Origin of the sequence: Cellulomonas timonensis (assembly GCF_900046455.1) — a bacterium.
Classification (GTDB): domain Bacteria; phylum Actinomycetota; class Actinomycetes; order Actinomycetales; family Cellulomonadaceae; genus Cellulomonas_A; species Cellulomonas_A timonensis.
Map to the genome: position 1 here is coordinate 1 of NZ_FCOT01000013.1, position 115343 is coordinate 115343.

Consider the following 115343-nt stretch of genomic DNA (forward strand, 5'->3'; position numbering starts at 1 on the left):
GCGTCTGTTCCTTGAGAACTCAACAGTGTGCCAAGTAGTCGATGCCAAGATGGTTCATCGTCTGGTGGTTCCCCGCTTTTCGGTGGGGGGTTGCTGGTTGGTGAGTCTTGGTTGACTGAGTGTGTCGTCCACCCCGTGGGTGGCATGCTCGAATCAGCCGAATTAACTGGTCCTGCTTTCGAGTGGGGCTGTTTCGTGTGTCGGTTTCCTTGCCGCTTCGGTGGCAGGGTGCCATGAGACATCTACGGAGAGTTTGATTCTGGCTCAGGACGAACGCTGGCGGCGTGCTTAACACATGCAAGTCGAACGGTGATGACAGGGCTTGCCTTGTCTGATCAGTGGCGAACGGGTGAGTAACACGTGAGTAACCTGCCCTTGACTCTGGAATAACCGCGGGAAACGGCGGCTAATACCGGATACGAGACGCACAGGCATCTGTAGCGTCTGGAAAGATTTATCGGTCAAGGATGGGCTCGCGGCCTATCAGCTTGTTGGTGGGGTGAAGGCCTACCAAGGCGACGACGGGTAGCCGGCCTGAGAGGGCGACCGGCCACACTGGGACTGAGATACGGCCCAGACTCCTACGGGAGGCAGCAGTGGGGAATATTGCACAATGGGCGCAAGCCTGATGCAGCGACGCCGCGTGAGGGATGACGGCCTTCGGGTTGTAAACCTCTTTCAGCAGGGAAGAAGCGAAAGTGACGGTACCTGCAGAAGAAGCGCCGGCTAACTACGTGCCAGCAGCCGCGGTAATACGTAGGGCGCAAGCGTTGTCCGGAATTATTGGGCGTAAAGAGCTCGTAGGCGGTTTGTCGCGTCTGCTGTGAAAACCTGAGGCTCAACCTCGGGCTTGCAGTGGGTACGGGCAGACTAGAGTGCGGTAGGGGTGACTGGAATTCCTGGTGTAGCGGTGGAATGCGCAGATATCAGGAGGAACACCGATGGCGAAGGCAGGTCACTGGGCCGCAACTGACGCTGAGGAGCGAAAGCATGGGGAGCGAACAGGATTAGATACCCTGGTAGTCCATGCCGTAAACGTTGGGCACTAGGTGTGGGGCTCATTCCACGAGTTCCGTGCCGCAGCAAACGCATTAAGTGCCCCGCCTGGGGAGTACGGCCGCAAGGCTAAAACTCAAAGAAATTGACGGGGGCCCGCACAAGCGGCGGAGCATGCGGATTAATTCGATGCAACGCGAAGAACCTTACCAAGGCTTGACATACACCGGAAAAGTGCAGAGATGTGCTCCCCGCAAGGTCGGTGTACAGGTGGTGCATGGTTGTCGTCAGCTCGTGTCGTGAGATGTTGGGTTAAGTCCCGCAACGAGCGCAACCCTCGTCCTATGTTGCCAGCGGGTCATGCCGGGGACTCATAGGAGACTGCCGGGGTCAACTCGGAGGAAGGTGGGGATGACGTCAAATCATCATGCCCCTTATGTCTTGGGCTTCACGCATGCTACAATGGCCGGTACAAAGGGCTGCGATACCGCGAGGTGGAGCGAATCCCAAAAAGCCGGTCTCAGTTCGGATTGGGGTCTGCAACTCGACCCCATGAAGTCGGAGTCGCTAGTAATCGCAGATCAGCAACGCTGCGGTGAATACGTTCCCGGGCCTTGTACACACCGCCCGTCAAGTCACGAAAGTCGGTAACACCCGAAGCCGGTGGCCCAACTCGCAAGAGGGGGAGCCGTCGAAGGTGGGACTGGCGATTGGGACTAAGTCGTAACAAGGTAGCCGTACCGGAAGGTGCGGCTGGATCACCTCCTTTCTAAGGAGCATCTGGCCAGGTCTCTTCGGGGGCCGGGTCCAGGCCCATGTCCCTGGCCGAACGAGCCGGGGGTGGAGCTCAAGGGTGGAACATCGACTATGGCCGGCCGCGATGCGGCCTCCTTCTAGTACGTCCCGGGCTTGCCCGGTTCTGGAACGCGGGGGGTCGTGTGAGGGGTGGGCTTGGCGCACTGTTGGGTCCTGAGGGAACAGCCGGAAGGTTGTTGTCTCGGGTTGCCCCGCTGGCTCGTCTTCGGATGGGTTGCGGTGGGGTGGCTGGATACGGGTCCGTGTGATCGGTCGAACCGCCCAGGTGTTCTTGGGCAGGCGCCGGTGTCAGCACGGGGATCGTTCGTAGCTTGAGAACTGCACAGTGGACGCGAGCATCTTTGTAGAAATTATTGTGGTCAAGTTTTTAAGGGCACAGGGTGGATGCCTTGGCACTAGGAGCCGATGAAGGACGTAGTAGCCTGCGATAAGCCTCGGGGAGTTGGCAAACGAACCGTGATCCGAGGATCTCCGAATGGGGAAACCCCGCTGGAGTCATGTCCAGTGACCCGCACCTGAATATATAGGGTGTGTGGAGGGAACGTCGGGAAGTGAAACATCTCAGTACCGACAGGAAGAGATATTCCGTGAGTAGTGGCGAGCGAAAGCGGATCAGGCCAAACCGTATGCGTGTGATAGCCGGCAGGCGTTGCGTGTGCGGGGTTGTGGGACCTTTCAGCTGGTTCTGCCGAATCAGCAGGGAGTCAGAAAGCCGCGTTATAGTCGAAGGGCATTGAAAGGCCCGGCACAGAGGGTGTGACCCCCGTAGACGAAATGACGCGGCCTCCCGAAGGGGATCCCAAGTAGCACGGGGCCCGAGAAATCCCGTGTGAATCCGGCAAGACCACTTGCTAAGCCTAAATACTACCTAGTGACCGATAGCGGACAAGTACCGTGAGGGAAAGGTGAAAAGTACCCCGGGAGGGGAGTGAAATAGTACCTGAAACCGTGTGCCTACAATCCGTTGGAGCCTCCCTAGCAGGGGTGACAGCGTGCCTTTTGAAGAATGAGCCTGCGAGTTAGTGGTACGTGGCGAGGTTAACCCGTGTGGGGAAGCCGTAGCGAAAGCGAGTCCGAATAGGGCGATTCAGTCGCGTGCTCTAGACCCGAAGCGAAGTGATCTAGCCATGGGCAGGTTGAAGCGCGGGTAAGACCGCGTGGAGGACCGAACCCACTTGGGTTGAAAACCGAGGGGATGACCTGTGGTTAGGGGTGAAAGGCCAATCAAACTTCGTGATAGCTGGTTCTCCCCGAAATGCATTTAGGTGCAGCGTCACGTGTTTCTTACCGGAGGTAGAGCTACTGGATAGCCGATGGGCCCCACAAGGTTACTGACGTTAGCCAAACTCCGAATGCCGGTAAGTGAGAGCGTGGCAGTGAGACTGCGGGGGATAAGCTCCGTAGTCGAGAGGGAAACAGCCCAGACCACCAGCTAAGGCCCCTAAGCGTATGCTAAGTGGGAAAGGATGTGGAGTTGCACAGACAACCAGGAGGTTGGCTTAGAAGCAGCCACCCTTGAAAGAGTGCGTAATAGCTCACTGGTCAAGTGATTCCGCGCCGACAATGTAGCGGGGCTCAAGCATACCGCCGAAGCTGTGGCATTCACACAATAGCTCAGCCCCCTTGTGGGGTTCAGGCGTGTGGATGGGTAGGGGAGCGTCGTGTGGCGAGTGAAGTCGCGGGGTGACCCAGCGGTGGACGCCACACGAGTGAGAATGCAGGCATGAGTAGCGAAAGACGGGTGAGAAACCCGTCCGCCGAATGACCAAGGGTTCCAGGGCCAGGCTAATCCGCCCTGGGTAAGTCGGGACCTAAGGCGAGGCCGACAGGCGTAGTCGATGGACAACGGGTTGATATTCCCGTACCGGCGAAGAACCGCCCATACCGACCCCGGTGATGCTAAGCGCCCGAAGCCGTCCATCGTCCCTTCGGGGACACCGGGCGGGGGAGCGCGCGACCCGAGCCGGCAGTAGGTAAGCGCATTAACAGGGGTGACGCAGGAAGGTAGCCCAGCGTGGCGATGGTAGTCCACGTCCAAGGTTGTAGGGCGAGAGGTAGGCAAATCCGCCTCTCACATAGCCTGAGAACTGATGGTGACCGCGAATGCGGGATGATTGGGTGATCCTATGCTGCCAAGAAAAGCCTCGGCGCGAGGTTCTAGCCGCCCGTACCCTAAACCGACTCAGGTGGTCAGGTAGAGAATACTAAGGCGATCGAGAGAATCGTGGTTAAGGAACTCGGCAAAATGCCCCCGTAACTTCGGGAGAAGGGGGGCCCGAAGCGTGATCCCACTTGCTGGGGGAGCGTGGACGGCCGCAGAGACCAGGGGAAAGCGACTGTTTACTAAAAACACAGGTCCGTGCGAAGTCGCAAGACGATGTATACGGACTGACGCCTGCCCGGTGCTGGAAGGTTAAGAGGACGGGTCAGCCGCAAGGCGAAGCTCAGAATTTAAGCCCCAGTAAACGGCGGTGGTAACTATAACCATCCTAAGGTAGCGAAATTCCTTGTCGGGTAAGTTCCGACCTGCACGAATGGCGTAACGACTTTCCCGCTGTCTCAACCGCGAACTCGGCGAAATTGCACTACGAGTAAAGATGCTCGTTACGCGCAGCAGGACGGAAAGACCCCGGGACCTTTACTATAGCTTGGTATTGGTGTTCGGTGCGGCTTGTGTAGGATAGGTGGGAGACTGTGAAGCCGGCACGCCAGTGTCGGTGGAGTCAACGTTGAAATACCACTCTGGTCGCTCTGGATATCTAACCTCGGTCCGTCATCCGGACCAGGGACAGTGCCTGGTGGGTAGTTTAACTGGGGCGGTTGCCTCCTAAAATGTAACGGAGGCGCTCAAAGGTTCCCTCAGCCTGGTTGGCAATCAGGTGTCGAGTGCAAGTGCACAAGGGAGCTTGACTGTGAGACTGACAGGTCGAGCAGGGACGAAAGTCGGAACTAGTGATCCGGCGGTGGCTTGTGGAAGCGCCGTCGCTCAACGGATAAAAGGTACCCCGGGGATAACAGGCTGATCTTGCCCAAGAGTCCATATCGACGGCATGGTTTGGCACCTCGATGTCGGCTCGTCGCATCCTGGGGCTGGAGTAGGTCCCAAGGGTTGGGCTGTTCGCCCATTAAAGCGGTACGCGAGCTGGGTTTAGAACGTCGTGAGACAGTTCGGTCCCTATCCGCTGCGCGCGCAGGAAACTTGAGAAGGGCTGTCCCTAGTACGAGAGGACCGGGACGGACGAACCTCTGGTGTGCCAGTTGTTCCGCCAGGAGCACGGCTGGTTGGCTACGTTCGGAAGGGATAACCGCTGAAAGCATCTAAGCGGGAAGCCTGCTTCAAGATGAGGTTTCCATGGGGACTAGTGCCCCGAGAGGCTCCCAGCTAGACCACTGGGTAGATAGGCCGGATGTGGAAGGCAGGACGAAAGACTGCTGGAGCTGACCGGTACTAATAAGCCGATGACTTCACCACACTACATTGCTACGCGTCCACTGTGCGGTTCCCGAGATACGAACGGGAATCATCCCGAGATTCATATCTCCATAGAGTTACGGCGGTCATAGCGAGGGGGAAACGCCCGGTCCCATTCCGAACCCGGAAGCTAAGCCCCTCTGCGCCGATGGTACTGCACTCGCCAGGGTGTGGGAGAGTAGGTCGCCGCCGGAACATCATTCAGAAAGAGCCACCCCTATGGGGTGGCTCTTTCTGCGTTTTCCAGGGCATTCACGTGGAGTTCGTGCGCGGGCGGCCTCGCGCTCTTGCGCTGGTCAGTGCACGTCGAAGGGCCCGCAGGAGGCAGACTCCGCGGGCCCTTCCACACATGCGGCTACGCCGCCGAGCTCACTCGGGGATGAGGTAGACGGCGCCGAGCGGAGGGACGCGGACCGTCGCGGAGAACGGACGGCCGTAGTGCGGCTGGGCGACGGCTTCCACCGCGCCGAGATTGCCCACACCGGAGCCTGAGTACGCCGTCGAGTCGGTGTTGAGGGCCTCGATCCAGCGGCCGCCCGTGGGCAGCGCCAGTCGGTAGCCCTCATGGGGCGTGCCGGCGAAGTTGACCACCACGGCGACCTGCCGGCCGGCCGAGTCCCGGCGCAGGTAGGCGAGGACGTTGTGGTCGGCGTCATTCGAGTCGATCCACTCGAAGCCCTGGGGCGAGCTGTCCAGCTCCCAGAGAGCCGGAGTCTCCCGGTACAGGCGATTCAGATCCCGGACGAGACGCTGGATGCCAGCGTGCGGCGCGCTGTCGAGCAGCCACCAGTCGAGGCTGCGGGACTCCGACCACTCGGCGCCCTGGCCGAACTCCGAGCCCATGAAGAGCAGCTGCTTGCCCGGGTGCGACCACTGATAGGCGAGCAGTGCGCGGACGTTCGCCAGTTTCTGCCAGTCGTCGCCGGGCATCTTGCCCATGAGCGAGCCCTTGCCATGCACCACCTCGTCATGGCTGATCGGCAGGATGAAATGCTCCGAGAAGGCGTACACCAGCGAGAACGTGGCCTCGTTGTGGTGATACCGGCGGTTGATCGGCTCCTCCGCGAGATAGCGCAGAGTGTCATTCATCCAGCCCATATTCCATTTGAATCCGAAGCCGAGGCCGCCGTGATCCGTGGGCGCCGTGACACCCGACCAGGCGGTCGACTCCTCGGCGATCATCATGACGCCGGGGCTGCGGCGGTACGCCGTGGCATTGGCCTCCTGGATGAACGCGATCGCCTCGAGGTTCTCGCGTCCGCCGTGCACGTTCGGCCGCCACTGGCCGGGCTGGCGCGAGTAGTCGAGATAGAGCATGGAGGCGACGGCGTCGACGCGGAGCGCGTCGATGTGGAACTCCTCAAGCCAGTACGTGGCGTTCGCTACCAGGAAGTTACGCACCTCCAGTCGCCCGTAGTTGAAGACGAAGGTGCCCCAGTCGGGCTGCTCTCCGAGGAGAGGGTCTGGGTGCTCGTAGAGCGGGGTGCCGTCGAACCGGGCGAGTGCCCACTCGTCCTTGGGGAAGTGGGCGGGCACCCAGTCGAGGATCACGCCGACGCCGGCGCGGTGCAGGGTGTCGACGAGGTGCCGGAAGTCGTCGGGGTGCCCGAAGCGCGAGGTCGGCGCGTAATACGAGGACACCTGGTAGCCCCAGGAGCCGCCGAAAGGATGCTCCGCCACGGGCATCAGCTCGACGTGGGTGAATCCGAGGTCCACGACGTACTCGGTGAGCTGGGTGGCCAGCTCGCGGTACGACAGGCCCGCGCGCCACGAGCCGAGGTGCACCTCGTAGATGCTCACCGGCCCGGTGTGCGGGTCGCGCGAGGCCCGGCCAGCCAGCCAGGCGTCGTCGGTCCAGGAGTAGCGGCTCTCGACGACCACCGACGCGGTCGCGGGCGGCACCTCGGTGCCCTTGGCCAGCGGGTCGGCCTTCTGCCGCCAGGAGCCGTCACGGCCCAGAATCTCGAACTTGTACCGGGCGCCAGCGTCGACCCCGGGGATGAAGAGCTCCCACACACCGCTCTCGCCGAGTGAGCGCATCGCGTTCTGGGTGCCCTGCCAGTGGTTGAAGTCCCCGACCACCCGCACCGCCACGGCGTTGGGGGCCCAGACGGCGAACGCCGTGCCCCGGACCTCGCCGAGGACGCTCGGGTACGTGTGGGGGTTGGCGCCGAGCACCGTCCACAACTCCTCGTGCCGGCCCTCGCGGATGAGGTGGCGGTCGAGCTCGTGCACCGTGGGCAGGAACCGGTAGGGATCGTCGGCGCGAGTGGTGTGGCCGGCGTAGGTGACGTCCAGGCGGTAGTCCGGCACCTGCTCGCCGGGCAGGACGGCGAACCAGATGCCGTCGAGCTCATGGGTTGCGGAGACCGCGCCCTGGGGGGTCACGATCTCCACGGAGTCGGCCAATGGCCGCAGCACCCGGATCGTCGTCCGCCCGTTGCCCACATGGGGGCCGAGCACGGAGTGCGGTTCATGGGAGACGCCCTGGGCGACCGCGCGCAGCAGTGCGGGGTCGACGGGGACGGGGATGAGCTCGGCCTGCCGGTTCATGCCCCTACCCAACCACCACGAGGGGCGCCATGCAGCGTCTCCACGCGGGGAACTGCGAGGTCAGCGCGTGAAGGAGGCGGTGGAGCCCCGTGCGACGAGGCAGGGGAGAGGCGCCATGTGGGAGGCGACGGGACCGCCGGCGAGCAGGTTGAGCACGCAGTCGGCGGCCTGCGCGCCCATCGCGTACACGTCCAGGCTCATCGCGGACAGCGGCGGGTGGGCCAGGCGGCACAGCGCCGAGTCGTCCCACGCCAGGATCGAGAGCCGCTCGGGCACTGAGACGCCCATCTCCTGGGCGACGCCCAGCCCGGCGAGGGCCATCACATCGTTGTCGTAAACGATCGCGGACGGGGCGCCGCGGCGGCCGAGGAGCGCCCGCGTCGAGCGGGTCCCGGACAGCTCGGTGTAGTCGCCCTCGACGACCGTGCCCTCGGCGCCGCGGCGAGTGCACTCGGACAGGAAGGCCTCGGTGCGGGTCTGCGTGTGGGCGAGGGTGCTGGGCCCGCTGACCCGCGCCAGGTGGAGGTGGCCGAGCGAGACGAGGTGGGCCACCGCGTCGCGCATCGCCTGGGCGTTGTCGATCCACACGTTGGAGAACGGCAGGTCGCGGGTGGGCCCGCCGATGACGACGGCGGGGATGCCGAGCTCGGTGAGGATCGGCAGGCGGGGATCCTCGGCGACGACGTTGACGACGACGACGGCGTCGACCATCTCGCCCTTGCCCCAGCGCCGGTACGCCGCGATCTCGGCGTCGTGGTCGGGCACGACGTGCAGCAGCAGCGAGCGCCCGTCGGAGGCGAGGACCTCCTCGATGCCGGCGATCAGCTCCATGAAGAACGGCTCGAGGCCCAGCATGCGGGCGGGTCGAGCCAGCACCAGTCCGACGGCGTCCGCCCTGCTCTTCACGCGGGTCAGCCTAGTGCCGCGGGCATCGCGCCGGGGCGGGGCGCGTCGGGGCCCCGGGCGCGCGGGGTGATGGCGCAGGCGCGGTGGGGCGCGATACACTTCCCGTTCATACCGAACAGTCGGTTTGTCAGACAGGAGCGAAGGGGCCCCGTGAGACGATTCGAAGGCGACGTCGCCGTCGTGACAGGCGCGAGCCGGGGAATCGGCCTCGCCATCGCGGAACGGCTCGTCTTCGAAGGCGCCCGCGTCGTGCTGACGGCCCGCGACGAGGACGTGTTGCGACAGGCCGCCGCGAGGATCGGACCGCCCGAGCGCGTGCTCTGTGTCGCAGGGCGCGCCGACGACCCCGCGCATCGGGCCAGCGTGCTCGACCTGGTGGACCGCGAGCTGGGCCAGCTCGACCTGCTCGTCAACAACGCCGGGGTCAACCCCGCGTATGGGCCGGCGCTCGAGATCGAGGTCTCGGTGGTCCGCAAGATCCTGGACCTCAACGTCGTGGCGGCGCTCGAGTGGTCGCGAGACGCCATGGCCCACGGACTGGGCGACGGCGACGGCGGCGCCATCGTCAACATCGCGTCGATCGCGGGCCTCACGGCGAGCCCCGGTATCGCGTTCTACGGGGTGTCGAAGGCCGCGCTGATCTCCCTGACCACCCAGCTCGCCTACGAGCTCGCGCCCCGGGTGCGTGTCAACGCCGTGGCGCCCGCAGTGATCAAGACGGACTTCGCCAAGGTCCTCTACGCGGGACGCGAGGAGCAGGTGGCCGCGTCCTATCCTCTTGCCAGGCTGGGCGTCCCGGCGGACGTGTCGGGGCCCGTGGCGTTCCTGCTCTCGCGCGACGCCGGCTGGATCACCGGGCAGACGCTCGTCATCGACGGCGGCGGCTCCATCCGCCCGGTCTCCTGAGGAAGAAGGACAACCAGTGAAGAACTCCAGCGTCCAGGACAGCGTCAAGAAGGCCGCTGTCGACCTGTTCGCGAGCCAGGGCTACGCCACGACCTCGGTGCAGCAGATCGTCGAGGCGGCGGGTGTCACCAAGGGCGCGATGTACCACTACTTCCGCTCCAAGGACGACCTGCTGTTCGCGATCTACGAGCAGCTGCTGACCCTGCAGAGCGAGCACCTCGCGGAGATCGTCGACAGTGGCCTGCCCACCGACGCGACGCTGCGCGCGGTGTGCGTGGACGTCATCGAGACGTCCATCGACTACCTGCCCGAGGGCACCGTCTTCTTCAGGTCCGTCCACATGCTCGCGCAGGACCGGCAGGAGGAGGTGACACGGCGGCGACGGCAGTACCACGACGACTTCGCCAGGATCATCGAGCGTGGGCAGCGGGAGGGCCTGTACCGCGTGGACGTGCCGCGGGCGGTGCTCGTGGCGCACTTCTTCTCCGATGTCCACTACCTCTCGCACTGGTACTCGCCCGCGGGGCCGGAGAGCAAGGGCGAGATCGCCGCGCAGCTCACAGACCTGTTCCTGGTCAGCCTGCGGTCGGGTGCGGGACAGGGCACGCGATGATGCGCGCCTGGCAGGCGCAGGCCGCCGGCGAGCCGAGGGACGTGCTCCGGCTCGTCGACGTCGAGCGCCCGGAGGCCGGACCCGGCCAGGTGCTGGTGCGCGCGCTGGCGGTCGCGGCCAACTTCCCGGACGTGCTGCTGGCGCGTGGCCAGTACCAGGTCAAGCCGCCGCTGCCGTTCACGCCCGGCATCGAGCTGTGCGGCGAGGTCGTCGCCGTGGGGGAGGGCGTGTCGCGCCTGGCGCCGGGGCAGCGGGTGATCGGCTCGAAGATCGGGGTGCTTGCGGAGTACTCGGTGCTCGACGCCGCGCTCGTGTTCCCGGCGCCCGAGCCGCTGAGCGACGCCGAGGCGGCGGCGCTGTACGTGGGCCACCAGACAGGGCACTTCGGGCTGCACCGGCGGGCCCGGATCCAGGCGGGGGAGACGCTGCTGGTGCATGCCGCCGCGGGCGGGGTGGGCACCGCCGCCGTGCAGCTCGGCAAGGCCGCCGGGGCGCGGGTGGTCGGCGTGGTCGGCACGGCCGCGAAGGCAGGCGTCGCCCGCGCCGCAGGCGCCGATGTGGTGGTGGACCGCAGTGCGGAGGACTTCGTCGACGTGGTCATGGAGGCCACGGGCGGGCGCGGCGCCGACGTCGTCTACGACCCCGTGGGCGGGGACGCGTTCGACAGGTCCACGCGGTGCATCGCGTTCGAGGGGCGGATCGTCGTGGTCGGGTTCGCCGGTGGCGTCATCCAGACCGCCCGTGCGAGCCATGCCCTGCTGAAGAACTACGCGGTGCTGGGCCTGTACTGGGGGCTGTACGCGGAGCGCCGCCCGGACCTGGTCGCGGCGACCCACGACGAGCTGACCCGGTTGGCATGGGCCGGGCAGGTGCGGCCGGTGGTGCGGCAGATCGTGCCGTTCGCCCAGGCGGCCGACGCGATCCAGGAGCTCGCCGGTGGCGTCACCGTCGGCCGGGTGGTCATCGCGATGGAGTGACGACGACGGCGGCCCGGCCGGGCGCGCCGCGAAGACCCGGAAGAGGTGCGCAGTGGGACGAGTCGACGGCAAGGTCGCCATCGTGACGGGCGGATCGCGGGGTCTGGGCGCCGCCTACTCCCGGGCGCTGGTGCGCGAGGGGGCTCGGGTGATGGTCGGCGACGTGCTCGACGACGAGGGCAAGGTCCTCGCCGACGAGCTGGGCGAGGGCGCCGTCTACCAGCACCTGGACGTCACCCAGGAGAGCGCGTGGGCGGCTGCGGTGGCGGCCGCCGAGCAGGCGTTCGGACCGGTGGACGTGCTGGTCAACAACGCGGGCGTCGCGAGCGCCGGGTCGGTGGAGTCGTACCCGATGGAGAGCTGGAACGCGACGCTCGCGGTCAACCTCACGGGCGTGTTCCTGGGCATCCGGGCTGTGGTGCCGGGGATGAAGGTGTTGGGCCGCGGGTCCATCGTCAACGTGTCGTCGGTGGAGGGGCTGCGCGGGAGTGCGGCGCTGCACGGGTACGTGGCCAGCAAGTTCGCCGTGCGGGGCCTGACCAAGTCGGTGGCGATGGAGGTGGGGCGGCACGGCATCCGCGTCAACTCGATCCACCCGGGGTTCATTCTCAGCGCGATGACGGAGCGGCTGGACCCGGAGCACCTGCCGATCCCGCTGGGGCGGCCTGCCACGGCGGAGGAGGTTGCCGGGACCGTCCTGTTCTTGGTGAGCGACGAGTCGTCGTACTCGACGGGGGCGGAGTTCGTGGTGGACGGCGGGCTCGTCGCGGGGGTCGGTCACCGCTAAGAGAAGGGCAGTTCGGTCACAACGGCATACCGTCTAGTCGGTTTCTTGCTACGGTGGGCACACGACCGACACGACGAGGTGTTCATGTCACGCAGCTCCCCGGCCACAGCCGCCACCGAGCGGCTCTCGCTACACAACGTCAGCGTGCGCTTCGGCGGCGTCCAGGCGCTCGACCAGGTGAGCCTCACCGTCTCCGACGGCGAGGTGGTCGGCCTCATCGGCCCGAACGGCGCGGGCAAGACCACCCTCTTCAACGTGGTCTGCGGGATCGTGCGCCCCACGAGCGGGGAGGTGCGCCTGGGCGGCACGCCGCAGCGCCCCGTCACCCACCGGCTGGTGCGCGACGGCGTGGCCCGCACGTTGCAAGGGCTCGGGTTGTTCGCCGGGCTCACCGTGCGCGAGAACGTCATGGCCGGGCTCAGCTCGACGGTGCCCGGCATGGCCGCCGCAGCCATCGGCGCGCACCGCATGCTGCGGCACGATCGGGAGGCGGCGCGGCGCGCCGAGGACGTGCTCGACGAGCTCGGCGTCCTCGACGCCGCCGATCGGCGCCCGGGCGACCTGCCGTACCCCGTCAGGAAGCGGGTCGCGCTGGCGCGCGCGCTCGTGAGCGAGCCGGCGCTGCTGCTGCTCGACGAGCCGGCCGGGGGGCTGGGCGCCGCCGACATCGCCGACCTCGCCCGGACCGTTCGGGACCTCGCGGCCACACGCGGCTGCGCGATCCTGCTCGTGGAGCACCACGTCGACCTGGTGATGTCGCTGTGCGACCGGGTCGCGGTGCTGGACTTCGGCCGGCTGATCGCCGACGGGGCCCCGCAGGAGGTGCGCGCCGATCCTGCGGTAGTCGACGCCTACCTGGGGATCGAGGCGCCCACGGCGCCGCGCGCCAGCGGGGGAGCGGCATGAGCGCCGGCGTCGTGGCTCCCCGCGCCGGGACGCCGCCGGAGGCCGCCGGCGAGCCGCTGCTCGACGTGGCCGGGCTCACCGCCGGGTACGGGGGTACCCCGGTGCTGCACGACGTGGCGCTGCGCGTCCCGGCCGGCGACGTCGTGGCGGTGGTCGGGGCGAACGGCGCGGGGAAGACGACGCTGCTGCGCGCCCTGTCGGGCCTGGTGCGGCCGCGCGCCGGGACCGTGCGGCTCGGCGGCGCCGACCTGCTGGCCGTCCCCGTCGAGCACCGGGTACGCGCGGGGCTCGCGCACGTGCCGGAGGGGCACGGAGTGATCGCCGAGCTGACAGTCGACGAGAACCTGCGGCTCGGCGGCCTGTGGCGCGGCGGCGGACGCGACCTGCGCGACGCCGTCGACGAGGTGTACGCGCTGTTCGAGCCGCTCGCCCGACGCGTCGCCAGCCCCGGCCACCAGCTCTCCGGGGGTGAGCGGCAGATGCTCGCCGTCGGCCGCGCGCTCGTCTCCCGCCCCCGGCTGCTGCTGCTCGACGAGCCATCGCTCGGCCTGGCCCCCCGCGTCGTCGCCGACATCATGGCGATGCTGCGCCGGCTCTGCGACGACCACGGGCTGACGATCCTGCTCGTCGAGCAGAACGTGCGCAGCGCGCTGTCCGTCGCCGACGTGGGCGTCGTGCTGCACCTGGGCCAGGTCGTCGCCACCCGCCCCGCGCGCTCGTTGCTCCACGACGACGCGCTCCGCCACGCCTACCTGGGGTTCTGATGGACCACTTCCTGCACCTGCTGAGCAGCGGCCTCGCGCGGGGCGCCGTGTTCGCGGTGTTCGCCCTCGCGCTCGTGCTCATCTGGCGGGCCGCGCGCATCGTCAACTTCGCGCAGGGCGCCATGGCCGCGGCCACCACCTACGTGGCGTTCGCCGTGACCGCCGCGACCGGGAACTACTGGCTGGGGCTCGCCGCCGCCGTGCTGGCCGGCGCCCTGCTCGGACTGGTGGTCGAGCGGGGCGTGATGCGCCACGTCGCCCGGCAGTCGCCGCTCAACAGCGTGATCGTCGCGCTGGGCGTGGTCATGGTGCTGCAGGCGGTGCTGGGCATCGCGTTCGGCAACGACTACACGCCGATGCGGGTCCCGTTCAGCATGGAGCCGCTGTGGGTGGGCGGCGTGCCACTCCTCTCGCCCTACGACCTGTACGTGATCGGCGCCGTTGCGATGCTCCTGCTGGCGCTTGGACTGCTGTTCACCCGCACAGCCGTGGGCCTGAGGATGCGGGCCGCGGCGTTCGCCCCTGAGACGTCCCGGCTGCTCGGCGTGCCCGTGTCCCGGATGCTGACCCTCGGCTGGACGCTGTCGGCAGCAGTCGGGGCCTTCGCGGCGGTGCTCGTCATCCCCACCGAGCTGGGCCTCAACCCGCACGCCACCGACACCCTGTTCGTGTACGCGTTCACAGTGGCGATCGTGGGCGGGCTCGACTCGCCGGTGGGCGCCGCCGTGGGCGGGCTGGTAGTCGGGGTGCTGCTCAGCCTGGTCACCGGCTACCTCGGCTCCACGCTGGCGCCCATCGCGGTGCTGGTGCTGCTGGTGGTGGTGCTGCTGGTGCGGCCCGCGGGGATCTTCAGCGCGAGGCAGGTGCGGCAGGCATGAGCGCCCACAGCCGCATCGACGCCCGTGCCGCCCGATGGCGCCCCGGACCGACGCTCCGGCGCCTCGCGCTCACAGTGCTCGGCCTCGCGCTCGCGATCACGGCGACGCTCGCGCTCGAGCCCTACCGCGCCTACCAGGCGGCGGTCGTCGCCGCATACCTGTGCGCGACGGCAGGCCTGACGCTGCTGGTGGGCCGGGGCGGGCAGCTCTCGCTCGGGCACGCCGCGCTGATGGCCGCGGGGGCCTACGGGTTCGGGCTCACGTCCAACGCCCTCAGCGCCGCAGACGTGGCCGGGCCCGTCCGGCTGCTGGTCCCCCTGGCGGTCGGGGTCGCGTCGGCCGCCGCGCTCGGCGCCCTACTCGGCGCCGCCGGCGCCCGGCTGCGCGGGCCGTACCTGGCAGGCCTCACCCTGGCCGTGGTGGTGGCGGTGCCAGCGATCACCAGCACCTTCTCCCGGACACTGGGCGGGGACCGCGGGCTGTGGATCGAGATCGAGCGGCGCCCGGAGGCGCTGCGCCCGTACGTCGGCGCCGAGCAATGGCAGGCCTGGGTGGCGCTCGCGGCCGCCGCGCTCGTGCTCTTCGTGCTGGGCAACGTGGGATCCGGCAGTGCCGGGCGCCAGATCGCCGCCGTGCGGGACGACGAGGCGGCGGCGCGCCTGGCCGGCATCGACGTGACCCGCGTCAAGGTCGCCACGTTCACCCTCAGCGCCGCGGCCGCGGGGCTGGGCGGCGCCGTCCTGGCCTACGTCACGCAGATCGCGAACCCCGGCGCGTACTCGCTCGTCTTCTCGCTGTTCCTAGTGGTGGCGGTGGTGGTCGGCGGGCTCGGCTCGCTCGCTGGGGCGTTCTGGGGCGCGTTGCTGCTCGTGGCGCTGCCCGAGCTCACCAGCTCCGTCACCGACGCCCTGCCGGTCAGCGCGGGACTCGCGCAGCGCCTCGACGGGAACCTGGCGGTGCTCGTCTTCGGCGTGCTGCTCATCGTGCTGATGATCGCGGCCCCGCGCGGGATCCAGGGCGCCCTGACCGCTGCCCGCCGCCGCGACATGCGGCCACGCAGGCCCGCGCGCGGCGCCACGCCAGCCCCGGGCCCGGCCGCCCAGACACAGGGGGACCCCGCCGCACGGGCTCCGACGGCCGGGTGACAGGCGCCAGGACCGCGCGCACGACCGACCCGCAGGACAGTCCCAGACCCACCCACAGAGAAAGGCGTTCCCGATGACACGTCCCAGGATCGTCCGAGCGGTCGCCGCCGCCGGCGTCGCCGCGCTGCTCGTCCCGCTGCTCGCCTCGTGCAGCGCGGACTCCACAGATGACGCGAGCGGGGCGGCAGGGGACGCCGAGCCCGCGCCCGGCGTCACCGACACGGAGATCGTGGTCGGCACGCACCACCCGCTGAGCGGTCCCGCAGCGGCCGGATACGCCTCGATCTCCGCGGCGACCACCGCCTACTTCGCCTACCTCAACGACAACGGTGGGGTGAATGGCCGCACCATCGAGTACATCGTCAAGGACGACGGCTACAACCCGGCGACCACGCAGTCGGTGGTGCGCGAGCTGGTCCTGGAGGACCGGGTGTTCGCGCTGCTCAACGGGCTGGGCACCGCGCCGCACAGTGCCGTGCTGGACTTCCTCGACGAGAACGAGGTGCCGGACCTGTTCGTCGCGTCCGGCAGCCCCGTCTTCAACCAGCCCGACGAGCACCCGTGGACGTTCGGGTTCAATGCCGACTACACGGCGGAGGCGAAGGCGCTCGCCACCTACGCCCAGGAGCACTTCCCGGGGAAGACCACCTGCCTGCTGGCGCAGGACGACGACCTCGGCGAGGACTTCGCCGCCGGCCTGGTCACAGTGCTGGGAGAGGATGGCCTGGCCTCGGAGCAGGTGTACACGACGTCCAACCCCGACGTCTCGGCACAGGTGGCCGCGATGAAGCAGGCGGGCTGCGAGGTCAACTTCCTGGCCGCGATCAACGCGTTCAGCGCGCTCGCGGTGGGCACGGCGGCCAAGCTCGGGTACCAGCCGCAGTGGCTGTCCTCGTCGGTGGGCGGGGACTACGGCACCGTGTCGCAGTACCTCGGGGAGAACGCCGCACTGCTCGAGGGGTTCGTGAGCGCGAACTACCTGCCGTCCCACTTCAGCGAGACCGACGAGTGGACCACCCTCTTCCGCCAGATCAACGAGGACTACAACGAGGGCGCGCCGTTCGACGGCAACACCGTGTACGGCATGTCCGTGGGCTACCTGTTCGCGGAGGCGCTGGCGAAGGCCGGTGAGACGCCGACCCGGCAGGGCATCGTCGACGCGGTGACGTCAGGGGACCTGCGCGGCAACGGCGTGGTGCCGCTGGCGCTCTCGGCGACGAACAACGGCGCCTACCAGGGCGTGCAGGTCACAGTGGTGGCCGGCGGTGTGCAGGAGTACGTGGGGACGCCGTACACGGCGGAGCCCGGCGCCGGGGAGGTGACGCCCTACACCGGCGGGCCTGTCGCGCTCGAGGACGACGGCATCCCGTCGTCCTGACAGGCCGTGCGCGAGGCGCCTCCGACGGCAGGGCCCGGTCGACACCGACCGGGCCCTGCCATTCCCCTGCCGTTCCCCTGGGGCGGATGCGGTGCTGCCTCAGGGCTCGTGCGTGAACTCCGCGACGAGCTCGCGCTTGAGCACCTTGCCGCTGGCCCCGACGGGCAGGGCGTCCACCACGTGCACGTGGCGGGGGTACTTGTAGGCGGCGATCCGCTCCTTGGCGAACGCGACGAGCTCCTCGCCGTCGAGGTGCGCGCCGGGGGCGGCGACCACCGCCGCGTGGATCTCCTGGCCCCGCGCCTCGTCGGGCAGGCCGAAGACCGCCGCGATGGCCACGCCGGGGTGCCGGGCCAGGATCTGCTCCACCTCGCTCGGGTACACGTTGTAGCCGCTGCGCACCAGCATGTCCTTCTTACGGTCGACGATGGTGAGGATGCCGTCGGCGTCCTGGGTCCCGAGGTCGCCGGTGCGGAACCAGCCGTCGACCATCACCGCGGCGGTGTCCTCGGGGCGGCCGAGATAGCCCTTGAACAGGTTGTGCCCGCGCACCACCACCTCGCCGACGACGCCGTGCGGCACGATCTCGACGACGTGCTCGAGCGCGGCGTCGGCGATCGCGACGTCGACGCCCCACAGCGCGCGGCCGACGGTGCCGGGGCGCGGCTCCTCGTTGACGTAGTTGAAGGACACCGTGGGCGAGGTCTCCGTGAGCCCGTAGCCCTCGTGCACGGGCGCCCCGAACGTCGCCTCGAACTGCTCCAGCACGGCCACCGGCAGCGCGGACCCGCCGGAGACCGCGTAGCGCAGCGGCGGGCGGCCGGGATGCTCGATGGCGGCGGCGAGCAGCGCGACGTACATCGTCGGCACCGCTGTGAACACGGTCGCGCCGTGCTCGACCATCAGGTCGAGCGCCTCGGCCGGGTCGAACCGGGGGATCAGCAGCACCGTCGCCCCGCGCCGGAACGCCATGTTCATCACCGAGCTCTGCCCGAAGCTGTGGAACAGCGGCAGGCCGCCGAAGACCACGTCGTCGGCGGTCAGGTCGAACATGTCGATCAGCGCGACGTGCACCTGCTCGACGAGCGCCAGGTGCGAGCCCACGGCGCCCTTGGGCTTGCCGGTGGTGCCGCTGGTGTACAGCACCGTCGCGGCCGCCAGCGGGTTGACGGGCTCATGGCGCGGCAGCGGCTCGGCGGCCGCCGCCTCGTCCTCGAGCCGTGGCACGGGTGTCTGCGCCGCGAGCGTCTCGGGCAGCAGCACCGAGACCATCGGCACGCCCGCAGCCGCCGCGGCGGGTGCGGCCACGGGCAGCAGCGGGGCGGCGACGACGAGCACCCGAGCGCCGCTGTCGCGCAGCACATGCTCGATCTCCTCGGCCTTGAACAGCAGGTGCACCGGCACGACGACGGCGCCCAGGGCCAGGACCGCGTAGTAGACGCGCGGGAAGTCGGGCACGTTCGGCACCAGCATGGCCACCCGGTCGCCGGGTCCGATGCCCCTGGCCCGCAGCGCGCCGGCGTAGCCGCGGGCCTGGTCCCACAGGTCCCGGTAGGTCGTGGCGGCGCCCGCCCAGACGACTGCTGTGCGGTTGGGAGTGCGCCGGGCCTGCTCGGCGAGGATCGAGGCCACCGACAGGCTGCCGTGGCCGAGGCCGCCCAGGGCGGCGTCTGGAGTGGGGCCTTGGGCGTGGGCCGGCGCGGGGGCCGGTTCGCGGAGGCCCGCGAGCGCGGGAGAGGACTGAGGACTCGACATCATGCCCTTCCTTTCATCGTCGTCGTCGACGTGCTCCGGTGCTGCGGCACACCACCGGTAGAACAGCTCAGGGATGAGCCGGCTCGGGGAGCGGCTGCGTGCGGCGCAGCTCTGCCGCTCCGAGGGAGACGCGGTGGACCTCGTCGGGCCCGTCGGCCAGGCGCAGCGCCCGGGCGGCCGCGAACATCGCGGCCAGCGGCTCGTCGTCGTGCAGGCCGGCTGCCCCGTGGAGTTGCACGGCGCGGACGAGGATCTGCTGCACGGCGCCAGGCACGGCGACCTTGATCGCGTGGATCTCGGTCATGGCGGCGCGGTTGCCGGCCGTGGCCATCAGCCAGGCCGTCTTGAGCACGAGCAGCCGCAGCGCCTCAATGGCCCACCGGGACTCCGCGAGCCATTCCCGCACCACCCCGCGCGTCGCGAGCGGGCGGCCGAACGTGACGCGCTGGTGCGCTCGGGCGCCCATCAGATCCATCGCGCGCTCGGCCATGCCCAGCGCCCGCATGCAGTGGTGGACGCGGCCCGGGCCGAGGCGCGCCTGCGCGATCGCGAAGCCCTCGCCCTCGCCGCCCACCAGGTTCTCCGCCGGGACGCGGGCGTCCTCGAACACGATCTCGGCGTGGCCGCCGTGGTCCCGGTCGTCGTAGCCGAAGACGGTCAGCGGCCGCACCACCCGCACGCCGGGGGTGTCGCGCGGCACCAGGATCATGCTCTGGCGCCGGTGGCGCGGCGCCTCGGGGTCGGTGGCGCCCATCACCACCAGCAGGGCCGCATCGGGGTTCATGGCGCCTGTCGACCACCACTTGCGCCCGGTCACGACGTAGGAGTCGCCGTCGCGGCGCAGGCGGGTGGCCAGGTGGGCCGCATCCGAGGAGGCGACGTCCGGCTCGGTCATGCAGAACGCGGAGCGGATGGAGCCGGCGAGCAGCGGGGCGAGCCAACGCTCCTTCTGCGCGGGCGTGCCGAACTGGTGCAGCAGCTCCATGTTGCCCGAGTCCGGCGCCGCGCAGTTCATCGCCACCGGGGCGAGCTGGGGGCTGCGGCCGCTCAGCTCGGCCACCGGCGCGTACTGCAGCGTGGTCAGCCCGCGCCCGCCGTCGCCGTGGTCGCCGGGCAGGAACAGGTTCCACAGCCCGCGCTCGCGGGCGTCGTCGCGCAGCGCGCCGACCACTGGCCGCAGCGACCACACGTCCGGCGTCTGCGCGACCTCGCGGCGCAGCACGGGCTCGGCGGGGTAGACGCAGTCCTCCAGGAAGTCCTGCATGAGGTCGACGTACTTCGACGCTGTGGCGTCGTGCGCGAAGTCCATGACTGCCCCTCTACCTGGCGCCGGTGCGGGTGGGGCCCAGGGACGCGAGCCCGTGGGCGGCGAGCGGGGCGACGAGCGCGCCCACGGTGTCGAAGCCGGGGCCGACGGTCTCCCCGGCCAGGTGCCTGTAGTGGATCCCCTCGAGGATGATCGCCAGCTTGTATGCCGCGAACGCGCGGTACCAGGCGAGCTTGGGCACGGGGGCCCGGCGGGTGGCGCTGTACACGTCGACCAGCTCGTCGAACGAGGGGTAGCCCGCGGCGGGGTCGACGGCGCTCGCGGCCGCTCCCATCGCCTCGCCGCTGAGCGTGCGGATGTCCCAGTAGAGCGCCAGCAGGCCCAGGTCGGTGAGTGAGTCGCCGAGGGTCGCCATCTCCCAGTCGAGGATGGCCGCGAGCGTGGGCGCGCCGTCCGGCCCGACCTGCACGATGGCGTTGTCGAGTCGGTAGTCGCCGTGCAGGATCGAGGTGCGGGTCGTGGCGGGGATGCTCGCGCGGAGCTCGTCCTGGAGTTGGTCGAGCTGGGGCAGCGGGCGGCTGCGGGACCTGTCGTACTGCTCTCCCCAGCGGCGTGCCTGCCGGGTGAGGAACCCGTCGGGGCGCCCGAGGGACCCGAGCCCGACGGACTGCGGGTCGAGGCTGTGCAGGCGCCCGAGGGTGGCCGCGAGGTCGAGGCTGAGGGCGCGGAGCTGCGGCGCCGAGAACTGGGCGTTGTCCGCCGGGGACCTGAGCACGACGCCCTCCACGAGCTCCATCACGTAGAACGGCGTGCCGACACCTGCCGACCCGTCGGAGTCGTCGTGGTGGAGCTCGGCGCGGGGGACGGGCACCGACGCGGGCGCCAGGGCCGAGATGACGCGGTGCTCGCGGGCCATGTCGTGGGCGGTGCTGAGCACGTGGCCGAGGGGCGGCCGGCGCAGCACGAGCGGGGCGGCGCCGCCGGTCACCTGGTAGGTGAGGTTGCTGCGCCCGCCGTCGAGGATGGTCGCGCGCAATGGCCCGTCGGCGAGCAGGTCGGGGCGCCGGGGGCGCAGCCATCGTTCGAACGTCGAGGTGGACAGGCCCACCGGTTCCGTCAGGTGTTCGCTCACAGTCGGCGTCTTCCCGCAGGGGTCGTGGCGACGCGCCCTGGTGGGGCGGTGGCCCTGGAGCGTCACGGTAACATACCGGCTAGTCGGTTTGATGGTCGTTCGCACGACTTAGGCCACCAGGCGCGCCTCGACCGCCGCGCGCAGCGCGGCCGGGATGGGGACGGGGCGACGATGCGCCCGGTCGACGAAGACGTGCACGAACCGGCCCGTCGCCAGCAGCTGTCCGTCGTGCTCGCGGAAGATGCCGGTCTCCCAGGTGAGGCTCGTGGAGCCGAGGCGCCCGGCGCGCAGGCCGACCACCAGCACGTCGGGGTAGCTGCCGGAGGCGACGTACTCGCACGACGACGCCTTGCAGACGCCGATAGCCGATCCGTCCAGCAGGTCCAGGCCGCCGTGCTCGATGAGCCACGTGTTGATCGTCGTGTCCATGGCCTCGTAGTAGACGGCGTTGTTCACGTGGCCGTAGACGTCGTTGTCGTTCCAGCGGGTGGGGAACGCCGCTCGGTGCCCGTACTCGTCCATGTCGCGTCCACCTCGTCGTGGGTCGTCGTGGGTCGGTTCGTGCTGCGCGGTCAGGCGCCCCGCAGCACGTAGGCGAACGAGGCGTGCGCGCGCTCGGCGCTGGGCTCCTCGCCCGTGACCAGGTCGGCGTAGGTGAAGGACTCGGAGATGCGCACCAGCAGGTATGCGAGGTCGTGGGCGGGCAGCCCGAGGGTCAGGCGGCCGGCGTCGGACTCCTCGCGCAGCAGGTGCTCGATCACGGCGACGTAGCGCCGTTGCACCTGGCTGTCCTTCGTGGTCAACAGGCGCAGCGCGCGGGCGGGCTCGCGGCGCAGGAAGGCGCGGAAGTAGTCGGCCGAGATGAGCGCGTCGACGAACTCGGTGAGCAGCGCGACGACGCGGTCGGCGCCGCGCCCGGCCGCCAGGCTGTCGGCGTGGGTGAGCGTCGGGACGGCAAGCGACCACAGCACCTCGGAGAGCAGCGAGTCACGGTTGCCGACCCAGCGGAACAGCGACGTGCGGTCCACGCCCAGGCTGGCCGCGAGCTCGCCCATGTCGACGCGGTCGCCGGCCACGAAGGTCTTGCGGGCGAGGAGGAAGGCGCGCAGGGCGTCGGCGTGCGCGTCGGGGCCGGGCTCGAGGCGGCGCGACAGCGGGCTGGGCGCGAGCGTGGCGCCGAGGTCGCCGAGGCCCTGGGCCCGAGGGGTGGCCGTCGAGGTCATGCCCGCACAGTAACGGGGGGACAAACCGGATGCAACATTCTGCAGAATGATGCATAGTGGAAGCCACGACAGGAGCCACGACACCCCTCGAGCAACGGAGCCCAGGATGCGGTCAGACCTGCTGAGCAGCGACTTCTACTCGTTCCAGGACCGCCTCACGCCCCGGGAGTCCGAGGTGACGCTGGCCGTGCGCGACTTCTTCGAGGCCGAGGTCCGGCCCATCGCCAACGACTTCTGGGCCCGCGCCGAGTTCCCGGGACACCTCGTCAAGCCGCTTGCCGGCCTCGGCCTGCTCGGCGCCGCCTGGGAGGAGTCCCGGCAGTTCGAGAACTCCGCCCAGTGGCGCGGCTGGATCGCCCTGGAGATGTCCCGCGTCGACGCGTCGGTCTCCTCGTTCGTGGGCGTGCAGAGCGGGCTGGCGATGGGGTCCATCGCCAGCGGCGGCTCACCCGCCCAGCGCAAGGAGTGGCTGCCCGTGATGGCCACCGGGGAAGTCGTCGGCGCCTTCGGGCTCACCGAGCCGTTGTCCGGCTCCGACTCCGCGCGCGGCCTGCGCACCGTGGCGCAGCGGCGCGGCGAGAGCTGGGTGCTCAACGGGGCCAAGCGGTGGATCGGCAACGGGACCTTCGCCGACATCGTGGTCATCGCCGCCCGCGACGCCGCCGACGGGCAGGTCAAGAGCTTCCTGGTGCCGACCAGCACACCCGGGTTCGCCGCCGCCAAGATCGAGGGCAAGCAGAGCCTGCGGATCGTGCAGAACGCCGACCTCACCCTGCGGGACGTCGTGGTGCCGGACGAGCTGCGGCTACCGCTCGTCGAGTCGTTCCGCGACGTGGCCACGGTGCTGCGGCTCACCCGCGCCGAGGTGGCCTGGCAGGCCGTCGGCAACTCGATCGGCGCCTACGAGGCGGCCGTCGCCTACGCCAAGGAGCGCGAGCAGTTCGGCAGGCCCATTGGCGCCCACCAACTCGTGCAGGACCTGCTCTCACGATGCCTGGGGAACATCACGGCGAGCATCGCGCTGTGCATGCAGGTCTCCCGGCTGCTCGACGAGGGCCGCCAGCTCGACGAGCACGCGGCGCTCGCCAAGTCCTTCGCGACCAGCCGGATGCGCGAGACCGTCGCCTGGTCGCGGGAGATCCTCGGCGGCAACGGCATCCTGCTGCAGAACGACGTCGCCCGGCACTTCGCCGACGCCGAGGGCATCTACTCCTACGAGGGCACGCGCGAGATGAACAGCCTCATCGTGGGGCGCGCGATCACCGGCCACGCCGCGTTCGCCTGAGACCCGAGCCACCGCCCCGAGAGGACGTCGCCGTGCCTAGACCTGCCATGCCCGAGGCCGTCATCGTCGCCGCCACCCGGTCGCCCACCGGCCGGGCCTTCAGGGGCTCGCTCGCCGCCCGGCGCGCCGACGACCCCACCGCCGAGATCGTCGCCGCCGCGCTCGCGGCCGTGCCCGCGCTGAACCCCGAGCGCATCGACGACCTGATCCTGGGCTGCGGGCTGCCCGGCGGGGAGCAGGGCATGAACATGGCGCGCGTCGTCGCAGTGCTGCTCGGCCTCGACGCCGTCCCGGGAACCACCGTCACCCGCTACTGCGCGTCCAGCCTCCAGTCCACCCGCATGGCCTTCCACGCGATCAAGGCCGGCGAGGGCGACGTGTTCGTCTCGGCGGGCGTCGAGACCGTCAGCCGCTCGGCGCACGGCACCAGCGACCACATCCCCGGCGAGGAGGTCCGCAACCCGCGGCTGGCCGACGCGATGGCGCGCAGCGAGAAGCTCGCCTCGGGCGGCGGGCGGTGGACCGATCCGCGTGGGGAGGGCGACGTGCCCGACGTCTACGTCGCGATGGGGCAGACCGCCGAGAACGTCGCCCAGCTCTGCGGGGTCACCCGCGACGAGCAGGACGCGTTCGCCGCCCTGAGCCAGCAGCGCGCGCAGGCGGCACTCGCCAGCGGCTTCTGGGGGCGGGAGATCACGCCCGTCACCCGGCCCGACGGGTCCGTGGTCTCGCGCGACGACGGCCCGCGCGCCGGGGTCACCGTCGAGACGCTCGCGGGGCTCGAGCCGGTGTTCCGGCCCGACGGCACCGTGACCGCCGGCAACTGCTGCGCGCTCAACGACGGCGCCGCGGCGCTGGTCGTCATGAGCGACACCGTCGCCGACGAGCTCGGGCTGGCGCCGCTCGCCCGGATCGTGTCCACGGGGGTCAGCGGGCTCTCGCCCGAGATCATGGGACTCGGCCCCGTCGAGGCGAGCCGGCAGGCGCTGGCGCGGGCCCGGCTCACGATCGACGACATGGACCTGGTGGAGATCAACGAGGCCTTCGCCGCACAGGTGCTGCCCTCCGCGCGCCAGCTCGGCGTGGACCCCGAGCGGCTGAACGCGCATGGCGGGGCGATCGCCGTCGGCCACCCGTTCGGCATGACTGGCGCCCGCATCACCGGCACCCTGCTCAACGGCCTGGCCGCCGTGGACGGACGCTACGGGCTGGAGACGATGTGCGTGGGCGGCGGGCAGGGGATGGCGATGGTGGTGGAGCGACTCCGCTGACACCGGCGTCAGCGAGCCAGCACCGAGATCGTCTCGGCCACCAGGGCGGGCTTCTCTGCGCCCTCGATCTCCACGGTCACGGCCAGGGTGAGCCGCACGCCGAGGCCCACCCGGCGCGCGTCGGCCACCGAGCCCGTCGCCCGCACGCGCGAGCCCACGCGCACGGGCTGCAGGAACCGGACCCGGTCCAGCCCGTAGTTCACGGCCATCGTCACACCGTCCACCACGAGCAGCGACGAGGTCAGCACGGGCAGCAGCGACAGGGTGAGGTAGCCGTGCGCGATCGGGGCGCCGAACGGCCCGGCGGCCGCGCGCTCGGGGTCGACATGGATCCACTGCTCATCGTCGGTGGCGGCCGCGAACGCGTCGATGCGCTCCTGGTCGACGGGGAACCAGTCCCCGGCGCCGAGGTCGGCGCCCGCCGCGTCGAGCAGGGCGTCAGGGCTGGTGAAGGCTCGCACGGCGCCCCCTAGGCCTGAGGTCCGCCGGCGACGTACAGCACCTGGCCCGAGACGAAGGAGGCCTCGTCCGAGCACAGGTAGGACGCTGCGGCGGCGATGTCGTCGGGCTGCCCGACCCGGCGCACCGGGATCTGCTGGGCTGCGGCCCCCAGGTACTCCTCGAAGCTGATGCCCAGGCGGGCTGCCGAGGCGCGGAGCATGTCGGTGGCGATGAAGCCGGGCGCGATGGCGTTCGCGGTGATGCCGAACGGGCCCAGCTCAATGGCCAGCGTCTTGGTGAAGCCCTGCAGCCCGGCCTTCGCCGCCGCGTAGTTCGCCTGCCCGCGGTTGCCCAGTGCCGAGGTGCTCGACAGGTTGACGACGCGGCCCCAGCGGGCCTCGACCTGGTGGCGCTGCACCTCGCGTGACATGAGGAACGCGCCGCGCAGGTGCACCGCCACGACGGCGTCCCAGTCCTCGTCGGCCATCTTGAACAGCATGTTGTCACGCAGGATGCCCGCGTTGTTGACCAGCACGGTGGGCGCGCCGAGCTCCTGCGCGGTCCGTGCGACTGCCGCCTGCACATGGGGGCCCACGGACACGTCGGCCCCGATGCCGATGGCCTTGCCGCCCTTGTCGGTAATGGCGGCGACGGTCGAGGCGGTGTCCTCTTCCCGCAGGTCGAGCACTGCGACGTGGTTCCCGTCGGCGGCCAGGCGGCGGGCGATGGCCGCGCCGATCCCGCGCGCGGCTCCGGTGACGATTGCGACTCGTGTCTCAGACATGGGCGTGCTGGTCCTTCCGCTCGTGCTCGGGCTGCTCGCCGGCGTCGCCGTCGAGGTGGATGAGCTGGCGTAGCGCGCGGCCGTCTGCGAGCGCGTCCATCGCCTCGTTGACCTCTCCGAGTGTGATCCGGGCGGAGATCAGCCGCTCGACGGGCAGCCGGCCCTCACGCCAGAGTTGGGCGTAGCGCGGCACGTCCCGCTCCGGCACGGCGGAGCCGAGGTAACTGCCGATGATGGTCCGGGCCTCGGCGGTGAGCAGCAGCGGCGAGATCGCGGCTCGGGCGTCGGGGGAGGGCAGGCCGACGGTCACGGTCCGGCCGCCTGGGGCGGTGGCGAGCACGGCGGTCTCGAACGCGCGTGGGTGGCCCGCGGCCTCGATGACCATGGGCGCCGTGCGGCCTGTGTCGAGGAGCTGCTCGGGGGTGGACGTCTCCTGGACTCCGCAGGCCCGGGCGTGCTCGAGCTTGGCGTCGAGGCTGTCCACTCCGATCACGTGGTGGCCGAGCGCGAGCGCCACCAGCGCGGCCGCGAGCCCGACGCCGCCTAGCCCCACCACCATGACGGTCTGGCCGGGCGCCGGCCGGGCGGCGTTGACCACCGCCCCGCCGCCGGTGAGGACGGCGCAGCCGAGCAGCGCGGCCACGTCGGGTGGCACGTCGGGGTCGACGCGCACCACCGAGGCGCGATCGACCACGGCGTGGGACGCGAAGGCCGAGACCCCGAGGTGGTGGGCGACCGGCTGGCCGTCGCGGTGCAGCCGCACGCCGCCGCGCAGCAGGGCTCCGGCGCTGTTGGCCGCGCTGCCGGCTGGGCACGGCAGCCGGCCGTCGCTCGCGCATGCGTCGCAGCGCCCGCAGCGCGGGAGGAAGGTCATGACGACGCGGTCGCCCACTGCGACGTCGGAGCCGCCCGGGCCGATCGCCTCGACGATCCCCGCCGCCTCGTGGCCGAGCAGCATCGGAGTGGGCCGTGCCCGGCTGCCGTCCACCACCGACAGGTCTGAGTGGCACACCCCTGCGGTCTCGATCCGGACGAGGATTTCGCCGGGGCCGGGCTCGTCGAGCTCGAGCGGCCCCACGGTGAGCGGCCGTGAGGCGGCGAATGGCGCGGGCTCGCCGACGGACTCGAGCACGGCGCCGAGGATCTGCATCGCTGGCCTCCTGGTGCGGCCCGGGCGCAGCGCTGCGCGCGGGGTCCAGTCGGCCACGAGAACCGGGCGAATCGCAATACCGACTGGACGGTACGTTGCTGGAACCGTACACCAGGGACCCCGTCCGCGGCCCTCGATCCTGAGTCCCTCGCCGGATCGAGGGCCGCGCGCGGGCCGTCAGTCGACGGGCGCCGCGACCAATGCCACGTCGTCGGCCCGAGTGGCCACCAGGTCGTTGGCGGTGCGCAGGACCGGCGCGGACGTCAGCGCGCGCTCGTCGAGCCGTGCCGACGTCTTCACCCAGAACGTGACGGTCGCGCCCGCGGGGAGCGTCACCAGCGCATCGTCCACCGTCGCGTCCGGGTCGAGGCGGTCCACCAGCAGCGTCACGTCGCGTGCGAGCGAGCGCGCTGTGGCGTCGACCCGGTACCCGCCATCGGCCGGCGTGGCCGTGACCTTCAGCGGGGTGGGGTCCAGATCGAGAACCACATCCTCGGCCCACAGGTGGACGGAGCGGATGCCGTCCAGCTCGGCGACGAGCACCTCGCGGCGTGGGTCGCCGGGCGTCCGGACGTCGTCGGGCAGCGGGAGAAGTGCCACCGACCGGGCCCCGACGCTCACCGGCTGGGTGGACTCGGCGAGGAGCGTCCCGTCGAACAGCTCACGACGCATGCGCACGGCGCCTTGCCAGAGCTCCGGGCTGTCGTTGACGACGGCCAGGGCCAGCCGCCCGTCACGCTCATGCACCGACAGCACGCGGTCGGCGAACGCGTGCCGCAGCGCGTACCAGAGCGGCTTGGGCCGCTCGTCGCCGTCCACGGCAGCCCAGGATGTCACCGGCCAGCAGTCGTTGATCTGCCAGACGATGGCGCCGGTGGTCCGCGGCCACCAGGCCCGGTAGTGGTCGATGGCGTGCTGCACGGCGCGCGCCTGGTTGAGCTGGGTGGCCCAGTGCCAGTCGCCGAAGTCGGCGGGCACGCCCAGGTGCGGCGCCAGGCCGCGGTCGAGCTTGCCGTTGCCATCGTCGGCCTTCTGGTGGAGCAGGAACACCGGGTCGGTCTTGCTCAGCGGGGCCCCGTCGGCGTTGCGGACCGCGCGCTCCAGCGTGGCCCAGGCGGGCGGCCCCTGGAAGCCGAACTCCGAGCAGAACCGGGGGACCTCGTCGCGGTAGGCGGCGTAGTCCACCCGGTTCCACACCTCCCACTGGTGGTGGGTGCCGTGATCCGGGTCGTTCGGGTGCGCGCCCTCGGGCGCCGAGTCGGGGGAGTACGGACTGCCGTCCATGTACGGCCGGGTCGGGTCGAGCTCGGCGACGATCGCCGGGAAGAGCTCCGTGGCGTACCGCCGGCCCCAGGTGGCGCCGTTGAGCCGGTCCTTCCAGCCCCAGTCCTCGAAGCCCCAGAGGTTCTCGTTCCCGCCGTTCCACAGCACGAGCGAGGCGTGCGGGGTCAGCCGGGCGACATTCTCCCGGGCCTCGGCCTCGAGCTCGTCCCAGAGCGGGGCCTCCTCCGGGTAGGCCGCGCAGGCGAGCAGGAAGTCCTGCCAGACGAGGACACCGCGCTCGTCGCACACGTCGTAGAAGTCCTCGGACTCATAAACGCCGCCGCCCCATACCCGCAGCAGGTTGAGGTTCGCGCCGAGGGCCTGGTCCACCCGGCGGGCCACCTGGGCCCGGGTGATCCGGGTCAGCAGGTGGTCGTCGGGGATCCAGTTGGCTCCCTTGACGAAGATCGGCCGCCCGTTGACCCGCAGCGTGAAGGACGAGCCGAACTCGTCTGGCTGGGTGTCGAGCTCGACGGTGCGGAACCCGATCCGGCGCCGCCACGAGTCGAGGGCCACCGGGCTCGCCGCGGCGGGCGCCGACTCCTCGAGGGTGACGTCCAGGTCGAGCAGCGGCTGGGCGCCGTGGCCCACCGGCCACCACAGGGGGGCGTGCGGCACGGTGACGCTCACCGTCGCGGAGTCCTGGCCGGGCGCCAGCGCGACCTCTCCCTCGACGTCCCCGATGCGGGCCCGGAGCACGAGGGCCGCGTCCCGCGATCCGGCCAGGCCAGAGCGCTCGACCTCGACGTGGACGGCGACCTGGCCGGTCCCGTCAGCGTCGACGGTGACCTGCGGGCGGACCTGGGCCAGGCGGGCGGTGCGCCAGCGCTCGACGCGCACGGGCTTCCAGATGCCGGCGGTCTGCAGGTCGGGGCCCCAGTCCCAGCCGAAGCTGCAGGCCATCTTGCGGACCATGTTGAACGGGTGGTCGTAGGCGGTGGGACGGGCGCCGATCCTGTCGCGCAGCGCCTCGGCGTGCTCGAGCGCTGAGCGCAGGTCGACGGCGAGGGTGCGGGCGGTCCCGTCGGCGGCCCAGCGGACGTCGAAGCGGTAGGACCTGTGCTGGTTGGCGGTGGCTCCCACGAGCGCGTTGTCGAGCCGCACCTCGGCCACGGTGTCGAGGCCCTCGAAGACCAGGTCGACCCGCTCGTCGGCGTCGGCGGGCTCGAGGGCGAGGTCGCGGCTGTACCGCCAGTCGGCGCGGTGCATCCAGGCGAGGGCTGTCTCGTTCTGGTCGAGGTAGGGGTCGGGGATGAGGCCCGCGGCGAGGAGGTCCGTGTGCGCGCTGCCGGGGATCTCAGCGGCCACCGTTTGGCCGGCGATCTCGGCGGGCACAGGTCCGCCTGTGGCGCGCAGGGTCCATCCGTCGTGCAGGTCCAGTCGGTACATCCGGGGGTGCTCCCTGCCTCGTGGGGCCCTCGCACACGGCGCGCGCAGCGTTGCGCGGCTCCGTCGACGACATCGTCACCGAGGCGAGAACCCGGGTGGATCAATTCTTAGGCAACTGAACAAAGTAAGTCAAACATTTCTCCTCTATGGTCGTCTCCTCAGCCGACGAAGGAGCCGACCTGTGACGCGCGACGCCGTGCACCACCACCTCACCACCGCCCGCACCGGCTCGCCAGCCCTCGGCGCGCGCTCATCCGCCGCCGCGCGCGCTGGCGCCCTCGTCGACGTCACCGGCGAGATCCTCCAGCTCCGCGCGGCGGGGGTCGGCGTCGTGGTCGACCTGGGAGGGGGCACGCTGCCCCGGGTGCTGCACTGGGGCGCCGACCTGGGCGGGCTCGACGCGGACGCGCTCGCCGCGCTGCGCGCCGTGTCGCGTCCGCAGCCGCTGGGCTTCCCGGTGGACGGCGAGGTCGAGATCGCCGTCCTGCCGGAGCAGTCAGCTGGCTACCTGGGCACTCCAGGGCTGGCCGGGCACCGCGACGGCGCCGACTTCTCCACCGCGTTCCGGGTCCGGGGCGCCCGGCTCGAGGCCGACGTCGACGGGACCCAGCGCCTGGTGGTGGACGCGGAGGACCCGGACGCCGGGCTGGACCTGCGCCTCGTCCTCGAGCTCACCCCCCAGGGCCTGGTGCGGCAGCAGGCCCGGCTCATGAGCTCGGGGCCGGGCGTCTTCACCGTGGACGGGCTCCTGCTCACGCTGCCCGTGCCCGCGCGGGCTGCCGAGCTGCTCGACTTCACGGGCCGCCACCTGCGCGAGCGCAGCCCGCAGCGCACCGCGTTCACCCACGGCGTCCGGCTGCGGGAGAACCGGCGCGGGCGCACCGGCTACGACGCCGCGCACGTGCTGGTGGCCGGCGTCCCCGGCTTCGCGAACCGGCGCGGAGAGGTGTGGGGGGTGCACACGGCGTGGTCCGGCAACCACCGCTCACTCGCCGAGCGCAGCCACTACAACCCCGGCCTGCTGGGAGGCGGCGAGCTGCTGCTGCCCGGCGAGGCGCGGCTGGCGCCGGGGGAGTCGTACACCAGCCCGTGGCTGTACGGGTCCTACGGCCACGGCCTCGACGACCTCGCCGCCCGGTTCCACGGCTGGATGCGCGGGCGCCCGCAGCATCCGAGGCGTCCGCGCCCCGTCGTGGCCAACACGTGGGAGGCCGTGTACTTCGAGCACGACCTGACCCGCCTGACCGACCTCGCTGACGCGGCCGCGGCGGTCGGCGTCGAGCGGTTCGTGCTGGACGACGGGTGGTTCGGCTCACGGCGCGACGACTCCACCGGGCTCGGAGACTGGTTCGTCTCGGCGGATGTGTGGCCGGACGGCCTGGGCCCGCTGGTGCGGCATGTGAACGGCCTGGGCATGGAGTTCGGGCTGTGGGTGGAGCCGGAGATGGTCAACCCCGACTCCGACGTGGCCCGCGCGCACCCCGACTGGATGCTGCGGACTCCTGGCCGGCTCCCGCGCGAGGCGCGTCATCAGCAGGTGCTCGACCTGGCCCGGCCTGAGGCGTTCGCGTACATCCTCGGGCGGCTGGACGCGCTGTTGGCGGAGTACCCCATCGCGTACCTCAAGTGGGACCACAACCGCGACCTCGTCGACGCCGGGCATGGCGCCCGCGGGGTCGGCGGCGTCCACGGGCAGACGCGCGCCGTCTACCGGCTGCTGGACGAGCTGCGGGTGCTGCATCCGGGCGTCGAGGTGGAGTCGTGCTCATCTGGCGGCGGGCGGGTCGACCTGGAGATCCTCGAGCGCACCGACCGGGTGTGGACGAGCGACTGCATCGACGCGCTCGAGCGCCAGCAGATCCAGCGCTGGACCAACCTGCTGGTGCCGCTCGAGCTGATGGGCGCGCATGTGGGCTCGGGCGCCGCGCACTCCACCGGGAGGCGCCATCCGCTGTCCTTCCGGGCGGGCACGGCGCTGTTCGGGCACCTGGGCGTCGAGTGGGACCTGCGCGAGGCCGACGAGGCCCAGCGCGCGGAGCTCGCCGAGTGGATCGGGCTGTACAAGGAGGTGCGCGGCCTGCTGCACACGGGCGTCGCGGTGCACGCGGATGTGGCCGATCCGGCGCATGACGTGCATGGCGTGGTGGCCGCGGACGGCTCGGACGCGCTGTTCGCGTGGGTGGCGACGGCGACGTCGGCGGACTACCCGACGGGACGGCTGCCACTGCCCGGTCTGGAGCCCGACGCGCTTTACCACGTGCGCCCCCAGGCGCCGGGCGCCAAGGTGGACGGCGTCGCGAGCCAGTGGACCCATGTGCCCTGGTGGGCGCCGGAGGGCGTGCGACTGCCGGGGCGGGTGCTGTCCGAGGTGGGGCTGCAGGCTCCGGTGCTGTTCCCCGAGCGGATGGTGCTGCTGCGCGCGACGCGGGTCTGAGCGCGGGGGAGGCGTTCGCGCAGGTCATCCACGCGTCGGGCAGACAGGTCACAAACAGGACACAATCCTTGACAGCGATACTTTGGACAGTTAAGAAAGTAACCACTGGAAGGCCTAATGCAGTGCCGTGCCGCCGACAGGGACGTCGCGGAGGCTTCCAGCACAGCCTCGTCACGACGTGGTGACGACAGACCGAGGGATCACAGATGCTCCTCTTCACTCGGCGCCCCGGAAGGCGCCTGGCCTGGACCGCGGCAGCCGTCGCCTCGGTCGCCGCACTCAGCCTGAGCGCATGCTCGGGAGCCGACCCCGCCGCAGGCCCCGAGGGGGGCGGCGGATCCGCGATCACCGTCTTCAACGGCGCCACCGGCACCATCACCGAGAACTTCAACCCGTTCTCGCCCACCGCGCTGCAGCCCACGCTCGGGGTGATCCACGAGTCGCTCTACTGGTACAACCTGGCGTCGGAGTCCGAGCCCACCCCGCTGCTGGCCACCGGCTACGAGTGGAACGAGGACGGCACCGAGCTGACGATCACCACGCGCGAGGGCGTCAAGTGGAACGACGGCGAGCCGTTCAGCGCCGCCGATGTCGCCTTCACGTTCAACCTGGTCAACGAGACGCCCGAGTTGAACACCACAGGCCTGGCCGCCACCGCTGAGGCCACGGACGAGAACACCGTCGTCCTCACCTTCCCGGAGAAGTCGTTCATGCAGGAGCCGGAGATCCTCGGCAACCGAGGCATCGTGCCCGAGCACATCTGGAAGGACGTCGCCGACCCGGTCACCGAGGTCAACTCCAACCCCGTCGGCACCGGCGCCTTCAAGGTGAAGACCTTCTCCGCGCAGAGCTACGCGCTCGAGAAGAACGCCGACTACTGGGAGAAGGGCAAGCCGGCCATCGACGAGGTGCGCTACATCTCGCTCGAGACGGCCGACGCCGCCAGCGCCGCCCTCATCGCCGGCCAGGTCGACTGGATGAGCGCGTTCCTCCCCGGCCTCGAGCAGCTCCTCAAGGACCAGGAGGACCTCGCCTACGTCAACACCCCCGGGCTGACGGCCTCCATCTACACCTGCTCCAACGCGGACCTGGGCTGCGAGGGCCCGCAGACGGACGTCGCTGTGCGCCAGGCCATCTACCACGCGATCGACCGCACCCAGCTCAACAAGCTCGCCGGCGGCGGGTTCGCCGGCGAGGGCAGCCCGACGCTGCTTCTCCCCGAGCGTGACGCCAAGTGGATCGCCGACAAGGACCACGCCGTCGCGCCGCAGACCGCCGACACGGCCAAGGCCAACGCGATCCTCGACGCCGCCGGCTGGACCCTCGGCTCAGACGGCATCCGCGTGAAGGACGGCCAGAAGCTCTCCCTGACCATCCAGACGGTCACCGGCTGGAGCGACTTCATCTCGCTCAACGACGCGATGAAGCAGCAGCTCAAGGAGGTCGGCATCGACCTCACGCCCACGCAGCTCTCGTGGAACGAGTGGAACGCCAACCAGACCGGCGGCACCTACCAGCTCTCGCTCGACTCGATCGGCCTGTACGCCTCGCCGAACCCGTACTACCCGTACAACCAGCGCTACCACAGCGACAACACCACGCCAGTGGGCGAGTCGGCCATCTCCGGCAACTTCGCCCGCTACGCCAACCCGATCGTCGACGCGGCGGTCCGCGCGGCGGGGTCCACGAATGACGAGGCCGAGCAGCTCAAGCAGTACGCGATCGTGCAGGAGCAGATCGTCAACGACCTGCCCTACATCCCGATCTACGTGAACTCCACGCTCACCGAGTTCAACACGAGCCGTGCCGAGGGCTGGCCTTCCAACGACGACAAGTACGCGTTCGCCGCGTCGTGGAAGGCCTGGGACAACGGGATCATCCTCAAGACGATCACGCCCACCAGCAAGTAGTCCCACCCGCGACACAGCACTGCGAGTCGGTGCCGAGGGGCGCCGTCGACGAGGGAGAGCGACCGCATGAGATACGTCTTGCAGAAGCTGGGGTTCTACGTGGCAGCCCTCTGGGCCGCGCTCACGCTGAACTTCTTCATCCCGCGATGGATGCCGGGCGACCCCGTCGACATCATGATCTCGAAGCTCGCGACGCGAGGGCCGGTCACCCCGGCCACCCGTCACGCCATCGAGCTCCTCCTCGGCACCGACACGCAGCAGCCGCTGTGGCAGCAGTACATCGCCTACCTGGGCCAGATCTTCTCGGGGAACCTCGGGACGTCGGTCGTCTACTTCCCGACCCCGGTGGCGAAGGTCATCTCCCAGACGCTCCCGTGGACGATCGGGCTGATCGGCATCGCGACGATCATCTCGTTCCTGGTGGGCATCGGGCTGGGGACCCTGGCGGGCTGGAAGCGCGGCTCGTGGCTGGACAACGTCATCCCCGTGACGACGATGCTCCAGTCCGTGCCGTACTTCTGGCTCGCGCTGATCCTGCTGTTCCTCTTCGGCAGCATCTGGCAGGTGTTCCCGCTCAACGGGGGCTACGACGTGTACACGACGTCGATCGGGTTGAGCTGGCCGTTCATCTCGTCTGTCGTCTACTACGGCACCCTGCCGGCGCTCACCATCGTGATCTCCTCGATCGGCGGCTGGATGCTCGGGATGCGCAACATGATGGTCTCGACGCTCTCGGAGGACTACATCCTCACCGCCGAGGCCAAGGGCCTGAAGCCGGGGCGCATCATGCGCACCTACGCCGCGCGGAACGCCGTGCTCCCCTCGATCGCGGGGTTCGCGATCTCGCTGGGGTTCGTCGTCGCGGGGTCCATCGTCACCGAGGCCGTCTTCTCCTACCCGGGCATCGGGTCGGCGCTGCTGCAGGCGGTCAACAGCAACGACTACGCGCTCATGCAGGGCATCTTCCTGGTGATCACCCTGTCCGTCCTCGGAGCGAACCTGCTGGTCGACCTCCTGTACACGATCATCGACCCGCGCACGCGGGCCCGGGCCTAGGAGGAACCCCGACATGGCACTGACCACCCAGGACCCGGCGGTCGCGGAGAGCGAGCCGCACGCCCCGGCCGCCTCCGGCCGCTCACGCAAGCGCTCGTTCCCCCCGATGACGGCGAAACTCGCCATCGGGCTGTCCATCGCCGGCGCCATCGCGCTCTTCGGCCTCGTCGGCCCGTACCTCGTCGGCGACCCGTCCAAGGTCGACGACATCGGGCTGAGCGGCCCCGGCGGCGGCTTCCTGCTCGGCACCACCCAGACCGGGCAGGACGTCTTCGCGCAGCTCGCCTACGCGACGCGCGGCTCGCTGACCATCGGGCTCGTGGTGGGCGTGCTGACGCTCGTGCTGTCCACGTTCTTCGGTGTGGTGGGCGCGTACATCGGCGGCGTGGTCGACGAGTCGTTCTCGCTGTTCAGCAACGTCATGCTGGTGATCCCCGGACTGCCGCTCGTGATCGTCATCTCGAGCTATGTGCCGAACAAGAGCGTGTGGCTGATCGCCTTCGTGCTCGCCCTGACCGGCTGGGCCGGCTCCGCGCGGGTGCTGCGCGGGTTCACACTGTCGCTGCGCAACCGGGACTACGTGCTCGCGTCGCGCGTCTCGGGGGAGCGGTCGTGGCGGATCCTCACCGTGGAGGTGCTGCCCAACCTCATCCCCCTGCTGGCCTCGCAGGTCGTGTTCGCGATCATCTTCGCGATCCTCGGCGAGGCGGGCCTGTCGTTCCTGGGGCTCGGCGCCTCCGGCTCGTTCACCTGGGGCACGATGCTCTACTTCGCGCAGAACGGCCTGGCGCTGCGCTTGGGCGCCTGGTGGTGGTTCATCCCGCCGGGCCTGATGCTCGCGCTGTTCGGCGCCGCGCTGTCCCTCATCAACTTCTCGATCGACGAGATCATCAACCCGAAGCTGCGCTCGCAGACGCGCGCGGCACGGCGCACGTGGCGCATGTCGCGGTCCCAGCTCAAGAGCGCGAAGGAGGCCACGCTGTGACGACCACGCCGACCCCCACGCCCGCCCCGGCTTCCACGCCGACACCCACCCGTATGAGAGCCGGGAGGACGTCCCCGGCTTCCACGCCGACACCCACCCCGCCGGGGACGTCCTCCCACCCGGTGCTCACCATCGAGAACCTGAGCATCGACTACCTCGTCGACCCCGTCGTGCACGCCGTGAAGAACGTGTCGCTGTCGCTCGGCCGCGGCGAGGTGCTCGGCCTCGCGGGGGAGAGCGGCTGCGGCAAGAGCACCCTCGCCTACGGGGTGAACCGCCTGCTCAAGCCGCCTGCCGCCATCACCAGCGGGCGCGCGGTGTTCCACTCGCGGGAGGGGTACGAGCTCGACCTGGGCGCCCTGCACGGCGAGGACCTGCGGGCCTTCCGCTGGGACCGGATCGCGATGGTCTTCCAGGGGGCGATGAACTCGCTCAACCCGGTGATCAGCGTTCAGGCCCAGCTCGAGGACATCTTCACCACGCACCGGCCCGACATGGGCCGCGCCGAGCGCGTCGAGCGCTGCGCCGAGCTGCTCGAACGGGTGGGGGTGGACCGCGGCCGGCTCAAGTCGTTCGCGCACGAGCTCTCCGGCGGCATGCGGCAGCGGGTGATGATCGCGATGGCGATGGCCCTGGACCCGCAGGTCATGATCATGGACGAGCCGACCACCGCGCTCGACGTGGTGGTGCAGCGGGAGATCCTGCGGGAGATCACCCGGCTGCGCTCCGAGCTGGGCTTCGCCGTCATCTTCATCACGCACGACCTGCCGCTGCTGCTGGAGATCAGCGACCGGATCGCCATCATGCGCGACGGAGAGATCGTCGAGCTGGCTGACGCGATGACGCTCTACACCCAGCCGCAGCACGAGTACACCCGCACGCTGCTCGGGTCCTTCCCGAGCCTGACCGGCGCCCGCGGCGGGTTCATCCGCTCCGGCGTCGACGAGGAGGAGGCCCGATGACCACCCTCGAGGTGCGTGACGTGGTGAAGGAGTACCACCTGCGCAGCGGCTTCCGGTCCACGACGCTGACGGCCGTCGACCATGTGAGCTTCACGCTGGAGCCGGGGCGCACCGTCGCGCTGGTGGGGCAGTCCGGCAGCGGCAAGTCGACGATCGCCAAGCTGCTCATGCAGCTCGAGCGCCCCACCAGCGGAGAGATCGTGGTGGACGGCGAGCCCGTGCAGCGGCGCGGGCCCGGGCTGCGGCGGTACCGCAAGGAGGTGCAGATGGTCTTCCAGGACCCGTTCGCCTCGCTGAACCCGTACCACACCATCGAGCACCACCTGGAGCGCCCGATCCGGCTGCACCAGCGCGGGCTGTCCGCCGACGAGGTGCGCGACAAGGTGCGCTCACTGCTCGAGCGGGTGCGGCTCGACGCCACCGACGACTTCGCACGGCGGCGGCCGCATGAGCTCTCCGGCGGGCAGCGGCAGCGCGTCGCGATCGCCCGCGCGCTGGCCCCGGAGCCCGGCATCCTCGTCGCGGACGAGCCGGTGTCGATGCTCGACGTCTCGATCCGGCTCGGGGTGCTCAACCTGCTCGCGAGCCTGCAGCGCGAGGAGAACCTCGGCGTCCTCTACATCACGCACGACCTCGCGACGGCCCGGCACTTCTCCGACGAGATCCTGGTCATGTACCGGGGGCAGATCGTCGAGCGCGGGCCGGCGGACGACGTCATCCTCAACCCGCAGCACGAGTACACGCGGCTGCTGGCGGAGGCCGCCCCGGACCCCGAGCGGCGGCTGCGCGAGCTGTCCGCGACGGCTTGACGGAACGCAGGCGTGGCAGTCGGGGGAAAGCGCGGCGGACGGCCCACGATCCTGTGGCACGCTGTGGCGATCGAACGAATTCGGTGGACTCGCGGTCCCCGGGCGACGCCACGCCGTGGCCCAGTCGGCACGGCGCGCAGCCGTCCAGATCCCGCGCACTGCCGGACAGGAGACCCAGCGTGAGCAGCACGAGCCTTGGCATGGCCCACACGAGCAGCCGATCGGCGATCCTCGACGTCATCCGGGCCGCCGGCACCATCAGCCGCGTCGAGCTCACCCATGCCACCGGCCTCACCGGCGCCACCATCTCGACGGTCGTGCGCCGCCTGATGAACGAGGGGCTCGTCGTCGAGGCGGGGCAGGCCGAGTCCACCGGCGGCAAACCCCGCAGGCTGCTCCGGCTCGATCCGAACGCCCGGTACGCCGTGGGGGTGCACCTCGACCACGCGGGCATCACCTACGTGCTCGCGAACCTCGGCGGGGCGATCGTGGGCCGGTGGCGCAAGTCCGGCGCGGGCTCCGACGACCCGCAGGAGGTCGTCACCCGCATGGTCGGCGAGATCGACGCGATGATCACCCGCGTCGGGGTCGACCACGCCCGCGTGCTCGGCATCGGCGTGGTCTCGCCCGGGCCGATCACGGCATCTGTCGGCATGGTGCTGGCGCCGCCGATCATGCAGCGGTGGGCCGACTACCCGCTCGGCGACGCTCTCGAGGACGCGGTCGGGGTGCCCGTGCTGCTCGACAACGACGCGACGGCCGCCGCGATCGGCGAGTACTGGGCGGGCGGCATCGAGACGACGTCCGCGTTCGCGGCCCTGTACATGGGCACCGGCATCGGCGCGGGCGTGCTCGTCAACGGCACCGTCTACCGGGGCTCGTCCTCGAACGCCGGGGAGGTCGGCCACATCTGCGTGGACGTGGACGGGCCGGAGTGCTGGTGCGGAAGCCAGGGTTGTGTCGAGGCGCTCGCCGGGCCCGCTGCCGTGGTCGCCGCCGCGCAGGCCCAGGGACTCGACCTCGGCCAGCCGGACCGCACCATCGCCGAGCAGTTCGCGGCCGTCGCCCGCGCCGCGCTGCGCGGGGAGCCCGCCGCACAGGAGATCCTGCAGCGCTCGGCCCGGTTCATCGGCGTCGCCGCCCAGACGTTGGCGAACGTCATGGACCTGGACCTGGTGGTCCTGACCGGGCCGTCGTTCGCGCTCGCGGGCTCCATCTACCTGCCCACCGTCGAGGACCAGCTCGGGCGCTCGTTCTTCGCGCGGGGCAGCCACCCCGTGCGCGTGACGATCTCCTCCAACGCGTCCGAGGCCGCCGCGGTGGGCGCCGCGGCGCTCGTGCTGCAGAGCGAGCTGGCGCCGCGGCAGTCGGGCCTGCGGATCCCCGCGGAGCTCATGGCCGAGGGCGACGGGAAGCCGGTGCAGGCCCTGGCTTGAGCGATCAGGCGAGCAGCCGGGTGATCGCCATCAGCGGGATGGGCAGCCACGCGGGCCGGTTGCGGGCCTCGTACACGGCCTCGTACAGCGCCTTGTCGAGCTCGAGCGCGCGCAGGAGCTGGGCGCGCGTCTCCAGGCTGATCGCGTCCGGGTCGCCGTCGGCGCCGTGCTGCGGCTGCGCGCAGAGCCGGGCGTCGCGGTAGCCGACGAGCAGGCCCTCCCGGGCGGAGTCCGTCCACGCCAGCGCCGCCGCCTCGTCGGGGATGCCGTCGGCGCCGCTCGCCGCGCCCACCGCCGCCGCGTAGTCGAAGGACCGCAGCATCCCCGCGACGTCCCGCAGCGCCAGGTCGGGGCGGATGCGGGCCGCCACCGGCGCCAGCGGCTCGCCCTCGAAGTCGGTGATGAACCAGACGTCGTCGGCGTAGAGCGCCTGGCCCAGGTGCAGGTCGCCGTGGATGCGCTGCGGGGCTGGCAGGCGGTCGAGGTGCTGGGTGCGGACGGCGAGGTCCTCGACGGCGCCCGCGAACTTGTCGAGCACGGGCACGGCGGCCGCGGCCCAGCGGAAGCGGTCGCGCACTGCCTGGGCGACAGAGCTCGCGCGGTGCACGGTGGCGGGCGGCGGCGGCACGGGGAGCGCGGCGGCGAGGGCCCCGTGCATGCCGGCCACGACCCCGCCGAGCGCGCGGGCATGCGCGGCGAACGACCCGCCCCGCCCCGCCATCGCGCAGGCGAGCTCAAAGCCGTCCTGCGCGCCGGACAGGAACTGGCTGAGCACGGCCAGGTGCCCCTCGGCGATCTCCGCCCGGTCCGGCCAGGCGCCGTCGAGCCAGCCCAGCGGGCGTGGCACGTGTCGCCACCCGTGCGCGGCGAGCGCCCGGGGCACGTCGACGTCCGGGTTGTCGCCGGGGGACAGGGTGCGGAAGACCTTGAGGATGGCGGGGCCGGGCGGCAGCCCGCGCTCGTGGGCGACCGCATCGTCGGCGGGCAGCACCACTGACGTGTTCGACTGCTCGCCGGTGAGCACCCGCGCGCGCTCCGGGTCGACAGCGGCGCCGGGGCCGTCCGCGGCAGCCAGCCAGGCCCGCAGGAACGCCGGGTCCCCGCAGCCGTCGTGCACCTCCATCGGCGGGGCGCCGGCCACGCCGATCCACGAGGCGACCACGCCCTCGTCCGGGCCGCCGGGGCCGCCCGGGAGCCTCAGCGTCACGGGGATCTGCAGCACCACGTCCGTGCCCGGCGCGGTGGCGCGCACGAACAGGATCCGGACCCGGGCCTCGCCGCGTGGGTCGATCAGCTCACGCGCGCCCACCAGGTCCAGCGCGGCCACCACCCCCTTGACCGGGAACCAGCGCCGCTCCGGGAGCCAGTCCGCGAGCAACTGGACGAGCTCGCCGTCCACGAGGTCGTCGGCCGCGCCGGGGGCCGCCATCACTCGCCGATCTGCAGCCAGTAGAAGTCGCGCGAGCCGAGGGTGAGAGGCAGGGTCCCCTCGTGCGAGATCGCCGGGAAGTCCGCCCCGCCGAACACGTCCCGCGTGCGCTCTCCCGCCCGGCCAGGGATCTGCACCGTCGTCGAGCGGGGCGTGGCGGCGAGGTTCGCCACGACGAGGATCGTCTCCTCGGGGGTGGACCGCAGGAACGCGAGCACGGCGTCGTTGTCAGTGCGCAGCACTGTCAGGTCGCCGAGTCCGAGCGCGCGGTGCTGGCGGCGGATCGCGAGCATGCCGTGCACCCAGTGCAGCAGCGACGTTGGCTGCGCGAGCTGCGCCTCGACGTTGATGTTGCTGTAGTTGTGCACCAGCGACTGGATCACCGGCAGGTACAGCTTGCCGGGGTCGGCGGTGGAGAAGCCGGCGTTCCGGTCAGGCGTCCACTGCATGGGCGTGCGCACCGAGTCGCGGTCCGCGAGCCAGATGTTGTCGCCCATCCCGATCTCGTCGCCGTAGTACAGGCAGGGGCTGCCGGGCAGCGAGAGCAGCAGGGCGTGCGCGAGCTCGATCTCGCTGCGGGAGTTGTCGAGCAGCGGCGCGAGCCGTCGCCGGATGCCGATGTTCGCGCGCATCCGCGAGTCGGGGGCGTACCACCCGTACATCGAGGCGCGCTCCTCGGTGGAGACCATCTCGAGGGTCAGCTCGTCGTGGTTGCGCAGGAAAGTGCTCCACTGCGCGCCCTTCGGGATCGGAGGCGTGTCCGCGAGGATGTCCACGATGGGCGTGGCCCGCTGGTCGCGGATCGCGTAGAAGATCCGCGGCATCACCGGGAAGTGGAACGCCATGTGGCACTCCGGCTCCTCCTCGGTGCCGAAGTACTCGACCACGTCCTCGGGCCACTGGTTCGCCTCGGCCAGGATGATGCGGCCGGGGAACTCGTCATCCACCATCTTGCGGAGCTTGCGCAGCATCCCGTGGGTCTCGGGCAGGTTCTCGCAGTTGGTGCCCTCCGCCTCGTAGAGGTACGGCACGGCGTCCAGCCGGAACCCGTCGACCCCGAGCTGCAGCCAGTACCGGGCGACGTCCATCATCGCGTCGACCACACGGGGGTTCTCGAAGTTCAGGTCCGGCTGGTGGCTGAAGAACCGGTGCCAGAAGTACTGGCGCCGCACCGGGTCGAAGGTCCAGTTCGACGTCTCCGTGTCCACGAAGATGATGCGCGCGTCCTGGTACCGGGTGTTGTCGTCGCTCCACACGTAGAAGTCGCCGTAGGGCCCGTCCGGGTCCGAGCGGGAGGCCTGGAACCACGGGTGCGCGTCGCTGGTGTGGTTCATCACCAGGTCGACGACGATGCGGATGCCGCGCTCATGCGCCGCGCCGATGAGCTCGGTGAACTGCTGTGCCGTCCCGTACTGCGGCGCGATGGCCGTGTAGTCCGACACGTCGTACCCGCCGTCGCGCAGCGGCGACGGGTAGAACGGCGGGAGCCACAGCACGTCCACGCCCAGCCACTGCAGGTAGTCGAGCCGCTGGATCAGCCCTTGCAGGTCGCCGCTGCCGTCGCCCTTCCCATCGGAGAACGCCCGGATCATCACCTCGTAGAAGACGCCGGGGCGGTACCAGTCCGGGTCGTCGGACAGCCCCGGGCGGTCCTCGCGCGGGCGCGGCACGAGGGGCTGCGGGCGGCTCGGAAGGGCGCCGCGAGCGGGGTGCTCGGGCCCGGCGGGCAGGCCGCGGGGGGAGACCCCCGACGTGGGCGCGCTCATGCCGGGTCCGCCTGGACCACGTGCGCGGCGCGGACAGCCGGGTCCAGCCGCACGTAGACCGTGGACCCCCAGGCGTAGGTCTCCTCCGAGAGGAGGTCATGTGCCACGAAGAGGCCGGTGGGCTCGCTGCCCGGGCGGGGCAGCCCGAGGGCCGCCAGGTCGAGGTGGACCAGGCCCTCACGGGCCTGGAACGGGTCGAGGTTCACGACGACGATGATGGTGTCCGGCCTGCCCGTCGGCGAGTCCTGGGCGGACAGGCTCCGCGAGAAGCACACCAGCGCGTCGTCGGTGGTGGGGTGCACCACGAGGTCGCGGAGCTGGCGCAGCGCCGGATGCTGGTGGCGGATCGCGTTGAGCTTGCGGATCAGCTCGGCGATGCCGAACTGGTCGGCGCGACTCCAGTCGCGCGGCTTGAACTCGTACTTCTCGTTGTCGATCTGCTCCTCGACGCCCGGCCGGGGCACGTTCTCGACGAGCTCGTAGCCCGAGTAGACGCCCCAGCTCGGCGATCCCAGCGCGGCGAGCACCGCGCGCACGGCGAAGCCGGCGACGCCGCCCTGCTGCAGGTACGGCGGCAGGATGTCGTGCGTCGTCGGCCAGAAGTTCGGCCGCATCCACGAGCCCTGCTCGCCGGACACCTCGCGCAGGTACTCCTCCAGCTCCGGCTTGGAGTTGCGCCAGGTGAAGTACGTGTACGACTGGTGGAAGCCGATCCGGGCCAGGTTGAGCATCATCGCCGGGCGGGTGAACGCCTCCGACAGGAAGATCACCTCGGGATGGGCAGCGCGGACGTCCGCGAGCAGCCGCTCCCAGAACGGCAGCGGCTTGGTGTGCGGGTTGTCGACGCGGAACGCCGTGACCCCGTGGTCGATCCACACCTGCAGCACCCGGCGGATCTCCTGGTAGATGCCCTCGGGGTCGTTGTCGAAGTTGAGCGGGTAGATGTCCTGGTACTTCTTGGGCGGGTTCTCCGCGTAGGCGATGGTGCCGTCCGCGCGGGTCGTGAACCACTCCGGGTGCTCGGTGACCCACGGGTGGTCCGGCGACGCCTGGAGCGCCAGGTCCAGGGCCACCTCGAGGCCCAGGCCGCGGGCGGTCGCCACGAAGGCGTCGAAGTCCTCGAACGTGCCCAGCGCCGGGTCGATGGCGTCGTGGCCGCCGTCGGGCGAGCCGATCGCATACGGCGAGCCGGGCTCGTCGGGCTGGGCAGTCAGCGAGTTGTTCCGGCCCTTGCGGTACGTCGTGCCGATCGGGTGCACCGGTGTCAGGTAGACGATGTCGAAGCCCAGGTCCGCGATGCGGGGCAGCTCGAGCGCGGCGGTGCGGAAGGTGCCCGACGTCCACTGGCCGGTCTCCGGGTCGCGCAACGCGCCCGCCGACCTCGGGAACATCTCGTACCAGGCGCCCGCGAGCGCGAGCTCGCGGTCCACCTGGAGCGGGTACACCGGCGACGGGCTGACCAGGTCGCGCAGCGGGTGCTCGTCGAGCACGGCGCGCACCGGGTCGCCCAGCGCCGCGGCGAGGCGGGCCTGCGGCGGCCGCGCGGTGTCGCGCAGGGCGGTCACCGCGCCGAGCAGCACCCGGGCGGCCGGCTCGGGCAGCGCCTCGCCGCCGTTGCGCTGGGCCGCGCGCTCGAGCAGCAGCGCGCCCTCGGCGAGCATCAGCTCGACGTCGATGCCCGCCTCGACCTTGATCGACGCGTCATGCGCCCACGTCGCGTACGGATCGGACCAGCCCTCCACCCGGAAGCCCCACAGGCCCAGGGAGTCGGGCACGAGCCGGCCCTCGAAGCGGTCCAGGCCGGGCGCGATGTCCACCATGCGGGTGCGCGCCCGGTCACGGCCGTCGGGGCCCACCAGCACGGCCGTGGCGGCGACGGCGTCATGGCCCTCGCGGAACACGGTGGCGCGGATGGGCACCGCCTCGCCGACCACGGCCTTGGCGGGCCATCGGCCGGCGTCGACGACGGGGGAGAGGTCGACCACGGGGATGCGCCCGATCGGGGGTCCGTCAGCGTGGGGCTTGGGGAGTGCCGAGGTGCGGGCGCGACGCGGTGTCGCCGGGGGGACCTGCGGTGGTGTCTGCGTCACGGTCCGAACCTATCCACTCCGTGGTGGTCAGAGCATCCGCTGGCCACGGCGCGCCCCAGGTCGGGCGGCATTCGCGACCCGTGAGCGACCCCGACGCGCCCGGGCGCGCCTCAGCAGCGCGTTCGGGGTGTGCGCAGGGGGTTGACCTGCGTAGTGTCGGGCACGTGAGAGCGATCAGACGATTCACCGTCCGCACTGTTCTGCCGGCAGAGCTCGCTGACCTCGACGAGCTAGCCCATAACCTGCGCTGGTCGTGGCATGCGCCCACACGCGACCTGTTCGCCTCGATCGACGAGGAGCTGTGGGCCCAGGTGGGCGGCGATCCCGTCGCGCTGCTGGGCGCGCTGGCGCCGGGCCGCCTCGCCGCGCTCGCGGCCGATGAGGCGTTCGTCGGACGGGTGCAGGCCGCTGCCGCCGATCTGCAGCGCTACCTCACGGCGCCGCGCTGGTACCAGGAGCAGGACCCTGAGGACCTGCCCGCCTCGATCGCCTACTTCTCGCCGGAGTACGGCATCACCTCGGTGCTGCCCCAGTACTCGGGCGGCCTCGGCATCCTGGCCGGCGACCACCTCAAGAGCGCCTCCGACCTCGGGGTGCCGATCGTGGGCGTCGGGCTGCTCTACGGCTCCGGCTACTTCAAGCAGTCGCTCACCCGCGACGGCTGGCAGCTCGAGACGTACCCGGTGCTGGACCCCGACGGGCTCCCGCTCAGGCTGCTGCGCGAGGAGGACGGCGCCCCGGCGCTGGTGAGCATCTCCCTGCCGGGCGGGCGCGCCCTGCACGCGCACATCTGGTCCGCCGCCGTCGGCCGGATCCCGCTGCTGCTGCTCGACTCCGACGTCCCCGAGAATGACGAGCTCGCCCGGAAGGTCACCGACCGGCTCTACGGCGGCGGCGGCGAGTACCGGCTGCAGCAGGAGCTGCTGCTGGGCGTCGGCGGGGTCCGCGCGCTGCGGCTGTGGTCTCAGCTCACCGGGGCGCCCGCCCCCGAGGTCTTCCACATGAACGAGGGCCACGCCGGCCTCCTCGGCGTGGAGCGCATCCGCGAGCTCGTCACCGACAAGGGCCTGGACTTCGACTCGGCGCGCGAGGCCGTGCGCGCGTCGACGGTGTTCACGACCCACACCCCGGTGCCCGCCGGCATCGACCGCTTCGAGGCGCGGCTCGTCCGCCAGTACTTCGGCGAGGACAACGCCGTCGAGGGCGTCCCCGTGGAGCGCGTGCTCGAGCTCGGCGCCGAGGACTACGAGGGTGGCGACCCGCTGCTGTTCAACATGGCGGTGCTGGGCCTGCGCCTCGGCGGCCGTGCGAACGGCGTCTCGCTGCTGCACGGCGACGTGTCCCGGAACATGTTCAACGGGCTGTGGGAGGGGTTCGACGCGGCCGAGGTCCCCATCGGCTCCATCACCAACGGCGTGCACTCCCCGACATGGGTGGACCGCAAGCTGGCCGACTTGGCAGCCGCCCGGCTCACCCCGGAGGAGGTCGCCACCGGCACGGGCTGGCTGCGACCGGACGGCGTGACCGACGTCGAGCTGTGGCAGGTGCGCCACGAGCTGCGCGCCCAGCTCGTCGCGGACGCGCGCGATCGGGTCGGGTCGTCCTGGCACCAGCGCGGCGCGAGCCCGGCCGAGCTGGGCTGGCTGGACGACGTCCTCTCGCCTGACGTCCTCACCATCGGCTTCGCGCGTCGTGTGCCGACGTACAAGCGGCTCACGCTGATGCTGCGCGACCCCGTCCGGCTGCGCGCGCTGCTCACCGACCCGGATCGCCCGGTGCAGCTCGTGGTCGCCGGCAAGTCCCACCCCGCCGACGACCAGGGCAAGCGGCTCATCCAGCAACTGGTGCGCTTCGCTGACGAGCCGGACGTGCGCCACCGCATCGTCTTCCTGCCGAACTACGACATCGGGATGGCGCAGACCCTGCTGCCGGGCTGCGACGTGTGGCTCAACAACCCGCTGCGCCCGCTGGAGGCGTCCGGCACGTCCGGGATGAAGTCCGCCCTCAACGGTGGCCTCAACCTGTCCGTGCTCGACGGCTGGTGGGACGAGTGGTTCGACGGCGAGAACGGCTGGGCCATCCCCACCGCCGACGGCGTCGACGACGCCGAGCGCCGGGACGACCTGGAGGCGGCGGCGCTGTACGACCTCATCGAGCACCAGGTCGCGGCCCGGTTCTACGACCGGGACGAGCGCGGCCTGCCGGTGCACTGGCTCGAGATGGTCCGCCACACGCTGGCCACGCTCGGGCCCAAGGTCCAGGCCACCCGCATGGTCGCCGACTACGTGCGCCACCTGTACGTCCCCGCCGGGGTCGCGGGCCGGGAACTCGAGGCCGACGACTTCGCCGGGGCGCGCGAGCTGGCGCGCTGGAAGGAGCGCGTGCGGGCCGGCTGGAGCCAGGTCCGCGTGGACCATGTCGAGTCCGGCGGCGTCGGCGACGTGCCGCAGGTCGGCGACGAGATGAACGTCAAGGCCTACATCTCCCTCGGCCAGCTCACCCCCCAGGACGTCGAGGTGCAGGTGCTGCACGGGCACGTCCGGGAGGACGACGAGCTGTCCACCTTCGCGGTGTCGGCGTTGCAGGTCGCCGAGACGTTCGAGGTGGGCCGCTATGCGTTCGCGGGCACGGTGCGCCTCGAGTCGTCCGGCTCCTTCGGCTACACCGTGCGGATCGTGCCACGGCACCGCGGGCTGACGTCGGTCGCCGATGTGGGGCTGGTCGCGAACGCCGCGAGCTGACCCCGCCGCGATGTGACCCCGCGGTGATCTGACCCAGGGCGCTCGTCGATCAGCCGCTGAGCTGGTCGGCGAGCGCCTTGCCGGTGGTGCGCCCGGTGAACAGGCAGCCGCCCAGGAAGGTCCCCTCGAGCGCGCGCCGGCCGTGCGCGCCACCACCGCCGAAGCCCGCCGCCTCGCCGACCGCGAACAGCCCGGGCAGCGCGCCCCCGCCGGGCCGCAGCACCCTGCCATCGGTGTCGGTGAGCAGGCCGCCCAGGGTCTTGCGGGTCAGCACCGACAAGCGCACCGCCAGCAGCGGCCCGTGCGCGGGGTCGAGCAGCTCATGCGGCTTGGCCACCCGGATCACCCGGTCCACCACATAGCGGCGGGCCATCGCCGTGGCCGTGACCTGCAGGTCCTTGCCGAGGCCGGTCCGCACCTGGCGGTCGCGGTCCCGGATCGTGCGGTCGAGCCGCCCGGGGTCGATGCGGTCCGTGCCGGTCAGGGCGTTCATCCGCGCGGCGAGCTCCCCGGGCGTGTCCGCCCACAGGAACTCCTCCGAGTGCTGGGCGAAGGCCTCCACCGGCCCCACGGCGCCGGGACGCACGCGCTGCAGCAGCAGCCTGAGGTCCTTGCCGGTCAGGTCGGGGTTCTGCTCCGAGCCGGAGAGCGCGAACTCGGCGCCCAGGATCGTCTTGTCCAGCACGAACCACGAGTGGTCGTCCCCACGGCCGGTGATGTGCTGCAGCGCGCCGAGCGAGTCGAAGCCGGGGAACAGCGGCGAGGGCAGGCGGTGGCCGTCGGCGTCGAGCCACAGCGAGCTGGGGCCGGGCAGGATGCGGATGCCGTGCCGCCCCCACACGGGCGAGTGGTTCGTGACGCCCTCGGGGTAGTGCCACATGCGGTCCTCGTGGACCACGGCGGCCCCCGCGCCCCGGGCGGCCTCGATGCCCGATCCGTCGACGTGGTCCGGCACGCCCGACAGCATCCGCTCCGGCAGGCGCCCCGCTCGCTCCGGCCAGGCGGCCCGGACCAGGTCGTGGTTCGCCCCGATGCCGCCGGTGGCGATCACCACGGCGCTCGCGGCCAGCTCGAACTGCCCCACGGCCTCGCGTGAGCTCGGCGCCCCGCGCGCCGCGCCGTCGGCGGCCAGGACGTCCCCGCGCACCCCTGTGACCCGGCCGTCCGTCAGCACGAGGCCGGTCACCCGGCGCCGGAACATCCCCGTCAGGAGGCCCGCGGCGCGCGCGTCGAGCAGCGCCCGCACGAACGGCTCGAGGATGCCCGGCCCAGTGCCCCAGGTGACGTGGAACCGGGGCACCGAGTTGCCATGCCCGTCGGCCAGGTACCCGCCGCGCTCGGCCCACTGCACCAGGGGGAACCAGCGCACGCCCTGCGCGTGCAGCCAAGGGCGCATCTCGCCCGCGGCGAAGTCGATGAACCCCTCGGCCCAGGCGCGCGACCACTCGTCGCCGCCGCCCGGGGCGCCGCCCGCGTCGAAGTCCGCCGAGCCCAGCCAGTCCGCGAGCGCCAGGTCGGCGGTGTCCCGGATCCCGAGTCGGCGCTGCTCGGGCGAGTCGACCAGGAACAAGCCGCCGAAGGACCACCAGGCCTGCCCGCCCAAAGCCGCGGGGCCCTCGGCGTCGACGAGCGTGACGTGACGGCCGGCAGCGGTGAGCTCGGCGGCGGTGACGAGCCCCGCGAGGCCCGCCCCCACGACGATCACGTCGGTGGCGCGCTGCGGGCGCTGCGGGACCTGCTGCGGACTGACGGCGGTGTCGGCCATGCGCGCAGCGTAGCGGCGCGTCAGCGCGCGATGTAGACCCGAGCGCTGAGCGGCGCCAGCACGGTGCGCTCGCCGGAGGCCGTGTGCAGCGCTGAGCTGATCGCGGCGGCGCGCAGCTCGCGCGGGCTCTCCCAGGTGGAGTCCCAGGCCAGCTCCCACACGGTGGGCCGATCGGCGGCGAGCACGACCTCCACCTGGTCCAGCGCGCCGTTGACGACGAGCATCACGGTGTCGTCCTCGGGCTGGGGCGGGCGGCGCGCCTCGGGCTGGTGCTCCTGCGCGCCGCCGGCCTGCTCGGCGGGCAGCGAGCGCACCATCTGCAGGGTGCGGAGGTCCGCGTCATGCCAGCGGTCGTGGTCGAACGCGGACCCGTCGCGGTCGTACCAGGCCAGGTCCGGGCGGCCGCCTGGGCGCACCGGGCGGCCCGTGAAGAAGTGCTCGCCGCGCAGCGCGGGGTGCTCGCGCCGGATCCGCAGCAGGTGCGTGACGGTGGCGAGCAGGTCCGCGCGCCAGGGCGACAGGTCCCACGACACCCACGACGTCTCGTTGTCCTGGCAGTAGGCGTTGTTGTTGCCGTGCTGCGTGCGGCCCATCTCGTCGCCGGCGGTGATCATCGGGGTGCCGGCGGACAGCAGCAGCATCGCGAAGAGGTTGCGGATGGAGCGCCGGCGCAGCGGCAGGATCGGGGCGGCGACCGAGTCGGCCGGCAGCGGCCCCTCGATGCCGTGGTTCCACGACCGGTTGTCGTTGGAGCCGTCGCGGTTGTCCTCGCCGTTCGCGGAGTTGTGCTTGTGCTCGTAGGCGACCAGGTCCGCCAGGGTGAACCCGTCGTGCGCGGTGACGTAGTTGACGGAGGCGAGAGGGCCGCGCATGAGCGGCGGGTCGGTGTGGCCGAAGAGGTCGACCGACCCGGCCAGGCGGGTGGCCAGCTCGCGCACGCGGTGCCCCGGCAGGCCGTGCGCCGCCCGGGCGGGGTCGGCGAGCCAGAACGAGCGCACGGCGTTGCGGAACTTGTCGTTCCACTCCGCCATCGGTGGCGGGAAGTGTCCCGTCTGCCAGCCGCCAGGCCCCACGTCCCACGGCTCGGCGACGAGCTTGAGGTGGCGCAGGCTCGGGTCGGTGGTGAGCGCCACCAGGAACGGGTGGTGCGGGTCGAAGCCCGACGGCCCCCGGCCGAGCGTCACCGCCAGGTCGAACCGGAAGCCGTCGACTCCCACCTCGTCCGCCCAGTAGCGCAGCGAGTCCAGGGCCATCGCGATCACGGGGGTGCGCCGGTAGTCCAGTGAGTTCCCGGTGCCGGTGAAGTCGGCGAGCGTCGCCGGGTACCCGCCGTCGTGCGCGTAGTACACGCTCGGGTCCAGGCCCCGCCAGCTGACCTGCGGCCCGCCGATCCCGCCCTCGCAGGTGTGGTTGTAGACGACGTCGAGCAGCACCTCGATGCCCGCCGCATGCAGCGCGTGCACCGCGGCCTTGACCTCCGCGAGCACCGCCGCCGGGCCTTGAGCCTGTGCCTCGGCCGTGGCGTAGTCGGCATGCGGGGCGAAGAACCCGAGCGTGTTGTAGCCCCAGTAGTTGGTCAGCCCGCTGTGGGCCAGATGCGGCTCCGACGCGAACGCCTGCACCGGGAGCAGCTCCAGGGCCGTGACGCCGAGGGACCGCAGGTGATGGATCGTCGCGGGGTGCGCGAGTCCGGCGTAGGTGCCGCGCAGCGCGGGGGGCAGGTCCGGCATCCGCTGGGTCAGCCCGCGCACATGCGCCTCGTAGACGACGGTGCGCGACCACGGGGTGCCCGGCCGGTTCGCGGCCGGATCGGGCACCAGGCTGCGGGCACGGGTGTCCACGACCACCGAGTGCGGCACATGCGCGGTGGAGTCTCGCGGGTCCGCCGGGCCGTACGGATCGCCGTGCAGGGCGTCGTCGACCACCTGCCCGTACACCTCGGGCCGCAGCTCGAGGGAGCCGGCCAGGCCGCGCGCATACGGGTCCACGAGCAGCTTGGCGGGGTTGTAGCGCAGGCCGCCGGCGGGGTCCCACGTGCCGTGCGCGCGGAAGCCGTACCGCTGGCCCGGCCGCACCCCGGGGACATCGGCGCGGAAGACGCCCAGGTGCGGGCCGCGCATCGGGACCCGGCGCTCGGCCCACGTCGGGGCGCCGTCGGGGCCAGGCGGGCCGGGGTCCAGCAGGCACAGGTCGACGGCGCTGGCGTGCGACGCGAGGACGGCAGCCACGATGCCGTCGTCGGTCACGCGCACGCCGAGCCCTGGCGTCCGCACCCGCGCGTCCTCTTGCGTCACACGGCCATTCTGACGTGCCGGGCGGGCATGCGGCGTCGGAGGCCTGCCCATGGGCGTCCGCAGGGCGGACTGTGACGAGGGCGGGCTGGGGTCCGCGCGCCCCGGGAGGTAACGTTCCGCGGGTGAGAATCGTGGTGTGCGTCAAGCACGTGCCGGACATCCAGTCAGAGCGCTCCCTCCAGCCCGACGGCCGGATGGCCCGCGACGGCGGTGACGGCACCCTCAACGAGTTGGACGAGAACGCCGTCGAGGCGGCCCTCGCCCTCGTCGAGGAGCACGGCGGCGAGGTCGTCGCCGTGACCGTGGGCCCGGACGACGCGGTGGACGCGGTGCGCCGGGCGTTGCAGATGGGCGCCGAGCAGGCCGTCCACGTCGTCGACGACGCGATCGCGGGATCCGATGTCTTCGGCACCGCGAAGGTGCTCGCCGCCGCCGTGCGCCGCCTCGGCGAGCAGGAGCCCGTCGACCTGGTGGTGACGGGGATGGCCGGGCTCGACGGCCTCACCTCCCTGCTGCCCGCCGCGCTCGCGACCGAGCTGGACCTGCCCCTGCTGGTCCTCGCGGCCGAGGTCGGCGTCACGGACGGCACGGTGCGGGTGCGCCGCGAGCTGGACCACGCCACCGAGGTGCTGCAAGCGCCGCTGCCCGCGCTCGTCTCGGTCACCGACCAGGCGAACGAGCCGCGCTACCCCAACTTCAAGGGCATCATGGCGGCCCGCAAGAAGCCCGTCGACGTCCTCACGCTCGCCGACCTGGGGGTCGACCCGACCACCGTCGGCGCCGCGGGCGCGCGCACCGCGGTCCTCGAGGCGGCGCCCCGGCCCGCCCGCGAGGACCGCGTGCTGGTCACCGACGACGGCGAGGCGGGCCTGCGACTGGCGGCCTACCTCGTCGAGAACAAGCTCGTCTGAGCGCAGCGACCGGAGGACCCCTGACGATGACGAACCACCTCGCCGGCCCTGTGCTGGTGCTGCTCGACCACGCACCCGACGGGACGCTGCGCGCGCCTGTCCTCGAGCTCCTGACCCTCGGCCGCGGCATCGGCGCCGTGCACGGCGTCTGGCTGGGCGCCGACGGCCCGGGCGGCGACGTGCTCGCACAGCTCGGCGCGCAGGGCGTCGAGGCCGTCGACGCGCTCGACCTGGGAGATGCCGACCAGCGGCTCTCGCCCGTGGTCGCGGACGCGCTCGCCGACCTGGCCGCCGCCCTCGGCGCCGCGGCGCTGCTCCTCACCTCCACGTTCGACAACAAGGAGATCGCCGGCCGGCTCGGTGTGCGCTCCGGCGCCGGCGTGGTCGTCGACGCCTCCGACGCGCGCGTCGTGGACGGGCGGGTCGTGGCCGACAAGACAGTGCTCGCGGGGACGTGGACCACGAGCTGCGCGGTGCGCACCCCGTTCGCCGTGGTGGCGCTCAAGGCGAACTCCACGCAGCCCACGCCCGCCGCCGCGCCCACCTCGCCCGCCGTCGTCACCCACCCGGTGGCCATCAGCGGCGCCGCCCGTCAGGCAGTCGTCGTCGAGCACGCCGAGCGCGCGCCGTCGGACCGCCCGGCGCTCGGCGAGGCGCAGGTCGTGGTCGTCGGCGGCCGTGGCACCAACGGCGACTTCACCCCGCTCGAGGAGCTCGCCGACGTGCTCGGCGGGGCCGCGGGCGCCACCCGCGTCGCCCCCGACGAGGGCTGGATCGGGCACGACGCGCAGATCGGCCAGACGGGCGTGACGATCGCCCCCCGGCTGTACATCGGCGCCGGGGTGTCGGGCGCCGTGCACCACCGGGGCGGCATGCAGGCCTCCGGCACGATCGTGGCCGTCAACTCCGACCCCGAGTCGCCGATCTTCGAGATCGCCGACCTGGGGATCGTGGGCGACCTGTTCACGGTGCTGCCGCAGGCCACCCAGGAGCTGCGCCGGTTGAAGGACGCCCAGGGCTGAGCCCGCCGCGGGGCGGACGACGCCCGCCGGCCCGTGGGGTCAGGCGAGCTCGCGGAGCCAGCGCAGCGCGGCCTCGGCCTGCGCGCGCTGGAACCGGCGCAAGTTGGGGATGCCCCGCGGCGCGGGCTGCAGCGACCCGTAGGCGAGGCGCCCCGACATTCCGGCGAGCGCCGCGCGCAGATGGTCCACCGGCAGGCCGTCGGCCACCGGCTGCGACCAGAACAGGTCCTGCGGGTCGCCGCCGCCCTGCATCGAGACGCTGGGCAGCATGAACGCCAGGTCCAGCCACGGCGCGCCGACGCTCGCATGCGGCCAGTCGACCAGCGCGATCTTGGCGTGCTCATGGTTGATGAGCATGTTGTCGGCGCGCAGGTCGCCGTGCACCAGCGCGCTCCCGACGGACACCCGGGGCGCGTCCTGCTCCCAGCGCACGAGCTGCTCCAGGTTCTCCAGCGCCCAGAAGCCCGGCTCGCCAGCCCGTTCGGCCGCGTCACGCCGGACCTCGGGCGACGCGGCGTGCAGCTGACGCCAGCCCGTGAAGTCCCCGGCGAGGGCCGTGTCCGTGCTGGGGAGCTGGTGGCCGGGCAACGGCTCCGCATCCGCCAGCACCGCCAGCGCGTCCAGTGCGAGCTCCAGGTCGGCCGGGCGCCATGGCGACTCCGGCGCCCGCCCCTGGACCACCTCGAAGCCCAGCAGCACCCACTCGCCGTCGTCGTCCGACCACAGCATCCGCGGGGCCGGGACCTCGGGGGGCAGGGCCGCCGCGACCCGGATCTCGGCTCGCGCGAGATCGGGGGAGGCAGGGTTCTGCTCCGGGGAGACCGCCTTGACGAACACCCCGCGCCCGTCGGCCAGCTCCAGCACTGCCGCGAAGCCGGGGCTGAACCCGGTGTTCGCGCTGATCTCCGCGGTCACCTGCGCGCCCGCGAGCTCGGCGATGCGGCCCCGGACGGCGCGCGGGAGGTCGCGCCAGTCGAGGCGCTGCCCGCTGAACGCGAGCGGGGATCCCTGGACGTCGTCGGCACTCACGGACACATCTTGCCAGTGCGGGTTCGTAGGATGACGCGGTGAGTGTCTATCTGGACCATGCGGCGACCACGCCGATGCTCCCCGAAGCCGTCCGCGCCTTCACCGAGTCCCTGGTCCGCACCGGCAACCCCTCGTCCCTGCACTCCTCGGGCCGGGCGGCTCGCCGTGCCGTCGAGGAGGCGCGTGAGCAGCTCGCCGCCGCCCTGGGCGCGCGGCCGAGCGAGGTCGTCCTCACCGCCGGGGGCACCGAGGCGGACAACTTGGCCGTCAAGGGCCTGTTCTGGGCGCGGCGCGCACAGGACCCGGCCCGGCGGCGCATCCTCGTCTCGGCGGTGGAGCACCACGCCGTGCTGGACCCCGCCTTCTGGATGGCCGAGCACGCCGGCGCGGAGATCGTGCTGCTGCCCGTCGACTCGGACGGCGTGCTGCGGATCGACGCGCTCGCGGCCGAGCTCGAGGCGCACGGCGACGCTGCGGCTCTGCTGTCCGTGATGTGGGCGAACAACGAGGTGGGCGCGCTGCAGCCGCTTGCGGAGGTCGCGGCGCTGGCCCACCGCCACGGCGTCCCCGTGCACGCCGACGCGGTGCAGGCGGTGGGGCAGGTTCCCGTCGATTTCGCCGCGTCGGGCCTCGACGCGCTCACGGTCAGCGGCCACAAGGTCGGGGGGCCGATGGGGGTCGGCGCGCTGCTCGCGCGTCGCGGCCTCGACCTGACCCCGGTGCTGCACGGCGGCGGCCAGGAGCGCGGAGTGCGCTCGGGGACGCTCGACACGCCGTCGGCCGCAGCCTTCGCGATGGCGGTGGAGACGGCTGTGGCCGCACGCCCGGTGGTCGCCCCGCGACTGGCCGCGCTGCGCGACCGGCTCGTGGCGGAGGTGCGGCGCGTCGTCCCCGACGCTGTGCTGCGCGGGCCAGCCGACCCGACGCTGCGGCTCCCGGCCAACGCGCACTTCACCTTCCCGGGCTGCGAGGGCGACTCGTTGCTGTACCTGCTGGACTCCGCGGGGGTCGAGTGCTCCACCGGCTCCGCGTGCCAGGCGGGTGTGCCGCAGCCCAGCCACGTGCTCCTCGCGATGGGGGCCGGTGAGGACGAGGCCCGCGGCGCGCTGCGCTTCACCCTCGGCCACACGTCCACCGACGCCGACGTGGACACCTTGGTCGAGGTGCTGCCCGCCGCCGTCGAGCGGGCACGGGCCGCAGGGCTCTCCGGGCGCCCGCGCACCGTCAGCGCGACTGGCGGGACACGCTGATGCGGGTGCTCGCCGCACTCTCTGGAGGAGTGGACTCCGCGGTGGCCGCCGCGCGCGCCGTGGACGCCGGGCACGAGGTGGTCGGCGTGCACATGGCGCTGTCCCGCAACCGCGCCCAGCTCCGCAGCGGATCCCGGGGCTGCTGCTCGATCGAGGACGCGGGGGACGCACGCCGGGCCGCCGACGTGCTGGGCATCCCGTACTACGTCTGGGACCTGTCCGAGCGCTTCGAGGACACCGTCATCGCGGACTTCCTGTCCGAGTACGCCGCCGGGCGCACGCCGAACCCGTGCGTGCGGTGCAACGAGCACATCAAGTTCGAGGCGCTGCTGGACAAGGCCCTCGCGCTCGGCTTCGACGCCGTGTGCACCGGCCACTACGCGCGCATCGAGCGTCCCGGAGGCGGGCAGCCCGAGCTGCACCGTGCGCGCGACGCCGCGAAGGACCAGTCCTATGTGCTCGCCGTGATGGGCCCCGAACGCCTCGCGCGGTCGATGTTCCCGCTCGGGGACGCCGCCTCCAAGGACGACGTGCGCGCCGAGGCCGCCGCGCGGGGCCTGTCCGTCTCGGCCAAGCCGGACTCGTACGACATCTGCTTCGTCGCCGACGGCGACACCCAGGGGTTCCTGCGCGAGCGGCTCGGCGCGCGGCCCGGCGAGGTCGTCGACACGACAGGCGCCGTCGTGGGCGCGCATGACGGCGCCTACGCGTACACCATCGGGCAGCGCAAGGGCCTGGCGCTGGGCCGCCCCGCCCCTGACGGCAAGCCCCGCTACGTCCTGTCGATCGAGCCCGTCAGCAACACCGTCGTGGTGGGCCCTGCCGAGGCACTGCGGGTTGGCGGCATCCAGGGCGACGCGGCGGTGTGGCTCGCACGGCCCGAGGGCGACGACTGGTCCGCCTGCGCCGTGCAGGTGCGCGCGCACGGCGAGGCCGTCCCGGCGCAGGCCCGCGCGCTGGGCGACGAGGTCGAGGTCCAGCTCGCGGACGGCGCATCCGGCTTGCAGGGCGTCGCGCCCGGGCAGTCGCTGGTGCTCTACTCCGGCACGCAGGTGCTGGGGCAGGCCACCGTGCGCGCCACGACCCCGGCGGCGCGAGCATGACCGCGGTGACGGGCTCCGGCCCGTGGCCCGGATCCGACGTGCTCGAGGCGCAGATGGTCGTGGTCGGCGACCTGGCCGACACGCCCAGCGGCGTCACCGGAGTGCCCTTCACCGTGCGGCTGCCGCAGCGCGGGCCCTGGGGCGGGCCGACGGGCGCCGCGGCGACGGTTCTGGTCGACCTGCCCACCGAGCTCGGCCCGCACGGCTGGAAGCTCGCGGACCGTCCCGGCGGCGACCTCGCCCGCGCCCAGGCCCTGCGCCGCGAGGACCTGGACGCGCTCGCGGTCGCAGCCCACGGGTTCAGCGGGCCGCTCGTGATCCCCATCACCGGTCCGCTCACGCTCGCCGCGCGGCTGTACCTGGCACGCGGCGACCGCGTCGTCTCGGACCGCGGCGCGCTCGAGGAGCTCGCCTGGTCGCTGGCCGCTGGCCTCACCGAGCACCTGGCCGACGTGCGGCGCCTCGTGCCCGGCGCCGAGCCCGTCGTGCTCCTCCACGAGCCACTTCTCGCACAGGCCGTCGCGGGGGTGCTGCCCAGCTTCTCGGGGTACAGCGCACTGCGCGCCGTCCCCGCGCCCGTCGCCACCGAGCTGCTGGGCGTCGTCGTGCGCGGCGCCCGCCCCGGCGCCACGCAGGTCGTGGTGCACGGCGGAGCCGCGTGGACGGCGCTGCGACCGGCGGTGGCGGCCGGCGCGGACGGCATCGCCCTCCCGCTCGCCGGGCTCGACGAGCGGGCCTGGGAGCACATCGCCGAAGCCGTCGAGCAGGGCACATCGCTGTGGGCAGAACTGCCGCCGCTGGCGTCCTCGCAATGCGCCGGCCCCGACCTGCGGGCCCACGCCGACGCGCTCACCGTGCCCTGGCGCCGTGTCGGGCTGCCCGCCGAGGGCCTGGCTCGCGCTACCCTCCTGCCGCCCGCGCCTCATGCGCAGGCGACCCCTGACCAGGCACGAGCGGCACTCGCCGCAGCCGTGCGGGCGGCCGAGCTGGTCGCCGAACGAGCAGAAGGCTGACCGCCATGGCGCGCACGGCAGGACGGACCCGGGGACAGTTGCTGGCGCTGCTGGCCTCCTCCGGGGTGGCGCTCGTCGGGCTCGTGGTGCTGATCGTCGGGTGGGTCGGCCTCGGGGTCACGACACTCGAGTCGAGCTCCGCGAGCGATCAGCCATGCCTGGTCGCCCACGCGGCGGAGCAGGCGAGCGTGCGGTTCACCGCGTTCCCGCCGCGCGCGGTGTGCACGTGGGACGCGGACGGCGCCGAGGTGGTCGTCGGGCAGATGGCCCCCCAGGCGTTCGCCGCCGGGCTCACGGCGGCGGTGCTCGGAGCGGGGACGACGATCGCGGTGGGCGTCCTGACCCGGCGCCGGCGCGTGGCGGCTGTGCCGGTCGGCTGACGCGCGTTCCTGTGGGCTGACGCCTGTGCCTGCGGGCTGGCCGAGCGCGCTCGGGTCGAGGGCCGGTCGGTGAGCGGCGTCTGTGGGCGGGACACGCGATGATGTGCCGGTGAGCACCGCACCTGATCCCGCAGTCGACCCGAGCATGTCGCAGGGAGCCGCCACCTCGGTCGCGACGCCCGAGGAGGTCGCCGCCCGGCGCCGGTGGACCGAGCTCGCCGAGCGCGTCCGCGACCTGCAGTTCGCCTACTACGTGCGCGACGCCCCGCTGGCGAGCGACGCCGAGTACGACGAGTCGATGCGCGCGCTGGAGGCGCTCGAGGAGGAGTTCCCGGCGCTGCGGACCCCCGAGTCGCCCACGCAGGTGGTCGGCGGCACGTTCTCCACCGAGTTCACCGCCGTGGACCACGTCGAGCGGATGCTGTCGCTGGACAACGCGTTCTCCGCTGAGGACGTCGCCGCGTGGGCCGAGCGCGTGGCCCGGGACGTCGGCGAGAGCCCGGGCGGGCTGCACTACCTCACCGAGCTCAAGATCGACGGGCTCGCCATCGCCCTGCTGTACGAGCGGGGGCGGCTCGTGCGCGCGGCCACCCGTGGCGACGGGCGGACTGGTGAGGACGTCACGCTGAACGTGCGGACCATCCCCACGATCCCGCAGGTGCTGGCGGGGGACCCGGCCGGCCACCCGGAGCTGATCGAGGTCCGCGGCGAGGTGTTCCTGCCGGTGGAGGCCTTCACGGAGCTCAACGCCGCCCAGGTCGAGGCGGGCAAGGCGCCGTTCGCCAACCCCCGCAACGCGGCGGCGGGCTCGCTGCGGCAGAAGGACCCCCGGGTCACCGCCTCGCGGCCGCTGCGCATGTACGCGCATGGCATCGGCGCGCTGCGCTGGGGCGACGGCACGGGCGGCGCCGGCCTCGAGCGGCAGTCGCAGGTGTACGACCTGCTCGCGGGGTGGGGGGTGCCTGTCTCGTCGCACACCCGCGTCGCGGCCGGGCTGCCCGAGGTGCAGGAGATGATCGACCACTACGGCGAGCACCGCCACGACGTGGAGCACGAGATCGACGGCATCGTCATCAAGGTCGACGAGATCTCCCTGCAGCGCCGGCTCGGGTCCACCAGTCGCGCTCCGCGCTGGGCGATCGCGTACAAGTACCCGCCCGAGGAGGTCAACACCAAGCTCCTCGACATCCGCGTGAACGTCGGGCGCACGGGCCGGGTCACGCCCTTCGGCGTGATGGAGCCTGTCCGGGTCTCCGGCTCCACCGTCGAGATGGCGACCCTGCACAACGCCAGCGAGGTCGCGCGCAAGGGCGTGCTGATCGGCGACACCGTGGTGCTCCGCAAGGCCGGTGACGTGATCCCCGAGATCGTCGGGCCCGTCGTCGAGCTGCGCGACGGCACGGAGCGGCCCTTCGAGATGCCGACGGAGTGCCCGTCCTGCGGCACGCCGCTCGCCCCCGCCAAGGAGGGGGACATCGACATCCGGTGTCCCAACGCGCGCTCCTGCCCGTCCCAGCTCCGCGAGCGGGTCTTCGGCATCGGCTCACGCGGCGGGCTCGACATCGAGGCGCTCGGCTGGGAGGCCGCGATCGCCCTCGTCGACCCCGAGTTCAACCGGCCCGAGGACGCGCAGGGCGAGCCGCAGACGCCGGTGCTCAGCACCGAGGCCGGGCTCTTCGACCTGCGCGCCGAGGACCTCGCCGACGTGCGGGTCTGGCGCGAGAAGAAGAAGTCCGGTGTCGGCACCGGGGTCTGGGAGCAGGTCCTGTACTTCTACACCCGGCCCACCGCGAAGAAGCCCTCGGCCCCCACCGCGACGACCCTCAAGCTCATCGAGCAGCTCGACCTGGCGAAGTCCAAGCCGTTGTGGCGGGTGCCCGTCGCCCTGTCGATCCGGCGTGTGGGACCCACGGCCGCCCGCGCGCTGGCCGGGGAGTTCGGCACGATCGAGGCGGTCCGGGACGCGGACGCCGCGGCGCTGGCGGCCGTCGACGGGGTCGGCCCCACCATCGCCGCAGCGGTGCAGGAGTGGTTCCACGGCGAGGGCGCCGACTGGCACAACGAGATCGTGGACCGCTGGAAGGCGGCGGGCGTGGTCATGGCCGACGCCCGCGACGAGTCCGCGCCGCGCACCCTCGACGGCCTCACGGTGGTGGTCACCGGCGGGCTCGAGGGGTTCAGCCGGGACGGCGCCAAGGAGGCCATCCTCAGCCGCGGCGGGAAGGCGTCGGGCAGCGTGTCGAAGAAGACGGACTACGTGGTGGTGGGGGAGAACGCTGGCAGCAAGGAGGCCAAGGCGCGCGAGCTCGGGCTGCGGATCCTCAACGAGGCGCAGTTCACGCGACTGCTCGCCGAGGGGCCGGCGGCCTTCGCCGACGAGGCCGCCGTGGTCGATGAGGGCGTGGTCGACGAGGTCGTGGTCGACGCGGGCGTCGGGACAGACGAGGCATGACCGCGCTCACCGAACAGGGCCGGGGCGTGCGGGTCCGGGCCGCCGCCACGCCCGCCGAGATCGCGGGCGCGGGCGAGGTCACGGTCGCCGCCTATCTGTCGGACGGCCTGCTGACAGCCGAGCACCCGTACACGCGTGAGCTGCGGGACGCGGCGCGACGGGCTGCGGAGGCGACGCTGCTCGTCGCGCTCGGCCCCGTCGGCCCGGGCTCGGCGGAGCCCTCGGTGGTCGGCACGTTGACGCTGGCGCGCCATGGGAGCCCCTGGGCGGAGTTCGCGCAGCCCGGCGAGGTGGAGCTCCGGATGCTCGCCGTGGACCCCGGGGCGCGCGGCCGCGGGGTGGGGGAGGCTCTCCTGCGGTCTGCCCTGGGGGAGGCGGTGGCGCTCGGCGCCCATCGCGTGGTGCTCTCGACGCTCGACTCGATGCGCACCGCGCACCGGCTGTACGGTCGCCTCGGGTTCGTCGCCGCGCCAGCCCGTGACCGGCACGAGCACGGGATCGACCTGCGGGTGCTCGAGTGGACCCCGCCGCTGGCCCCCGGCGTCGCTGTGGAGGCCGCCACGTGGCCTCCGCTCGAGGTCGTCGACGTGGACGGGTGGCGGGTCGGGATCTCGGGCGGGTTCACCCGCCGCGCGAACAGCGTGCTCCCGCTCGCGGAGCCCGGCGACGTGGCGGACGCCCTCGCACGGGTGGAGCGGTGCTACGGCGAGCGCGGGCTGCCCACCGTGTTCCGCGTCGGCCGCGAGAGCCGCCCGGACGGGTTGCGCGACCTGCTCCTCGCGCGCGGGTACGCGCCTGTGGCGGTGACGGACGTGCTGGTGCTCGACGGGCTCGGGCTCACACCGGACGGCGGCGCCTCCTCCGACCCCACGACCGATCTAGCGAGCGGGATGCTGCCGGGAGTCATCGGCGACGTGGCCCTCGACATCGCCGACGCGCCCGACGAGGCATGGCTGACCTGCTGGACTGGTGTCAAGGCCGGCGCGAGCGCGGACCTGGACCTCGCCAGGAGGATCGTCACCGGATCGCGCGCCGCCTACCTCAGCGCGCGGGACGACACCGGGGTGGTCGGCGTGATCCGGGCCGCGTTCGCGGACGACTGGGCGGGTCTGTCCTGCCTGACAGTCGTGCCCGCCGCCCGGCGTCGGGGCCTCGGCCGCGCGCTCACGCGCGCGGCGCTCGACGTGGCCGCCCGGTCCGGAGCCCGCAGGTCGTTCTTGCAGGTCGAGGCGGGCAATGTGGGCGCGGGGGCGCTCTACGCGCAGATGGGGTTCCAGCCGGCCGACCGGTACTGCTACGTCGAGCGATGACGCGTCGGGGCGTCCGGGGCGACGGCGTGCGCGCGTCCGAACAGCGGGTAGGACGCCCCGGTCGCCCTGAGGTGCCGCCGTCCGTGGGCCGTTCGATACTGGCCGCATGGTCTCTGTCGATCGCGCGCTGCGGCTCCGTGCCGCCGGAATGAGCTGGCGCCCGCGCGCCGGCGACCGGTTCACGATCCTGCAGCCCGAGCTCTCCGGCGAGGTCTTCACCATCTCGGACATGATGATCGAGGCGCATGAGTTCCCCACGGGCACGGTGCTCGGGTTCAACGGCACCACCGAGTGGGCACTGGACTCCGTGTCTCAGGAGGACGCGCTGTGGCTCCCGAGCGAGGGGCAGCTCCGCGAGCTGCTGGGCGGCACGTTCCGCAGCCTGTCGCGCGGCATCGACGACTATCAGGTGGTCGTGGAGCTGCCGGGCCGCCCCGAGCAGTCGTTCCGGGCCCCGACGGTGCCCGACGTGTACGCGGATGCGCTGCTCGCCCTGGTGGCGGCGGCCGTGGACCGGGTCCGTTGAGGGCGCGGCCGTCGCTGCGGGCATGCCTGAACGCCTAGACTTCGAGGCATGTCCACCCTCTCCCGCGACGAGGTCGCGCGCGTGGCAGCCCTGGCCCGGATCGACCTGACGACCACCGAGCTCGACCGCCTGGCGGGCGAGCTCGACGTGATCGTCGAGTCGGTCGCCCGGGTCAGCGAGGTCGCCACGCCCGACGTGCCTGCCACCAGCCACCCGCTGCCCCTGACGAACGTCTTCCGGGCGGACGTCCCCGAGCCGCCGCTCCCGGTGGCGGACGCGCTCGCTGGCGCCCCCGCGACGCAGGACGGCAAGTTCCTCGTCCCGCAGATCATGGAGGAGGACTGATGACCGACCTGACGCGGCTGAGCGCCGCCGACCTGGCCGACAAGCTCGCCGCCGGCGACGTCTCAAGCGTCGAGGCCACGCAGGCGCATCTGGACCGGATCGCCGAGGTCGAGCCCGCCGTGCACGCGTTCCTGCACGTGAGCGGCGAGGAGGCACTGGCCACGGCCCGTGACATCGACGCGCGCCGCGCCGCTGGCGAGCAGCTGCACACGCTCGCCGGGGTGCCGATCGCGGTCAAGGACATCATCGTCACGAAGGGCCTGCCGACGACGGCCGGCTCGAAGATCCTCGAGGGCTGGGTGCCGCCGTATGACGCGACGCTCGTGTCCCGGATCAAGGACGCGGGCCTGCCGATCCTCGGCAAGACCAACATGGACGAGTTCGCGATGGGCTCCTCCACCGAGCACTCCGCGTTCGGCAACACGCACAACCCGTGGGACCTCGACCGCATCCCCGGCGGCTCGGGCGGTGGCTCGGCCGCCGCGGTGGCCGCGTATGAGGCGCCGTTGGCCATCGGCACGGACACGGGCGGCTCGATCCGCCAGCCCGCGGCCGTCACCGGCACGGTCGGGGTCAAGCCGACGTACGGCGGCGTGTCCCGCTATGGGTTGATCGCGCTGGCCTCGAGCCTGGACCAGGCGGGCCCGGTGACCCGCACGGTGCTGGACTCGGCGCTGCTGCACGAGCTCATCGGCGGGCACGCCCCGCGTGACTCCACGTCCATCGACGAGCCGCTGCCGAACCTGGTCGCGGCCGCCCGCCTGGGCCGCACCGGCGACCTCACCGGGGTGCGCGTCGGCGTGGTCAGCGAGCTCACGGGCGAGGGCTACCAGGCGGGCGTCAGCGCGCGCTTCGCGGAGTCCCTCGACCTGCTGCGCTCCGCGGGCGCCGAGATCGTCGAGGTCTCCTGCCCGCACTTCACGTATGCGCTGGGCGCGTACTACCTGATCCTGCCGAGCGAGGCGTCGAGCAACCTGGCGAAGTTCGACGGCATGCGGTTCGGCCTGCGCGTCGAGCCGGACGAGGGCCCGATCACGGCCGAGCGCGTCATGTCCGCCACGCGTGGCGCCGGATTCGGCGACGAGGTCAAGCGCCGCATCATCCTGGGCACGTACGCGCTGTCCGCGGGGTACTACGACGCGTACTACGGCAGCGCGCAGAAGGTCCGCACGCTGATCCAGCGCGACTTCGCGGCCGCGTTCGAGCAGGCCGACGTGCTGGTCTCCCCGACGGCGCCGACCACGGCGTTCAAGCTCGGCGAGAAGCTCGACGACCCGCTGGCGATGTACCTCAACGACGTCGCCACGATCCCCGCGAACCTCGCGGGCGTGCCGGGGCTGTCGGTGCCGAACGGCCTGTCGGACGACGGCCTGCCCGTCGGCTTCCAGGTGCTGGCGCCTGCGAAGGCGGACGACCGGCTGTACCGCGTGGGCGCCGCGCTCGAGGCGCTGCTGGAAGCACAGTGGGGCGGTCCGCTCCTGGATCGCGCGCCCGAGCTGGAGGTGGGCAAGTGAGCACGCAGACCGTCGACCTGGTCGACTACGACGAGGCCGTGCGCCGGTACGACCCGGTGATCGGCATCGAGGTGCACGTCGAGCTGGGCACCGCGACCAAGATGTTCTGCCCGGCCCCGGCGGTGTTCGGCGAGGAGCCCAACACGTCCGTCTCCCCGGTGTCGCTCGGACTGCCCGGCGCGCTGCCGGTCGTCAACGGGACGGCCGTGGAGTACGCGATCCGGATCGGCCTGGCGCTGAACTGCCAGATCGCCGAGTCCTGCCGCTTCGCCAGGAAGAACTACTTCTACCCGGACGTCCCGAAGAACTTCCAGACGTCGCAGTACGACGAGCCCATCGCGTTCGACGGCTACCTCGACGTCGAGCTGGACGACGGCGAGATCTTCCGCGTGCAGATCGAGCGCGCGCACATGGAGGAGGACGCGGGCAAGAACACCCACGTCGGCGGCTCCACGGGCCGCATCCAGGGCGCCGAGTACTCGCTGGTCGACTACAACCGCGCGGGCATCCCGCTGGTGGAGATCGTCACGCGTCCCATCGAGGGCGCGGGGGAGCGGGCGCCCGAGGTGGCGCGCGCCTACGTGCAGACCCTGCGGGACATCTTCCGGGCGCTCGGCGTCTCGGAGGCCCGCATGGAGCGCGGCAACGTGCGCGCCGACGTGAACCTGTCGCTGCGCCCGACGCCGGAGTCAGTGCTCGGCACCCGCACGGAGACGAAGAACGTCAACTCGTTCCGATCGGTGGAGCGCGCCGTGCGCTACGAGGTGTCGCGGCAGGCCGCGGTGCTCGACGCCGGTGACACGGTCACGCAGGAGACGCGGCACTGGCACGAGGACACCGGCATCACGACCGCCGGCCGCGTGAAATCCGACGCCGAGGACTACCGGTACTTCCCGGAGCCCGACCTGGTGCCGGTCAACCCGAGCCGTGAGTGGGTCGAGGAGATCCGTGCGACGCTGCCCGAGCTGCCCGCCGCACGCCGCCGCCGTCTGCAGGGCGCGTGGGGCTTCGCGGACGCGGAGATGCGCGACGTGGTCAACGCGGGCGCCATCGAGCTGATCGAGGCGACGGTGGCGGCGGGCGCGAGCCCGGCGGCCGCGCGCAAGTGGTGGATGGGCGAGTTGGCCCGCACCGCGAAGACGCAGGAGGTGGAGCTGGGCGACCTGCCCATCACCCCCGCGCAGATCGGCCAGCTCCAGGCGCTCGTCGACTCGGGCCGGATCAACGACAAGTTGGCCCGTCAGGTGCTCGAGGGCGTGCTGGCGGGGGAGGGCGACCCCGAGCAGGTCGTCGTCGCCCGCGGGCTCGAGGTCGTCTCGGATGACGGCCCGCTGCTCGAGGCCATCGACGCGACGCTCGCCGCCCAGCCGGACCTGGCGGAGAAGATCCGCTCCGGCAACCAGGGCCCCATCGGCGCGATCATCGGCGCGGTGATGAAGGCCACCCGCGGCCAGGCCGACGCCGGCCGGGTGCGCGAGCTCGTGCTGGAGCGGCTCAGCGGCTGACCACATCGCGTGCGCCTTCCGCGCACAGAGCGACGCACAGCGGGGCGCGACCCATCGGTCGCGCCCCGCTGTGCATGTGCCCGGCCACGCCCGGGCGGTCTCACGCCGGCGCGGGCTGCCCGTCAGGACAGGACGCTGTCCGCGTAGACCCGGATCGCGTCCCGCAGGTAGGCAGCGAGGCCGGGCGCGTGGGCGTCGTAGACAGCGGCGAACCGCTCATCCGCCACGTACATGTCGCCGAGCCCGGTGTAGGCCTCACGCCCGGGCGTCCACGACACGCTGACCCACGCGTGGTGGCGGGCGATGAGCGCCTGGACCTCGGGGTCGTCCACGGGCATGCCCGCCACGAGGCATCGAGCGAGCTCGCGGCTGACGGCGTCGTGCTCTGCGGTGTGCCGGGCACGACCCTCCTCGCCGAGGCTCGCCCATGTGGCCTGACTGCGGTCCACTGCCTCGTCCCCCCAGCGCTCGCGCGCCTCGGTGTCGTACTGGCTGTTGTCGAATCCGGCGTACATGTCCTTGGCTTCCATGGCTGATCCCCCTTCTAGGGACTCGAGGGTGGAGGCGACGGTGGCGGCGAGCCGTGCGAAGCGGTCGCTCTCCGCGAGCAGCCGTTCGCGGTGCTCGCGGAGCAGGTCGAGCCGGGCCCGGCGTGCGGCGTCGGGCTCGGCGGCGTCCTCGACGCGCAGCGCGTCGGCGATCGTCGCGAGGTCGACCCCGAGCTCCCGCAGCACGAGGATCTGCTGTAACCGCAGGAGCTCGGGGCGCCCGTAGACGCGGCGCCCCCCGGCGGCGGCGCCGCAGGGTGTGAGCAGGCCGATCGCGTCGTAGTGGCGCAGGGTGCGCGACGTGGTCCCCGACAGGCGGGTGACCTCGTCGATGGTCCAGGTCTCGTCCTGGACCGAGCCCGTCTCCATGCCGCCCCTCCTCATGTCGTCTCCTGACTGCGGGACTTCCGCCGTCGAGAACGACGCTACGAGTTGACGTTACGTCAAGCGCAAGCGCTCATCTCGACGCCCTGGCGCGGGCGTTGTCCTCGAGCGCGACGCGCCGCTCCGCGGCATGGTCCACGAGCCGCTCCGGGTAGTCCACGGTCCCGGCGGGCAGCCGCCACGGCTCGTGCACCGCGGCGCCCGCGACACCGCGCAACTCGGGGACCCACCGGCGCACGTAGTCGCCGTCGGGGTCGTACCGCTGCCCCTGGGCCACCGGGTTGAACACCCGGAAGAACGGCGCCGCGTCGCGCCCCGTCCCCGCCACCCACTGCCAGTTGAGCTGGTTCTGGCTCAGGTCGGCGTCCACGAGCCAGCGCAGGAAGTGCTCGGCGCCGCGCTGCCACCGGATGTGCAGGTCCTTGACCAGGAACGACGCCACCACCATGCGCGTGCGTCCGTGCATCCACCCCTCGGCGCGGAGCTGGCGCATGCCCGCGTCGACGAACGGGTACCCGGTGCGGCCGTCCTGCCAGGCGGTGAGCAGGGCGTGCTCGCGGTCGCCGGCGGCCCACGCGTCCTCGGGCGCCACCGGCCGCAGCGACTCGGTCCGCGCCGACGGGTGGTGGTGCAGCACGTCGGCGTGGAACTCGCGCCACGCGAGCTCGCTGCGGAACATCGCCGGCCCGTCCCCGGGGAGGCGGCCGAGGTCGCCGAGCAGCGTGCGAGGGTGGACCTCGCCCCAGCGCAGCGCGGCGGACATCCGCGAGGTCCCCTCCCGGTCGGGGCGGTCCCGCTCGTCGGCGTAGCGAGGCACCACGTTGTCGAGCGCGGACGCCCATCGGCGTCGGGCGGCGTCCTCGCCGGCGTCGGGCAGCCGGAGCCCGCCCAGGTCCGGCTCGGCGGGGAGCGCCGCGCCGCCGGCGGCGCCCACCCAGCGCACCCGCGCGCCCTCCCCGGCGGGTCCTGGCCACCCGCGCTCGAGCCACGCCGTGCGGAACGGCGTGAACACCTGGAACGGGCCGCCCGCGCGGGTCCGCAGCACGCCAGGATCCACCGCGTACGCGGAGCCTGTGCGCACCAGCGCAGTGCCCGCCGCGTCCAGCGCGGCCTCGACGGTCCTGTCGCGTCGCACGCCGTACGGCTCATAGGACCCCGCCACGTGCACGGCCACGGCCTCCACCTCGCGGGCCAGGCGCGGGATCACGTCGACGGGGTCGCCCCGCAGCACGAGCAGGCGTCCGTCCATGCTCGCGTCGAGGGCTTCGAGGCTGCGCACCAGATAGGCGCGGCGCGGGGCCCCAGCGGAGTGCCACAGCCTGTCGTCGAGCACGAACACCCCGACCACCTCGCCACCGGCGGCCGCGGCCAGCAGGGCGGGGTTGTCGGCGAGGCGCAGGTCGCGGCGGAACCAGTGGATCGCTGTCACACGGCCACGCTAGCCGGGCCGCGCGCCCGGGTCGGCTGGCCGGGAAACCTCGGCGACATCGGCGGGACGTAGGCTCGTGCGGTGAATGAAGGAGGCGCCATGAAGAAGCCTTCCCTCGAGGGGGAGATGATCCGGCTGCGCCCCGTTCGCGCAGCCGACGCGGACGCGATGTGGGAGATGGTGCAGGACCCGGAAGGGGCCCGTATGACGGGCACGACCACGATCTTCACGCGGGCGCAGATCGACGACTGGTGCGCGACGGTCTCCGATCAGGACGGCCGCATCGACCTCGCGATCACGGCGAACGGCTCCGACGAGTACCTGGGCGAGATCGTCCTGAACGAGATCGACGACGTCGTGCGCAGCGGCAACCTGCGGCTCGTGATGCGCCCGGGGTACCGCGGCCGCGGCTACGGCACCGAGGCGATCCAGCTCATGCTCGGGCTGGCGTTCGACGGGCTTGGCCTGCACCGCGTCGAGATGGACGTGCTGAGCATCAACCCGCGGGCCCGTTCCCTGTACGAGAACCTCGGCTTCCGCGTCGAGGGCAGGCTGCGGGACGCGTACCGCGACGGTGAGCGCTGGTGCGACAGCCTGGTGATGGGGCTGCTCGAAGACGAGTTCCGCGCCAGCCAGCTGGACTGACCCGGCGCCGGCGCACGGGCCTGGCGTACTGCCCCGGCGCCAGGCCGCCGATCCGGTCGTGTCGAGCGACCGGGCGGCGGCCTGGCTGGGGTACCTGACCAAGGATCAGCAGGGTCAGGCGTAGCAGGCGGACTGGTGGTCCGCTGCCAGCGTCGCCCCTCGTCGTGGGGCACTCGTGGTTCCCAGGAGTGTGGGGCGATCCGGCATGTCCAGGATGCTGTGCGCCGCGCGTGGCCGTGTGGGCCGTTCGTCCTGGTCAGACAATCCTTCTGTGGCCGGGCCGGTTGGGCTGACTCGTTGCACCATGGGGGGATGACTAGCGCACCGGTCCAGCCCTCGCCGGAGCACCAGCCACCGGTGCCCCGCGACCACGCGTTCTTCGGACACCCCCTGGGACTCTTCACCCTCTTCAACACCGAGCTGTGGGAGCGATTCAGCTACTACGGGATGCGCGCCATCCTGCTGTTCTATTTGACGGCCTCCGTCGAGGACGGCGGCCTCGGCATCGCGAGCAGCACCGGTGGCGCGCTCGTCGCGATCTACGGCACGGCCGTCTACCTGCTGTCCGTGGTCGGTGGCTGGCTCGCCGACCGGGTGATGGGCGCCCGACGGGCCACGCTGTACGGCGGTGTCGTCATCGCCGCGGGCCACGTCTTGCTGACCGTCCCGTCGGCGGGCTTCTCCTTCGCGGGCATCGCCTGCGTCGCGGTCGGCACCGGCCTGCTCAAGCCGAACGTCTCGACGATGGTCGGCGAGCTCTACGCCCGCGAGGACCCGCGGCGCAGCTCGGGGTTCTCGATCTTCTACATGGGCATCAACATCGGCTCATTCGCGGCGCCGTTCGTGGTCGGGGCGGCCCGCGCCTGGGGCGGCTTCCACGCCGGGTTCGCGGTGGCCGCCATCGGCATGGCGATCGCGCTGGTGTTCTTCGTCGCCGGCCGGCGGTTGTTGGGCCACGCGGGCGACCAGCCCGGCAATCCCCTGACCCGGGCGGACCGCCCTGCGCTGGCGCGCACGGGGGTCCTGGTGCTCCTGGCAGTGGGGCTCGCAGTGCTGCTCGCGTCCTGGGTGTCGGGGGAGTCCGGGCTCGGCGTCCTCATCGACGCGTTGTCGTACCTGGCGTTCGCGGCGCCCATCGCGTACTTCCTGGTGATGTTCCGCTCGCCGCGGGTGAGCGCGCACGAGCGGTCGCGGCTGGCCGCGTATGTGCCGCTGTTCCTCACGGCCGTGGCGTTCTGGATGATCTTCGAGCAGGCGGCCAGCACCCTGGCCGCCTATGCGGAGAACCGCACGGACCGCACGGTCTTCGGGTGGACGATCGCGCCGGAGGTCTTCCAGTCGGTGAACCCGGCGGGCATCGTGCTGCTCTCGCCGGTGTTCGCGTGGATTTGGTACAAGACGAACAATCGCCCGTCCACGGCGGTGAAGTTCGCCATCGGGCTGACGATGGCCGCGTCGAGCTTCCTCTTCCTGTCCGCCGCGTCGGCGGTCGCCGGTGACGGGAAGAGCCCGGCCTGGGTGCTGGTGCTCACGTATGTCATGCAGACGCTGGGCGAGCTGTGCCTGTCGCCGATCGGGCTCGCGGCCACGACCCTGCTCGCCCCCGAGGCGTTCCGCAGCCAGGCGATGGCGCTCTGGTTCCTGGCGCCCGCCGCGGGCAATGCCATCACCGCGCAGCTCCTCACAGCCACCGAGGGGGTGAGCGAGACGGCGTACTTCGGCTGGATCGGGGCGATCGCGATGATCCCCGCGCTGGCGATGTTCGCGCTCGCCCCGTGGGTGACCCGGCACATCAAGGCGGGCGCGGAGAGCACCCGTGAGGCCGAGTTGCAGGCGTGAGCCCCGCATCGAACGAGTGATCGCCGCTGGGCCGCACGGGTGGCGCCGCCTGGGCCGGACGAGTGAACTCGGCGGGTGATCCTGGCGGGCGCCGTAGCGGTGTCGGGCGGCGGGGCCCGGCGCGGGGCGTGAGGTCAGTGGCGCGGAGGCGCGCAGGAGGCGCGCATCACGAGCTCGGTGGGCAGCCGCAAATGGGAGGGACGCTCGCGGCCGTCGATGAGGTCGACCAGGAGCCGCAGGGCCTCGGAGCCCATGCGCTGCAGGGGCTGGTTGATGGTGGTGAGCGGCGGGGTCGCGAGAGCGGACTCAGGCACGTTGTCGAACCCGATCACCGACAGGTCGTCGGGCAGGCTCATGCCGAGCCCGCGCGCGACGGTCATGACCTGGATGGCGGAGAGGTCGTTCGCCGCGAACACCGCGGTGGGCGGATCGGCCCTGTCCAGGAGTGTGCGCGCGGGCCCGTCGGCGGTCTCGGGCCGGTAGCCGCCCACGGCCACGAGGGACTCGTCGACGGGGATGCCCGCCGCGTCCATCGCTTGGCGGAAGCCCTCCTCGCGCTGCTGCGCGGAGTCGAGGTCCTCGCGCCCGCCGAGGAAGCCGATGCGCCGGTGGCCGAGCGCGATCAGGTGCTCGGTGGCGAGCACGGCGCCGCCGCGGTTGTCCGAGTCGATCATGGGGATGCCGGACGGGCCGGTGTGCGGGTCGACGGCCACGACGGGCACGCCGTGGTTGGTCCCGACCACTGTCGGGGTGACGATGATGGCGCCGTCGATCAGCGTCCCGGACAGGCGTGAGAGGTAGCGCTTCTCCCAGCCGATGTCGCCGCCGCGCCCGCCGCCGGAGTAGGCGAGCAGCTCGTATCCCGTCGCCGCCACCGCCGTCGAGGCGCCCTTGAGCAACTCGGTGCTGAACGGCTCGAACTCGGCGACGAGGATGCCCAGCACGTTGGTGCGGTGCCGGCGCAACGACCTGGCGCCCAGGCTGGCCTCATAGCCGAGGTCGTCGATCACCTCCTGGACGCGGGCCAGGGTGCTCTGGGCGACGCCGTAACGGCCGTTCACCACTTTCGAGACGGTGGCTACCGAGACTCCTGCGGTCCGGGCCACATCAGCCATTTTGACGCGGGGAGTCGTGTCCACGTTGGGAAGCATAGAGCATCAGTTCGATAACGATATCGACAACGATTGACGCAGCGGGCGAAATGCTGCCAACCTGATCCGCGTCCCGCCCTGTCAGTGACGACGAGGAGATTCGACGATGAAGAAGACGAGGACCGCAGCGCTCCGCACCCTCAGCCTGGGTGTCGGTGTGGCGCTGCTCGCAACGGCGTGTGGCTCCGGCACTGACGCCGGAGAAGGCACGGATGAGGGCAACGGAGACGCGACCACCATCACCTGGTGGCACAACTCCAACACCTCGCCTGGCAAGGACTACTACGACCAGGTCGTGGCCGACTTCGAGGCCGACAACCCTGGCGTGACCGTCGAGATCAGCGCCATGCAGCACGACGACATGATCACGAAGCTCGACGCGGCGTTCCAGAGTGGGGACGCGCCTGACGTCTACATGGAGCGTGGCGGCGGCGAGCTCGCGGCCCACGTCGAGGCGGGCCTGACCAAGGACCTGTCCGAGGGCTCGGCCGACGCGATCTCGACGATCGGCAGCGCCGTCGCCGGCTGGCAGGTCGACGGCAAGACCTACGGCCTGCCCTTCTCCATGGGCGTCGTCGGGTTCTGGTACAACAAGTCGCTCTTCGCCCAGGCGGGCATCGAGACTCCGCCCGCCACGATGGAGGAGTTCTACGTCGCCATCGACAAGCTCAAGGCGGCCGGCATCGAGCCCGCCTCCGTGGGCGCCGGCGAGAAGTGGCCCGCGGCGCACTACTGGTACTACTTCGCGCTGCGCGAGTGCTCGCAGAAGACGCTGCAGGACGGCGTTGGGACGCTGGACTTCAGCGACCCGTGCTTCGTCAAGGCGGGTGTCGACCTCGAGCAGCTGATCGCCGCCGAGCCGTTCAACGCGGGCTTCCTGGCGACGCCCGCCCAGAAGGGCCCGACGAGCGCCTCGGCTCTCCTCGCGACCGGCAAGGTCGCCATGGAGCTCGCCGGCCACTGGGAGCCCGGCGTGATGCAGGGCCTCACCGAGGACAAGACGGGCCTCGGCGACGACACCGGCTGGTTCCCCTTCCCGGCCGTGAGCGGCGGCAAGGGCGACCAGACGGCAGTCCTCGGCGGCGGTGACGCCTGGGCCGTGTCGCAGGACGCGCCCGACGCTGCTGTCGACTTCGTGAACTACCTCCTGTCCGACAAGGTCCAGCAGGGCTTCGCGGACAACGACATGGGCCTGCCGACCAACCCGTCGGCCACCCAGTACGTGAAGGACAAGGCCCTCGCCGACCTCCTTCAGGTCCGTGACGCCTCGCCGTTCGTCCAGCTCTACTTCGACACGGCGTTCGGCACCTCGGTCGGCGGCGCGATGAACGACGCGATCGCCCTGGTGTTCGCCTCCAGCGCCACGGCGCAGGACATCGTGGACGCCACCCAGGCGGCGGCTGACGCGGAGAAGTGACCGACGTGGCAGACGAAACGACCGCCCCTGCGGGCGCCCCCGTCTCGGCTGCGACGTCCACCTCCCAGGCCCCGGTCGCCGGTCGCGCTTCGGCGCGGCCGGCGGCCCGGGCCCCGGGCGGACGCCGTGGGCCGGGCCCCGCCTGGCGCAAGCGCGCGGAGATCTTCTTCTTCGTGGCGCCCGCGCTCCTGCTCTTTCTTTTCTTCGTGGTGTGGCCCATTGTCAAGGCACTCCAGTTCTCGCTGTACCGCTGGAAGGGATTCGGCCCCCTCGTTGATTTCGTCGGGCTGAAGAACTACGTGACAGTGCTCCAGAACGACGTCTTCACGGACGCGCTGCAGCACAACCTCACCATTGTGGTCTTCTCGATCCTCATTCAGCTCCCGCTCGGCTTGGCTATCGCGCTCTTGCTCAATCGCAAGATGTGGGGCCAGGGCGTGCTGCGGACCATCATCTTCGTGCCTTACGTCCTCGCTGAGGTCATCGCGGGCGTCGTGTGGTTCCAGCTGTTGCAGCCCAACTACGGCGTCGTCGACACGATCCTTGGCGCGGTAGGGCTCCAGGGCCCGCCGCAGGGCTGGCTGGGCACTCCCGACAAGGCGATGATCGCGGTCATCGCGGTCCTGACCTGGAAGTACCTCGGCCTGGCCGTGATCCTCTTCCTCGCCGGCCTGCAGGGCGTCCCCGAGGAGCTCTACGAGGCCTCGCAACTCGACGGCGCCAGCTGGTGGCAGATCCAGCGGAAGATCACCATCCCGCTGCTCGGCCCGACCATGCGCACCTGGGGCTTCCTGTCGATGATCGGATCGCTCCAGCTCTTCGACATGGTGTGGATCCTCACCAAGGGCGGGCCCGCCAACGCGACCACCACGATGGCGACGTTCCTCATCACCGAGGGCACCAAGCGGCAGAACTTCGGCATCGCCTCGGCGGCCTCGGTGATCCTCTTCGTGATCGCGCTCGCCCTGGCGCTGGTCTACCAGCGCTTCGTGATGCGCCGTGACACTCACGACCCGGCTCCGCGGAAGAAGGCAACTCGATGAGCGCCGGCACCCTGACCTCGGCGTCGACAACGCCGCACGAGCGGCCGGAGCAGGCCCGTCGGCGCATCAAGCGCCCCGGGGGAGGCTCGCCGCTCGTCTACGGCCTGGCCCTGGTGGTCGTGGCGATCACCCTCGGGCCCGTGCTCTACGGCGTGTTCGGCGGCTTCCGCTCGAACGCGCAGCTCGCGGAGAACCCCGCCGGCCTCCCCTCGCCGTGGATCCTGTCGAACTACACGGGGGTCCTGACCAACCCCGACTTCTGGCAGTACACGCTGAACTCCACGATCATCGCGTTGGTCACCACGGCCATCGTCGTCGTGTTCGGCATGATGGCGGCCTACCCGCTGGCGCGCTACAGGTTCCGCGGGCGGGAGCAGCTCTTCCTGGTCTTCGTGGCCGGGCTGCTGTTCCCCGCCACGGTCGCGATCATCCCGCTGTTCATCCTCATCACCAAGGACCTCGGGCTCGGCAACACGTGGTGGGGCGTGGCACTGCCGCAGGCGGCCTTCGCGCTGCCGACGACGGTGATCATCCTCCGCCCGTTCTTGCAGGCGCTGCCTGACGAGCTCGAGGAGGCGGCGCTGATCGACGGCGCGTCCCGCATCGGGTTCTTCTGGCGGATCTTGGTGCCGCTGTCCGGCCCGGGCATGGTGACGGTGGGCGTGCTCGCCTTCGTCGCGTCATGGAACGCCTACCTGCTGCCGCTCCTGCTGCTGCAGGGCGACATGAAGACGCTGCCGCTCGGCGTCGCGGACTACTCGTCCGAGTACTCCTCTGACACCGCCGGAGTGTTCGCGTTCACCTCGCTCGCGATGATCCCCGCCCTGGTGTTCTTCCTCGCCATGCAGAAGCGGATCGTCAACGGCCTGCAGGGAGCGGTGAAGGGATGAGCCCCGCGCCGCTGGACGGGGTGGGCGCCCCACAGCGCCCGCTCCGGCTCGTTAGCTCCAATGAAGGGGATGGTTCGGTGACTGTTCTGCAGCCGCTGGCTGGGTCCGATGTCGGCACACGCCCGCGCGCGCTGCTCGCGCAGATGACCCTCGAGGAGAAGCTCGCGCAGATCGTGGGCTTCTGGGAGAAGGCCGACGGTGAGGCGGTCGCCCCGCTGCAGGGTGAGTTCACCCGCGACATCGGGCTGGCCGAGGCGATGCGGCATGGGCTCGGCCACCTGACCCGGGTGTACGGCACACGTCCGGTGGAGGCGGTCGAGCGGGCCCAGTGGCTGTGGGAGAAGCAGCGCACCCTGGTCCGCGACACCCGGTTGGGCATCCCGGCGCTCGTGCACGAGGAGTGCCTGACGGGCCTGTCGGCCTGGCGGGCCGCGACGTTCCCCACGCCGCTGGCGTGGGGCGCCGCGTTCGACCCCGACCTCGTGGCCGAGATGGGCGCCGTGATCGGCGACTCGATGCGGGTGCTCGGCGTGCACCAGGGGCTCGCGCCGGTGCTCGACGTGATCCGCGACCCCCGCTGGGGGCGTGTCGACGAGTGCATCTCCGAGGACCCGTACGTCGTCGGGACCCTCGGGACGTCCTACGTGCGCGGCCTGCAGTCCATGGGCGTGCACGCCACCCTCAAGCACTTCGTCGGGTACTCGGGGTCGCAGTCGGGGCGCAACTTCGCCCCGGTGCACGCCGGGCCGCGCGAGGTCGAGGACGTCCTGCTCGTGCCGTTCGAGATGGCGCTGCTCGACGGCGGCGCCCGCTCGGTGATGCACTCCTACGCCGAGATCGACGGCGTGCCCGTCGCGGCGGACCCCGCGATGCTCACCGGTGTCCTGCGCGAGCGCTGGGGCTTCGACGGGGCAGTGGTCGCGGACTACTTCGGTGTGGCGTTCCTGCACCTGCTGCACTCCGTGGCCGCCGATCTCGGCGAGGCGGCCGGCTTGGCCCTCGCCGCCGGGGTCGACATCGAGCTGCCGACGGGTGACGCGTACCTCACGCCGCTCGCCGAGGCCGTGCGGGCAGGACGCGTCGACGAGGCGCTCGTGGACCGTGCGGTGCTGCGGGCGCTCGAGCAGAAGGAGGAGCTCGGGCTCCTCGACGCGACCTTCGACGACGAGCCGCCCACGGCTGTCGACCTCGACAGCGCCGAGCACCGCAGGATCGCCGCGCGACTGGCCGAGGAGTCCCTCGTGCTGCTCGCGAACGACGGCACACTGCCGCTGGCGGCGCCCGCACGCGTCGCGGTGATCGGCCCGAACGCGGACCGCGTCGAGGCGCTGTTCGGCTGCTACTCGTTCCTCAACCACGTGCTGGCGCACCATCCGGGCGTCGAGGTGGGGATCGAGATCCAGACGGTGGCCGACGCGCTCGCCACTGAGCTGCCCGGGGCGGAGATCATTGGCGCGCGCGGCTGCGCTGTCGATGATGACGACCGTTCGGGCTTCGCTGCGGCGATCTCGGCGGCGGCCACCGCCGAGGTCGCCGTGGTCGTCGTCGGCGACCACGCCGGGCTCTTCGGCCGGGGGACCGTCGGGGAGGGGTGCGACCGCGACGACCTGGAGCTGCCTGGCGTGCAGCGCGAGCTCGTCGAGGCCGTCCTCGCCACCGGCACGCCCGTGGTGCTCGTGCTGCTCACCGGTCGGCCGTACGCGGTCGACTGGGCGCTGGGCCGCTGCGCCGCGGTGGTGCAGGCGTTCTTCCCGGGTGAGGAGGGCGCGCAGGCCATCGCCGGGGTGCTGTCCGGCCGGGTGAACCCGTCCGGCCGCCTGCCGGTGAGCATGCCGCGCTCCGCGGGCGCGCAGCCGTACACGTACCTGCACCCGCAGCTCGGCGGGAACGGTGACGTGACGAACCTGCGCAGCACTCCCGCGCTGCCGTTCGGGCACGGGCTCTCGTACACCACGTTCGCCCGATCGGACCTCCAGGTCCCGGCACAGGTGGCCACCGACTCGCCCGTCGAGGCGAGCGTGCGGGTCACCAACACGGGGGAGCGGGCCGGCGAGGACGTGGTGCAGCTCTACGCACGTGACGTCGTCGGCTCGGTGACACGGCCGGTGGCGCAGCTCATCGGGTACCAGCGTGTGCGGCTGGAGCCGGGCGAGTCGATCCTGGTGACGTTCTCGGCGCCGCCGGCGCGGTTGGCGTTCTCCAACCGCGACCTGGTCCGGGTCGTGGAGCCGGGCGAGCTGGAGCTGTGGGTCGGGCCCTCGTGCGCCGAGCGCGAGACCGAGGCGCGGACGACGCTCACAGGGCCCGCGCACCGGGTGGACACGAGCAGCGAGCGCTGGACGTCCGTCTCGGTCCGCTGAGGCAGTTGGGGGATCAGTAGCGCGCCGGGCGTCGACAGGCACATGTCGGCGCCCGGCGCCACGCTGTGCCCATGAGCGATCTGCTGACCCACGCCGATGTGACAGCCCGCACCGACGCGCGCCACTGGCGCGTGCTCTTGCACACGATCCACGCCTCGTTTCGCACCGAGACGTTCTCGCGTGGATTCCTGCTCGCCCAGCGCATCACCATCGCCGCCGAGGCCGTGCAGCACCACCCCGACCTGCACCTGACCTACGGCCGCCTGCGCGTGGCGCTCACGAGCCACGACGTGCACGGCGTGAGCGAGCGCGACGTCGCGCTCGCGGCCGTGATCAGCCACATCGCCGACGAGCTGGGGATCGAGTCGGAGGTCCCGGTGCTGGGGATCACCGAGATCGCCGTCGACGCGCTCGACATCCCCGCGGTCCTCCCGTTCTGGCGGGCGGTCTTCGCCTACCGCGACGACCCGGGTGCGACGCCGGCGATCGAGGACCCGGCGGGCATCGGCCCGGCGATCTGGTTCCAGCAGATGGACGCGCCGCGGCCGCAGCGCAACCGCATCCACCTGGACGTCACGGTGCCGCATGACGTGGCGGAGCAACGGGTGGCGGACGCGATCGCCGCCGGGGGCCATGTGGTGAGCGACCAGCGCGCGCCGTCGTTCTGGGTGCTGGCCGACGCGGAGGGCAACGAGGTGTGCGTGAGCACCTGGCAGGCCAGGGACTGACGGCGCCACACTCCGAGGATGCCCACTGCCTCCGAGAGTCCGTCCGGCGCCCCGGTGAACGGCGTCGACATCAAGCCACGGTCACGCCAGGTCACCGACGGGCTGGAGGCCACAGCAGCGCGCGGCATGCTGCGCGCCGTCGGCCTCGGCGACGAGGACTTCGCGAAGCCGCAGATCGGCGTCGGCAGTTCGTGGAACGAGATCACGCCATGCAACCTGTCCCTCGACCGGCTGGCCAAGGCCGTCAAGGAGGGCGTGCACGAGGCCGGCGGCTTCCCGCTGGAGTTCGGCACCATCTCGGTGTCCGACGGCATCTCGATGGGCCATGAGGGCATGCACTTCTCGCTGGTGAGCCGCGATGTCATCGCGGACTCGGTGGAGGTGGTGATGCAGGCTGAGCGGCTCGATGGCTCGGTGCTGCTGGCCGGCTGTGACAAGTCGCTGCCGGGCATGCTGATGGCCGCCGCGCGCCTCGACCTCGCCAACGTGTTCCTGTACGCGGGCTCCACGCTGCCGGGATTCGTCACCCTGGAGGACGGCACCGAGAAGGACGTCACGATCATCGACGCCTTCGAGGCCGTGGGCGCATGCGCGCGGGGGCTGATGAGCCGGGAGGACGTGGGCCGCATCGAGCGCGCGATCTGCCCCGGCGAGGGCGCCTGCGGCGGGATGTACACCGCGAACACGATGGCGTCGGTGGCCGAGGCGATGGGCATGTCGCTGCCCGGCTCGGCGGCGCCTCCCGCGGTGGACCGGCGCCGGGACGTGTTCGCCCGGCAGTCCGGGGAAGCCGTCGTCGAGCTGCTGCGCCGCGGCATCACCGCCCGGCAGATCATGACGAAGCCGGCCTTCGAGAACGCGATCGCCGTGGTGATGGCGTTCGGCGGCTCGACGAACGCGGTGCTGCACCTGCTGGCCATCGCGCATGAGGCCGAGGTCGACCTCACACTCGACGACTTCGCGCGGGTGGCGGCGCGGGTGCCGCACCTGGGCGACTTGAAGCCGTTCGGCAGGTATGTGATGAGCGATGTCGACCGGGTGGGCGGCGTGCCGGTGGTGATGAAGGCGCTGCTCGACGCGGGGCTGCTGGATGGCGACTGCCTGACCGTCACAGGCCGGACCGTCGCGGAGAACCTCGCGGACATCGCGCCTCCCGACCCGGACGGCAAGATCCTGCGGGCGATGGGCGACCCGATCCACCGCTCCGGCGGCATCACGATCCTGCGTGGCTCGCTGGCGCCCGAGGGCGCCGTGGTGAAGTCGGCCGGCTTCGACTCGGACGTGTTCGAGGGCACGGCGAGGGTCTTCGACCGCGAGCGGGCGGCGATGGACGCGCTGGAGGACGGCACGATCGTGGCGGGCGATGTGGTGGTGATCCGCTATGAGGGGCCCAAGGGCGGCCCCGGCATGCGGGAGATGCTGGCCATCACCGGCGCGATCAAGGGCGCGGGGCTGGGCAAGGACGTGCTGCTGCTGACCGACGGCCGGTTCTCCGGCGGGACCACCGGGCTGTGCGTTGGGCATGTGGCGCCGGAGGCGGTGGACGCGGGGCCGATCGCGTTCGTCCGCGATGGCGATCGCATCCGCCTCGACGTGGCCAACGCGAGACTGGACCTGCTCGTCGCGCCTGCGGAGATGGAGGCGCGCGCGGTGGGCTGGGAGCCGTTGCCGCCGCGGTACACGCGGGGGGTACTCGGCAAGTACGTGAAGCTCGTGCAGTCCGCCTCGGTGGGCGCGGTGCTGATGTAGAGACGGTGCTGATCTAGGGACCGGCATGGGCGTCTGTCCGCGCAGGTGGGGCAGGGGGCGCGTCCGAGAATTGGACACGTGCACCACGATGTGAGACGGCAGGTGGGAGGCGTGACATTCAGCGGCGGACCGGCGTACAGTCCAGTCCGTGCAGACGATCATTGTTGTAGTACTTCCTGGGCGCGCCGGCTGAGGCCACCTTCGTCACAGGTCTCGTCAGCGCGCGCACCCCTCGTCCAGCCCCTTCCGGGCCGAGGGGTTTTTCTATGCCAGACGCACGGGCCACCGTGCGAGCAGTAGTGATCGACCCAGAGCACTCAGCTTCAGCACCGACGCCAGGGAGACACGATGGTCCAGGGCACCCACCCCGCACCGCAACGCACGACGCCCGCCACACCGGCATCGGTGCGCGCGACGGTCGAGCCGCGGCTCGCCAGCGCGCAGCAGCCCGTTCCGCAGGCCTCGGTTGTGCGAGAGCAGGTGACGGGCGCCCAGTCGATCGTCCGCTCCCTCGAGGAGGCCGGCGTCGACGTCGTCTTCGGCATCCCCGGCGGCGCGATCCTGCCGACCTACGACCCCCTGATGGACTCGAAGAAGCTCCGTCACATCCTGGTGCGGCACGAGCAGGGCGCCGGGCACGCGGCGTCGGGCTACGCGCACGCCACCGGTCGGGTCGGGGTCTGCATGGCCACCTCGGGGCCGGGCGCCACGAACCTGGTGACGCCGATCGCCGACGCGAACATGGACTCGATCCCGATGGTGGCCATCACCGGCCAGGTCGGCGCCTCCCTGATCGGCACTGACGCCTTCCAGGAGGCCGACATCGTCGGCATCACCCTGCCGATCACCAAGCACAACTTCCTCGTGACCGACCCCGCGCAGATCCCGCGGGTGATCGCCGAGGCGTTCCACATCGCCTCCACCGGCCGCCCGGGCCCGGTGCTCGTCGACATCGCGAAGTCGGCGATGGTCACGGACACCACGTTCTCGTGGCCGCAGGAGCTCGACCTGCCGGGCTACCACCCGGTCGTCAAGCCGCACGCCAAGCAGATCCGCGAGGCCGCACGGCTGCTCGCGACCGCGCGGCGCCCGGTGCTGTACATCGGCGGCGGCGCGATCCGCTCCGGAGCCTCGGCGGAGCTGCGCCAGCTCGTCGACGCCTCGGGCGCGGCGGCCGTGACCACGCTGATGGCCCGCGGCGCGCTGCCTGACTCGCACCCGCAGCACCTGGGCATGCCGGGCATGCACGGCACCGTCGCGGCGGTCGCGGCCCTGCAGAAGGCTGACCTGGTCGTGAGCCTGGGCGCGCGGTTCGACGACCGCGTCACCGGCAAGCTGTCGAGCTTCGCGCCGAACGCGACGATCGTGCACGCGGACATCGACCCGGCCGAGATCGGCAAGAACCGGGCCGTGGACGTGCCGATCGTCGGCGACCTGCGCGAGGTCATCGCCGACCTGCTGCCCGAGCTCGCCCGCGAGCACACGCAGCACGGTCGCCCGGACCTGGGCGCCTGGTGGAGCGAGCTCGACAAGCTGCGCGAGACGTTCCCGCTGGGCTACGACGAGCCCAGTGACGGGCACCTCGCCCCGCAGCACGTCATCTCGCGGATCGGCGACATCTCCGGACCGGACTCGATCTTCGTGGCGGGCGTGGGCCAGCACCAGATGTGGGCCTCGCAGTTCATCCGCTACGAGCGGCCGAACTCGTGGCTCAACTCCGGCGGCCTGGGCACCATGGGCTTCGCCGTGCCCGCCGCGATGGGCGCGAAGGTGGGGGAGCCCGATCGCACCGTGTGGGCGATCGACGGCGACGGCTGCTTCCAGATGACCAACCAGGAGCTCGCCACCTGCGCGATCAACGAGATCCCGATCAAGGTCGCGGTGATCAACAACTCCTCGCTCGGCATGGTGCGCCAGTGGCAGACGCTGTTCTACGAGTCCCGCTACTCGAACACCGACCTGCACACGGGCCACGGCACACGCCGCATCCCGGACTTCGTCAAGCTCGCCGACGCGTACGGCTGCGTCGGGCTGCGCTGCGAGACCAAGGCGGACGTGGACGCCACGATCAAGCGCGCGATGGAGATCAACGACCAGCCCGTGGTGGTCGACTTCACGGTCTCGCGCGACTCGATGGTGTGGCCGATGGTGCCGTCGGGCGTCAGCAACGACGACATCCTGTACGCGCGGGGCATCACGCCCGCGTGGGACCGGGAGGACTGAGTGCGCCGCATCGGACTGCTCGGCGGCACGTCCTGGCAGTCGTCGGCGCACTACTACGCCCAGCTCAACGAGGGGGTGCAGGCGCGCCTCGGCGGCCTCCACTCAGCCGACCTGGTGCTCCGCTCCGTGGAGTTCGCCGAGATCGAGGCGCTGCAGAGCGCCGGCGACTGGGCGGCGCTCGGGGAGCGGTATGAGCGGGAGGCCGCTCAACTGCGCGCCGCTGGCGCCGAGCTGGTGGGCATCCTGGCGAACACGATGCACCTGCTCCACGACGAGGTCGCGCGCGGCTCCGGCCTGCCGGTGGTGCACGTCGTCGACGTGGTCGCGGACGCGGTGGCCGAACTGGACGTCGAGCGGGTGGGCGTGCTCGGCACCCGCTTCACGATGGCCTCGGACCTGTACCCGGCCCGCCTCGCCGCCCGTGGCGTGGCCACGATCATGCCCACCGGGGCGGACGCGGCCGAGGTCGACCGGGTGATCTACCAGGAGCTCGCACTCGGCCGGGTGCTGGACTCCTCACGCGCGGCGTATGTCGCGATCATCGGCCGGCTGGTCGAGCAGGGCGCGCAGGCCATCGTCCTCGGGTGCACCGAGCTGTCGATGCTCATCTCGCCCGACGACCCCACGCACAGCCCCGTGCCCGTGCTCGACAGCACGGCACTGCACGTCCACGCCCTCCTCGACGCGGCACTCGCGCCGCAGGCCTCGTCCCTGGAAGAAGGTGCAGCATGACCAGGCACACGCTCTCGGTGCTGGTGGAGAACAAGCCGGGTGTGCTCACCCGGGTCGCGGGGCTGTTCGCCCGGCGCTCGTTCAACATCCACTCGCTCGCGGTCGGCCCGACGGAGCGCGAGGAGATCTCGCGGATCACCGTGGTGGTCGACGTGGCAGAACTGCCGCTCGAGCAGGTGACGAAGCAGCTCAACAAGCTGATCAACGTCATCAAGATCGTCGAGCTCGAGGACAGCGCGTCCGTGCAGCGCGAGCTGCTGCTGGTCAAGGTCCGCGCCGAGGCCGCGCAGCGCACCCACGTGCTCGAGGTCGTCCAGCTCTTCCGCGCGCACGTCGTGGACGTGGTGCCGGACACCGTCACCATCGAGGCGACGGGCGGCCCGGACAAGCTCGCGGCGCTGCTCGCCGCGTTGGAGCCGTTCGGCGTCCGCGAGATCGTGCAGTCTGGCACCGTCGCGATCGGCCGTGGCTCCCGCTCCATCACCGACCGCGCGCTCGAACGGGTCAACCGGTCCGCGTGACCGCCCCGCCCGAGCACCCCCTGACGTCCAACACCACCGAATCACACAAGGAGAACCACCGTGGCTGAGCTGTTCTACGACGACGACGCCGACCTGTCCATCATCGCCGCCAAGAAGGTCGCGGTCATCGGCTACGGCAGCCAGGGCCACGCGCACGCGCTCAACCTGCGCGACTCGGGCGTCGACGTCCGCGTCGGCCTGCGTGAGGGCTCCGCCTCGCGGGCCAAGGCCGAGAACGAGGGCCTGCGCGTGCTGTCCGTCGTGGACGCGGTGAAGGAGGCCGACGTGGTCGTCATCCTCGCGCCGGACCAGGTCCAGCGTCACGTGTACCGCGACGAGATCGCCCCGAACCTGAACGAGGGCGCCGCGCTCGTCTTCGGACACGGCTTCAACATCCGCTTCGGCTACATCAAGCCCGACGCCGGCCACGACGTCGTCATGGTCGCCCCCAAGGGCCCCGGCCACCTGGTGCGTCGCGAGTACGTCGACGGCCGTGGCGTGCCGGTGATCGTCGCCGTCGAGCAGGACGCGTCGGGCCAGGCCTGGGAGCTCGCGCTCTCGTACGCCAAGGCGATCGGTGGCCTGCGCGCCGCCGGCATCAAGACGACCTTCACCGAGGAGACCGAGACCGACCTGTTCGGCGAGCAGGCCGTGCTGTGCGGCGGCGCCTCGCAGCTGGTCCAGTACGGCTTCGAGACGCTGACCGAGGCGGGCTACCAGCCCGAGGTCGCGTACTTCGAGGTGCTGCACGAGCTCAAGCTCATCGTCGACCTGATGGTCGAGGGCGGCATCGCCAAGCAGCGCTGGAGCGTCTCCGACACGGCCGAGTACGGCGACTACGTCTCCGGCCCGCGGGTCATCGACCCGAGCGTCAAGGAGAACATGAAGGCCGTCCTCGCGGACATCCAGAACGGCGCCTTCGCGAAGCGCTTCATCGACGACCAGGACGCGGGCGCCCCGGAGTTCACCGAGCTCCGTGCCAAGGGCGAGGCGCACCCGATCGAGGCCACCGGCCGCGACCTGCGCAAGATGTTCGCCTGGGTGAAGCCGTCCGAGAGCGACTACGTCGAGGGCAGCGCCGCGCGCTGACCTGATCGACGGCGCTGAGCTTTCGACGGCGCTGAGCTTTTCGACGGCCCGGGCCCTGTCCATGGACAGGCCCGGGCCGTCGGCGTTCCACCCCGGACTCGTGGCTGCGAGACTCGGGCCACGCCACGAACCGCGTCACCGACCTGGAGGCTGAGATGACCGTGACCGACCACCCCCGTGATGACGGCGAGCTGGCCCAGTTCTGGGAGGTCGCCCGGGGTCATGCCGGCATCGACCGGCTGGGCGTCGTGGTGGGCGCGTCGCCGTTGGGCTCCGTGCCCCCGCCCGCGTGGTCGTTCGGCGACTCGCCGCGACTGGCCGACGAGCTGCTGGGCCTGGTCCTGTCGGGCCGGAAGACCGCCACGACCACCGCGCTGTGGGAGTTCGAGGCGGGGTACGAGGAGCGGCCGAGCGTCGGCGACCTGTCGATCCTGCTCGACGGCGCGGGGCGCCCGCGGGCGCTCATCCGCACGACTGTGGTGCGCGTCGTGCCGTTCTGCGACGTGGAAGCGGAGTACGCGGCCGCCGAGGGGGAGGACGACCTCTCGCTGGAGTCGTGGCGCCGGGAGCATGAGAAGTACTGGCGCCGGCTCGCGGAGGCGCGCGGCGGGCAGCCCTTCTCGCAGGATCTGCCGCTGCTGCTCGAGGAGTTCGAGCTCTTGTACCAGCAGCCCGCTGTTCCGGAAGATGAGATGCAGGTCCCGATGCGTGAGACGGACCGGTAGCCTGCGTCCATGGTCGAGAACAACGCTGCACGGGATGTCCGCCTCGCTGTCGTGGCGGGCGACGGGATCGGTACCGAGGTCGTCGAGCAGGGCCTGCTCGCGCTGGAGACAGCGCTGACCGGCACGGACGTGCGCGTGTCCACCACGGACTTCGACCTCGGCGCCCGGCGCTGGCACGCGACCGGGGAGACCCTCACCGACACCGACCTCGACGCGATCCGCGCGCACGACGCGATCCTGCTCGGCGCCATCGGCGACCCGACGGTGCCGTCGGGCGTGCTGGAGCGGGGCCTTCTGCTCAAGCTCCGCTTCGCGCTCGACCACTACGTCAACCTGCGGCCCAGCCGCCTGTACCCCGGTGTGGCCTCCCCGCTCGCGAACCCCGGCGAGATCGACTTCGTGGTGGTCCGCGAGGGCACCGAGGGCCCCTACGTCGGCAACGGCGGCGCGATCCGGGTCGGCACGCCTGCCGAGGTCGCCAACGAGGTCAGCGTCAACACCGCCTTCGGAGTCGAGCGGGTCGTCCGCGACGCGTTCGCCCGTGCCGCCGCGCGCCCGCGCAAGAAGCTCACGCTCGTGCACAAGCACAACGTGCTCGTGCACGCCGGCCACCTGTGGCGCCGCACGGTGGAGGCCGTCAACGCGGAGTTCCCCGACGTCACCGTCGACTACCTGCATGTGGACGCCGCGACCATCTTCATGGTGACCAACCCGTCGCGCTTCGACGTGATCGTCACCGACAACCTGTTCGGCGACATCATCACCGACCTCGCCGCCGCGATCACGGGCGGGATCGGCCTCGCCGCGTCGGCCAACATCAACCCCGAGCGCACCACGCCCAGCATGTTCGAGCCCGTGCACGGCTCCGCGCCCGACATCGCAGGCCAGGGCAAGGCCGACCCGACCGCCACCGTGCTGTCGGTCGCCATGCTGCTCGACCACCTGGGGCTGCCCGACGCGTCCGCCAAGGTCGAGGCCGCCGTCGCCGCCGACATCGCCGAGCGCGCCAACCTCGACGGCCGAGTACGGTCGACGGCCGAGGTGGGCAAGGACCTCGCCGCGCGCATCGCCGGCTGACCTCCGAGCCTGTCCCCACGGCCGTCCTCACCCGGTAACGTCAGAGCAGTCCCTGGTGAAAGGCCAAACCATGAGCACGACGACCCCCACTTCGCTCTCGAGCTTCGAGATCCGCCCCACTGCCACGCCCACCTCTGACGAGGACCGCGCCGCCGCCCTGGCCGCGCCGCGGTTCGGCACGGTCTTCACCGACCACATGGCGCGGATCTCCTGGTCGGAGGACCAGGGGTGGCATGACCGGCGCGTGGAGGCGTACGGCCCGCTGCTGCTCGACCCCGCGACCGCGGTGCTGCACTACGCCCAGGAGATCTTCGAGGGCATGAAGGCGTACCGCCACGCCGACGGCTCGGTGTGGACGTTCCGACCCTGGGCCAACGCCGAGCGGTTCGCGCGCTCGGCACGGCGGCTCGCGCTGCCCGAGCTGTCCGAGGAGGACTTCCTCGGCTCGCTCGCGGCGCTCGTCGCCACCGACGCCGCATGGGTGCCCTCGGGCGAGGAGACCAGCCTCTACCTGCGGCCCTTCATGTACGCGTCGGAGGCCTTCCTCGGCGTGCGGCCGTCGCGGGCCGCGGAGTACCTCGTCATCGCGTCGCCGGTGGGCCCGTACTTCGCGAGCGGCGTGCAGCCGGTGTCCATCTGGGTCGCCGAGGACTACCACCGCGCCGGCGCCGGGGGCACCGGGGCCGCCAAGTGCGGCGGCAACTACGCCGCGAGCCTGCTGCCGCAGCAGGAGGCCTACGCGCTGGGCTACGACCAGGTGTGCTTCCTCGACGCCTCGACGAACACGCTGGTCGAGGAGCTCGGCGGCATGAACGTCTTCCTCGTGCACGCCGACGGGAGCGTCTCCACCCCGGAGCTGTCCGGCTCGATCCTCGAGGGCGTCACGCGCTCCTCGATCCTGCAGCTCCTGCGGGATGCGGGCCACCAGGTGCACGAGCGGCCGGTTCCCCTCACGGAGCTCCGCGCCGGCCTGGAGGACGGCTCGGTGGCGGAGGTCTTCGCGTGCGGCACGGCGGCTGTGGTGACGCCCATCGGGCGGCTCGGGGGGCAGGGCTTCGACCTGACGGTCGGGGACGGCTCGGCGGGCCCGGTCACGTCGAGCGTGCGCAGCGAGCTCATGGACATCCAGTACGGCCGCGTCGCCGACCGGCACGGCTGGCTGCACCGCCTGCTCTGAGCAGATCAGCATCGACTCACCCCGACACACAGGACGGGCCGCGGCGGGCGCCGTGGCCCGTCTGGTGTGTCGGGTGAGGTCGCCGCGTGTCGGGTCCACTCGTCGTGCGGGTGTGGCAGGATGGCCCGCGTGACACCTCACACGTCGTACCGCCTCATCATCGCGTAGCGCGTCTGCCCACCCGCAGACGCGCCAACCTCCCGCACCTCCGGGGGGTTTTTTGTTGTCGCGCACCATCCCGCGCGCGGCCACGACGCACCATGCTGGAGGGGCGCCTCCCTCCGGAGGGGCGCACCGTCCCGGGCCCGCGTCGGCCTGAGACCCCTGGGTCGGCCTGAGCCGCCACCCCGTCACCCGCCTGGAGAGAGACCACCGTGAGCAGCAGCACCACTGGCCCCGGCCTCCCGTTCCACGTCTACGACACGACGCTGCGCGACGGCGCCCAGCAAGAGGGCATGAACCTCTCCGTCGCCGACAAGCTGGCCATCGCGCCGCTGCTCGACGAGCTCGGGGTCGGCTTCATCGAGGGTGGCTGGCCCGGAGCCATCCCGAAGGACACCGAGTTCTTCGCCCGCGCCGCCAAGGAGCTGACGCTGCGCAACGCCGTGCTCGCCGCGTTCGGGTCGACCCGCAAGGCCGGCGCCGAGGCGTGGCAGGACCCGCAGGTGCGCGCGCTGATCGACTCCGAGGCGCCCGTGGTCACGCTCGTCGCGAAGAGCGACCTGCGGCACGCCGAGCGCGCGCTGCGCACCACCGGCGCGGAGAACCTCGCGATGATCACGGACACCGTCGCGCTCCTCACCCGTGAGGGACGGCGCGTGGTGATCGACGCCGAGCACTTCTTCGACGGATACCGCGACGACCCGGCGTACTCGCTCTCCGCGGTGCTCGCCGCGTTCGAGGCGGGCGCGGAGGTGGTCGCCCTGTGCGACACCAACGGCGGCATGCTCCCCGACTGGATCGGGCAGATCGTCGCGGAGGTCCGCACGGCCGTCGGGCCCGCCGCGATCCTCGGCATCCACGCGCACAACGACTCCGGCTGCGCGGTGGCCAACTCGCTAGCGGCCGTGGCCGCCGGGTGCACGCACGTGCAGGGCACCGTCAACGGGTACGGGGAGCGCACCGGCAACGCCGACCTGCTCGCCGTCGTCGCGAACCTCGAGCTCAAGGGCGGCCGCGAGCTGCTCGCCACCGACGGCGCCGAGTCGGGGGGCCTGCGGGAGATGACCCGCATCGCGCACGCCATCAGCGAGATCACCAACATCGCGCCCTTCGCCCGGCAGCCGTACGTGGGCGCCAGCGCCTTCGCGCACAAGGCCGGCATCCACGCCAGCGCGATCAAGGTCGACCCCGACCTGTACCAGCACATCGACCCCGTGGCCGTCGGTAACGACATGCGCATGCTCATCTCCGACATGGCCGGGCGCGCCACCATCGAGCTCAAGGGCCGCGAGCTGGGCTTCGACCTCGCCGGCCAGGGCGAGCTGCTCACCCGGGTGACCAACCGGGTGAAGGAGGCCGAGGCGAACGGCTACACCTTCGACGCCGCCGACGCGTCCTTCGAGCTGCTGCTGGTCGAGGAGCTCGACGGCGCCCGCCCCGGCTACTTCACCGTGGAGAGCTGGCGGGCCATCGTCGAGCGCGCGGGCAGCCGCGGCGTCCCGGCGACCGCGGAGGCGACGGTCAAACTGCACGCGGGCGGCGAGCGCCACGTCAGCACGGGGGAGGGCAACGGCCCCGTCAACGCGCTCGACCAGGCGCTGCGCCAGGCGCTGGTGCGCGTCTACCCCGAGCTCGAGGCGTTCCAGCTCATCGACTTCAAGGTGCGCATCCTCGACGCGATGCACGGCACCGACGCGGTGACCCGGGTGCTCATCGAGACCACCGACGGGCTGACGTCGTGGAGCACCGTGGGCGTCGGGCCGAACATCATCGAGGCGTCCTGGGAGGCGCTGACCGACTCGGCGATCTGGGGGCTGCGGCACCACGGGGTCGCCCCCCGCTGAACGCCTCGGCTCGACCGGTTCCGCTGGGCGTCCTAGGGTCGAAAGAGCCTTCGAGGCAGGGAGCCCACGGTGTCCGCGAACGTCCCCGAGCGACCCGCAACGGCTGCGGGTGACGCCTCGACGACGTCCCGCCGGCGGGTCCCGCGCTGGTGGTGGTGGAGTGCCGCGGTCACGGTGTTGGTGGCCGGCGTCCTGCTCATGCGGCTCTGGGGCAACGGCGGTGGCGGTAGCGCGCTGCCGAGCGTCGTGGAGTCCGGCGCTGGGCTGCTGACGCCGGGCCCCTCACCGGTGGCGGGCGCCCCGATCTTCGACGCGTCGGACCTGGACTCGCTGTTCGTCACGCCGGGGACGCTTGAGGACACCCTCCCGGGCGCCGCGGACGGCGTCGAGGAAGTGGGGCAGGGCGCCGTCGCGGCCTGGGGGCTGGGCGCGGGGGAGCAGGTGTCCCCGGCGTCCTGCACTGTCGCCGCGACGGTCGTCGACGGCCCGCCCGCGGCATTCGACGAGCGCTCATGGGGCAATGAGCGCGTCGTGTTCGAGCAGCAGGTGACCCTGTTGGAGAGCGCCGCCGCCGCCGAGCAGGCCTTCCGCACGCTCGTCACCGTGGTGGACGCCTGCCCGGAGTACCTCCTGCAGGGGCCCGATGGGGAGGCGAGAGTCGTCGCGTCGCCCGCGATCGAGGACCAGGGGTTCTTCCCCTCGCTGGCCCAGGCCGTCGACTTGGCCGCGCCGGGCGACGACCCGCAGGCCCAGCTCCACGGGCATCTGCTGGTCGGCAACGTCATCGTCACCTGGACCGCGAGCGTGGACGCGGGCGACGACCCGGCGAGGGCGCGGCAGCAGCTGGGCTCCGAGGCCGACCTCGACGCGATGATGCAGGAGCAGGCGCGCGCCGCGGCGTCCGCGCTGCCCTAGCCGGCGCCAGGGCTCCCACACTCGGACCTTAGGCTGTGGGCGTGCATGGTGAGTACAAGGTTCCCGGTGGCAAGCTCGTGGCGGTCGACGTCGAGGTGGACGGAGGGATCCTGACCAGCGCCTCCGTCAGCGGCGACTTCTTCCTCGAGCCTGATGAGGCGTTGGCCGTGATCGAGCGCGCGCTCGTCGGCCAGCCCGACACGACGCGGGCGTCAGAGCTCGCCGCGAGCATCGACGCCGCGCTCGCGGCCGCCGAGGCCGACGGCGAGCTTCCCGGCGGCGCGACGATGGTCGGCTTCGACGCCGAGTCCGTGGCCATCGCCGTGCGCCGCGCGCTGGGCCACGCGACCGGCTGGCATGACCATTCCTTCGAGCTGATCCACGAGGCGCCGCAGACGGCCGCGTTCAACGCGGCGCTCGACCAGGTGCTCACCGAGGAGCTCGCCGCCGGGCGGCGTGGGCCGACGCTGCGGTTCTGGGAGTGGGTGGAGCCCGCGGTGGTGATCGGCTCGTTCCAGTCGCTGCGCAACGAGGTCGACCCCGAGGGCGCCGCCCGGCACGGTGTGACGGTGGTGCGGCGCATCTCCGGCGGCGGGGCGATGTTCATGGAGGCGGGCAACTGCATCACGTTCGCGCTCGTGGTGCCCGCCTCGCTCGTGGACGGCCTGACGTTCGAGCAGTCGTACGCGTTCCTCAATGACTGGGTGCTGGGCGCCCTGGCCGACGTCGGGGTCAAGGCGACGATCTCAGGGCTCAACGACATCGCGTCGCCCGCCGGGAAGCTCGCGGGGTCCGCGCAGAAGCGCCTCGCCGGCGGGGCCGTGCTGCACCACGTGACGATGGCCTACGACATCGACGCGGACAAGATGCTCGAGGTGCTCCGGATCGGCCGCGAGAAGCTCTCCGACAAGGGGACGACCAGCGCCAACAAGCGCGTGGACCCTGTCCGCTCACAGACCGGCATGCCGCGCGAGCAGGTCATCGAGGCGTTCAAGGAGTCGTTCCGCGCGCGCTACCGGACCGTCGACTCCACGTTGACGCCCGCCGAGCTCGAGCGCGCACAGGAGCTCGTCGCCACGAAGTTCGCCGACCCGGAGTCGACCGCGCGGGTGCCTTGAGCCGGGGGCGCCCGAGCCGGGGCGGCCGGGGAACTCGGGCGCGATCGGCGGGGGGCGCCTAGCGTGGCGTTGTGAACCGTGACGCGGTGGGCTCCGGCCCGACGGGCTCGCCTCCGCCCGACGGGCCCGGGAAGCCCGCGTCGCGGCGGCGCGCCTCGACGCCGCGCCACTCCTCGACGGCCATCCGGCGCCGGTCCCCGTGGTGGACGCTGTGCCTCGTCCTGGCAGCGACCCTCGTGTTCGGCGGCTCCCTCGCCGGGTTCGCTGTGCTGCGGCTGCAGGGCAACGTCCGCACCGTTGGCGACCTGGGCGACCTAGTCGCCCGCGACGACGCGACGACCACCGCCCCGCCGGACGCCGACGCCTGGGAGGGGCGCCCGCTGAACTTCCTGGTGATCGGCTCCGACGACCGGGAGGGCGAGAACGGCGACATCGGCGGGGTGGTCGGTGGCATGCGCTCCGACACCGCGCTGCTCGTGCACGTGTCCGCCGACCGCAGCCGCGTCGAGGTCGTCTCCATCCCGCGCGACTCCGAGGTGCGCATTCCGGCCTGCCACCTGGACCGCGACCCTGACGGGAGCATGTCGGCAGCGACGAAGGACAAGTTCAACGCCGCGTTCTCCACCGGTGGGGCGTCCGGCGACCCCGGGCTGGCCGGCCTGTGCACGGCTGCGACGGTGGCGGAGAACACGGGCATCGACGTGGGCGCGGACTTCGCCATCGTGGACTTCGCGGGCTTCGAGGGGATGGTCGACGCCATCGGCGGGGTGCGGATGTGCGTCCCGGAGGCGATCCGCGACACCCACCGCAACACGGACCTGGACCTGTCGGCCGGATGGCATGACCTCACGGGGGACCAGGCGCTGGACTACGTGCGCGCGCGGTACGTCACCGGCTCCGACAACTCCGACACCCAGCGGATCCCGCGCCAGCAGAAGTTCATCGCGGCGCTGGTGCGCAAGGTGACGTCCTCTGACGTGCTGACCAGCCCGCGCAGCGTCGCGGGGTTCCTCGAGCAGGGAACCAGGGCGCTGACGCTCTCCGGCGACCTGGCCTCGGTGCGGAACCTCGCCGGGCTCGGATGGCGGCTGCGCGGGCTCGACCCGTCCGACGTCACCTTCGTGACAGTGCCGGCAGTTCCCAAGGCGGGCTCGGGCCGGGTGCTGTGGTCCGAGGAGGCCGACCTGCTGTGGGCGCGCCTCGCGGCGGATGAGCCGGTCGTCGACCCGACTGTCACGACGGCCGACCCGTCCGCGACGCTCGACCCGCCCGCGTCGTCCCACCCGTCCGTCTCGCCGAGCGCCCCCCCGACCGGCGGCGCGACCCCCGCACCGGCACTCACGCCGCGCACGGGACAAGACCCGGACGACGTGCTCTGCGGTTGACCCACGTTTGCTACGGTTCGTCACACAGAGGATCCGTGCCGGGGGGGAACCGGGAGGAGCCTGGTATGCCCCACGTCATCAATCCCCACCGCGGGGTGCGGGCGTCCGCGCACGTCCTGTGCCTCGAGCGTGGACGCGCGTTGCTCACCCGTCGGCGGGGATCGCACGGACTCGCCTGGACACTGCCCGGCGGCCCCCTCGACTTCGCCGAGGCGCCCGCGGACGCCGCGCGCCGTGAGGTGCTCCAGTCCACCGGGTTCGTCGTGGAGATCGGGGCACTCCTCGGCGTCGACTCCTCACGCGGATCCGGCACGGCGCCCGTCGGGCGGCGCGGGCCCACGGACCTGCACCTGCTGAAGGTCGTCTACGCCGCCCGGGTGGTGGGCAACCTCGTGGTCGACGACGTCACCGCCTGGGGCTCCGGCGCCGAGTGGGTGGACCTGGGCTCCCTGATGGACGGCCGACGGGTGGAGCTGGTCGACACCGCGTTGGCCTGGGCGTGGAGCGCGGTTCCCGTCTGAGGAGTCAGAGCCGCGGCTCGCCGGGCCAGGTCGTCTCGAGCGCCTGCCGGTCCCAGTCCGCCAGATCGGCGGCCGCGCGGTACGTGCTGTCGTAGAACGAGAGCAGCGCGGCGGCGGGGTCCGGGGCGTCGCGCACCGCGGCGTATGGCAGCAGGAACTCGCCCGCCGAGTGGTCGTAGTGCGCGCCCGCAGGCTCCACGGGCTGATCCGCGTACCCCGGCGGCTCCGGGTAGGAGTACGCGTAGAACTGGCCCTCCTCCCCGCCTCCCGGCCAGAATCCCGCGTTGCTGTTCTGATGCGACTCGGCCTCGGCCATCACCGACGCGGGGACGTTCAGCGGTGTGCCGGTCCACGTCGGGGCCGGTCGCCCGGAGAACACCGTGACCACCATGTCGAACCCGCCCCAGAAGAAGTTCACCGGGCTCGCCTTGCCGATGAACGGCGAGCGGAACTCGCTCATGACCTGGTGCGCCCCGACGAGCTGGCGCCAGAACGTCTCCACCGCCCCGGCGTCATACGACGCGTGGTGCTCGTCCTGCGGGTACGGGACCTGGTTCTCCACCTCGTTCGGCACGGTGCTGATGTGCGCGTCGAGCCCGATCCTGGCCAGTGCGGCGAGCGCCTCGTCGTAGAACTGCGCCACCGACTTGGGCGCCAGCGACACGCTGCTCGCGCGGCCGTCGGTGGAGCGAGCCCTCAACTCGTGGTCCACGAAGTCGAACTCGACGTCCACGAGGTGCGAGCCGTTGGCGAACGCCGACGTGGACAGCCCACGCGCCGTCACGTACAGCGGCACCTGCCACCAGTGGTTGAGCATCGGCGACTGCTCCATGCGGACCTTGCCGATGATCTGCGTCCACATGTGCAGGGTGTCGCGGGTGTCCGCCCACGCGTCGGCGCGCAGCGTGGGCCAGGCGTCGGAGGCGACGGGTGGCGGCACAGGGCTGTCCGTTGCGGTGCTGTCGGATTCGCTCATGGTCCACCGTCAGCCCGGGGGTGGGGGCTGTCAATCGCACTGCGGGCGGGTCAGGGGCAGCGGGTCAGGGGGTCGGCCGGGAGCCGAACACCGCAGTGCCGACGCGCACGATCGTGGCGCCCTCCGCGACGGCGAGCTCCAGGTCGCCGCTCATGCCCATCGACAGCTCGACGGCGCTCGCGGTCCCGGGCGCGCCGCAGTCGCGGACCTCGTCACGGATCGCCCGCAGCAGCCGGTACCCCGCGCGCACCCGGTCCGGGTCGGGGGAGTGCGCGCCGACGGTCATCAGCCCGCGGAGCCGCAGGCCCTCGAGCGCCGCCACCTCGACGGCTGCGCGGACGGCGTCGTCGGGGTGGGCGCCATGCTTGGTCGCCTCCCCGGAGACGTTGACCTGCACCATCACGTCCAGGGTGCGCCCGGCGGCGGCGCACCGGGTGGCGAGCCTCTGGGCGAGCGCCAGGGAGTCGACGGACTCGACGCAGGACGCTGCGCTCAGGGCCTGGTTGACCTTGTTGGACTGCAGCGGGCCGATCAGGTGCACCTCGGGGCCCAGGTCGAGCAGGTGCGGGGCCTTCGCGACGAGCTCCTGCACCCGGTTCTCGCCCACGAGCACCGGGGAGGCCGCCGGGTCGTCGACGCGGGCGGCGGCGTCGGCCAGGAGGGCCGCCCGGACGCCCTCGAGCGGGATCGTCTTGGTGGCGAGGAGGAGGCGCACGGAGCCGGGCGCCCGCTCGGCGGCCCGCTCGGCGGCGGCGACCCTGGACCGGACTCCGGCTAGTCGCGAGGCGATGTCCCCAGGGTGCTGCACGCTCATGCCGAGGACCTTAGCCCGGCGCCCTGGGGCTCTGGCGCCACGGCTCATCGGGGGCGGCTCAGGGTGGTCCCCGATGTCGCCCGCGCGCGCCAAGGAGGACGATGGGGAGATGAAGACGCTGCTCAACCTCATCTGGCTGGTCCTGGCCGGCTTCTGGCTCGCGGTGGGGTACGTCGTCGCCGGCGTCATCTGCTGCGTGCTGATCGTGACGATCCCGTTCGGCATCGCGTCGTTCCGGATGGCGAACTACGTGCTGTGGCCGTTCGGCCGCACGGTGGTGGACAAGCCGACCGCGGGGGCCATGTCGACCATCGGCAACGTGATCTGGCTCATCGTGGCGGGCTGGTGGCTCGCCCTCGAGCACATCCTCACGGGCATCGCGCAGTGCGTGACGATCATCGGGATCCCGCTGGGCATCGCGAACTTCAAGATGGTGCCGATCTCGCTGATGCCGCTCGGCAAGCAGATCGTCAGCACGGACCGGGCGTTCGCCGGCTACGGCCGCTGATCCGGCTCAGTCTTCGCTGTCGGCTCAGTCTTCGCTGTCGGCTCAGTCCTCGCGGCCGATGTCCGCCACCGTGGCCGACGTCAGCCGCACCAAGTCGGCGGGGGAGAGCTCCACGTCCAGGCCCCGTCGCCCGCCGGAGACGAACACCGTGTCGAAGAGCCACACCGTCTCGTCGATGACCGTCGGGTGCGGGTGGCGCTGGCCCAGCGGCGAGATACCGCCCACCACGTAGCCGGTGGCCCGCTCGGCGGCGGCCTTCTCCGCCATGACCGCCTTCTTGCCGCCCACGGCCTGCGCGAGCGCCTTGAGGTCGAGCTTGCCGGTCACCGGCACCACCGCGACGGTGAGCACGCCGTCCACCGAGGTCATAAGGGTCTTGTAGACCTGCTCGGGCGGCACGCCGAGCACCTGCGCAGCCTCCAGGCCGTAGCCCACGTCACCCGTGGGGTCGTGCTCGTACGGGTGCGCCGTGTGCGCGACGCCGGACTCAGCGAGCGTCACGAGGGCGGGGGTGCCGGACGGGCTGTGCTTGGAGCTCTTGGCCACGAGTCCAGCCTAGGACGGCTCGGGGGGCCGGGCGGGGCGAGGAAGCGGAGCGGCCTACAACGGCCCGACGTCCGTGATCCGCAGCACGACCTCCCCGGCGGCGTCCGACGCGGGCAGGTCCACCACGGCGTCGATGCGCCAGTCGTGGTCGCCCTCGGGGTCGTCGAGCATCTGCCGCACCTGCCACGTCGTCGCGCCCGGGGTCACCTGGAACAGCGCGGGGCCGCGCGCCGCGCCTCCGGTGAGGATCTCGTCGTGCTCGTCGTAGTACGGGTCCAGCGCCTGCGCCCACCGCTCGGAGTCCCACGGGGCGCCCTCGGCGTCCAGGTCCCCGAGTGCCGCCAGGGCGCCGTACTGCTCGCGCGCGGCGAGGTCGACGCGCCGGAACATCGCGCCGCGCACCAGGGCGCGGAAGGCCCGGGGGTTGGCGGTGACGGGCGGCGGGGTGTCGTCGTCCACGCCGCCGGGCGCGTCCGCGCCCTCCTCGTCGAGCGGGTTGCGCAGCCGCTCCCACTCGTCGAGCAGGCTCGAGTCGGTGCGGCGGACCAGCTCGCCGAGCCACTCGACGATCTCGTGGAGCTCCTCGGTGCGGGCGTCGTCGGGCACGGTCTGCCGCAGGGCGCGGTAGGCGTCGGCCAGGTAGCGCAGCAGCACGCCCTCGGTGCGGTCGAGCGAGTACGCGGAGACGTACTCTGCGAACGTCATGGCCTTCTCGTGCATCTCCCGGACCACGGACTTGGGGGAGAGCTCGTGGTCGGCGATCCACGGGTTCGTCTTGCGGTAGGTCATGAACGCGGCGCCGAGCAGCTCGGCGAGCGGGCGCGGGTAGGTGACCTCCTCCAGCAGGGCCATCCGCTCGTCGTACTCGATGCCGTCGGCCTTCATGGCGCCGATGGCCTCGCCGCGCGCCTTGTTCTGCTGGGCGGCCAGCACCTGGCGCGGGTCGTCGAGGGTGGCCTCGATGATCGACACGACATCGTGCGCGTAGGACGGGTCCTCGCGGTCGAGCAGGTCGAGGGCAGCGAAGGCGAAGGGCGACAGCGGCTGGTTGAGCGCGAAGTTCGCGGGGATGTCGACGGTGAGCCGCACGGTGCGCGGGGTGGGCCGCCGGCCGGAGGCGTCGTCGGGCAGGGGCACGCGCTCGACGACGCCGGCGGTGCGCAGCGACAGGTAGATCGAGATGGCCCGGCGGATGTGGCCGGAGCGGTGCGCCTCGGGCTCGTGGTTGTCGGTCAGCAGCCGGGTCATCGCGGCCACCGGGTCGCCCTCGCGGGCGAGCACGTTGAGCACCATCGCGTGGCTCACCGCGAAGCTCGACGTCAGCGGCTCGGGCGGGGCGTCGCGCAGCCGCTCGAAGGTCTTGTCCGTCCAGTTGACGGCGCCCTCGGGGGCCTTCTTGCGGACGATCTTCTTGATCTTCTTCGGGTCGTCGCCGGCCTTGGCCAGCAGCTTGCGGTTCTCGATGACGTGCTCGGGGGCCATCACGATGACCTCGCCCACCGTGTCGTACCCCGCGCGGCCTGCCCGCCCTGCGATCTGGTGGAACTCGCGCGCCGAGAGGTGGCGCATGCGCACCCCGTCGTACTTGACCAGCGACGTGAGGACGACGGTGCGGATGGGCACGTTGATGCCGACGCCCAGGGTGTCGGTGCCGCACACCACCTTGAGCAGGCCCTTCTGCGTCAGTCGCTCGACGACCCGGCGGTACTTGGGCAGCATCCCGGCGTGGTGGATGCCGATGCCGTGGCGCAGCAGCCGGGACAGCGTCTTGCCGAAGCCGGGGCCGAACCGGAAGGCCCCCAGCTCGGTGGCGATGGCGTCCTTCTGCTCACGCGTCGCGAGGTTCATCGACAGCAGCGACTGCGCGCGCTCGACGGCCTCCTTCTGCGTGAAGTGCACCACGTACACGGGCGCGCGCTTCGTCTGCACCAGCTCTTCGAGCAGCTCGTGCAGCGGCTCGACGGCATAGCTGAACGTCAGGGGCACGGGGCGCTCGGCGTTCGCGATGACGGCGACCTCGCCGCCGGTGCGCCGAGCGATGTCCTCGGCGAAGAAGCCGACGTCGCCGAGCGTGGCGGACATCAGCACGAACTGCGCGCTCGTGAGCTCCAGCAGCGGCACCTGCCACGCCCAGCCGCGCTGCGGGTCGGCGTAGAAGTGGAACTCGTCCATCACCACCTGGCCGACATCCGCGTCGGGCCCCTCGCGCAGCGCGGTGTTGGCCAGGATCTCGGCCGTGCAGCAGATGATCGGCGCGTGCGGGTTCACCGCCGAGTCGCCGGTCATCATGCCGACGTTCTCGGAGCCGAAGGCCGCGACCAGTGCGAAGAACTTCTCGCTGACCAGCGCCTTGAGCGGGGCGGTGTAGTAGGTGCGGCGGCCCTGTGCCAGCGCCACGAAGTGCGCCGCCACGGCCACCAGCGACTTCCCGGAGCCCGTGGGGGTCGAGAGGATCACGTGCGAGCCGCTGACCAGCTCGAGGAGCGCCTCCGCTTGATGCGGGTACAGGTCCAGGCCCTCGTCCGCCGCCCAGCCCGTGAACGCCTCGTACAGCGCGTCGGGGTCGTGGGGGTCGGCGGGGATCCGCTCGGTGAGGGTCAGACGCGATTCGGGCACGCGCCCAGTGTCCCAGGCTCGGCCGCCGGCAGGTCCCGCCCACTGCTGGGAGCCCACGCTCGGGCGGCGTGGCTCAGGGCGTGGGCCGTTCCGCGGGGACGGTGTCGTCGGCACGCGCAGCGGGTTGGGCGTCCCGCGCCGGGGCCGCGCCGTCGGCGTCCACCACGCCCTCGGCGGGCTCGTCGTCCGGTTCGCGACCCGGCGTCCGCAGGTTCCAGCGCAGGATCACCCAGCGGAACAGGACGTAGTAGAGGACCGCGTAGCCCAGCCCGATGACAATGAGCAGCAGTGGCCGCTCGGCGATCCGGAAGTTCAGCAGGAAGTCGATCGCCCCGGCCGAGAACCCGAACCCGTCGCGGATGCCCAGCGCGTTCACCAGCGCGAGCGAGGTGCCCGTGAGCACCGCGTGGATCGCGTAGAGCGGGTAGGCGACGTACACGAACGCGAACTCGAGCGGCTCCGTGACTCCGGTGACGAAGGCGACGAGCGCTGCCGATCCCATGATCCCCGCGACGAGCCTGCGGTTCCTCGCATGCGACGTGTGCACGATGGCCAGGGCGGCGGCGGGAAGCGCGAACATCATGATCGGGAAGAACCCCGTCATGAACGCGCCGGCGGTGGGGTCGCCGTGCAGGAACCGCGCGATGTCCCCGTTCCACACCTCGCCATCGGCGTCGGTGAACGAGCCGAACTGGAACCACGGCAGCGAGTTGAGCAGGTGGTGCAGCCCGAACGGGAGCAGCAGCCGGTTGAGGGTGCCGTAGACGAAGGCGCCGAGGATGGTGCTGCCCGTGACCCAGTCGCCCACAGCCGTGAGTGCCGCGCTGAACACCGGATAGGCGAACGCCCCGACCACCGCGATGCCGATGGCCGCGACCGCGGTGACGATCGGCACGAACCGGCGGCCCCCGAAGAACGCGAGGTAGGGGGGCAGGGCGATGCGGTGGTAACGCTGGTAGAGCAGCGCGGTGACGAGGCCGATGACGATGCCGCCGAGCACCCCGTAGTTGATGAGCTCCTGATCCTCGCCGACGGGCGGCTCGCCCAGCACGTAGGGGGACAGCGCGTCCGACACGCCCTCGAACACGAGGTACCCGATGAGGGCCGCGAGCGCCGTCGAGCCGTCGGACTTGCGCGCGTACCCGATGGCGACGCCGAGCGCGAACAGCAGGGCCAGGTTCCCGAAGAGCGCGTCCCCGGCGGCGGCGAGCACGTCGGCCACGGGGAGCAGCCAGGGCGCATGGGCCCCGAGGCCGTCGGCGCCCAGCATGTCGTCCTGGCCGAGGCGGAGCAGCAGCGCGGCGGCTGGCAGCGAGGCGATGGGGAGCATGAGGGAACGGCCGACGCGTTGGAGCTGGGCGAGCCCGGGGATGCCGCGTGACGTGGCGGCGGGGCTGGCGGCGGTGGCAGTCATGGGCACTCCTGGGTGCTGACGTCCGGCGCGATCGAGGGTGGCGGCGCGTGGGTGGGGCGCGCGCGGCCGGTGCCCGTCGGGGGTCGTCCCGGAGTCGTCAGGCCCCGGGCTCCGAGCAGGCGACAAGTTGTCTGGACCAGTTGCGCCCACACTGGTCTAGACCTCAAGATGGCGTCAAGGGGGCCGGCCACGCAGCGCGCACGGAGGGAGCGGGTCGCATGGAGACCGAGCAGCCCTTTGCCGCCGCGTCGACCGGCAAGCGCAAGCACCTGGCCGTCCGGGAGTACCTCGCCGGCCTCGTGGCCCGCGAGCTCGACGTCGGCGACGCGATCCCCTCCGAGCGCACCCTCTCCGAGCGGTTCGGCGTCGCCCGGATGACCGTCCGCCAGGCCGTCGACGCCCTGGTCGCGGATGGCCTGCTGGCTCGCGAGCAGGGCCGCGGCACCTTCGTGGCCCCCCGCCGGGTCGACTTCGAGATGCGGCTGACGACATTCGGCGAGGAGATGCGCCGACGCGGCATGCGGCCCGACAGCAAGGTCCTCGCGGCGGAGCGCGTCTCCGCGCCAGCCGACGTGGCCGACGCCCTCGGAACCCTCACCGGGCGCCCGCTGCACTACCTGTGCCGGGTGCGGTACGCCGATGGCACCCCGATGAGCATCGAGCAGACCTGGGTGCCGGTGGCGCTGGCCCCGGACCTCTTCGCCGGCGGGGCGCCGGGGAGCGTCTACGACGCGCTGCGCCGGCTCGGCCTGGACCCGGCCTGGGGTGAGGAGACGCTGACCGCCGACGACGCGGACGACCGCGAGGCCGCGCTCCTCGGCATGCGCAGCAGGCGCGCGGTGATGCGCGCCGAGCGCCGCACCTTCAGCGAGGCCGGGCCCTGCGCCTACTCGCGGGCCTGCTACCGGGGGGACCGTTACAGCGTGTGGGTGCCCCTCGGCGCCCCGACCCGCGTGCTCGTGCCCCGGCAATCCCCACACCCCGCGGCATGAGAAGCCCAGCGGCCTGAGAAGACGAGCGAGGAGGAGATGACGACGATGCGCGGACCGCAGAACCAGCGCGAACAGGCAGCGGCGATCCTGGCCGCGCTCGGCGGCGTCGGCAACATCGACGAGATCGAGCCGTGCACCACGCGGCTGCGGTCCCTGGTCAAGGCCCCCGGACAGGTGGATGCGGCCGCGCTGCGGGCCGCGGGCGCCTACGGCGTGATGATCTCCGGGCGCGTGGTGCAGGTGGTGGTCGGCCCGGGCGTCGACACCCTGGCCAGCGACCTCGAGGAGCTGATGTGAGTGCCGACGCCACCACGAAGGAGCGGGACATGAGCGAGCGGGCCGCGACCAGCAAGGCAGGGCGGATCGTCGAGGCGCTCGGCGGGGACGCGAACATCCTCGACCTGGAGCCCTGCATCACCCGGCTGCGGGCGGAGGTGGCCGACAGCGCCCTGGTCGACGCGCGCGCCCTGCGGGCCGCCGGCGCGATCGGGGTGGTGGCGTCGGGCAACGTCGTCCAGGTGGTTGTGGGCCCGGAGGCGGACACGCTCGCGTCGGACATCGGCGAGCTGCGCTGATGGCCGGCGTCACGATCCTGGCCCCGGTGCGGGGGACGGTCGCCCTGCTCGCGGACGTCGACGACCCCGTGTTCGCGGGCGAGCTGGTTGGCCCCGGCGTGGCGATCAAGCCCGACCAGGAGGGCTCGGGCACGGTGCTGGCGCCGGTCACCGGGCGCGTCGTCAAGCTGCACCCGCACGCCTTCGTCATCGAGGCGCAGGCGGGCGCGGCGTCCGTGGCGGTGCTGGTCCACCTGGGCATCGACACCGTGCAGCTGGGCGGCGAGGGGTTCGCCCTGCGCGTGGCCGAGGGGGACGAGGTCGTCGCCGGGCAGCCGCTGGTGGCCTGGGACCCGGCGGCGGTGGAGCGCGGCGGCCGGTCGTCGGTATGCCCAGTAGTGGTGCTCGAGGCCACGCCGGAGTCGTTGACCCGGCGGGTCGAGCGGGGCGGCCGCGTGGACGCGGGGGAGCCGCTGCTCGACTGGTCGTGAGCGCTCGGGCGGCCGAGGGGGACGCCCGAGCGCTCACCGGCCCACTGCTGCGGCGGCGTCCTGTCGCGGGGCGCCCATGTCGGCCGCCCGGGTCGAGGCCGCGTGCAGCGCCCGCTCCAGCGGCCCGCGGCCCAGCCACAGCCGCCAACCGGTGCAGAACGCGATCGTGACCAGCACGAACGCCGCCCAGATCGCGTAGCGCGGCTGCCACACCACCTCGCTGCCCAGGAGCCCCACCACCACCACATGCCCGACGTAGGCCGTGAGCGCCAACGCCCCGGTGGCCGCGAGGGGGAGGAGCACGCGTGGCGCGCGGTCATAGGCCACCAGGCACAGGCCGAGCACGGCGACCGCCACACCGGCGTTCGCCACCACCTCGAACGCGGTGCTCGCGTGCGGCTCCGTCGTCACCAGCCGCATCAGGCCTGCCGACGCGGGCCCGGCCTGCAGCAGCGCCCATGACAGCAGGTGCGCGGCGAGCGCCATCCCCGCGCCGACCAGCATCATCATCCGGCGGACGCGAGGCGAGCGCAGGTCCATCCGCCCCACCGCCAGCCCAGCCAGCAGGTACGCGATCCAGACGCCGACGGGGTAGTGCGGGCCGATCACCAGGTCGGTGAGCGGCTCGAAGCCAGTCGGTGGCTCGGCGACAAGCCAGTCACGGGCCGCGAACACCAGCGGCGGCGCCACCACGGCCACCACCGCGGCGACCGCCAGCAGCATGCGCGCGCGCAGCCCTAGGAACGGCGCGACCAACAGGAACAGCAGGGCGTACTGCAGCAGGATCAGCGCCAGGGGAGCCCCGAACAGCTCCAGCACCAGGCCCAGCGGGATCAGCAGCGCGCCACGGATGACGATGCGACGGCGCGACCTCGCGCGCTGTGCGCCCTCGACGGGCTCGGCGCCGCCGGACAGCAGCGCCACCGCCACCCCCGCCAGGACGACGAAGAGCGCCGACGAGCGGCCGTCCGCGATCTGCACGGCGCCACGCGGCCACGGGTCGCCCGCGGCGCCGGGCGCCAGGTGGGCGGTGATCATCCCCAGGACGGCCAGGCCCCGTGCGACATCGACCCCCCCGAGGCGCTCCACCCACCGCACGCTACCGGCGGAGGGCCGGCACAGGGCGCTCGGCGCTCGCGGACGTCACTCCGACGCCCGGGCGAGATCGCAGACGTCCAACAACCTCCGCCGCAACTCGTTGGAGCGCGTGGCGTAGTCCCGCTGGCGCCGCACGTACTCGGCCTTGCCCTCGGGGGTCTCGACAGCCACGGCGTGCTCGCCGAGGGAGGAGACGTCGTACGGGGAGGCCTGCATGTCCAGGGTGCGGATGTCGCGTGCGAGCTCGAAGCAGTCGAGCAGCAGGTCGCCCGGCACGAGCGGCCCGAGCTTGAGCGCCCACTTGAGGCAGTCCATGTTCGCGTGCAGGCAGCCGGGCTGCTCGCTGGCCACTTGCGTCTCGCGGCTCAAGGGCTCGCGGTTGCGGGGGACCGCCTCGGGGGTGAAGAAGCGGAACGCGTCGAAGTGGGTGCAGCGCAGGGGGTGCTGCTCGACGACGGCGTCGGTGCCCTCGCGGCCGAGTCGCAGCGGCAGGGTGTGCCGGCGGCGGGTGTCGTCCTGCCGGTAGACCATCGCCCACTCGTGCATGCCGAAGCAGCCGGTGTGGGCGGGGCGGGCAGCGGTGGCCGCGAGCAGCTCGCGGATGTAGGCCACGGGGTCGGCGCGGTCGGCGAGGAAGGCCTCGACGTCGAGCGTCACGGCGCCGTTGGCGTCGGCCCGGTACCAGCGCCAGCCGGCGTGCTCAGCCGGGCCGTCGTCCGTGGCGGCGAGGGCGACGCCGACGCCGGGGTGCCATCGGCGCAGCAGCGACGGCTTGATGCCGTAGTAGTCGTAGAGGAAGTCGTCGACGGGGTGGCGCTCGCGGTTCGCCTTGCGGGCGCGGTGGGCGGCGGTGAGCGCGTCGGCGCGGGCCTGGTGCGCGTCGGCGCGGGGGCGCCAGTCCGCCGGCGCGAGCGGCTCGGCGTGCACGGGCTGTCTCACCCGCCCAGGGTAGGCGGCGCGATGCGGGGGTCTGACCTCCAGATGCCCGGGCCGACCCCCTTCTATCTCATCAAAGGAGACGAATTGGTCCGGGGGTTGAAACGGAGTCGCGTGTCCGGATTACAGTGACGTGTGAGCACCCAGGCCAAGCAGGACGTCTACACCCACGGGCACCACGACAGCGTGCTGCGTTCGCACAGGTGGCGGACCGCGGAGAACTCCGCGGGCTACCTGCTGCCCTACCTGCGACCAGGCGCGCACGTCCTCGACGTGGGCTGCGGCCCGGGCACCATCACCATCGACTTCGCCGGGCGGATCGCCCCCGCGCAGATCATCGGCCTCGACAGGTCCGCCACGGTGATCGACGCCGCACGTGAGGCCGCTGCCGAGGCCGGCGTGGAGAACGCCGAGTTCGTGGTCGGCGACGTCTATGAGCTGCCGTACGCCGACGGGACCTTCGACGTGGTGCACGCGCATCAGGTGCTGCAGCACCTCACCGACCCCGTCGCCGCGCTGCGCGAGATGAAGCGGGTCACCAAGCCCGGCGGCGTCGTGGCCGTGCGCGACGCCGACTACGCCGCGATGACCTGGTACCCCGCCTCGCCGGGCCTCGACGAGTGGCTCGCGCTCTACCACGAGGTCACGCAGGCCAACGGGGCCGAGGCCGACGCCGGACGGCGTCTGCAGAGCTGGGTCCGGGATGCGGGCTTCGACCCGGCCGGCATCGCGCCGGGCGCCGGGGTGTGGTGCTACGCCACCCCGGAGGACCGCACCTGGTGGTCCGAGCTGTGGGCCGACCGTGCCGTCGCGTCGAACTTCGCCGCGCAGGCCATCGAGTACGGGCTCGCCGACGACGTCGGCCTCGAGCACCTGGCCGAGGCCTGGCGCGAGTGGGGCCGCGCGGAGGACGGCTGGTTCACGATCCTGCACGGCGAGGTCATCGCCCACGTCTGACCGGCCGGCTGAGCCGCCCGTTGATCGGGCGCGGCCGAGGCGCCGCGCCTGATCTAGGGTTGGCTCGTGCGCATCGCGAGGTTCACCACGGGGGACGACCCCCGCTACGCCCTGGTCGACGGAGAGCCCGGCTCGGAGCAGCTGCTGGTCATCACCGGAGACCCCATCTACACCCCGGTCCAGCCGACCGGCGAGCGGATCCCGCTGGACGACGACGGGGTCCGCCTGCTGGCGCCCGTCATCCCGCGCTCCAAGATCATCGGCGTGGGGCGCAACTACGCCGACCACGTCGCCGAGATGGGCAACGAGCTGCCTCCGGCGCCGCTGCTCTTCCTCAAGCCGAACACCGCCGTCATCGGCCCGGACGACCCGATCGTGCTGCCCGAGTGGACCGAGCACGTCGACCACGAGGCCGAACTGGCAGTGGTGATCGGCAAGGTCACCAAGAACGTGGCCCCCGAGCACGCGCTCGCGCAGGTCTTCGGCTACACCGTCGCGAACGACGTCACGGCCCGTGACGCGCAGCGCTCCGACGCGCAGTGGACCCGCGCCAAGGGGTTCGACACCTCGTGCCCCATCGGCCCGTGGATCGTGCCCGGCCTGGACGTCGACGACCTGGCCGTGCGGGCCCGCGTCAACGGCGAGCTCAAGCAGGACGGACGCACCTCGCAGCTCATCTTCGACGTGGCGTACCTGGTCTCGTACATCTCCGAGGTGTTCACGTTGCTCCCGGGCGACGTGATCCTCACGGGCACGCCCGCCGGGGTCAGCCAGATCGAGGCCCGCGACATCGTCGAGGTCGAGGTCGAGGACATCGGCGTGCTGCGCAACCCGGTGCTGCGCCGCGCCTGACCCCGGGCCCGCGCGGATAGGCTGGCGTCGTGACTTCTGCAGCCTCTGACGCACCCACCGGTTCCGCGATCCGTGTCCGCTTCTGCCCCTCGCCGACGGGCACCCCGCACGTCGGGCTGATCCGCACCGCCCTGTTCAACTGGGCGTACGCGCGGCACACGGGCGGAACGTTCGTCTTCCGGATCGAGGACACCGACGCGGCGCGCGACTCCGAGGAGAGCTACCTCCAGCTCCTCGACGCGCTGCGCTGGCTGGGCCTGGACTGGGACGAGGGCGTCGAGGTGGGCGGCCCGCATGAGCCGTACCGGCAGTCGCAGCGCATGGACCTGTACCGGGACGTCGCGCGTCGCCTGGTCGAGGCCGGGTTCGCCTACGAGTCCTTCTCGACGCCCGAGGAGATCGAGGCCCGCCACCGCGCCGCCGGGCGCGACCCGAAGCTCGGCTACGACGGCTACGACCGCGCGCTGACCGACGAGCAGAAGGCGGCCTACCGCGCCGAGGGCCGCGAGCCGGTGCTGCGCCTGCGGATGCCCGACGAGGACATCACCTTCACCGACCTGGTGCGCGGCGACATCACGTTCAAGGCGGGGTCGGTGCCCGACTACGTGATCGTGCGCGGCAACGGCCAGCCGCTGTACACGCTGGTCAACCCGGTGGACGACGCGCTCATGGGCATCACCCACGTGCTGCGCGGCGAGGACCTGCTCTCCTCCACCCCCCGCCAGGTCGCGCTGTACCGCGCGCTGCTGGCCATCGAGGTCGCCACCGTGATGCCCGCGTTCGGGCACCTGCCCTACGTCATGGGGGAGGGCAACAAGAAGCTCTCCAAGCGCGACCCCGAGTCGAACCTCTTCCTGCACCGCGAGCGCGGCTTCACCCCCGAGGGGCTGCTGAACTACCTGTCGCTGCTCGGCTGGTCCATCTCGCCCGACAACGACATCTTCTCGGTGGACGAGCTCGTCGCGGCTTTCGACATCACGGATGTGAACCCGAACCCCGCGCGCTTCGACCTGAAGAAGGCCGAGGCCATCAACGCCGCGCACCTGCGGCTGCTGGCCCCCGACGACTTCCGTGACCGGCTGGTCCCGTACCTGCACGCCGCGGGCCTCGTGCCAGCGTCGTCCTACGCCGACCTGGAGCCCGCGCACCGCGCGCTGCTCGACGTCGCCGCGCCGCTGGTGCAGGAGCGCATGACGCTGCTCGGCGAGGCGCCCGGCATGCTCGGCTTCTTCTTCGTGGCCGACGACGCCGTGGTGGTCGAGGACGACGCCCGCTCCGGGCTCCGCGAGGAGGCCCCGGCAGTGCTCGACGCGGCCACGGCGGCGCTTGAGGCGATCCCCGCCGACGGGTTCACCACCGAGGCCACCCAGGCCGCGCTGCAGGCCGCGCTCGTCGACGGGCTGGGCATCAAGCCCCGGTTCGCGTACACGCCGCTGCGCACCGCGCTCTCGGGCCGGCGGGTCTCCCCGCCGCTGTTCGAGTCGATGGAGATCCTCGGCAAGGAGTCGGCGCTGACGCGCCTCGCGGCTCTGCGCGCGAGCCTGTGACCGCGGGCCGCCGATGACGGGCGTCGGGCCCCCGGCGCCGCCCGGGCCTCCGGGGGCGCCTGCGCAAGCCTGGGAGCCCCGCGCGTACCCACAGGCCCTGCGGGGGCCGTGGCACCGCTGGTGGCGGCCGCTGCTGGGCATCGCGGTGGTGCTGGGCGCCGGCCTCATCGCGGTGATCGGGCTGACGCTGGTGCTGGCGGTCTACGCGCTGCTGAGCCTCAGCGGCGCGGTGGGCACGCCGGCGTTCGTCGAGGACGCCTGGTTCGTGACCCCCTGGGGCCTGCTGTCGACGAACCTGGCGCTGGCGATGGGCATCCCCGTCGCGGGCCTCGCCGTGTGGGCCGGGCAGCGGTGGCGGCCGGGGTTCGTCTCCTCGGTGGCCGGACGGCTCCGTTGGCCGTTGCTGCTGGCCTCGACGACCCGGGCCGCGCTCGTCCTCGTCCCGATGCTGCTCGCCGCCATCGTGGTGGACGCCGCCACGTCCGGGGCGTTCGGCGACCTGCTGGCCTTCGCGCCCGAGCCGCAGTGGCTCGCGCTGGCGCTGGTGGTGCTGCTGACCACCCCGTTGCAGGCCGCGGGGGAGGAGTACTTCTTCCGCGGGTGGCTCACCCAGGCCATCGGCAGCTGGTGTGCGAGCGCCCGGCTCGCGCTCGTGCTGCCGGCGCTCGTCTCGGCGACCCTGTTCGCCCTCGCGCACGGCGCCCAGGACCCGTGGCTCTTCGCCGACCGGTTCGTCTTCGGCCTGCTGGCGAGCCTGCTCGTGTGGCGCACGGGAGGCCTGGAGGGCGCGATCGCGGTGCACACCGTCAACAACGTCGTGGTCTTCGCCGTGGCGATCGCCTACGGAGACCTGGAGGCGTCCCTGGGCGTCACCTCGGCCTCGCCGTGGATCGTGCTGCTCGACGTGGTCGCGTTCGCCGCTGCCGCCCTCGTGGTGGTGCGGCACGCGGACCGGGCTGGGGTCGCGCGCGAGGTCCCCGGCGGGTGGGTCGGCCGTCGGCCGCCTGCGCCGCGCACTTTCCCGGGCACGGGCCTCCCGGGACCCGATCCGACTGGAAGCGAGGCGCGATGAGCGTCGACGGAGTGCTGTTCGACATCGACGACACCCTGGTGGACACCCGTGGGGCGTTCACCCGGGCGCTGGCGCGCACAGCCCGCTACTACCTGCCCCACCTGGGCCCCGAGCGGGACCACGAGGTCGTGGCCATGTGGCGCCGGGACGCGGGGGGCCACTACGCCGCCTACACGCGCGGCGAGGCCACGTACCGCGGCCAGCGCATGACCCGCGCCAACGAGCTGCATGCCGCGTTCGGTGGGCCGCAGCTGGACGAGGCCGGATACGACGCCTGGGACGCGCTCTTCGAGGAGGCGTTCTCCTCGTCGTGGCAGCCGCTGGACGACGCCGAGAAGGCCGTCCGGGGACTGCTGGACGCGGGCGTCGCGGTGGGCGCGCTGTCCAATGCGGGCACGGCCTACCAGACGGCCAAGCTGGCGCGTGCGGGCTTCGGGGACACCGTCCCCATGTTGGTGGGCGTCGACACGCTCGGTTTCGGCAAGCCGCGGCCCGAGGTCTTCCTGGAGGCGTGCCGCGGGCTCGGCACGGAGCCCTCGCGGACGGCGTACGTGGGCGACGAGCTGGATGTGGACGCCGCCGCGGCGGTGCGCGCGGGACTGGTGGGCGTGTGGGTGGACCGCCCGGGGGCCCGGCGCCACGAGATCACCGACGGAGACGTCGAGGCGGCCGTCGCCGCCGGCGTGATCGTGCTGGGCTCGTTGGCCGAGCTGCCCGGGGCGCTCGGACTGTAGGGGCCTGGCGCGGGGTCGGTGGCGCCCATGACGCCACCGCCCCGCGGCGACCCCTCAGCTCAGACCGCTGCCTTCTCGACCGGCCGACGATCGGCGGCCTCGAGGTTGCGGCGCAGCGACTCGCCCTCGATGTCGACGTTCGGCAGGAGGCGGTCGAGCCACCTCGGAAGCCACCAGGCCCGCTCGCCCAGCAGGGCCATCACCGCCGGCACGATCGTCATGCGGACCACGAACGCGTCGAAGAGGATCGCGACGGTGAACGCGAAGCCGAGGATGGCGATGATGAAGTCGTCGGACAGCATGGACGCGGCGAAGACGCTGATCATGATGGCCGCCGCAGCCGTCACGACCCGGGCGCCGTGGCCGAACCCGACCACCACGGCCTCCCGTGGGCCCGCGCCGTGGACATGCTCCTCGCGCATGCGGGTCACCAGGAAGAACTCGTAGTCCATGGCGAGCCCGAAGATGACGCCGATGACGAGGATCGGCACCAGGCTGAGGATCGGCGCCGCGGCGAGGTCGAACGCCTCGACTCCCCAGCCCCACTGGAACACCGCGACGACCGCGCCGAACGTGGCCGCGATCGACAGCAGGAATCCGAGCACGGCCTTGAGCGGGACCAGCACGGAGCGGAACACGAGGGTCAGCAGGGCGAGCGCGAGGAGGACGACGACCGCCAGGTAGGGGAGCAGGGCGTCCGTCATGGTGGTGGAGATGTCGATGTTCAGGGCCGTCTGGCCCGTGACCGAGATCGACGCGCCGATGTCGTCCCGCAGGCCCTCGGCGCGGTCGCGGATCGCGGTGACGAGGTCCTGCGTCTCGACGCTGCTCGGCCCGCTCGCCGGGACGACGTGGAACACCGCTGTGTCGCCCGCCTGGTTCACCGTGGCCGGTGACACGGCCACGACTCCGTCCATGCCGGAGATGGCCTCGCCGGCCTCCGCGGCGGCCCGCTCAGGGTCCTCCGCGCCGTCGACGACCACGGTGAGCGGCCCGTTGAACCCGGGGCCGAAGGCGTCGCTCAGCAGGTCGTATGCCTCGCGCTCGGTGCTGCCCTCGGCGGCCGCGGAGCCGTCAGGCAGTCCGAGGCGCAGGTCGAGGGCGGGCAGCGCCACGATGCCGAGCCCCAGGACCGCCGCCACCAGGACGGGGACGGGCCGACGGGCCACGCCCCAGGACCGCCGCCACCAGGACGGGGACGGGCCGCCGGGCCGCCGCCCGCCCCCACCGCAGGCCCAGCGCGGGCTTCCCCGGCCCGGCGCCGGTCTCGAGCTGGCGGCGGGTCGAGCGGGGGCGGATGCGCTTGCGGGCCACGCCGAGCAGCGCGGGCAGCAGGCTGATGGCGATGAGGACGGCGACCAGGACGGTGCCGGCGGCCGCCAGGCCCATCTCGGTGATCACCGGGATCCCGACGACGGCGAGCGCGGCGAGGGCGACGACCACCGTGAGACAGCGAAGACCACCGCCGAGCCCGCGGTGCCCACGGCCCGGCCCGCCGCCTCCTCCGGGTCGCGGCCCTCGGCCAGCTCGCCGCGATAGCGGGAGACGACGAACAGCGCGTAGTCGATGCCGACGGCCAGGCCGAGCATGAGCGCGAGGGTGGGCGTCGTGGAGCTCAGGCCGACGAACCCGCTCGCGATCGCGATGCCTCCCACTCCGAGGCCCACGCCGAGCAGGGCTGTGAGCAGGGGGAGCCCGGCGGCGACGAATGAGCCGAACGTGAGCACGAGCACCAGGGCGGCGACCGCGAGCCCGATCAGCACACTCGCGTCCTCGGACTCCTCATCCAGGGCGTCACCGCCCATCTCGACGGTCAGGCCCGCGTCGCGGCCGGTCTCCGCGGCAGCCTCCAACGCGTCGCGCGCCTCGGGGGTCATATCGCCGGGGCCCACCTCATAGGCCACCTGGACAAGTGCGACAGTGGCGTCGGGGTTCACGAGGCCGGCCGCGAACGGGTCGACGACGGAGGCGACCTGCGGCGCCTCCGCGAGCTCGTCGAGCACGGCCTGCACCGCCTCGGCGGCGTCGGGGTCGTCGAGGCGGGAGTCCCCGCGCGCGGCGAGGACGACGCGCGCGCTGACGTTCCCGGCCGCGACCTCGGGGAACCGCTCCTCGAGGAGGTCGACGGCCCGCTGCGATTCTGTCCCGGGGACCGAGAACGTGTTGGCGGTGGGGGCCGAGAGGGTCGCCGCGCCCGCCCACACGGCAGCCAGGACGGCGAGCCACAGCGCGATGACGGTCCGCCGCCGGCGGAAGGAGAACCGGCCGAGCCGGTACAGGAAGGACGCCATGAGAGCTCCTCACGAATCAGCCGGCCTCGCCCACAGCGCGGTCCGGTCTACCGGGTGGGTCACCGGCCCAGCGGTCCCGGGTCGGCTGCAGCCCCTCGCGAGGCGTCAGAAATCGACCATATACGAGACTTCATCGTTCCGGAACGGAACGGTCTCGTTCTGGAACGCTCTCGTATCGATGTGATGGCCTACGCTGGCCGCAATGGGCTTCTCGACAAGGCCCTGAGGGATGACGGGACGCGACGACATGGGCTTCAAGCAGGCGATCAGCGACCTCCAGCGGACAGTCGACGCCGAGGTCGAGGCGGCACTCCACGTTCCGACGTCGCTCGGCCGGCCTCGGGACCACACGCGAGACGCGGTGATCCTCGAGGCCGCGCTCGACGTCCTCGCCGAGCACGGGTACGACGCCATGACCATCGAGATGGTGGCCGCGGCCGCCAAGGCGGGGAAGGCGACGCTCTACCGGCGCTGGCCCTCCAAGGCGCACCTCGTCGTCGACGCCGTCGGGACCCTCGCGAACCTCACCCCGGACCTGGCCCAGCTGCCGGACACGGGCACGCTGCGCGGCGACCTGATCGCGCTGAGCCGCGTGGCCGACCCGCAGCTCGACGACCGCAAGTGCCGGATCGTCGCGGGCCTGTGCTCCGCGTTCCCGCGCGAGCCCGAGTTGGCCGCCGTGGTGCGGGAGCGGCTGCTCGAGCCGTTGAAGACGCTGATCTGGGTGCTGCTCGACCGCGCCAAGGCGCGCGGCGAGATCCCGCCCGACCGGGATCTCGGGCTCCTCGCGCTCACCCTGCCGGCGATGGTCCTGTACAACACCGTCTTCCTGAACGCGCCGCTCACCGCCGACTCGGGCCTCGCGATCATCGACCAGATCCTGCTCCCGGCGGCGGGGGTCGGCGCGTAGCGTCCACGCCCCGGCAACCGCGCGGTTTGGAGCGGCCCGATCAGTCGGGTAGTGTTTCCCGGCGGTAGGGCAACCACGGAAAACCCGCACAGGACAGGTCTCAGGGCTGGTCAGGGGCGGGTGGCAGCGTGGGAGTCATACCCCATGGGGTATGGTGTAATTGGCAGCACGACTGATTCTGGTTCAGTTAGTCTAGGTTCGAGTCCTGGTACCCCAGCGGTTGGCAAAGGCTCCGGAGAACATCCGGTAGAGTTGTCACCCGGCAGCCGACGAGGAGACTCGCAGGTTGTTGGCTCAAGTGTTGCAGGCCCCCGTTGTGTAGCGGCCTAGCACGCCGCCCTCTCACGGCGGTAGCGCCGGTTCGAATCCGGTCGGGGGTACGTCGAGAAAGGCCCGGTCACCTGAGGGTGACCGGGCCTTCGTCGTTGTCCAGCACTCGTGCGCCGCGCAGCGCGGGATGTGGGGTACGTCACGCGGCCCCGCTCACCTCCGGTGCGGGTCGCGGATGCGCTGCTCGCGCTTGTTCTTGCGCGTGCGGAGCTGGCTGTCCAGCTCGTCGCGTGCGATGTGCAGCGCGCGCAGCGGATCGGCGTCCTCGGCGTGGGCCACGAGCTCCGGCTCGCCGGCGATGCTCAGCACCAGCGTGACCGTCTGGACGCGGTGCTCGGCGTCCTTGCGGTCCAGGGCCAGGTCCACCTGCTCGGCCGTGTACCCCTCCAAGAGCGGGTCCAGCTTGTGCAGCTGGGCGACGATCTCCGGGCGCTCCGCCTCGGTGTAGCCCTTCACCAGCCGCAGCGCGCTGTCGACCGTCGCGCGCCCATGCGGGTCGGGCGCGCGGGGCTCCGGCTCGGGGGATTGGGGGCGCTCAGGGCTTTCGGTCACGGTTCCACCTCCGGCACAGTCTTCCGGCACAGGACTCTTCCGGCCCATCGTCCGCGCGTCCGGCCCGCGCCGCACGACGGGCGCCCCACGCGCAGCGGGACCGGAGTCCGGCCTGTGCCGTCCTCCGGTCCCGCTGGGTCGTCCTCGTGAGTGGTGCGCGCCTACTCGCCCGTGCGGCGCAGCACCTCGGTGAGCCGGTTGGCGGCCGAGACGACCGCGCCGGCGTGCAGGCGGCCGGGCTGGCGGGAGAGCCGCTCGAGCGGGCCGGAGATGGACACTGCCGCGACTATGCGGCCCGACGGGCCGCGCACGGGCGCCGAGACCGACGCCACGCCGACCTCGCGCTCGGACACGGACTGGGCCCAGCCTCGGCGGCGGACGCCGGACAGGATCGTCGCGGTGAACTTCGCGCCCTGCAGGCCACGGTGCAGCCGGTCGGGCTCCTCCCAGGCGAGCAGGATCTGCGCGGCGGACCCGGCCTGCATCGTCAGGGTGGCGCCCACCGGGATCGAGTCCCGCAGGCCGATCGGGCGTTCGGCGGCGGCGACGCAGATACGCTGATCGCCTTGGCGGCGGTACAGCTGCGCGCTCTCACCGGTGTGGTCGCGCAACGCCGTCAGGACGGGGTTGGCGGCGGCGAGCAGCCGGTCCTCCCCGGCAGCGGTGGAGAGCTCGGACAGGCGTGGGCCGAGCACGAACCGGCCCTGCATGTCGCGGGCGACGAGCCGGTGGTGTTCGAGCGCGACAGCGAGACGGTGAGCGGTCGGGCGGGCGAGGTGGGTGGCGGTCACGAGCTGGGCGAGGGTCGCCGGTCCCGCCTCAAGGGCGCTGAGGACGGACGCTGCCTTGTCCAGGACGCCGACTCCGCTAGAGTTGTCCATAGGTCGATATTGCCGTCTCGCAGGCTGAGATGCAAGTGAGTCGACGAGATACCACCCCGTAACACCCGCCCGGGGGACACTTCGAGAGGACACGACATGGCCGGCACGCTGGCAGAGAAGGTTTGGGACGCACACATCGTGCGCCGCGGCACCGATGGCGCACCCGACCTCCTCTACATCGACCTGCACCTCGTGCACGAGGTCACGAGTCCGCAGGCGTTCGAGGGACTCCGGCTCGCCGGGCGCCCCGTCCGGCGGCCCGATCTGACCATCGCGACCGAGGACCACAACACTCCGACGCTCGACATCGACCGCCCCATCGCGGACGTCACGAGCCGGACGCAGATCCAGACCCTGCGCAACAACGCCGCCGAGTTCGGCGTGCGGCTGCACTCCCTCGGCGACGCCGACCAGGGCATCGTGCACCAGGTCGGACCGCAGCTCGG

At 72.0% G+C, this 115343-nt stretch carries 95 protein-coding genes, 2 tRNA genes and 3 rRNA genes (1 of these 100 running past the window's edge); 68 read left to right on the plus strand and 32 right to left on the minus strand.

From position 1 onward, the window contains the following. The first annotated feature begins 241 nt into the window (after window positions 1–241). From BN3788_RS13555 to rrf, 3 genes are all read left to right on the plus strand, one after another. Window positions 242–1765 (plus strand): 16S ribosomal RNA (locus BN3788_RS13555). 404 nt (window positions 1766–2169) lie between these two features. Continuing rightward, window positions 2170–5284, plus strand: a 23S ribosomal RNA gene (locus BN3788_RS13560). A gap of 78 nt (window positions 5285–5362) precedes the next feature. Beyond that, window positions 5363–5479, plus strand: a 5S ribosomal RNA gene (gene rrf, locus BN3788_RS13565). The 16S, 23S and 5S rRNA genes sit together here, the layout of an rRNA operon. Before the next feature lie 174 nt (window positions 5480–5653). Here rrf and glgB read toward each other — a convergent pair. Both glgB and BN3788_RS13575 read right to left on the minus strand, forming a co-directional pair. Continuing rightward, entirely contained in the window at window positions 5654–7837 is a 2184-nt protein-coding gene (glgB, locus tag BN3788_RS13570) for a 1,4-alpha-glucan branching protein GlgB (protein WP_066587289.1), read from the minus strand. 60 nt (window positions 7838–7897) lie between these two features. After that, the gene (locus BN3788_RS13575) at window positions 7898–8743 is read right to left on the minus strand and encodes a LacI family DNA-binding transcriptional regulator (RefSeq protein WP_234346653.1); all 846 of its coding nucleotides are present in this window, start codon (window positions 8741–8743) and stop codon (window positions 7898–7900) included. A 150-nt stretch (window positions 8744–8893) separates the two neighbouring features. Here BN3788_RS13575 and BN3788_RS13580 point away from each other — a divergent pair, with 150 nt between their 5' ends. The 9 genes from BN3788_RS13580 (at window position 8894) to BN3788_RS13620 (ending at window position 17097) form a co-directional block, all read left to right on the plus strand. Further along, window positions 8894–9649 carry an SDR family oxidoreductase gene (locus tag BN3788_RS13580; protein WP_066587291.1) on the plus strand — a complete coding sequence of 252 codons (756 nt, stop codon included), beginning with the start codon at window positions 8894–8896 and terminating at the stop codon, window positions 9647–9649. 16 nt (window positions 9650–9665) lie between these two features. Then, window positions 9666–10262, plus strand: a complete 597-nt coding sequence (locus BN3788_RS13585; protein WP_066587293.1) for a TetR/AcrR family transcriptional regulator — start codon at window positions 9666–9668, stop codon at window positions 10260–10262. After that, window positions 10262–11239: an NADPH:quinone oxidoreductase family protein gene (locus BN3788_RS13590; RefSeq protein ID WP_066589362.1), complete on the plus strand. Its 978-nt coding sequence runs from the start codon at window positions 10262–10264 to the stop codon at window positions 11237–11239. Before BN3788_RS13585 ends, BN3788_RS13590 begins: the two co-directional genes overlap by 1 nt. Before the next feature lie 52 nt (window positions 11240–11291). Beyond that, window positions 11292–12026 (plus strand): SDR family oxidoreductase, encoded by a 735-nt coding sequence (locus BN3788_RS13595; protein WP_066587296.1) that lies wholly within the window; start codon window positions 11292–11294, stop codon window positions 12024–12026. An 84-nt stretch (window positions 12027–12110) separates the two neighbouring features. After that, a complete protein-coding gene (locus tag BN3788_RS13600; protein ID WP_066589365.1) occupies window positions 12111–12932 on the plus strand; it encodes an ABC transporter ATP-binding protein in 822 nt (273 codons plus the stop codon). Then, window positions 12929–13696, plus strand: a complete 768-nt coding sequence (locus BN3788_RS13605) for an ABC transporter ATP-binding protein (protein ID WP_066587299.1) — start codon at window positions 12929–12931, stop codon at window positions 13694–13696. Before BN3788_RS13600 ends, BN3788_RS13605 begins: the two co-directional genes overlap by 4 nt. Further along, window positions 13696–14574: a branched-chain amino acid ABC transporter permease gene (locus BN3788_RS13610; RefSeq protein WP_066587300.1), complete on the plus strand. Its 879-nt coding sequence runs from the start codon at window positions 13696–13698 to the stop codon at window positions 14572–14574. Before BN3788_RS13605 ends, BN3788_RS13610 begins: the two co-directional genes overlap by 1 nt. Next, on the plus strand, window positions 14571–15719 hold the full coding sequence (locus tag BN3788_RS13615; RefSeq protein ID WP_066587303.1) for a branched-chain amino acid ABC transporter permease: 1149 nt from the start codon (window positions 14571–14573) through the stop codon (window positions 15717–15719). Before BN3788_RS13610 ends, BN3788_RS13615 begins: the two co-directional genes overlap by 4 nt. Window positions 15720–15792: 73 nt before the next feature. After that, window positions 15793–17097 carry an ABC transporter substrate-binding protein gene (locus BN3788_RS13620; protein ID WP_066587306.1) on the plus strand — a complete coding sequence of 435 codons (1305 nt, stop codon included), beginning with the start codon at window positions 15793–15795 and terminating at the stop codon, window positions 17095–17097. Between the two features lie 99 nt (window positions 17098–17196). On the opposite strand, the gene BN3788_RS13625 is transcribed toward BN3788_RS13620, so the two are convergent. From BN3788_RS13625 to BN3788_RS13645, 5 genes are all read right to left on the minus strand, one after another. Beyond that, window positions 17197–18855: an AMP-binding protein gene (locus BN3788_RS13625; RefSeq protein ID WP_234346654.1), complete on the minus strand. Its 1659-nt coding sequence runs from the start codon at window positions 18853–18855 to the stop codon at window positions 17197–17199. Window positions 18856–18919: 64 nt separating this feature from the next. After that, window positions 18920–20161, minus strand: a complete 1242-nt coding sequence (locus BN3788_RS13630) for an acyl-CoA dehydrogenase family protein (RefSeq protein WP_066587307.1) — start codon at window positions 20159–20161, stop codon at window positions 18920–18922. Between the two features lie 10 nt (window positions 20162–20171). After that, complete coding sequence (locus tag BN3788_RS13635) at window positions 20172–21251, minus strand: phosphotransferase family protein (protein WP_234346655.1); 1080 nt, start codon at window positions 21249–21251, stop codon at window positions 20172–20174. Between the two features lie 108 nt (window positions 21252–21359). Continuing rightward, on the minus strand, window positions 21360–21773 hold the full coding sequence (locus BN3788_RS13640; RefSeq protein WP_066587309.1) for an acyl-CoA thioesterase: 414 nt from the start codon (window positions 21771–21773) through the stop codon (window positions 21360–21362). Between the two features lie 50 nt (window positions 21774–21823). Beyond that, window positions 21824–22474: a QsdR family transcriptional regulator gene (locus BN3788_RS13645; RefSeq protein WP_159066903.1), complete on the minus strand. Its 651-nt coding sequence runs from the start codon at window positions 22472–22474 to the stop codon at window positions 21824–21826. 106 nt (window positions 22475–22580) lie between these two features. On the opposite strand from BN3788_RS13645, the gene BN3788_RS13650 reads away from it, so the two are divergent. Further along, window positions 22581–23759, plus strand: a complete 1179-nt coding sequence (locus BN3788_RS13650) for an acyl-CoA dehydrogenase family protein (protein WP_066587310.1) — start codon at window positions 22581–22583, stop codon at window positions 23757–23759. 47 nt (window positions 23760–23806) lie between these two features. After that, on the plus strand, window positions 23807–25030 hold the full coding sequence (locus BN3788_RS13655; RefSeq protein WP_066587312.1) for an acetyl-CoA C-acetyltransferase: 1224 nt from the start codon (window positions 23807–23809) through the stop codon (window positions 25028–25030). A gap of 8 nt (window positions 25031–25038) precedes the next feature. On the opposite strand, the gene BN3788_RS13660 is transcribed toward BN3788_RS13655, so the two are convergent. The 4 genes from BN3788_RS13660 to BN3788_RS13675 form a co-directional block, all read right to left on the minus strand. After that, window positions 25039–25491: a MaoC family dehydratase gene (locus tag BN3788_RS13660; protein WP_066587315.1), complete on the minus strand. Its 453-nt coding sequence runs from the start codon at window positions 25489–25491 to the stop codon at window positions 25039–25041. Window positions 25492–25499: 8 nt separating this feature from the next. Continuing rightward, window positions 25500–26255 (minus strand): 3-oxoacyl-ACP reductase FabG, encoded by a 756-nt coding sequence (gene fabG / locus BN3788_RS13665; RefSeq protein ID WP_066587317.1) that lies wholly within the window; start codon window positions 26253–26255, stop codon window positions 25500–25502. After that, entirely contained in the window at window positions 26248–27405 is a 1158-nt protein-coding gene (locus BN3788_RS13670; RefSeq protein WP_082812929.1) for an alcohol dehydrogenase catalytic domain-containing protein, read from the minus strand. The genes fabG and BN3788_RS13670 overlap by 8 nt, the downstream gene beginning before the upstream one ends. 177 nt (window positions 27406–27582) lie before the next feature. After that, window positions 27583–30117 carry a glycoside hydrolase family 2 protein gene (locus BN3788_RS13675; RefSeq protein WP_066587318.1) on the minus strand — a complete coding sequence of 845 codons (2535 nt, stop codon included), beginning with the start codon at window positions 30115–30117 and terminating at the stop codon, window positions 27583–27585. Window positions 30118–30448: 331 nt separating this feature from the next. Here BN3788_RS13675 and BN3788_RS13680 point away from each other — a divergent pair, with 331 nt between their 5' ends. The 7 genes from BN3788_RS13680 (at window position 30449) to BN3788_RS13710 (ending at window position 39709) form a co-directional block, all read left to right on the plus strand. Next, window positions 30449–32551, plus strand: coding sequence for an alpha-galactosidase (locus BN3788_RS13680; protein ID WP_390620163.1), 2103 nt, complete (start codon window positions 30449–30451; stop codon window positions 32549–32551). 206 nt (window positions 32552–32757) lie between these two features. Further along, a complete protein-coding gene (locus BN3788_RS13685) occupies window positions 32758–34461 on the plus strand; it encodes an ABC transporter substrate-binding protein (RefSeq protein ID WP_066587320.1) in 1704 nt (567 codons plus the stop codon). Between the two features lie 66 nt (window positions 34462–34527). Beyond that, window positions 34528–35517: an ABC transporter permease gene (locus BN3788_RS13690; protein ID WP_066587322.1), complete on the plus strand. Its 990-nt coding sequence runs from the start codon at window positions 34528–34530 to the stop codon at window positions 35515–35517. A gap of 13 nt (window positions 35518–35530) precedes the next feature. Then, a complete protein-coding gene (locus BN3788_RS13695) occupies window positions 35531–36502 on the plus strand; it encodes an ABC transporter permease (protein ID WP_066587327.1) in 972 nt (323 codons plus the stop codon). 122 nt (window positions 36503–36624) lie between these two features. Next, window positions 36625–37464 carry an ABC transporter ATP-binding protein gene (locus BN3788_RS13700; RefSeq protein ID WP_066587330.1) on the plus strand — a complete coding sequence of 280 codons (840 nt, stop codon included), beginning with the start codon at window positions 36625–36627 and terminating at the stop codon, window positions 37462–37464. Further along, complete coding sequence (locus tag BN3788_RS13705) at window positions 37461–38273, plus strand: ABC transporter ATP-binding protein (RefSeq protein WP_066587332.1); 813 nt, start codon at window positions 37461–37463, stop codon at window positions 38271–38273. The genes BN3788_RS13700 and BN3788_RS13705 overlap by 4 nt, the downstream gene beginning before the upstream one ends. A gap of 179 nt (window positions 38274–38452) precedes the next feature. Beyond that, the gene (locus BN3788_RS13710) at window positions 38453–39709 is read left to right on the plus strand and encodes an ROK family transcriptional regulator (RefSeq protein ID WP_234346656.1); all 1257 of its coding nucleotides are present in this window, start codon (window positions 38453–38455) and stop codon (window positions 39707–39709) included. 4 nt (window positions 39710–39713) lie between these two features. Here BN3788_RS13710 and BN3788_RS13715 read toward each other — a convergent pair whose 3' ends face one another. From BN3788_RS13715 to BN3788_RS13725, 3 genes are read right to left on the minus strand one after another with little or no spacing between them, the layout of a single operon-like run. After that, a complete protein-coding gene (locus tag BN3788_RS13715; RefSeq protein ID WP_066587338.1) occupies window positions 39714–41138 on the minus strand; it encodes a maltokinase N-terminal cap-like domain-containing protein in 1425 nt (474 codons plus the stop codon). After that, the gene (gene treS, locus BN3788_RS13720) at window positions 41138–42904 is read right to left on the minus strand and encodes a maltose alpha-D-glucosyltransferase (protein ID WP_066587340.1); all 1767 of its coding nucleotides are present in this window, start codon (window positions 42902–42904) and stop codon (window positions 41138–41140) included. The genes BN3788_RS13715 and treS overlap by 1 nt, the downstream gene beginning before the upstream one ends. Next, window positions 42901–44994, minus strand: coding sequence for an alpha-1,4-glucan--maltose-1-phosphate maltosyltransferase (locus BN3788_RS13725; protein ID WP_082812931.1), 2094 nt, complete (start codon window positions 44992–44994; stop codon window positions 42901–42903). The genes treS and BN3788_RS13725 overlap by 4 nt, the downstream gene beginning before the upstream one ends. A gap of 164 nt (window positions 44995–45158) precedes the next feature. On the opposite strand from BN3788_RS13725, the gene glgP reads away from it, so the two are divergent. Beyond that, window positions 45159–47735, plus strand: a complete 2577-nt coding sequence (gene glgP / locus BN3788_RS13730) for an alpha-glucan family phosphorylase (protein ID WP_066587343.1) — start codon at window positions 45159–45161, stop codon at window positions 47733–47735. Window positions 47736–47784: 49 nt separating this feature from the next. Here glgP and BN3788_RS13735 read toward each other — a convergent pair whose 3' ends face one another. Continuing rightward, on the minus strand, window positions 47785–49500 hold the full coding sequence (locus tag BN3788_RS13735) for an FAD-binding dehydrogenase (protein WP_066587344.1): 1716 nt from the start codon (window positions 49498–49500) through the stop codon (window positions 47785–47787). Window positions 49501–49520: 20 nt separating this feature from the next. After that, entirely contained in the window at window positions 49521–51845 is a 2325-nt protein-coding gene (gene glgX / locus BN3788_RS13740; protein WP_082812932.1) for a glycogen debranching protein GlgX, read from the minus strand. A gap of 71 nt (window positions 51846–51916) precedes the next feature. Between glgX and BN3788_RS13745 the strand changes: the two genes are divergently transcribed. Further along, window positions 51917–52705: an electron transfer flavoprotein subunit beta/FixA family protein gene (locus tag BN3788_RS13745; protein ID WP_066587346.1), complete on the plus strand. Its 789-nt coding sequence runs from the start codon at window positions 51917–51919 to the stop codon at window positions 52703–52705. A gap of 26 nt (window positions 52706–52731) precedes the next feature. Next, window positions 52732–53727 (plus strand): electron transfer flavoprotein subunit alpha/FixB family protein, encoded by a 996-nt coding sequence (locus tag BN3788_RS13750; protein WP_066587348.1) that lies wholly within the window; start codon window positions 52732–52734, stop codon window positions 53725–53727. 39 nt (window positions 53728–53766) lie between these two features. Here the strand turns inward: BN3788_RS13750 and BN3788_RS13755 are convergent, their stop codons facing one another. Further along, entirely contained in the window at window positions 53767–54756 is a 990-nt protein-coding gene (locus BN3788_RS13755; protein ID WP_066587350.1) for a phosphotransferase family protein, read from the minus strand. 38 nt (window positions 54757–54794) lie between these two features. Between BN3788_RS13755 and BN3788_RS13760 the strand changes: the two genes are divergently transcribed. The 10 genes from BN3788_RS13760 (at window position 54795) to gatB (ending at window position 66154) form a co-directional block, all read left to right on the plus strand. Then, window positions 54795–56006 carry a cysteine desulfurase family protein gene (locus BN3788_RS13760; protein WP_066587352.1) on the plus strand — a complete coding sequence of 404 codons (1212 nt, stop codon included), beginning with the start codon at window positions 54795–54797 and terminating at the stop codon, window positions 56004–56006. Continuing rightward, window positions 56006–57109, plus strand: a complete 1104-nt coding sequence (gene mnmA / locus BN3788_RS13765) for a tRNA 2-thiouridine(34) synthase MnmA (RefSeq protein ID WP_066587354.1) — start codon at window positions 56006–56008, stop codon at window positions 57107–57109. The genes BN3788_RS13760 and mnmA overlap by 1 nt, the downstream gene beginning before the upstream one ends. Beyond that, window positions 57106–58122, plus strand: a complete 1017-nt coding sequence (locus BN3788_RS13770; protein ID WP_066587357.1) for a uroporphyrinogen decarboxylase/cobalamine-independent methonine synthase family protein — start codon at window positions 57106–57108, stop codon at window positions 58120–58122. The genes mnmA and BN3788_RS13770 overlap by 4 nt, the downstream gene beginning before the upstream one ends. A 5-nt stretch (window positions 58123–58127) precedes the next feature. Continuing rightward, window positions 58128–58502 (plus strand): hypothetical protein, encoded by a 375-nt coding sequence (locus BN3788_RS13775; protein WP_066587359.1) that lies wholly within the window; start codon window positions 58128–58130, stop codon window positions 58500–58502. 145 nt (window positions 58503–58647) lie between these two features. Then, window positions 58648–60954: an NAD-dependent DNA ligase LigA gene (gene ligA / locus BN3788_RS13780; protein ID WP_082813050.1), complete on the plus strand. Its 2307-nt coding sequence runs from the start codon at window positions 58648–58650 to the stop codon at window positions 60952–60954. Beyond that, complete coding sequence (locus BN3788_RS13785; protein ID WP_066587364.1) at window positions 60951–62264, plus strand: GNAT family N-acetyltransferase; 1314 nt, start codon at window positions 60951–60953, stop codon at window positions 62262–62264. The genes ligA and BN3788_RS13785 overlap by 4 nt, the downstream gene beginning before the upstream one ends. A 106-nt stretch (window positions 62265–62370) precedes the next feature. Next, window positions 62371–62790 carry a pilus assembly protein CpaE gene (locus BN3788_RS13790; protein WP_066587370.1) on the plus strand — a complete coding sequence of 140 codons (420 nt, stop codon included), beginning with the start codon at window positions 62371–62373 and terminating at the stop codon, window positions 62788–62790. 48 nt (window positions 62791–62838) lie between these two features. Further along, window positions 62839–63135, plus strand: a complete 297-nt coding sequence (gatC, locus tag BN3788_RS13795) for an Asp-tRNA(Asn)/Glu-tRNA(Gln) amidotransferase subunit GatC (protein ID WP_066587371.1) — start codon at window positions 62839–62841, stop codon at window positions 63133–63135. Then, window positions 63135–64649, plus strand: a complete 1515-nt coding sequence (gene gatA / locus BN3788_RS13800; protein WP_066587375.1) for an Asp-tRNA(Asn)/Glu-tRNA(Gln) amidotransferase subunit GatA — start codon at window positions 63135–63137, stop codon at window positions 64647–64649. Before gatC ends, gatA begins: the two co-directional genes overlap by 1 nt. Continuing rightward, window positions 64646–66154: an Asp-tRNA(Asn)/Glu-tRNA(Gln) amidotransferase subunit GatB gene (gatB, locus tag BN3788_RS13805; RefSeq protein ID WP_066587377.1), complete on the plus strand. Its 1509-nt coding sequence runs from the start codon at window positions 64646–64648 to the stop codon at window positions 66152–66154. Before gatA ends, gatB begins: the two co-directional genes overlap by 4 nt. 122 nt (window positions 66155–66276) lie before the next feature. Here the strand turns inward: gatB and BN3788_RS13810 are convergent, their stop codons facing one another. Then, window positions 66277–67071, minus strand: a complete 795-nt coding sequence (locus BN3788_RS13810; RefSeq protein ID WP_066587380.1) for a MerR family transcriptional regulator — start codon at window positions 67069–67071, stop codon at window positions 66277–66279. A gap of 88 nt (window positions 67072–67159) precedes the next feature. Then, window positions 67160–68515: a cryptochrome/photolyase family protein gene (locus tag BN3788_RS13815; RefSeq protein WP_066587382.1), complete on the minus strand. Its 1356-nt coding sequence runs from the start codon at window positions 68513–68515 to the stop codon at window positions 67160–67162. A gap of 99 nt (window positions 68516–68614) precedes the next feature. On the opposite strand from BN3788_RS13815, the gene BN3788_RS13820 reads away from it, so the two are divergent. Together BN3788_RS13820 and BN3788_RS13825 are read left to right on the plus strand one after the other, a co-directional pair. Next, entirely contained in the window at window positions 68615–69160 is a 546-nt protein-coding gene (locus BN3788_RS13820; protein WP_066587384.1) for a GNAT family N-acetyltransferase, read from the plus strand. Between the two features lie 312 nt (window positions 69161–69472). Then, entirely contained in the window at window positions 69473–70999 is a 1527-nt protein-coding gene (locus BN3788_RS13825; RefSeq protein WP_066587386.1) for a peptide MFS transporter, read from the plus strand. A gap of 134 nt (window positions 71000–71133) precedes the next feature. Here the strand turns inward: BN3788_RS13825 and BN3788_RS13830 are convergent, their stop codons facing one another. Further along, window positions 71134–72114, minus strand: coding sequence for a LacI family DNA-binding transcriptional regulator (locus BN3788_RS13830; RefSeq protein ID WP_082812933.1), 981 nt, complete (start codon window positions 72112–72114; stop codon window positions 71134–71136). A 142-nt stretch (window positions 72115–72256) separates the two neighbouring features. On the opposite strand from BN3788_RS13830, the gene BN3788_RS13835 reads away from it, so the two are divergent. The 18 genes from BN3788_RS13835 to BN3788_RS13920 all read left to right on the plus strand — a co-directional run bounded on the left by BN3788_RS13835 (window position 72257) and on the right by BN3788_RS13920 (window position 93826). Next, on the plus strand, window positions 72257–73567 hold the full coding sequence (locus BN3788_RS13835) for an extracellular solute-binding protein (protein ID WP_066587391.1): 1311 nt from the start codon (window positions 72257–72259) through the stop codon (window positions 73565–73567). A 5-nt stretch (window positions 73568–73572) separates the two neighbouring features. After that, window positions 73573–74610 carry a carbohydrate ABC transporter permease gene (locus BN3788_RS13840; RefSeq protein WP_066589384.1) on the plus strand — a complete coding sequence of 346 codons (1038 nt, stop codon included), beginning with the start codon at window positions 73573–73575 and terminating at the stop codon, window positions 74608–74610. After that, window positions 74607–75500, plus strand: a complete 894-nt coding sequence (locus BN3788_RS13845; RefSeq protein WP_066587393.1) for a carbohydrate ABC transporter permease — start codon at window positions 74607–74609, stop codon at window positions 75498–75500. Before BN3788_RS13840 ends, BN3788_RS13845 begins: the two co-directional genes overlap by 4 nt. Then, window positions 75497–77860: a beta-xylosidase/alpha-l-arabinosidase gene (locus tag BN3788_RS13850; RefSeq protein WP_082812934.1), complete on the plus strand. Its 2364-nt coding sequence runs from the start codon at window positions 75497–75499 to the stop codon at window positions 77858–77860. The genes BN3788_RS13845 and BN3788_RS13850 overlap by 4 nt, the downstream gene beginning before the upstream one ends. Window positions 77861–77931: 71 nt before the next feature. After that, window positions 77932–78588 carry a VOC family protein gene (locus BN3788_RS13855; RefSeq protein ID WP_066587397.1) on the plus strand — a complete coding sequence of 219 codons (657 nt, stop codon included), beginning with the start codon at window positions 77932–77934 and terminating at the stop codon, window positions 78586–78588. A gap of 18 nt (window positions 78589–78606) precedes the next feature. Further along, the gene (gene ilvD, locus BN3788_RS13860) at window positions 78607–80337 is read left to right on the plus strand and encodes a dihydroxy-acid dehydratase (RefSeq protein WP_066587410.1); all 1731 of its coding nucleotides are present in this window, start codon (window positions 78607–78609) and stop codon (window positions 80335–80337) included. Between the two features lie 348 nt (window positions 80338–80685). Continuing rightward, window positions 80686–82560: an acetolactate synthase large subunit gene (locus BN3788_RS13865; RefSeq protein WP_066587412.1), complete on the plus strand. Its 1875-nt coding sequence runs from the start codon at window positions 80686–80688 to the stop codon at window positions 82558–82560. Next, window positions 82561–83292: an aspartate/glutamate racemase family protein gene (locus BN3788_RS13870; protein WP_066587415.1), complete on the plus strand. Its 732-nt coding sequence runs from the start codon at window positions 82561–82563 to the stop codon at window positions 83290–83292. Further along, window positions 83289–83813, plus strand: a complete 525-nt coding sequence (gene ilvN / locus BN3788_RS13875; RefSeq protein WP_066587419.1) for an acetolactate synthase small subunit — start codon at window positions 83289–83291, stop codon at window positions 83811–83813. Before BN3788_RS13870 ends, ilvN begins: the two co-directional genes overlap by 4 nt. A gap of 60 nt (window positions 83814–83873) precedes the next feature. Further along, window positions 83874–84902: a ketol-acid reductoisomerase gene (gene ilvC / locus BN3788_RS13880; RefSeq protein ID WP_066587422.1), complete on the plus strand. Its 1029-nt coding sequence runs from the start codon at window positions 83874–83876 to the stop codon at window positions 84900–84902. 155 nt (window positions 84903–85057) lie between these two features. Further along, entirely contained in the window at window positions 85058–85627 is a 570-nt protein-coding gene (locus tag BN3788_RS13885) for an ASCH domain-containing protein (protein WP_066587425.1), read from the plus strand. A gap of 9 nt (window positions 85628–85636) precedes the next feature. Next, window positions 85637–86704 carry a 3-isopropylmalate dehydrogenase gene (locus tag BN3788_RS13890; RefSeq protein WP_066587427.1) on the plus strand — a complete coding sequence of 356 codons (1068 nt, stop codon included), beginning with the start codon at window positions 85637–85639 and terminating at the stop codon, window positions 86702–86704. Window positions 86705–86774: 70 nt separating this feature from the next. Next, a complete protein-coding gene (locus BN3788_RS13895; RefSeq protein WP_066587435.1) occupies window positions 86775–87881 on the plus strand; it encodes a branched-chain amino acid aminotransferase in 1107 nt (368 codons plus the stop codon). Window positions 87882–88255: 374 nt separating this feature from the next. Then, window positions 88256–89887 carry a citramalate synthase gene (gene cimA / locus BN3788_RS13900; protein WP_066587437.1) on the plus strand — a complete coding sequence of 544 codons (1632 nt, stop codon included), beginning with the start codon at window positions 88256–88258 and terminating at the stop codon, window positions 89885–89887. A 69-nt stretch (window positions 89888–89956) separates the two neighbouring features. Continuing rightward, window positions 89957–90802 carry a hypothetical protein gene (locus tag BN3788_RS19345; RefSeq protein ID WP_159066904.1) on the plus strand — a complete coding sequence of 282 codons (846 nt, stop codon included), beginning with the start codon at window positions 89957–89959 and terminating at the stop codon, window positions 90800–90802. A 41-nt stretch (window positions 90803–90843) separates the two neighbouring features. Beyond that, window positions 90844–91920, plus strand: a complete 1077-nt coding sequence (locus BN3788_RS13910; RefSeq protein ID WP_066589390.1) for a lipoate--protein ligase family protein — start codon at window positions 90844–90846, stop codon at window positions 91918–91920. A 71-nt stretch (window positions 91921–91991) separates the two neighbouring features. Continuing rightward, a complete protein-coding gene (locus BN3788_RS13915) occupies window positions 91992–93305 on the plus strand; it encodes an LCP family protein (protein ID WP_066587441.1) in 1314 nt (437 codons plus the stop codon). Window positions 93306–93370: 65 nt separating this feature from the next. After that, complete coding sequence (locus tag BN3788_RS13920) at window positions 93371–93826, plus strand: NUDIX domain-containing protein (RefSeq protein WP_066587442.1); 456 nt, start codon at window positions 93371–93373, stop codon at window positions 93824–93826. Between the two features lie 4 nt (window positions 93827–93830). Here the strand turns inward: BN3788_RS13920 and BN3788_RS13925 are convergent, their stop codons facing one another. Both BN3788_RS13925 and BN3788_RS13930 read right to left on the minus strand, forming a co-directional pair. Continuing rightward, on the minus strand, window positions 93831–94802 hold the full coding sequence (locus BN3788_RS13925; RefSeq protein ID WP_066587445.1) for a DUF5996 family protein: 972 nt from the start codon (window positions 94800–94802) through the stop codon (window positions 93831–93833). A 64-nt stretch (window positions 94803–94866) separates the two neighbouring features. Then, the gene (locus tag BN3788_RS13930) at window positions 94867–95616 is read right to left on the minus strand and encodes a YggS family pyridoxal phosphate-dependent enzyme (RefSeq protein WP_066587448.1); all 750 of its coding nucleotides are present in this window, start codon (window positions 95614–95616) and stop codon (window positions 94867–94869) included. A 109-nt stretch (window positions 95617–95725) separates the two neighbouring features. Between BN3788_RS13930 and BN3788_RS13935 the strand changes: the two genes are divergently transcribed. Next, entirely contained in the window at window positions 95726–96124 is a 399-nt protein-coding gene (locus tag BN3788_RS13935) for a YccF domain-containing protein (protein WP_066589393.1), read from the plus strand. 42 nt (window positions 96125–96166) lie between these two features. On the opposite strand, the gene ybaK is transcribed toward BN3788_RS13935, so the two are convergent. The 3 genes from ybaK to BN3788_RS13950 all read right to left on the minus strand — a co-directional run bounded on the left by ybaK (window position 96167) and on the right by BN3788_RS13950 (window position 100700). Then, window positions 96167–96670 (minus strand): Cys-tRNA(Pro) deacylase, encoded by a 504-nt coding sequence (gene ybaK, locus BN3788_RS13940; protein WP_066587455.1) that lies wholly within the window; start codon window positions 96668–96670, stop codon window positions 96167–96169. Between the two features lie 54 nt (window positions 96671–96724). Next, window positions 96725–99286, minus strand: coding sequence for a DEAD/DEAH box helicase (locus BN3788_RS13945; RefSeq protein ID WP_082812935.1), 2562 nt, complete (start codon window positions 99284–99286; stop codon window positions 96725–96727). Between the two features lie 73 nt (window positions 99287–99359). Continuing rightward, window positions 99360–100700, minus strand: coding sequence for a PTS transporter subunit EIIC (locus BN3788_RS13950; protein ID WP_066587458.1), 1341 nt, complete (start codon window positions 100698–100700; stop codon window positions 99360–99362). Between the two features lie 218 nt (window positions 100701–100918). Between BN3788_RS13950 and BN3788_RS13955 the strand changes: the two genes are divergently transcribed. The 4 genes from BN3788_RS13955 to BN3788_RS13970 are packed head-to-tail and all read left to right on the plus strand — an operon-like array spanning window position 100919 to window position 102737. After that, window positions 100919–101692, plus strand: coding sequence for a GntR family transcriptional regulator (locus BN3788_RS13955; protein WP_066587461.1), 774 nt, complete (start codon window positions 100919–100921; stop codon window positions 101690–101692). Window positions 101693–101728: 36 nt separating this feature from the next. Beyond that, window positions 101729–101989: a glucose PTS transporter subunit EIIB gene (locus BN3788_RS13960; RefSeq protein ID WP_082812936.1), complete on the plus strand. Its 261-nt coding sequence runs from the start codon at window positions 101729–101731 to the stop codon at window positions 101987–101989. Then, entirely contained in the window at window positions 101986–102267 is a 282-nt protein-coding gene (locus tag BN3788_RS13965; protein WP_261797942.1) for a glucose PTS transporter subunit EIIB, read from the plus strand. Before BN3788_RS13960 ends, BN3788_RS13965 begins: the two co-directional genes overlap by 4 nt. Further along, window positions 102267–102737: a PTS sugar transporter subunit IIA gene (locus BN3788_RS13970; protein WP_066587462.1), complete on the plus strand. Its 471-nt coding sequence runs from the start codon at window positions 102267–102269 to the stop codon at window positions 102735–102737. The genes BN3788_RS13965 and BN3788_RS13970 overlap by 1 nt, the downstream gene beginning before the upstream one ends. Window positions 102738–102770: 33 nt before the next feature. Here the strand turns inward: BN3788_RS13970 and BN3788_RS13975 are convergent, their stop codons facing one another. After that, window positions 102771–103826 (minus strand): heparan-alpha-glucosaminide N-acetyltransferase domain-containing protein, encoded by a 1056-nt coding sequence (locus BN3788_RS13975; protein WP_066589404.1) that lies wholly within the window; start codon window positions 103824–103826, stop codon window positions 102771–102773. A gap of 54 nt (window positions 103827–103880) precedes the next feature. Next, window positions 103881–104774 (minus strand): 3-methyladenine DNA glycosylase, encoded by an 894-nt coding sequence (locus BN3788_RS13980; protein WP_234346658.1) that lies wholly within the window; start codon window positions 104772–104774, stop codon window positions 103881–103883. 132 nt (window positions 104775–104906) lie between these two features. On the opposite strand from BN3788_RS13980, the gene BN3788_RS13985 reads away from it, so the two are divergent. The 5 genes from BN3788_RS13985 to BN3788_RS14005 all read left to right on the plus strand — a co-directional run bounded on the left by BN3788_RS13985 (window position 104907) and on the right by BN3788_RS14005 (window position 109933). Beyond that, complete coding sequence (locus BN3788_RS13985) at window positions 104907–105728, plus strand: methyltransferase domain-containing protein (RefSeq protein ID WP_066587464.1); 822 nt, start codon at window positions 104907–104909, stop codon at window positions 105726–105728. Window positions 105729–105794: 66 nt separating this feature from the next. Beyond that, window positions 105795–106580 carry a fumarylacetoacetate hydrolase family protein gene (locus BN3788_RS13990; protein WP_066587469.1) on the plus strand — a complete coding sequence of 262 codons (786 nt, stop codon included), beginning with the start codon at window positions 105795–105797 and terminating at the stop codon, window positions 106578–106580. Between the two features lie 29 nt (window positions 106581–106609). After that, window positions 106610–108127, plus strand: a complete 1518-nt coding sequence (gene gltX / locus BN3788_RS13995; RefSeq protein ID WP_066587472.1) for a glutamate--tRNA ligase — start codon at window positions 106610–106612, stop codon at window positions 108125–108127. 13 nt (window positions 108128–108140) lie between these two features. Then, window positions 108141–109199 carry a CPBP family intramembrane glutamic endopeptidase gene (locus tag BN3788_RS14000; protein WP_066587475.1) on the plus strand — a complete coding sequence of 353 codons (1059 nt, stop codon included), beginning with the start codon at window positions 108141–108143 and terminating at the stop codon, window positions 109197–109199. Beyond that, entirely contained in the window at window positions 109196–109933 is a 738-nt protein-coding gene (locus BN3788_RS14005) for an HAD family hydrolase (RefSeq protein ID WP_066587478.1), read from the plus strand. The genes BN3788_RS14000 and BN3788_RS14005 overlap by 4 nt, the downstream gene beginning before the upstream one ends. 59 nt (window positions 109934–109992) lie before the next feature. Here the strand turns inward: BN3788_RS14005 and BN3788_RS19870 are convergent, their stop codons facing one another. The 3 genes from BN3788_RS19870 to BN3788_RS19875 are packed head-to-tail and all read right to left on the minus strand — an operon-like array spanning window position 109993 to window position 112224. After that, complete coding sequence (locus tag BN3788_RS19870; RefSeq protein WP_234346659.1) at window positions 109993–111075, minus strand: MMPL family transporter; 1083 nt, start codon at window positions 111073–111075, stop codon at window positions 109993–109995. Continuing rightward, the gene (locus BN3788_RS20000; protein WP_261797943.1) at window positions 111008–111376 is read right to left on the minus strand and encodes an MMPL family transporter; all 369 of its coding nucleotides are present in this window, start codon (window positions 111374–111376) and stop codon (window positions 111008–111010) included. Before BN3788_RS20000 ends, BN3788_RS19870 begins: the two co-directional genes overlap by 68 nt. Continuing rightward, window positions 111331–112224: an MMPL family transporter gene (locus tag BN3788_RS19875; RefSeq protein ID WP_261797944.1), complete on the minus strand. Its 894-nt coding sequence runs from the start codon at window positions 112222–112224 to the stop codon at window positions 111331–111333. The genes BN3788_RS20000 and BN3788_RS19875 overlap by 46 nt, the downstream gene beginning before the upstream one ends. Window positions 112225–112453: 229 nt before the next feature. Here BN3788_RS19875 and BN3788_RS14015 point away from each other — a divergent pair, with 229 nt between their 5' ends. The 3 genes from BN3788_RS14015 to BN3788_RS14025 all read left to right on the plus strand — a co-directional run bounded on the left by BN3788_RS14015 (window position 112454) and on the right by BN3788_RS14025 (window position 113514). After that, on the plus strand, window positions 112454–113134 hold the full coding sequence (locus BN3788_RS14015) for a TetR/AcrR family transcriptional regulator (RefSeq protein WP_234346660.1): 681 nt from the start codon (window positions 112454–112456) through the stop codon (window positions 113132–113134). A gap of 145 nt (window positions 113135–113279) precedes the next feature. Then, window positions 113280–113351 (plus strand) — tRNA-Gln (locus BN3788_RS14020). Between the two features lie 90 nt (window positions 113352–113441). Next, window positions 113442–113514 (plus strand) — tRNA-Glu (locus BN3788_RS14025). A gap of 103 nt (window positions 113515–113617) precedes the next feature. Here BN3788_RS14025 and BN3788_RS14030 read toward each other — a convergent pair. Beyond that, a complete protein-coding gene (locus BN3788_RS14030; RefSeq protein WP_066587481.1) occupies window positions 113618–114016 on the minus strand; it encodes a hypothetical protein in 399 nt (132 codons plus the stop codon). A 161-nt stretch (window positions 114017–114177) separates the two neighbouring features. Continuing rightward, window positions 114178–114897 (minus strand): IclR family transcriptional regulator, encoded by a 720-nt coding sequence (locus tag BN3788_RS14035; RefSeq protein ID WP_066587483.1) that lies wholly within the window; start codon window positions 114895–114897, stop codon window positions 114178–114180. A 96-nt stretch (window positions 114898–114993) separates the two neighbouring features. Here BN3788_RS14035 and leuC point away from each other — a divergent pair, with 96 nt between their 5' ends. Continuing rightward, window positions 114994–115343 carry the 5' portion of a 3-isopropylmalate dehydratase large subunit gene (leuC, locus tag BN3788_RS14040; RefSeq protein ID WP_066587486.1) on the plus strand. 1105 nt of this gene lie beyond the right edge of the window, so 350 of the gene's 1455 nt are visible here — the first part of the coding sequence; its start codon is at window positions 114994–114996; the stop codon falls past the right edge of the window.

Coding starts and splice junctions, on each gene's coding strand:
- glgB (WP_066587289.1), bottom strand. CDS start 7,837: ATGAACCGGCAGGCCGAGCTCATCCCCGTCCCCGTCGACCCCGCACTG.
- BN3788_RS13590 (WP_066589362.1), top strand. CDS start 10,262: ATGCGCGCCTGGCAGGCGCAGGCCGCCGGCGAGCCGAGGGACGTGCTC.
- BN3788_RS13600 (WP_066589365.1), top strand. CDS start 12,111: ATGTCACGCAGCTCCCCGGCCACAGCCGCCACCGAGCGGCTCTCGCTA.
- BN3788_RS13605 (WP_066587299.1), top strand. CDS start 12,929: ATGAGCGCCGGCGTCGTGGCTCCCCGCGCCGGGACGCCGCCGGAGGCC.
- BN3788_RS13610 (WP_066587300.1), top strand. CDS start 13,696: ATGGACCACTTCCTGCACCTGCTGAGCAGCGGCCTCGCGCGGGGCGCC.
- BN3788_RS13615 (WP_066587303.1), top strand. CDS start 14,571: ATGAGCGCCCACAGCCGCATCGACGCCCGTGCCGCCCGATGGCGCCCC.
- BN3788_RS13620 (WP_066587306.1), top strand. CDS start 15,793: ATGACACGTCCCAGGATCGTCCGAGCGGTCGCCGCCGCCGGCGTCGCC.
- BN3788_RS13625 (WP_234346654.1), bottom strand. CDS start 18,855: ATGATGTCGAGTCCTCAGTCCTCTCCCGCGCTCGCGGGCCTCCGCGAA.
- BN3788_RS13630 (WP_066587307.1), bottom strand. CDS start 20,161: ATGGACTTCGCGCACGACGCCACAGCGTCGAAGTACGTCGACCTCATG.
- BN3788_RS13640 (WP_066587309.1), bottom strand. CDS start 21,773: ATGGACGAGTACGGGCACCGAGCGGCGTTCCCCACCCGCTGGAACGAC.
- BN3788_RS13645 (WP_159066903.1), bottom strand. CDS start 22,474: ATGACCTCGACGGCCACCCCTCGGGCCCAGGGCCTCGGCGACCTCGGC.
- BN3788_RS13650 (WP_066587310.1), top strand. CDS start 22,581: ATGCGGTCAGACCTGCTGAGCAGCGACTTCTACTCGTTCCAGGACCGC.
- BN3788_RS13655 (WP_066587312.1), top strand. CDS start 23,807: ATGCCCGAGGCCGTCATCGTCGCCGCCACCCGGTCGCCCACCGGCCGG.
- fabG (WP_066587317.1), bottom strand. CDS start 26,255: ATGTCTGAGACACGAGTCGCAATCGTCACCGGAGCCGCGCGCGGGATC.
- BN3788_RS13670 (WP_082812929.1), bottom strand. CDS start 27,405: ATGCAGATCCTCGGCGCCGTGCTCGAGTCCGTCGGCGAGCCCGCGCCA.
- BN3788_RS13675 (WP_066587318.1), bottom strand. CDS start 30,117: ATGTACCGACTGGACCTGCACGACGGATGGACCCTGCGCGCCACAGGC.
- BN3788_RS13685 (WP_066587320.1), top strand. CDS start 32,758: ATGCTCCTCTTCACTCGGCGCCCCGGAAGGCGCCTGGCCTGGACCGCG.
- BN3788_RS13690 (WP_066587322.1), top strand. CDS start 34,528: ATGAGATACGTCTTGCAGAAGCTGGGGTTCTACGTGGCAGCCCTCTGG.
- BN3788_RS13695 (WP_066587327.1), top strand. CDS start 35,531: ATGGCACTGACCACCCAGGACCCGGCGGTCGCGGAGAGCGAGCCGCAC.
- BN3788_RS13705 (WP_066587332.1), top strand. CDS start 37,461: ATGACCACCCTCGAGGTGCGTGACGTGGTGAAGGAGTACCACCTGCGC.
- BN3788_RS13715 (WP_066587338.1), bottom strand. CDS start 41,138: ATGGCGGCCCCCGGCGCGGCCGACGACCTCGTGGACGGCGAGCTCGTC.
- treS (WP_066587340.1), bottom strand. CDS start 42,904: ATGAGCGCGCCCACGTCGGGGGTCTCCCCCCGCGGCCTGCCCGCCGGG.
- BN3788_RS13735 (WP_066587344.1), bottom strand. CDS start 49,500: ATGGCCGACACCGCCGTCAGTCCGCAGCAGGTCCCGCAGCGCCCGCAG.
- glgX (WP_082812932.1), bottom strand. CDS start 51,845: ATGGGCAGGCCTCCGACGCCGCATGCCCGCCCGGCACGTCAGAATGGC.
- BN3788_RS13750 (WP_066587348.1), top strand. CDS start 52,732: ATGACGAACCACCTCGCCGGCCCTGTGCTGGTGCTGCTCGACCACGCA.
- mnmA (WP_066587354.1), top strand. CDS start 56,006: ATGCGGGTGCTCGCCGCACTCTCTGGAGGAGTGGACTCCGCGGTGGCC.
- BN3788_RS13770 (WP_066587357.1), top strand. CDS start 57,106: ATGACCGCGGTGACGGGCTCCGGCCCGTGGCCCGGATCCGACGTGCTC.
- BN3788_RS13775 (WP_066587359.1), top strand. CDS start 58,128: ATGGCGCGCACGGCAGGACGGACCCGGGGACAGTTGCTGGCGCTGCTG.
- ligA (WP_082813050.1), top strand. CDS start 58,648: ATGTCGCAGGGAGCCGCCACCTCGGTCGCGACGCCCGAGGAGGTCGCC.
- BN3788_RS13785 (WP_066587364.1), top strand. CDS start 60,951: ATGACCGCGCTCACCGAACAGGGCCGGGGCGTGCGGGTCCGGGCCGCC.
- BN3788_RS13790 (WP_066587370.1), top strand. CDS start 62,371: ATGGTCTCTGTCGATCGCGCGCTGCGGCTCCGTGCCGCCGGAATGAGC.
- gatC (WP_066587371.1), top strand. CDS start 62,839: ATGTCCACCCTCTCCCGCGACGAGGTCGCGCGCGTGGCAGCCCTGGCC.
- gatA (WP_066587375.1), top strand. CDS start 63,135: ATGACCGACCTGACGCGGCTGAGCGCCGCCGACCTGGCCGACAAGCTC.
- BN3788_RS13810 (WP_066587380.1), bottom strand. CDS start 67,071: ATGGAGACGGGCTCGGTCCAGGACGAGACCTGGACCATCGACGAGGTC.
- BN3788_RS13820 (WP_066587384.1), top strand. CDS start 68,615: ATGAAGAAGCCTTCCCTCGAGGGGGAGATGATCCGGCTGCGCCCCGTT.
- BN3788_RS13825 (WP_066587386.1), top strand. CDS start 69,473: ATGACTAGCGCACCGGTCCAGCCCTCGCCGGAGCACCAGCCACCGGTG.
- BN3788_RS13830 (WP_082812933.1), bottom strand. CDS start 72,114: ATGGCTGATGTGGCCCGGACCGCAGGAGTCTCGGTAGCCACCGTCTCG.
- BN3788_RS13835 (WP_066587391.1), top strand. CDS start 72,257: ATGAAGAAGACGAGGACCGCAGCGCTCCGCACCCTCAGCCTGGGTGTC.
- BN3788_RS13845 (WP_066587393.1), top strand. CDS start 74,607: ATGAGCGCCGGCACCCTGACCTCGGCGTCGACAACGCCGCACGAGCGG.
- BN3788_RS13850 (WP_082812934.1), top strand. CDS start 75,497: ATGAGCCCCGCGCCGCTGGACGGGGTGGGCGCCCCACAGCGCCCGCTC.
- BN3788_RS13855 (WP_066587397.1), top strand. CDS start 77,932: ATGAGCGATCTGCTGACCCACGCCGATGTGACAGCCCGCACCGACGCG.
- ilvD (WP_066587410.1), top strand. CDS start 78,607: ATGCCCACTGCCTCCGAGAGTCCGTCCGGCGCCCCGGTGAACGGCGTC.
- BN3788_RS13865 (WP_066587412.1), top strand. CDS start 80,686: ATGGTCCAGGGCACCCACCCCGCACCGCAACGCACGACGCCCGCCACA.
- ilvN (WP_066587419.1), top strand. CDS start 83,289: ATGACCAGGCACACGCTCTCGGTGCTGGTGGAGAACAAGCCGGGTGTG.
- BN3788_RS13885 (WP_066587425.1), top strand. CDS start 85,058: ATGACCGTGACCGACCACCCCCGTGATGACGGCGAGCTGGCCCAGTTC.
- BN3788_RS13890 (WP_066587427.1), top strand. CDS start 85,637: ATGGTCGAGAACAACGCTGCACGGGATGTCCGCCTCGCTGTCGTGGCG.
- BN3788_RS13895 (WP_066587435.1), top strand. CDS start 86,775: ATGAGCACGACGACCCCCACTTCGCTCTCGAGCTTCGAGATCCGCCCC.
- BN3788_RS13920 (WP_066587442.1), top strand. CDS start 93,371: ATGCCCCACGTCATCAATCCCCACCGCGGGGTGCGGGCGTCCGCGCAC.
- BN3788_RS13925 (WP_066587445.1), bottom strand. CDS start 94,802: ATGAGCGAATCCGACAGCACCGCAACGGACAGCCCTGTGCCGCCACCC.
- BN3788_RS13930 (WP_066587448.1), bottom strand. CDS start 95,616: ATGAGCGTGCAGCACCCTGGGGACATCGCCTCGCGACTAGCCGGAGTC.
- BN3788_RS13935 (WP_066589393.1), top strand. CDS start 95,726: ATGAAGACGCTGCTCAACCTCATCTGGCTGGTCCTGGCCGGCTTCTGG.
- BN3788_RS13950 (WP_066587458.1), bottom strand. CDS start 100,700: ATGACTGCCACCGCCGCCAGCCCCGCCGCCACGTCACGCGGCATCCCC.
- BN3788_RS13955 (WP_066587461.1), top strand. CDS start 100,919: ATGGAGACCGAGCAGCCCTTTGCCGCCGCGTCGACCGGCAAGCGCAAG.
- BN3788_RS13960 (WP_082812936.1), top strand. CDS start 101,729: ATGACGACGATGCGCGGACCGCAGAACCAGCGCGAACAGGCAGCGGCG.
- BN3788_RS13970 (WP_066587462.1), top strand. CDS start 102,267: ATGGCCGGCGTCACGATCCTGGCCCCGGTGCGGGGGACGGTCGCCCTG.
- BN3788_RS14000 (WP_066587475.1), top strand. CDS start 108,141: ATGACGGGCGTCGGGCCCCCGGCGCCGCCCGGGCCTCCGGGGGCGCCT.
- BN3788_RS14005 (WP_066587478.1), top strand. CDS start 109,196: ATGAGCGTCGACGGAGTGCTGTTCGACATCGACGACACCCTGGTGGAC.
- BN3788_RS19875 (WP_261797944.1), bottom strand. CDS start 112,224: ATGGCGTCCTTCCTGTACCGGCTCGGCCGGTTCTCCTTCCGCCGGCGG.
- BN3788_RS14015 (WP_234346660.1), top strand. CDS start 112,454: ATGACGGGACGCGACGACATGGGCTTCAAGCAGGCGATCAGCGACCTC.
- BN3788_RS14035 (WP_066587483.1), bottom strand. CDS start 114,897: ATGGACAACTCTAGCGGAGTCGGCGTCCTGGACAAGGCAGCGTCCGTC.